Here is a 100,805-nt window from a genome sequence, read left to right as displayed (position 1 = left end):
TCAAAAGCCTCAAAATCAAATTTCTTTTCCATGGTGACTGTGCTTAAGCTAAGTTAATTATTTTCTTGCTTTGACACAGTTCCGTTTACAGCCTCCGTCGTGTAAACACAGAGTATATCTTTGCCCGCCATAATGCACCCAACAGAGCGGTAGAAGGCCACTTCTTACCGTCGAGCAGAGGCGGGGCACGTTATACTCAGCCTACGCAGAACCTGGTAGACGCCTTCCCGATGATAAACGGCAAGCCGATATCTGACCCGGCATCAGGTTATGATCCAAACAACCCCTACGTGAACCGCGATCCCCGTTTTGCAAACACCATCATCTACAACGAGTCGATGCTGTGGTGGGGGAACTTCAGCAGCATGCGTCCGGTATATACCTTTGATAACGTAGCACCACACTTTCCGACTTCTGCCCAGGATCAGTTTGGTGCAAATGGTACCACTACCGGCTACTACGGCAGAAAAATGGCCGAAGTAAACACCAGCTCCAATACCGAGCGCGGCTGGCCGCTAATCCGCTATGCCGAAATTCTGCTGAACTATGCCGAAGCCATTAACGAAACAGGGCAGCCAGAACTGGCAGTGCCGAAACTGATCGAAATTCGTAACAGGGCCGGAATAGAGCCAGGTGATAATGGGCGCTATGGTATTCCGGTAGGCGTAACAGTTGCTCAATTGCGTGAAATAATCCACAACGAACGAAGGATTGAACTGGCCTTTGAAGGCGGGCACCGTTACTTCGACCTGCGTCGCTGGAAAATGATGCAGGAAGGAGCCAGGCAGAACGAGGTTATGCGCATCACTAGAAATGCCGATGGCACTTATACTTACAACAGAGATCTGTCTATCCGGGTGCATAATTTCAGGCCAGCGCTGTACCTGTACCCGATCCCGCAATCAGAGATAAATAAAATGCCGTTGATGGTGCAGAACCCGGGTTATTAACAGTAAAAATTAGAATCATAAAGTGAGTTAGTTAAACATAAAAAATGCAGCCGGTTTATGCCGGCTGTTTTTTTTTCTCCTTGTCAATTCAATTGCGACACTTCGTATCCAGTTTCCTGCCAAATAAGCTAAAATCACAATTTAAGTTTCTTATCATTACTTTTTGTTCTGCTGTACCTGCCACCATTCCTTCTGCTCTTTGTCTGCATCAAATCTGTATTAATTATCCGGGGTTCAGAACCGCACTTTAAGAATAGATAAGTATCGGATCAAAAATCTCTTACTCCTGTCATTCTATCGTTGGGAGGTGATGCAAAGGCTACTAAACTTTATTTTAATGGTGCTTTGTTATTTTGAATTACGCTTTCAGCCAGCTATTCCGGACCTTTTCCACAAGATCCCTTCCCCATTACAATTAATGATTTGGTTAAGATTAGCATAATTTTGTTCTATACTACGGTACAAAATGAATAAGTGAGGCACACTAACTTGTTATAGAGTTGGACCAAAATGACAAGTCATGTACGCTCACTTATTGCAGAAATTTAAGGAATTAGTTCCAGACTGGAAAACCTCCCAGTTAAAGAATACGCTATTGATGGTTGCACTGTTGCTGGAAGAAAAGACGGTCAATCTGTGGAAACTCAAAGGTTCAGTTGGTAAAATACTTGGTAACACTTCCACTGCTCCTCAGTCACATTACAAGCGTCTGAAGCGTTGGCTCCAGCTGGGTGAATCAGACAAGGGTATTTGGGTTGGCATGCTGCAGGCTGCGGCAGGCCTGCTGAAGCAAAAGTGCCGTTACCTTATTTTGGACGGTAGCTCCTGGAAATGGGGAGGTAAGAAACATCACTTCCTCACGCTGAGCGTGCTTTACCAGGGAGTGAGTATTCCTATCTGGTGGCAGGATTTGAAGAAGCTGGGCATCTCCAGCCAATGGGAACGCAAACTGATGCTGTGGATGGCCAGGAAGGTACTCAACCTCAAAGGCAAGGTGCTGTTGGCAGACAGGGAGTATCTTGGCACTCAATGGTTTAAAACGTTGCGGGAGGCAGGAATAGGGTTTGTTATCCGCCTACGAAAAGGCACCTATAAGCAGGAGTTCGATGCCAGGGGAAAGCTGGTGAGCAAGCTGGAGAGCAAGGCCAAGTCCCAACTGGAAAAGCTGGTGTGGAAGACGTTTACGCTGGAGGGACAGGATTACTATTACGTGCTCATGGCCTATAGGAACAGGAGCGGCAAGATTGAGTTCCTTCGTCTTATTTCTACTGTGACACCTGCCCAGGCCATAGAAGGCTATGGGTACAGATACAGGATTGAGAGCATGTTTAAGCACTTGAAAAGTAACGGATTCGATGTCGAAAGCCTTAATATAAAAAGACCTTGCAGGGTGGAGATGATGATGGCAGCACTGGTACTGGCTTACACGCTTTCGGCCGTATATGGCCTTAAAAATTATAAACGTAAGGTAGGCATCCAAGTGCACGGCTCTCGGGAGATGAGTGTCTTCCGATATGGGCTAGACTTGTGGCAAAATCATTTGCAGAGTTTTGAACGATTCCTCAAACACCTCTCGCTTTATATCGGGAGTTGGAACAGACAACAAAATCAGCTCTTAAATAAAAATGTACCGTAGTATAATTTTGTTCTTATACTTATTCTTCTGTAATCTGTTTTTTTAGTATCAGCGACGGACATAAGTGTAGTGAAAATAGGTTCTTATGGGATTTTTCAAATTAGTTGCGCCCTTGCTGATGAATTCCTCCCCCTTTTAATGCGAATTTCCCCCCTTTTGTTGCCGGAGGAGAAGGCTAAATTTGATATTGCAATAACAATTGATAGTTAGTGTAAATCTTAATAATATGTTCCTGTTTTATAAATGGAGGTGAGCATTAAGGGGTAATTACATTAACCACAAAGATGAAAGGTCTTTTAACAGAATCGATAGAATTAATAATTATAAACCAACATTCCAATTAAAATGAATACTATGCAAAACAATTGTTACAAAGAGTTGAGATGCTTTATGCTTCTCGCCCTGTTTCTTTTTTCTGTGACCGGGGCAATAGCTCAGGGCATAACCGTGTCGGGTAAGGTAACTGATAAGGATGGTGCCGCTATGCCTGGAGTTACTGTACTGCTAAAAGGAACATCTAAGGCTGTTCCTACTGATGTTGATGGTAACTATACCATAAATGTGCCCTCCAGTAGTGGTACTCTGGTGTTCTCATTTATGGGATATGAGCCGCAGGAAGTACCTATAAGTAACAGAACAACTATAAACGTGCAGATGGGCTCTGAGTCCAAGGCACTGGAAGAAGTGGTTGTAGTTGGTTATGGCACACAGAAGCGCTCCGATATTACCGGTTCCGTAGCATCTGTGCCCAAAGACAGATTATCGAACCTGCCCGTAACCGACCTGACACAGGCTATTCAGGGTACCACCGCAGGTCTTAACATTACGCAAGGCTCTTCAGTGCCTGGTAGCTCCGGTGGTATGCGGATCAGAGGGGTTAACTCCATCAGTGCAAACACATCTCCTTTTATTGTACTTGATGGTACTCCATTCTTTGGCCAGATCAATGATATCAATGCAAACGACATCGAGTCAATTGAAATTCTGAAAGATGCTTCTGCGGTGGCTATATATGGTACCCGTGGATCAAACGGTGTAATCCTGGTTACAACAAAGAGAGGTAAGAGCGGCGAACCCAGGGTAAGCTACAATGGCTATTATGGCGTGGAAGGATTGGCCAATAAATTTGAACCCAGTTCTCCTGAAGCGTATGTACAGAAGTATAAAGACTATTTAATTGCCCAGGGGCTTGCGCAAACACAGGTATTGCCCAATACCTTTGAAGTGGACAACTATAATGCAGGACGTACAACAGACTGGCTCGACGCTGCGACGCAAACCGGTAAAATTACTGAGCATAACTTAAGCATTTCCGGTGGTACAGATAAGGTGCAATATTATCTTACCGGTGGGTATCTGAACCAGGAAGGTGTAATCAAAGGGTATCAGTTTGAGCGTGCAAGTGTACGTTCAAATTTGGATGCAACATTTACAGATTATCTGAAAGCGGGGGCTTCCCTGTATTTTGCTGACCATAACTCGGACGGTGGCCGGGCTAATATGCTGCTTGCTACTGCCATGAGCCCTTATGGCCAGGTTAACGATGATGCCGGTAACTTTGAAATTTATCCGATGTTCCCTGAACTGTTGTTTGCGAATCCGTTATTAGGTTTAACAACCGACAGGATTGACAGAAGGAAATACATAACGGGTACTGCTTATACAGAGTTAACCCCAGGATTTGCCAAAGGCCTGAAATATCGTTTAAATGCTTCTACTACCTATGAAATTGGCAGGCAATCGGGTTATGAAGGGCGTGCCGCCAATAACCTGGTTGGTTCTGCTTATGCCAATAACAATGAAACCAATAACTGGGTTCTTGAAAATATTCTGACTTATACAAAAGATTTTGGCAAACACCATTTTGATTTCACCGGACTTTACAGTGCTCAAAAGTCACAATATTTCAGGTCCGGAGCGGAAGCGAATACTTTTGTAAATGACCAGCTGTCGTTTTACAACCTTGGAGCTGCTGAGAACAGGACTTCTTCCTCGTATGGCGATAAATCTACGTTACTTTCCCAGATGGGAAGGCTGAACTACTCCTTTGATAGCCGTTATTTATTAACCTTAACGGCCAGGCGTGATGGGTATTCAGCGTTTGGAGCTAATACAAACAAGTATGGGCTTTTCCCAAGTATGGCGTTAGGCTGGAATATAGCCAACGAAAACTTTATGCAGGATGCTGAATTTGTGAATCAGCTTAAACTCAGGTTCTCTTACGGTCAGTCAGGGAATCAGGCAGTTGGCGTTAACCAGACCGCGACTTTATTCAACCCGGTACGTTTTCCGTTTGGGGGCACAAGCACAATTGGTGTTCTGGCGGGAAGTTTGGGTAATGCCGACCTGAACTGGGAAACAACTACCTCGACAAACTTTGGACTCGATTTCGGTTTCCTGCAAAACAGGATTAATGGTACTTTGGAATATTATCGCTCAAATACGGACGATCTTTTGCTTCGCAGGAACATTCCTAATATCACAGGTTATTCACAAGTTTGGTACAATCTGGGCTCAGTAAAGAACAACGGGCTTGAACTAACATTAAACACAGTTAATGTTGAGACTAACAAGTTTAAATGGGAAACAAGTTTAAATTTTTCCAGAAATAAAAATGTAATAGTAGACCTCTATGGCGATAAGCAGGATGATGTTGGTAACAGGTGGTTTATTGGAAAATCGTTGGGAGCTGTATATTCTTACATATGGCAGGGAGTATGGCAGGAAGGTGATGATATACCGACATCCCTGAATGCAAAACCCGGCGATCTTAAATTTGAGGACGTAAATGGGGATGGCAGAATTACCGGTGATGACAGAGTTTATTTAGGAACAACATTGCCCAAGTGGTATGGCGGTTTAACCAACACTTTTCACTATAGTAATTTCCACCTGAGTGTGTTCCTGCAAACTTCACAAGGGTCTATGAAAGGTAATGCGGATATCTTCTATGGCGATGAAGCCGGCAGAAGAAACATCCCGGCAGAAGTAGGCTACTGGACTCCTGAGAACCGTAGTAACGAGTTTCCGTCCCTGGCATACAGAAACCCCCACGGATACAATTTTGCCAGAGACAACAGCTATGTCAGAATAAAAGATATCAGGTTGAGTTATACCGTACCTCAGGCATTATTGAACAAATATGGCATAAACGGCCTGACACTTTACACTACCGGTAGAAACCTTTATACATTTACCGACTGGGTTGGATGGGACCCGGAAAGTAATCAGGATTCGAGAGGTTCAGGAAATTGGGTAAACAATTATCCTCTTGTAAGAACTGTTTCATTTGGACTTAATCTGACGCTATAATCTTCCATTCCATTTAAAATATACAGAAGTATGAAAAAATATATAAAAATAATTGTTTGCATGTGTATAGGCCTGCAAACCTTTACCGCATGTGAAAAGTCTTTCCTGGATGAAGAAGTTTTAAGTTCTTATTCTCCCACAACTTTGCGGGATAAAGCAGGCTTTGAAGCCTCTTTAATTGGCCTTTACAACCACAACAACAGGTTTTACTCGGTTAGCTGGGCACAAGGGTGGCCGGCAGTGTGGCAGGTAGGAACAGATATTACCTGGCCTACGCAACCGCAGGGTATCGAGAACCCTTATTATAACTATAACACCTTAACTCCTTTGGATGGGGCGGCAGATAATACCTGGAACTGGTCCTATACCATGATCAATAATACGAATGTTCTCATTCAAAATGTTGAAAGTCCTGATATTTCAGGTTTAACTGATGAAGAAAAAAATAAAATAAACGCAGAAGCCCGTTTCTTCAGGGGTTTGTCATATAACTTACTGGCGACTGCTTTTGGCGGTGTACCATTGGTTACGGAACCTCTTACTGCACCAAAGACGGACTTTGTGCGTGCTCCGCTCGCTGATGTAAACGAGGTAGTTATTACTGACCTGAAATTTGCTGCAAAACATCTTCCAAATATCAGTGCATTACCAGCTAGTAAACAGTCAAGAGCTAATAAGTATATGGCGCATCAGCTATTAGCCGAAGTGTACCTGCGGGTTAACCAGCCTGCTCTTGCCGAAGCTCATGCCGATTCTGTAATTACCAGTGGTCAGTTTGGTCTTATAAAAAACCGGTATGGGGTAAGATTTAATGCCGGTATACCAGGCGACCCATTCTCTGATATGTTTATCTATGGTAACCAGCGCAGGAGCCAGGGAAATACAGAGGCTATCTGGGTAATGGAGGCCGAAAACCCACGTGACGTGCCCGGTGGCTCGACCGATAATCCGCAGCAGCGTCGTGTATGGGGAGCTTCTTACCATAACAGAGCAGGTATGGTTCCTGCCGATTCACTTGGCGGTAGAGGAATTGCCAGGCTCAGGCTGAACAATTGGGTGCTGTATGACCTGTATGACGAGGGAGATATGCGTAATTCACGGCATAGTATCCGCCGGGAATTCTGGTATAATGATCCTGCTCCAAAATACAGCAATATTTATAAAACGAAAGTACCTTATCAAGGTCCCGATACACTTTTTATCATCAATCCCTATACCACAAAATGGGGCCATTTTGATCCGTTGGATGTATTCGGGTATGGTATGTGGAAAGATTTTATCTTGATGCGTTTGGGAGAAACCTACCTGCTTCGTGCTGAGGCGGAATTTAAGCAAGGTAAGCTTGATGAAGCAGCAGAATCTATTAATGAATTAAGAAGAAGAGCTAATGCTCCGCTTGTAAGCGCATCTGATATAACATTGGATTTTATTCTGGATGAAAGAGTAAGAGAACTGGTAGGAGAGGAAAACCGCAGGTTAACCCTTATGCGAACAGGTACCTTAGTAGAAAGAGCTACCAGGTTAAATAGCAATATAACAGGATTGCCGGCGAACAGGCAAATTACCGGCTTAACGCAAACAAATCTGTTACTGCCGATACCACAGAACGAGATTGATTTGAACAAAGATGCCATTCTGGAGCAAAATCCGGGGTATATTCAGTAATTCCGGTCAGAATTATTTACAGTGACTTTCTGAAAAGAAAGATACAACCTCCTGAGGATTGATTATTTGAAATTGACCTGTAGGGGAATACGTATTAAATTGGCATAAAAAGAGGCTGTCCCTACTTTCCGGACAGCCTCTTTTTTGTGCACCTGGTTTGTTAGTAATAAACTCTGTGATGCCGTAAGGAGGAGCAGAGGGTATGGTGGCAGCAGCTGTAACTATTATAAAGAGCTTGTAAATGTAAAGCCTTAAGTAATCGGGCGGAGACGGGTGTTGCTAAGGGACGAAAGCTACCGCAATAGCGCAGCAGGCAGTGAAACTGGAGTGGCTGCTTGTTGTGTTGCATGAATATCGCTCTTTTGAAAATAGTGGGAGGAGCTGGAGCGAAATGCCTGAAAAAACGGCATTTTATTAATATACCCCCTAAAAACAAAGGCAAATACCCCCCGGTAACTAATATAATTGTTGGAATTTTGGTGGAAAATAATCAGTCTGATGCGGCTGAATAAATCACAAATGTAAGTTTTGGAAATCAAGCAGGTGAGGCTCTCACCTGTAGGGGCAGGAGCTTAAAAGCCTGTCAGAAAAAAAAAGAAATGTATTAAATGTACTTAACAAAAAGATGAGTAATAAGATGTTCAAGCAAAGTTTGCTATTCCTGTGCTGCCTGTTCTGGACGCAGCTGGGGCTGGCCCAGCAGACAAAAAACGAGTGGGAGAATCCGGGGGTAATTGAGCGAAACAAAGAGGAATCGCATGTGCCTTTTATGCTCTATACCAATGTGCAGGACGCCCGGAAAGACGACTACAGCAAATCGCCGTATTTCAAGTCGCTGAATGGAACCTGGAAGTTTACGCTGGTTAACAAGCCGGCAGATAAACCAACGGGCTTCTACCGCACCGATTTCGACGACAGCAGCTGGAAAACCATTCCGGTGCCTTCCAACTGGGAAATAGAAGGCTACGACCTGCCCATTTACACCAACGTGCGCTATCCCTTCCCGGCCCGGCCTCCTTACGTAGACAATAACTACAACCCTGTAGGTACGTACCGCAGAACCTTTACCGTGCCCGAAGCCTGGGACGGGCAGCAGGTGATGCTGAACTTTGGCTCTATTTCGGGCTATGCGCAGGTGTATGTGAACGGCCGGGAAGTGGGCATGAGCAAAGTGGCCAAAACAGCAGCTGAATTTGATGTAACCAACTACCTGAAGAAAGGGGAGAACCAGCTGGCCGTGCAGGTAACGCGCTGGCACGACGGCAGCTACCTCGAAGACCAGGATTTCTGGCGTTTGAGCGGCATCGAGCGGGATGTGTACCTGCAGGCACTGCCCAAGCTGACCCTTTGGGATTATTTCATTAAGGCCGACCTCGACAACAGCTACAAAAACGGTGAATTCAGCGCTTCGGTAAACCTGCGTAAGTTCGAAGGTAAAGCTCCTGAAAAAGCAACCGTGCTGCTGGAGTTGTTTGATAAAGACAACAGCAAAGTGTTCGCCCAGGAAAAAAGCATTTCTGCCAAAACAGGAAAAAATAACCAGCTTACCTACAGCGGCACAGTAAACAATGTGCGCCAGTGGAGCGCAGAGCATCCGAACCTCTACGACCTTGTTATCACCCTTAAAGATAACAAGGGTAAGACACTTGCTGTTACAGGCGACAAAGTAGGTTTCCGTAAAGTAGAAATCAAAGATGCCCAGTTGCTGGTAAATGGTGTGCCCATCCTGATAAAAGGGGTGAACCGCCACGAGCACGACGATGTAAAAGGCCACGTACCTACAAGGGAGCTGATGCTGAAAGACATCAGGCTCATGAAGCAGTTCAACATCAACGCCGTACGCACCAGCCACTACCCCAACGACCCGGAATGGTACAAGCTCTGCGACGAGTATGGCCTTTACCTGGTAGACGAAGCCAACATCGAAACCCACGGTATGGGTGCTGAGTGGCAGGGACGTTTCGACAAGTCCAAGCATCCGGCTTACCTGCCCGAGTGGGCACCTGCGCACCTCGATCGCATTCAGCGCATGGTAGAACGCGACAAGAACCGTCCGTCCATCATCATCTGGAGCATGGGCAACGAGAGCGGGAATGGCGATGTTTTTCACGATGCTTACAAATGGATAAAGGAACGTGATAAAACACGGGTGGTGATGTTCGAACAGGCTGGCGAAGACTGGAATACCGACATCGTAGGGCCGATGTACCCGGGTATCGAAAGTATGAAAAAGTATGCCAATGCTAAAAAAGAGCGCCCCTATATCATGTGCGAATACTCCCATGCCATGGGTAACAGCAGCGGTAACTTTCAGGAGTACTGGGATATTATCCGCAGCAGCAAACATATGCAGGGCGGCTTTATCTGGGACTGGGTAGACCAGGGCCTGAAAACGCAGGACAAAGACGGCAACGTGTTCTGGGCTTACGGCGGTGATTTAGGTGCCGGCCATTTGCATAACGATGAAAACTTCCTTGCAAACGGGATCGTGTCGGCAGACAGAATGCCGCACCCGGCTATTTATGAAGTAAAGAAAGAATACGCCAACATTCAGTTCGATGCTAAAGATGCCGGCAAAGGCGTAATAACTGTAAAGAACGAACACAGTTTTACAGACTTAGACCAGTACAACTTTAAATGGGAGCTGTATAGAAATGGAAAGCTGGTAAAGCAGGAAAACTTTGCAGTAGCACTTGCACCTAAGCAGCAAAAAGTAGTAACCCTCCCGCTTCCGGCACTTACGGCCGATAAGGGTGAAGAATATTTTCTGAACGTTTATGCCTATACAAAAAAGGCATCTGAGCTGGTGCCGGCTGGTCATGAAGTAGCCCGGGAGCAGTTTGCAGTAGGCGATGGCCGGTATTTTGCAGACGCTGGTGTGCCGTCAGGTAAACTAAAGGTAAAGACCAGGGGCAATATCCTGAGATTCACTTCCGGGGAAGTATCCGGCGAATTTGACCTGAAAGAAGGAAAGCTGGTAGCCTACAGTCACGATGGTGGCAAGGTGCTGACTAAGTTTCCGGAGCCATACTTCTGGCGTGCGCCTACCGATAACGACTTTGGCAACAAAATGCCGGAGAAACTGGGGGTGTGGCGTGATACCCATAAAAAAATGCAGGTAAAGCATGTGCAGGCAGGAAAAAAACAGGCAGCCGGACAGCCTGTTACCGTGACCTACGAACTAACAGATAAGCAGATTCCTTACACTGTAGAATACCTCATCCGGAATGACGGTTCAATACAGGTAACAGCCGCAATCGACATGACGGGCAAAGAAATGCCGGAGCTGCCACGGTTTGGCATGCGCATGGAGCTGCCTAAGGCATACGACAACGTGGTATACTATGGCCGCGGCCCCTGGGAGAACTACTCCGACCGCAACACCGCTGCTTTTGTGGGCATTTATAAAGATGAAGTAGAGAACCTGTATCACGATAGGTACATCCGTCCGCAGGAAAGCGGCAACAGAACCGGTGTGCGTTGGGTGCAGCTCACAAATGATGCTGGTGCGGGTATTGTTGTGGAAGGTGAACAGCCGATAAATTTCACCGCGCTGCACCACCTGGCAGAGGACATGGACCCGGGCCTGAAGAAGAACAACATGCACCCGACCGATGTGAAAGAACGCGATCTGGTAAGTCTGCACATAGACCTGAAGCAGCGCGGACTGGGTGGTGACGACAGCTGGGGCCGTTTGCCACACAAGCCATACCTTTTGCTGGATAAAAAATATTCTTACAGCTATACGATCAGGCCTGTAAGCGGAAACAGCTCTACAGTATCTCAGAAATGAAAAAACATGTTAACTTTTTGATTCTGCTGTTGTTCCTGGGTGTACAGGTAATGGCGCAGGGAGTAAAAAAGAATACTTCCATCAGATCGGGTGAGTTATGGCCCGATACCGACGGGAAGCATATCAATGCCCACGGCGGAGGTGTTCTTTTTCACAAAGGCAAGTACTACTGGTTCGGAGAGCACAAGACGGCTGGCCGGGGCGGCAACAGTACATTGTTCGGGGTGGGAGCTTACGTTTCGGACGACCTGTACAACTGGAAAAACGCAGGTATTGTACTTAAAGTGGAGGAGGACGCATCTTCTGAAATTGTAAAAGGATGTGTGATTGAAAGGCCGAAGGTTGTTTACAACCAGAAGACCGGAAAGTTTGTCATGTGGTTTCACCTGGAACTGAAGGGAAAAGGATATGAGGCGGCCCGTACTGGCCTGGCCGTGAGCGACAGCCCTACAGGACCTTACACCTACGTTAAATCTTTTCGCCCTAACGCCGGGCAGTGGCCCATGAACCTGGACCCTGAACTGAAGCATAGAACCGTCGGCATGGAGCAACTAAAATGGTGGACGGATGAGTGGCGTCGGGAAGTGGAGAAGGGCCTGTTTATCCGGCGGGACCTGGAGCAGGGCCAGATGTCCCGCGACATGACCGTGTTTGTAGACGACGACGGCAAAGCCTACCACATCCATTCGTCCGAAGAAAACCTGACGCTCCACATCGCCGAACTGACCGACGATTACATGGATTTCACCGGGAAGTGGAGCGTGCTGGCTCCTGCCGGGCATAACGAGGCTCCTGCCATAGGAAAGCGCAACGGCAAGTACTTCATGATTACCTCCGGCTGCACCGGCTGGGAACCGAACGAAGCCCGTTCCTTTGTGGCAGAATCAATCTGGGGACCATGGAAGCCTTTGGGAAATCCTGCTGTAGGCGAAGGAGCTGATCGTACGTTCGAATCGCAGAGCACGTATATTCTCCCGGTTCAGGGCAAAAAAGATGCCTTCATTTTTATGGCCGACCGCTGGCGCCCCCGCAATCCCATCGACGGCAGGTATGTATGGCTGCCGCTGGAGTTTGAAGGCGACAAACCTGTGCTGAAGTGGCAGGACGAGTGGAGCCTGGATGTTTTCAATACTAAATACAAAAAGAAAAGCGCCCCTGCTGCAAAAGGTAAAGCGTCTGCAAAATAGAATACCCCGCACGGAATGCAGGTGACAGCAGGATAAGGAACTACCTGAAGCGGCCTATCTTTCGGGGGTATCCGGAAAAGACAGGCCGGCTTTTACTTTAAATTTCTGGTCACGGCTGTCATTTTTGCGTTGCGCTGCCTTGCTAAACAGGCGGGTTTAATCAAATCTATATTTTACCTTGTGCAGGTGGTGTACCAGGTGTGGTGGCTGCCGCTGCAAACAAAATAAAGCGTTTGCCAGGGCAGGGGGTTATCTGAAATAACTAAAAACTTAATGATGACGAAAAAAACGGTTTATTCTTCAATTCTTGTTCTTTTCCTGGGCGCATGTGCTTCGCCTAATGTAGGGCAGTCAAACAACGCAGAACAAGCTGGCAATGCCGTTGCAACTAAAAATGTAGTCCAGGTTAAGAATAATAATCCATTGCTTCCAGAATCTGCAAACGAGGTGCAGGCAGTAATAGAAAAGGTGAACAATTATTGGCAGGCAGAAAACCCCAATCATGGCTGGGCCTTCTGGGACATAGCCGCCTACCACACCGGTAATATGGAAGCCTTTAAGGTAACCGGAAATGAAAAATACAAAAACTACTCCGAAGCCTGGGCCGAGAAAAACCAGTGGATGGGCGCAAAATCTACGGATAAATCGAAGTGGAAATACACCTATGGCGAAAAAGACGACTACGTGTTGTTCGGCGACTGGCAGATAGCATTCCAGACCTACATCGACCTGTACAACCTGGATAAGAACAAGGACGGGAAAAAAATTGCCCGGGCCAAAGAAGTAATGGAGTACCAGATGAGTACGCCAAACAAGGATTACTGGTGGTGGGCCGACGGCCTTTACATGGTGATGCCTGTAATGACGAAGCTTTACAAAACAACCGGCAACAAACAGTACCTGGAAAAACTGTACGAGTATTTCAGCTATGCCGACTCCATCATGTACGACCCGGAAGTAAAGCTGTACTACCGCGATGTCAAGTATGTGTACCCGAAACACAAAAGCGCAAACGGCAAGAAAGATTTCTGGGCACGCGGCGACGGTTGGGTGTTTGCCGGTTTAGCCAAAGTGTTGCAGGACCTTCCGAAGAACGACCCGCACTATGCCTTTTTTGAAGGCAGGTACAAAGATATGGCCGTGGCCATAGCCAGAACACAACGGCCGGAAGGCTACTGGACCAGGAGTATCCTGGACCCGGAACACGCTCCGGGACCGGAAACAAGCGGCACCGCTTTCTTTACCTACGGGCTGCTGTGGGGCATCAACAACGGTTACCTGGATAAGGAAGCTTATTTGCCATTTGCAGCAAAGGGCTGGAACTATCTGACCACTACAGCCTTGCAGCCAACGGGCAAAGTAGGCTATGTACAACCCATCGGCGAGCGGGCTATTCCCGGGCAGGTGGTAGACGTTAATTCTACTTCAGCATTCGGGGTAGGCGCCTATTTGCTGGCGGCCTCCGAAATGTACCGTCTTGTAAAATAGCTTTTATCAACCCTACCGAATGATTTACCTCACAAACAGTAAACTTACATCCGGATTGCTGGCCGCTGCCTGGGGACTGTTGCTGCTCACGTTCTCCTGTACGCCCGAATTGCATTCTCCCAAAACAACCACCATTGCCGATGGCTGGGCGAATAACTCGGTAAATGTGGTCGTGTTTCGCAAGAACTCCCTTGTTACCCACCACAACACCCAGTATGCCGCCTGGTACGACCAGGACCGGTCGGTGGTGCTGGCAAAGCGGGAAGTCGGTTCTGAGAAATGGGAAATCCGGAGAACAGATTTCAAAGGCAACGCCAACGATGCGCACAACAGCATCAGCATCATGGTGGATGGCGATGGTTTTCTGCACCTTTCCTGGGACCACCACAACAACCGCCTCAAGTACGCCCGCAGCACCAGTCCCGGCTCGCTGGAACTGACCGATAAACTACCCATGACAGGCATCAACGACCTGAATGTATCTTACCCGGAGTTCTACCGGTTGCAGAACGGCAACCTGCTGTTTTTTTACCGCGATGGCGGCTCGGGCCGTGGCAACATGGTTCTTAACGCCTACGATACGCAGCAGAAGGAATGGAGGCAGCTGCATCAGAACTTAATTGACGGCGAAGGGCAGCGCAATGCCTACTGGCAGGCCTATATCGATGAACGCGGTACCATCCATGTGTCGTGGGTGTGGCGCGAAAGCCCGAACGTAGCCAGTAACCACGACCTCGGCTACGCCCGTTCCACCGACGGCGGCAGAACCTGGGAGAAGTCGAACGGTGAGAAATATAGCCTGCCCATCACGGCTGCCACCGCAGAATACGCCTGGAAAATTCCCCAGAACAGCGAGCTCATCAACCAGACCTCCATGGGCGCCGACAGCAAGGGGAACCCTTTCATTGCCACGTACTGGCGGGAGCAGGGCGAGACCGTGCCGCAATATCACATTGTGTACCAGGATGGAAACGAGTGGAAGGAGCTGGAACTGGATTTTCGCACCACCCCCTTCAGCCTGAGCGGCGCAGGCACCAAGCGCATTCCCATTGCCCGGCCGCAGATTATGGTGAAAACGAAGGGTGCTAAAACAGCTGCTCTGATGATATTCCGCGACGAAGAGCGGGGCAGCAAAGCATCTGTCGCGATTATCGACGATGTGAAAAGTGGAAAGTGGGAACTGAAAGACCTGACAGAAAAATCATTGGGTTCCTGGGAGCCCACCTACGATACCGAGCTCTGGAAAAACAAGGGCATCCTGAACCTCTTCGTGCAAAAGGTGGAGCAGGTGGATGGCGAAGGCCGTGCCAACATGCCGCCGCAAGCGGTAGAAGTAGTAGCCTGGAAGCCGAAGTTCTGAGCAGCAGCTACCTGAAAAAACTTTGCTGCACCAGCCACCACAGCCTCTGCTCCTGAAAACCTGCAGGGTGTGTGTGCCCATACACCGGTTTTTGATTTTTGAAGCCTGATCGATAGATAACTATACTTTTCTGACTTGAAAAAGCTATTCACTTTTCTGCTCCTGTTGGTATATGCTTTCGTTGCCCATGCACAGGCTCCTATGTGGCTGGATGAGCGCCGGAACGAGGAAAACCGCATGCCCATGCACAGCTCCTACTATGTGTATGAGTCGGAAGCTGCCCTGCAGCGGGCAGACTGGAAAACCTCCGCCAATTACCTGAACCTGAACGGCGACTGGAAATTTAATTGGGCCGAGAAACCCGCCGGACTGCCTGCCGATTTTGAGAAAACAGATTTCAACGACAGCAACTGGAGCACCTTTAAAGTGCCGGGCAACTGGGAGATAAACGGTTATGGCTTCCCTATCTACTCCAGCGCCGGCTTCGAATTTACCTACCTCATGCGTCCTGCCCCGCCTGTGGTGCCCATGGACGAGAACCCCACCGCCATCTACCGCCGCGAAATTACACTGCCCGAAAACTGGAACGGGAAGCAGGTGGTGCTGCACATCGGGGCCGCCAAATCAAACCTGGCAGTGTGGGTAAACGGCCGCTATGTGGGCTATGGCGAAGACGGCAAACTGCCTTCCGATTTCGATGTTACCTCGTTTGTGAAGCCGGGCAAAAACCTGGTCGTGCTGCGCATCATGCGCTGGTGCGACGGCACCTACCTCGAAGACCAGGACTTCTGGCGCCTCAGCGGCATCACCCGTGACTGCTACCTGCTGGCCCGCAACCCGGTGCACCTCTACGATGTGGAGCTGGTACCCGACCTGGACGAGCAGTACAAAAATGGCAGCCTGCAGGTAACGCTCAAGCTGAACCAGCAACCAACAGCACCCGTACAGGCCCACTTCCAGCTGCTCGACGGCGAGAAGGTAATAACGCAGCAGGCTGTGCAGTTTACCAACGAAGCTGTGGCAAACTTTAACCTGCCGGTAACCGCTCCAAAACTCTGGACGGCCGAAACCCCCAATTTATATAAGGCCGTTATCCGGATGAAGGATAGCAACGGTACACTGCTGGAGATTATCCCGCAGCGCGTGGGCTTCCGGGAAGTAGAAATAAAAGAAGGAAAACTGCTCGTGAACGGGAAGCCGGTGCTCATCAAAGGTGTAAACCGCCACGAAACCGATCCTGTTACCGGCCACGCGCTTTCAAAAGAGGCGATGCTGCGCGACATAAAAGTCATGAAGCAGTTCAACATCAACGCCGTGCGCACCAGCCACTATCCCAACGACGAATACTGGTACGAACTCTGCGACGAATACGGGCTGTACGTGGTAGACGAAGCTAACATCGAGTCGCACGGCATGGGCTACGACATCACCAAAACCATCGCCAACGTACCCTCCTGGGCCGATGCCCACCTGATGCGGGTGCAGCGCATGGTGGAGCGCGACAAAAACCACCCCTCCGTTATTACCTGGAGCATGGGCAACGAGGCGGGCAATGGCTACAACTTCTATACCTGCTACCTCTGGATGAAGGAGCGGGATAAGTCACGGCCCGTGCAGTACGAACGCGCCGTGGCCGAGTACCGCACCTTTACCTGGGAGTGGAACTCCGACATCATCGTGCCCATGTACCCGACAGTAGAGGGAATGGCAGCCTACGCCAAAGCAAACCCGAAGCCGGAGCGTCCTTTTATCATGTGCGAATACGCCCACGCCATGGGCAACTCGCTGGGCAACTTCACCGACTACTGGAACCTAATCCGCGGAAACAGGCATGCTTTCCAGGGGGGCTTTATCTGGGATTTCGTAGACCAGAATTTCAAAGATGTAAATGCCTCCGGCGATACCATCTACACCTACGGCGGCGACTACGGGCCCAAAGACCGGCGCATCCCCAACAGCCAGAACTTCCTGAGCAACGGCATCTTTTACGCCAACCGCAAGCCCTACCCGCATGCCTGGGAAATGAAAAAGGTGTACCAGGATTTCCACACAAAACTGATCAGTCCGAATACCATTGAAATCTTTAACGAAAAGCTCTTTACCGGCTCCGAAAACCTGGAACTGGCGTGGGAGCTGGTAGTTGATGGCGTGCGCAAAAAATCCGGTACGCTTGGCAAGCTGGCTGTTGGTCCGCAGCAGTCGGCACAGTATAAGCTGCCGGTAAAAGTACCCCCAACCGGGGAAGCTTTCCTGAACCTGGCCTACAAGCTGAAAGCGGCGGAGCCGCTGGTGCCGGCCGGCCATGTGGTGGCAACGGAGCAGCTGAAACTGGGCGGCGCTTATAATAACACGCTGGCGCTGAAAGGGCAGGGTGCCGTGCAGGTAAAAAACAATGCGGAAGCCCTGACTATTCAGTCTGCTGCTGCCACCATTGCCTTTGATAAGAAGACCGGCTGGCTGAAGCAGTACACGGTGCAGGGGGTAAACTACCTCGAAGAAAATGCCTTCCTGAAAACCAATTTCTGGCGCGCCCCCAACGACAACGACTTCGGCGCTAACCTGCAGGACAAGCTCAAAGTCTGGAAAACCGTATCGCAGCAGCCACAGCTCCAGGAAATGAAACATACAGTTGCAAACAACATTGCTACCGTGGACGCGCTGTACAAATTGCCCGAAGTGGCGGCGCAGCTACACCTGCAGTACCAGGTAAATGGCAAAGGCGAATTACTGGTTGAGCAAAAGCTGGTAGCCGATACTACAGCCAACGTCGCAATGATGCCCCGCTTCGGGATGCAGTTCGTTTTACCGGCAGGCTTCAACAGCATCGCCTACTACGGCCGCGGCCCGCACGAAAATTACCAGGACCGGAACTTCAGTGCGCACCTGGGGGTGTATAAGCAAACGGTAGACGAGCAGTACTTCCCGTATGTGCGTCCGCAGGAAACCGGCAACAAAACCGACATCCGCTGGTTCCGCATCCTCAACGGCTCGGGTAAAGGCCTGCAGGTAACCTCGGATAGACCGCTGAGCATGAGCGCCCTGCACTACTACGACAGCGACCTCGACGACGGCGACAAAAAAGACCAGCGCCACGCCGGCGACCTGAAGCCGCGCCCACAGACACAACTCAGCATCGATGCCAGCCAGATGGGCGTGGGCGGCACCGACAGCTGGCGTTCGTTACCTTTGGAGCAATACCGCCTGCCTTATAAGAATTACACCTATAAGTTTATGATAAAGCCGGTAAGCAAATAGGTAAAGTTTAGTGAAGAAAGAAGCGGTTTGGTTGCTCCAGGAGGTACAGCGGGAATGGTGGCAGGAGCAGCAGGCTGCGATAAAACAAATTAACCAGTCAGTATAACTCATGAAAGGACTTGTAGCGCTACTCCTCACCCTCGCCTGTGTACTCGGATGCTCCGGGCTCACCCATGCCCAAAAGAAAAAAGCCACTCCCGCCCCCAACGACCGGCAGCTGTGGCTCAGCCACCTCGATAAAGTGGCCCGACCGGTGCTTTCTAACCTGGCCGAAGACAAGCTGAAGCAGAACATGCCGGTGGTACTATCCGACAGGATTGACAACAAAGCAGGTCGTGCCAAGGTAACGTACCTGGAGGCTTTCGGGCGGGTAATGAGCGGCATCGGCCCCTGGCTGAACCTGGAAGGAGGCGCCAGAGAAGAAGTAGCGCTACGCAACCAGTACCGGCAGTGGGCGCTGAAGGCGGTGGCCAATGCCGTAAACCCGCAGGCAAAAGATTATATGCAGTGGCAGGGCGGGCAGCCGCTGGTAGATGCCTCGTTTTTTGCACTGGGCCTGGTGCGTTGTCCCTGGTTGTGGGAGCACCTGGAGCCGGCCGTACAGGAGCAGGTCGTTACAGCCTTGCGCAGCACACGCCCCACCATCCCGGTGTACACCAACTGGATATTGTTTAGTGGCATGATCGAAGCCTTCTTCTGCAAGTATGGGCTGGAGTACGACCCGGTTCGCATAGAGTATGCTGTGCGCGAGTTCAAGGAACACTGGTACGTTGGCGATGGTCTGTATTCCGATGGCATGCACTTCGCCCTCGACTACTACAACAGCTATGTGATTCAGCCTTACCTGGTTACCATTGTTGAGGTGGTTAACCAAAAGAATAACCTCTACAAATCGTACGTGCCGCAGCTCGACAAAATTACCAAACGCTATGCCGACATCCAGGAAAGACTGATTCATACCGACGGCTCCTTCCCGGTACTGGGCAGGTCTATTGTGTACAGGGGAGGCGCTTTCCACCACCTGGCAGACATGGCCCTGCGCCGGCAGCTGCCCGAAAACGTGAAGCCGGAGCAGGTAAGAGGAGCCTTAACGGCAGTGCTTAAGAAAACGCTGGAAGCGCCGGCTACCTACACCAAAGACGGCTGGCTCAGCATCGGCCTGTACGGCAGCCAGCCCAACCTGGCGGAGTTCTACATCACCACCGGCAGCCTCTACCTCTGCGCCACCGCTTTCCTGCCGCTGGGCCTGCCCGAAACCGACGACTTCTGGGCAAAGCCGGCAGCACCCTGGACAGCCGTGAAAGTATGGAGCGGCCAGGATATGCCAGCCGACCATGCCGTGCATTAAATCGAGTGCTGCCAACCAAACAAATTTGAGGAGATGACTACAAACACCCGTAAAGCAGCAGAGAGCATGGAGGGAGGTGCAGTTGCCTTTTGTAAAAGCCTGTGCCTGTTCCTGGTGTGCCTTTGTGGTGCTGCTACCCTGCAGGCGCAGGGCACTAAAGCAGATTACGACCGTGCGCAGGCCTTCGGCGCCAGTCTGAACGACAAGGTTTATTTTGCACCGGCTGCCTTCCACTGGCTGAAAGACGAAGCCAGGTTCTGGTACAGCCACACCACGCCCCGCGGAAAAGAATTTGTGCTGGTAGACGCGCAGCAACTGCAGAAAGCACCTGCGTTCGATCATGCAGCCCTTGCACAAGGTCTGTCACGGGCTGCGGGCAAAGAGGTGGAGGCTTACAAGCTGCCTTTTTACACCCTATCGTTTGCAGACGACGGCAAAACCATTGCGTTCGACGCCTACGGGAAAACCTGGCACTGCGACCTGGGCACCTACCACTGCCAGGAAAAACCAAAAAGCCGCGACAACGGCAGGGGTAACCGTTACTGGGGCGCCAACCGCGACGAACTGAGCAATGGCCCGGTCACTTCGCCTGACGGACAGTGGGTGGCTTTCATCAAAAACTTCAACGTGTACATCCACGCAGCCAACAACAAACAGGAGGAGTACCAGCTAAGTTTCGATGGTTCCGAAGGCGAGTTTTATTCTTCGCACCTGGAGTGGTCGCCCGATTCCAGGAAGCTGGCTACTAACAAGGTAAGAGCCAACAAGGAGCACCTGATGTACTTTGTAGAATCCTCGCCGGTCGACCAGCTGCAGCCCAAGCTGCACTCGCGCCCTTACCTGAAACCAGGCGACGCGCTGCCCCAGAAAAAGCCGCAGCTCTTTCTCATCGACTCAAAAAAGCAGGTGGAGGTAGATGCTTCGCTTGTGCCGGACCAGTACCATCTGACCAACCCCTCGTGGCGCAAAGACAGCCGTGCTTTTACCGTGGAGTACAACGGACGGGGCCACCAAATTTATAGAGTGGTAGAGGTAGATGCCGTAACCGGACAGGCAAGAGCATTGGTTGACGAGCAGGCCAAAACCTTCTTCAGCTACAGCGGCAAAAAATATCGCTACGATGTGGAAGATGGCAAGGAAATTATCTGGGCCTCGGAGCGCGACGGCTGGAACCACCTCTACCGCTACGACGGCAAAACCGGTAAAGTCAAAAACCAGATAACCAAAGGGGAGTGGGTGGTACGGAGCGTGGTAAAGGTGGATGAAGCCAGTCGTACCATCATCTTCGAAGCCAGCGGGCGCGAAAAAGGGCAGGACCCCTACCTGGTGCAGCTCTACCGCATCAACTTCGATGGCAAAGGCTTAACGCGCCTCACTTCCGAAGATGGAAACCACAAAGCTTCTTTCTCTCCGGACTTTACTTACTTTATAGACTCCTACTCCCGTGTGGATGCGCCGCAGATTATAGTACTCCGAAGCACTGCCGACGGCAAGGTGCTGCTGGAACTGGAAAAGGCCGATGTAACGGAACTGCTGAAGACCGGCTGGAAAGCACCGGAAGTATTTACAGCAAAAGGCCGTGATAACAAAACAGACATTTGGGGCATCATCATTCGGCCTTCCAATTTCGATGCCGCTAAAAAGTACCCCATTATCGAGTACATCTACGCCGGTCCGCACGACTCCTTTGTGCCCAAATCGTTCGGTACGCTCCGCTGGATGTATGAGCTGGCCGAGCTGGGTTTTGTGGTGGTGCAACTGGATGGCATGGGTACTTCTAACCGGTCGAAAGCCTTCCATGATGTGTGCTGGCAGAACCTGAAAGACGCCGGCTTCCCCGACCGTATGGCCTGGATAAAAGCAGCGGCTGCCAGGTACCCTTCCCTGGATACGGAGCGTGTGGGCATTTTCGGTACCTCCGCCGGCGGACAGAGCGCAGCAGGGGCACTGTTGTTTCACCCGGAGTTTTACAAGGTAGCGGTTTCATCGGCAGGCTGCCACGACAACCGCATGGACAAAATCTGGTGGAATGAGCAGTGGATGGGAAAACTGGGGCCGCATTATGCCGAATCGTCCAACGTAACCAACGCCCATAAACTCACCGGAAAACTGATGCTGATACTCGGGGAACTCGACGACAACGTGGATCCTGCCTCTACGCTGCAACTGGTAAATGCCCTGATCAAAGCAAACAAGAACTTCGACTTCCTGATGGTGCCGGGCATGGGCCACTCCGGTGGCGGCGACTACGGCGAACACAAGCGCCGCGATTTCTTTGTGAAGCACCTGTTGGGGGTAGAGCCCCCGGAGTGGGAGGGGCATCAGACCATTATACCACAGAAGGAAACCCAGCCGCAGGTATCGACACAGCAGCAGTAGGGGATAGCGACAACAGATTAAAACAAATACCATGAAGACGAGTGCCAGTGCCTTTCTTTTATTTCTTTTATTTCTGCTGTTTCTGCTCAGTTCCGGTATAAGCCCGCTGGCTGCCCAGCCGGCGAATCAGTACATTCCAGCCGCTAAAACAGAGGTGAGCGACCTGATAAAAAAGGTCAACAACTACTGGCAGTCCACAAACCCGACCCACGGAAATGCCTTCTGGCACAATGCATCCTACCACACAGGGAACCTGGAAGCCTACAAAATAACGGGTGTTGAAGCGTATAAAAACTATTCTGAAGCCTGGGCAAACCGGAACAACTGGATGGGCGCCACCCAATCCGACAAAACCAGGTGGCGCTATGCCTCCTACAGCGAGTCGAACGACTGGGTGATGTTTGGTGACTGGCAGATTGCCTTTCAGGTGTACATTGATTTATATAACCTGGATGCGGTAAAGGACCCTCAAAAGATAGCCCGTGCCAGAGAGGTGATGGAATACCAGATGAGCCTGCCGCACGTGGATTACTGGTGGTGGGCCGACGGACTTTACATGGTGATGCCCGTGATGACAAAGCTGTACAAGGTAACAGGAAACCAGCTTTACCTGGACAAACTGCATCAGTATTTAAGCTATTCCAATTCGATTATGTATGATGCGGAGGCGAAGCTCTACTACCGCGATGCCAAATATGTATTTCCGAACTGGAAGACCTCCAACGGGAAAAAAGATTTCTGGGCACGTGGCGATGGCTGGGTATTCGCCGGTTTTGCCAGGGTGCTACAGGATTTGCCTGGGACCGATGTGCACCGGAGCGAGTATGTCCAATCGTTTAAAGGGATGGCGCAGGCGATTGCTGCTTCACAGCAGTCGGAGGGATACTGGTCGAGAAGCATGCTCGATACGGCACACGCACCCGGCTACGAAACAAGTGGTACGGCTTTTTTTACCTTTGGCCTGCTGTGGGGGATAAATAACGGGATTCTGGACAAAGAAACTTACCTTCCTGTCGCAGCCAAAGCCTGGAATTATTTAACTACCATTGCGCTGCATGAAAACGGAAAAATAGGATACGTGCAACCCATAGGCGAGCAGGCAGTTCCCGGTATGGAAGTTGGCTACCAAAGTACGGAGCGTTTCGGGGTGGGGGCTTTTCTGTTGGCTGCCTCCGAAATGTACCGCTATGTGGAGAGCACCGAAAATATAACCGGTACCAAACCTGATACAGTAGCAGAACAGTTTTCCATATATCCAAATCCTGCTACTGCAACAGCCAACGTGCTGGTGCCGTCAGGTGTGCGATGCCAATGTATTGAAGTGAAAGACGCCCAGGGAAAGACAGTAGCAAATCGCAGAGGCGAACTGGCGGGGGAGGTAACGCTGGCGTTAGAGCATCTTCCGAAGGGGCTGTACCTTATTCAGTTACACACCGGCAAAGGCATCTATACCAAAAAGCTCGTGCTGAATTGAGAGGCACATCCTGTTCAGTTTGCTAGCTGAAGATAGAAATATTTTTTGCTCTTCTGGACATCTATGTCCAGAAGCCTTCTGTCGGGGACATCCTTGTCCCCGTACCTACTTCTGATTTGGAACGCGGACATTCATGTCCGCACCAGCTTAAAGTTCAGGACACAAATGTCCTGGATAGCTATAAAAATTGTACACTTTGTCATAAACCTTTTAATAGAGTGTCCTGGTAAATTCACTAATTTCGTTTAACAGAGTTTTTCTTTTCTATGTGCGTTACAGCAGAAATCAACATGCCAGCTAAAAATTTCAAAAGTAAATTCATCCTGAAAAGCCTGCTGCTCCTCTTCTCCGTGGCGGGCAGCTCGTGCCAGCAGCAGCTCTACACCAAAACCTTTACCGTAGAAAACAAACTGGCCATGGCCCGGAAGGCCGAGACCGTGAGCGTGCCGGTGAGCCAGGTAAGCAAAATGGTAGAAAAATTCGGAGCCGGGAACGTGGTCATCCGGGAGGCTGCTTCAAAACAGGCGCTGGTAACGCAGCCGCTGGATGTGGATATGGACGGGAAGGCAGACGAAATCCTGTTCCAGACCGACATCAACCCAAACGAAAAAAAGAAGTTTACCATTGAGGGCCTGGAAAATGGCGCGGCACTGCAACCCAAACCCAAGCTGACTACCTATTCGCGCTTCGTACCCGAACGCACCGACGATTACACCTGGGAAAACGACCGGGTCGCCTTTCGCACCTATGGGCCGGTAGCGCAGCAGCTGGCCGAAGCCGGTAAGCCGGACGGTACCCTCACCAGTGGCATGGATGCCTGGCTCAAGCGGGTAGAATATCCTGTTATAGACAAGTGGTACAAAAAGTATACAGATAAAACAGGCTCTTACCACAACGATACAGGCGAAGGCTACGACCCCTACCACGTTGGCCCGAGCCGCGGCCTGGGCGGCATTGGCATCTGGAAGCATGATAAGCTGTATGTGTCTAAAAACTTTACAGGCTACAAAACAATTGCAACAGGTCCCATCCGCACCGTCTTTGAGCTAACGTATGCCCCCTGGCAGGCCGATGGTGTTACCGTTACCGAAACCAAGCGCATCAGCCTGGACCTGGGCAGTAACCTGAGCCGGCATGAGGTTCGCCTGCAAAGCGCTGAACCGTTGCCTGATCTGACCATCGGCATCACCCTGCACGATAAAAAAGGAACCGTAAAGGCGAACCAGGAGCAGGGTTGGTTCCGGTATTGGGAGCCCATGGACAATTCAGAACTGGGTACTGGCATTGTAGCAGACCCGGCAGTAGTGAAGGGCTACACAGATTACCGGGTAAATGCCCCGGACCGGAGCCACTTGTTTGTGCATGTAAATCCCACCAACAACAAAGTGATTTACTATACCGGCTTCGGGTGGAAGCGGAGCGGGCAGTTCACATCACCGGAAGAATGGGATGCTTACCTGGCTGACTTTGCAGCACGGATAGCATCGCCATTGGAAGTTGAATTTTAGAGTAAAATCAGGTTCAGGATGCCGTAATAGGAGTATATTTACATTTTGTTTGTGGAACGCAGAAAAGGCCAGTTCTTAGGTACGAGCACCTTCCAAAATTAACTTTACAGCATAAAAACAATGAGAAACATCTTAACAGAGCGAGTAGCAGCAAACGGCTTTCTGGGTATTACAGCATTGGTGGTGCTGTTTCATCTATTGGTTATTTTCAGCATCATTCCACCCGACATGGTGTGGGGCGGACGAATTGGAAGCGCTACAGAAATGATGACATTAGAAGTATTTTCAATCGCATTAAACCTAGTCATGTTTGCAGTTGTCGCGGTTAAAGCCGGCGTTATTCGTGTAAAGGTACACCCAACGGTGGTGAAAGTTGCTTTATGGACAATGGCTGTACTGTTCCTGCTGAATACCGTTGGCAACCTTCTTTCGAACAACGAGCTGGAGAAGCTGCTGTTTACGCCCCTCACGCTGCTGCTGTCGGTTTTCTGTTTCCGGCTGGCTTTACCTGCAGCTCCTCAGAAAGCCTAGCCCTCGTTACCCCGGGATTTCGTCGTTAATTTCGAGCCAGTAGCCATCCGGGTCCTGGATGTACAGCTGCCGGATGCCATCGGGCCGTATGGTTTCTATGTCAGGCACGCCAACCTTGTTGTAGTACCGGATGTTGTGGCGGCTTAAGCTTTTCATAAACTCATCGAGGGAGTCTGCGCTGAAGCAAAGATGCCTTTTAATATCCTGCCGGATTTCTTTCGGAGCGCCCTGAATCAGGTGCAGCTGCAACGGAGCGCCTAAGCTGTACCAGGCATGCCGGTCGTCGTTAAACGGGTCCGGGATTTTTTGTAGCTGCATCACCTGCTCGTAAAAAGCTGTGCTTTGCTGCAGGTCATGCACGTGTAAGGCGATGTGGTTGAATGTAAGCATAGGTGTTTTATTGTTTTTTAGGAGCAGTGGGTATGGTGACAGCTGCAAAGTAGTCATTTTTTACCGTAGTCCCTTACGCCTGCGCACCTGCTTACTGCTTCCGTTCAGTTACCGGCTCATACACCTCCGCCTCAATAATGCTTAATGTCCCTTTTGCCTTGCTGTCGTCGCGGGCTACGCCGTCGTCGAGTTTTTTGCCCGACACCTCTACCTGCAGGTTCTCTTCAGCGGTTGCGGAGCCGGCCAGCCGGATGCGTACTTTTCTGCCCTGCTGTGGTGTAAAGGTGGCCGTCCAGTAGCCCAGGCTTCTGTCGGTGGTGCCGTTAAAGACTTCCTTGCCGTCCACGGTAATTACAAGCGGGTAAATACGGGTGCGGAAGTTGTTGAGCTTTAACGTTACCTCGCTTACCATTGCCTCCCGCTCCAGCTCGTACTCTATCCAGGCGGTAGATAACTTGCCGTCGTTGTACCAGTCGGTGAGCTCGTTGTCGTCGAAGGAATGCACTGCTTTCTCCTGGTTAGCTCCTGCTCTTGCTTTTACAATGGCTACCGGTGTGCGTGTCAGCTTGTACGAAGGCGTCAGCGGGGTAGGACCGCGCTCCAGGTACGAAGGCAGGTTCTCGCCCGGCAGCACCGTCGCCAGGCCATCGGTAACCTTTACCGGACTGGAGGAAAGTTCTACTGCAGCTGCCTCCAAACCCGCTGCTGCTGCTTTGATGCTGATTTTCCCGGCTTTGGTCGTTGACCGCACCAGCACCCGGTTCACACCGCCTTCTACCGGCAGGCTTTTGGCGAGGATGTAGTTGTCCGGTCCCTGGGCAATGCCGCCACGCCATTCAGCCGGTCCTTCGAGTGTGAAGTTCACCATGTTCAGAGCGGTGGGGCAGCGGTTGCCTTTGGCATCTACTACTTCCACTTCTACCAGTGCCAGGTCGTGGCCGTCGGCTTTCAGGCCTTCCGGATGCTGCATCACGGTCAGGCGCAGGGCAGCCGGTTTGCCAGCCGTAGTTTTTTGAGCAGCACTGATTTCTTTACCCGCCGTGTCGTAGCCGATGGCGCTGAGGGTGCCTGGCTGAAACGCCACGTTATCGAAGGTGAAGAGGAAGCGGTGGCTTTGGGTGCCGTAGCCCAGGGACTTGCTATTTACTTTCAGCTCCACTTTATCGGCAGACGATACGACGTAAATTGGTTTTTTTACACCAGGCTCGTAGTTCCAGTGCCCCATGATGTGCGTGCGCGGATTTTCCACATCCACCCAGCCATCCCACATCACCTGGTGGGCAAAGAAGCCGTCCTTGGGGATGCGCATCGGGTCCACTTCGCCGCTACGGCGGTAGTTCTCGGCGCCGCGGTAGTGGGTGTTGGTGTCGGAGAAGACGATGTTCACGCCCCCGGAACTGACACGCTTGCCTGTTCCCGGGCGTTCTTTCCAGTAGTCGAACCAACGGATAACATTCTCTTTGGCATGCGAATCCTGGTTACGGTTGTAGACGCCATAATCAGACCGCTTTACCATGGCATTGGCACTGGCTGACCAGTATTCCTGTGGCCCGTCGCCGTCTTTGTGGTAAGGAGGCGAGAACTCGTCCCAGTACTTGCGCAGGCCCTCGTCGCGGGAGTATTCCATGGCCCACATCGGGATGTCGGCGCTTTTGTTGATGTAGAGCATTTCGCCACCGTATTCGGCTATTTTGCTGTCGAGCATTTCGCGGGAGCCGGCGGCGCGGCCACCATGCGGGTCGTACTTGTCGCGGATGGTTTTCATCTCGGCCATGTGCGCCTCGCTGATGGACTCATTGCCTGACTCGTAAAAGATGATGCTGGGGTTGTTGCGGTTGTATATGATGGCATCGCGCATCACGGCCGTGCGCTGGTCCCAGCGTACGCCTTCCACATCTTTTTCGGCATCACCGGCGGGCATGGCCTGCAACAGGCCCACGCGGTCGCAGCTTTCCACATCCTGCTTCCAGGGGGTGATGTGCATCCAGCGCACCAGGTTGCCGTTGCTTTTCACCATCAGTCCATTGCTGTAGTCGCTGAGCCAGGCCGGCACCGACATTCCTACGGCAGGCCACTCGTTGCTCGTACGCTGGGCGTAGCCATGCACCATGAGTACGCGGTCGTTGAGGTAAATCATGCCGTTTTTAAACTCGGTTTTACGGAAGCCGGTACGGGTTTTTACCTGGTCTACGGGCTTGCCGTTTACTTTGAGCGTGGTGTAGACGTTGTAGAGGTAGCCGTAGCCCCAGCTCCAGAAGTTCAGGTTGTTTACCCTGGCGCTGGCTGTTATCGTTTTTGTTTCGCCGGGGGCAAGGGTTGTAGTGGCTCCTGCAAAAGACTTCACTTTCTTGCCCTGCATATCTTCCACCACTACTTCGTACTGCACTTTCCGGGCCCTGTTGTGCTCGTTCTTTACTTCTGAGGCTGCCGTTATGGTGGCTGCTTTGCCGGGAATGTCGAAGTCGCTGGCGTACACGTACACGCCGGTGGTGCCCAAGTTGGAGTAGAGGGGCAGGGTCTGGTAAAGTTTGTCGGTGAGGTGCAGGTACACGTTTTTCTGGATGCCGCCGTAGTTGGCGTTGAAGTTGCGGTCTTCCCACTGGTACTTGGTGCCGGTGGCTTTCTCTTTGTAGTCCCAGTCGTTGTCGATGCGGGCGGCCAGCACGTTTTCCCCGTTAAAATTCACCAGGTCCGTTACATCGAAGCCGAAGGCGGTGATGCCGTTTTCGTGCAGGCCGATGTGCTTGCCGTTCAGGTAAAAGTCGCCTGCCTGGCGGATGCCTTCAAACTCCAGAAATACCTTCTGGCCACGGGCAGCAGCGGGCAGTTTAAAGCGTTTGCGGTACCAGGCAATGCCGGTGCTGTGGTCGACAATATCTTCCCTGAAAGCATCGTCTTCGTTCCAGGCCCAGGGCAGCGTAACTTTTTTCCAGGAGGCATCGTTGAAGCCAGGCGCTTCGGCCCCTTTTGTGTCGCCGACATGCACCTGCCAGCCGCTGTTGAAGTTGTAGGTTGCCCGTTGTGCTGCTGCATCCAGTAACACCAACAGCAGGAAAAACGAAAATAGTACTCGCAATTTCATGGTAAGCTATTATGATTTTATGTTATTTATGTCATCCCAAGGGGATCTTGTGGGTTTGTTTATTATACCGCAAGTTTAGCGACAGCGCAACTTGTGGTTGTTCATGAGGGCAGTTTGTAACTGCCGTATGTATTGTAAAGGAACGCCAGTTACAAACTGGCACTATTGTTAACCACCAGTTACCGCTGCGCTCAAACTGGCGGTATGAATTGTAAAAACACTGCCAAAGGTACCTTTAGGCAACAGCCGGAACAGGAACAAACAAGTTTACCAATCATTCCCCGTAGGTACCAATGACAGATGCTTTTAGCTTTACAGCGGCTTTTGGGCCTTCTGGTAAATTTCCATTTCGATGATGCTCAGGGTGCCTTTTGCGTTTTTATCGTCGCGGGCAACACCGTCGTCAAGCTTTCTGCCGTTCATTTCTTCGCCGATGTTGGAGTCGTCTTTGCCGGAGTTTTCCTGGGTCAGCTGCACTGTCAGGGTTTTGCCTTTGGTGGGGGTGAACGGGATGGTGTAGTAACCAAGCGTTTTTTCAGTGCTTCCCCTGAAAACTTCTTTATCGTCCACCAGAATCCGGATGGGGTAGGTGCGGCTGCGGAAGTTATTTACTTTTAAAGTGATTTCGCTTACCGGCGCTTCCTTTTCCAGCTCATATTTCACCCAGGCCGTGGATACCTGGCCATCGTTTACCCAATCGGACAGTTCGTTGTCGTCGTAGGTGTTTTTCACGCGGTTGTTGTTGGCGCCTGCTGTGGCATTCACGATTTTGATTGACTGCCTCGTTGGAACAAACGACGGACCGGCAGGTGTAGGACCACGCTCCAGGTTTGGCTTCAGGTCTTCGCCTGGAATGAAGGTTGCCAGGCCTTCCTGCACTTTTACCGGCTCGGTTTTAAAGGTCAGCGTGGCTGGCTTCAGCCCTTCCGATTTAGCTGTTAGCGTGATGGCGCCGGGGGTGGTGGTGGAGCGGATAATCACGCGGTTCACGCCACCTTCAACGGGGAGGCTTTTGGCCAGGATGTAGTTGTCCGGTCCCTGGGCGATGCCGCCGCGCCATTCGGCAGGGCCATTCAGCGAAAAGTCAATCATGTTCAGGGCAGTCGGGCAGCGGTTGCCGTTGGCGTCTACTACTTCTACTTCTGCTATAGCGGCATCAGCACCGTCTGCTTTAAAGCCTTCCGGATTGCGTAGGGCTGTTAAGCGCAGGGCTACCGGCTCACCGGCGATCTTCAGCTCTTTTTCGGATAGCTTCTTTTTCTGCGCATCATACGAAACCGCTTTGATGGTGCCCGGCTGCCACTCCACGTTTTTGAAGGTGAACAGAAAACCATTGCTCCGCTCACCAAAGCCTTTGGAGACGCCATTTACAAACAACTCCGCCTGCTCGCCGCTTGCCACGACATACACGTTCTTTTTAACGCCGGGCTTGTAGTTCCAGTGGCCGATGATGTGCGTGCTGTGGTCTTCTACGTCTACCCAGCCGTCCCACATCACCTGGTGGGCAAAGAAGCCATCTTTGGGGATGCGCATCGGGTCTACTTCGCCGCTGGTGCGGTAGTTCGATTCGCCGCGGTGGTGGGTGTTGGTGTCGGAGAAGACAATGTTCACGCCGCCTGCGCTTACACGCTCTCCTGTCCCCGGGCGTTCGCGCCAGAACTCGAACCAGCGCACCACATTTTCCACAGCGTGCGAATCCTGGTTGCGGTTGTATTCACGGGCAGGTGCGTTGCGGTAGAGCGGGCCGTCGCCATCCTTGTGGTAGGGCGGCGAGAACTCGTCCCAGTATTTGCGCAGGCCCTCGTCGCGGGAATATTCGGTGGCCCACATGGGGATGTTGGCGCTTTTGTTTGTGTAAAGCATTTCGCCGCCGTACTCGGCCACCTTGCTGTCGAGCATTTCGCGGGAGCCGATGGCGCGGCCACCGTGCGGGTCGTACTTGTCGCGGATGGCTTTCATTTCGGCCATGTGCTCTTCGCTGATGGACTCGTTACCGGACTCGTAGAACAGGATGCTCGGGCTGTTGCGGTTGTAGATGATCGCGTCGCGCATCAGTTCGGTGCGGTGTTCCCATTGCCTGCCCCGCACATCTTTCTCGGAGTCGCCGGCGGGCATGGCCTGAATCAGGCCGACGCGGTCGCAGCTTTCCACGTCCTGCTTCCAGGGGGTGATGTGCATCCAGCGCACGAGGTTGGCATTGCTTTCCACCATCAGTTTGTTGCTGTAGTCGCTCATCCAGGGCGGCACCGACATGCCCAGGCCCGGCCATTCGTTCGTCGTACGCTGGGCGTAGCCTTTCATCACGAGCACCCGGTCGTTGAGGTACACCATGCCGTTTTTGAATTCCGCTTTACGGAAACCGGTTTTGGTTTCTACTTCGTCCACGGGTTTGCCATTCACTTTCAGCCTGGTGTTCACGGAGTACAGGTAGCCGTAGCCCCAGCTCCAGAAGTTCAGGTTGCTAAGGGAAGCGCTGGCGCTAACGGTTTTTGTTTCTCCTGGCTTAATAGTGGTGTTTCCGCCATCGAATACCTTTACCGTTTTCCCGTCCAGGTTTTTCACCTCCACTTCGTACTGGAAGGTTTTAGCGGAAGAATGGTCGTTTTTTACCTCCGATTCGGCAACGACAGTAGCTGTTTTCGCAGGGATGTTGATGTCTTTGGCATAGATGTACACGCCGGTGTTTTTCAAAAAGGAGTACAGGGGCAGCGTCTGGTGCAGCTTGTCGGTTACGTGCAGCCACACGTTTTTGGGGATGCCGCCATAGTTCACGTTGAAGCTGGTGTGGTTCCATTGGTAGCCGGTGCCGGTGGCTTTTTCTACATAGCGCCAGTTGTTATCGATGCGCACCGCCACTACATTATCGGCTCCGGGTTTGATGAGGTCGGTTACATCGAAGCCGAAGGCCATGGCACCGTTTTCGTGGGTGCCCAGGTGTTTCCCGTTCAGGTACACCTCCGCTGCCTGGCGCACGCCTTCAAACTCGAGGTACACTTTCTTGCCTTTATCGGCAGCCGGCAACTTAAAATGCTTGCGGTACCAGGCGATACCGGTAGGCAATTTGTTAATAGACACCTTAAAGGCATGGTCTTCGTTCCAGGCATGCGGCAGCGTAACGGCTTCCCAGGAGGCGTCGTTGAAATTTGATGCTTCTGCTCCTTGTGCATCTCCCACAAAGAGTTTCCAGCCTGGGTTGAAGTTGTATTTCGTACGTGGTCCGTCCTTTGCCAGCAGGCTGTTGCTGCACAGGAAAATAAAAGTAAGGAAGAAGAGGAAGCGTAAATTTTTCATTCGGCAATTTTTGTCGTATTGGTATTTTGGAAAATAATTAATCCTACCGCAAGTTTAGCGATAGCGCAACTTGTGGTTAATTTTGACGCCAGTTTGTAACTGGCTTACATACCACAAATTTTTCAATATGCCAGTTACAAACTGGCATCAAAATTAACCACCAGTTACCGCTGCGCTCAAACTGGCGGTATTTTAGACATTTTTTATTTAACTGCACCTGCCACCACAGCCACTGCACCTCGCTGCAGAGGCTGTGGTGGCAGGTGCAGTATGGCTATTTCTTCAGCAGGCGCTGTACGCTGCGGCCTGTGCTGGTTTCCACATGAACGAAGTACACACCTGGTTTTAAGTCCTGGCCGAAGGTGGCCCCGTGCTGCCCTTCTCCCTGCTGCAGGTTCCTTCCCAACTGGTCGTACACGGTGTAGGTAAAGCTACCTGGTACGCCAATGGTATAGGTGGCTTCAGAAGGGTTCGGGTATACGAGCACCTGCTTGGCAGTATTGCTATCTTTTTGAAGGCTCGTTACGCCACCGGCAGGCACCAGTTGGATATTCGGCATCGGTGGCTGCGCCATGCCATCGCCGAGGTAATAATCAACGTGGGCGGACTGCAGGTAGCCCTTGGAGGTAAGGCAAAGGCGGTACAAAGGGTTGTGCATGAGGGTGTACAGGCGGTGCGTGGTCGGGGTGGTGGTGGTGAAAATCTGCAGCATGGAATGGTCGCTTTTCTCAAATACCACTTCTTCGCGCCAGTCGCCGAGAATGTCGCCGAGTAAAACAGGTGCTGCCCGCCAGGTCTCGGTGGCGCCATACTGATAGGCAGTAAGCAAGCGGGAGGTGGTGCCGGTGGTGTAGTTCCACTTCTCTATCTTGGTTTCGTTCAGCAGTTCGCCCAGCAAGTCGTCGTCCCACCAGATTTTAAAGTTGGGCCACGGATGCGTGTTGCTTACCCGGGTTGTACTTGCTGCTGTATAAATACCATCGGTAAAGGTCCAGAATTCATAGCCTTTTACGCGCGGGTCTACGTCGGCGGCCACTCCTCTGGCCAAGTCTGCCGGGCTGGCCGTGTACTGGGTGCGCAGAATTTCACCGGTTTTGGCGTCGTAATAATACCAGGCCAGGGCGGAGTTGTTGTTCTGCTGAATGCCATAGCCTTCCAGGCCCGGACGGTCGGGGTCCATGTCGGTGATGTGGAAGCGGTCGCCGTGGATAACTCCCTGCAGGCCGTAGAGCATCTGGCCGTTGTCGTTCAGCACGAAGCCGCCGGGGCTTATCTCGTCTTTGCCGTCGCCATCCACATCCGCAATACGGATCTGGTGAAAGTCAGCCGTGTTGGGCCTGTTGCCGCGCAGCCACTTCCAGCGCTCGGTTAAGGTGTTGTTCCGGAAGTCGTAGGCCGAAATGACCATGTTAAAGGAGCCGTTGGCATTCCTGTTTTTCGCCACCACCACCACGCTCGGGTGCACCCCGTCCAGGTAAGCGATGTTGAACAGGCACTGCAGCGGACCTACGCTCAGGTAATCCTGCGGCATCAGGATGCGGGCACGTTCGGCGCCTGTTTCGCCGTTCAGGACAGAAATAAACTGGTCGGCATCGTTGGTATGCGTAAACCGGGTGCCGTCGCCGAAGGTAACGCCGTTGGCTGTTTTGATGGCTACTTCTGCTTTGCCGTCGCTGTCGAGGTCGTATACCGTGAGGCCGTCCCACTGGCCGTTGCTGATAGCGGTAGGGCCGCCGGCAATACCGTTGCGGTTAAGGCTGTTGTGGCCCAGGTCCAGGCGCCACAGAAAAGTGCCGTCGCGTTTATAAGCTTCTACTTTTGTGGTATTTTCTGCCGCGTTGGGAATACGGTTCACTATAAAATCATACTCCTTGTCGCCGGTCAGGTCGCCTACCCAGGCCATGTGCACATAATAATCCCCGATTTGCTGCAGGGGCAGGCTCAGGAAAGGCTCTACGGGGGCATTGGCACGCAGCACAAAGGCTTCGCTCGCTGCCTGTTCAACGCCGCCGATAACAGGCTTTACAAAATAGCTGTTGGCCTGCGCCGTGTTCACGCCGGTGTCGGAGTAGTTGGTGTTGGTGCCGGAAGTGTAAATCATTACCGGTTCTGCATCGCCTGTCTTTCTGTACAGGTTAAAGGCGATGGTGGCCGGATCGGTGCCCAGCATACGCCAGGAAACAAATACATTGCCGCCGCCCTGGTTGATGGCCACTACGCCACGGCCCAGATCTTCCATTTTGCGGGGAGTGGTCACCACTTCGTCTGGTCCGGTTGGGGTTTCGTCGTCTTCTTCTACTTGAGGCGTAAACACCTGCACGACGGGTGTTCTTACACCACTGCTGTTTACTTTGGTATAGGTAACGTATTCGCTATTGTTGGAGCCGACAGCAAAGGCCACGGCACTGGTACCTGAATCTATACTACCTGCTCCTGTTACAGCTAAGAGCTCATTCCATTGCGAATCGCCCAGCTTCTGCTGATGCACATGGGCTGTATTACCGCCCGAGATGTACGAGACATAAATGGCATCGTCGTGGTTGCGGGCCATGCTGATATAGGTGGAGGAGGACCCGAAGGTGCCGGAGAGCAACCAGCGTGCTGCTGCCCGGTCGTACTTGATAACGGTAGCCCTGTTGCTGTTGCCCGCATTAAAGTGAGCAATGTAAATGTTGTTGTCCTTATCGAGGGTGATGGCACTGTGACGGGAGGCCGAAACGGCCCCTGACGTGGCACCGTTTATGGTTTGGTAAGGATTGCCACCGGAAGAGGTTACCGTGGTAGTAGGTATGGCAAAAGGCTGCCAGCTTCCTTCGGTAAAGGAATATACTTTAAGAGGAGCAGTGGTGCCGGTGCCGCCCAGGTACACGATGTAGGGGATGTTGTTCGTTTTATCAAGCACAATGCCCACGCCCGGCGCTTTGTCTGTCGAGATGGCGCCTGTGCCTACCACTTCCCAGGCGGTGCCGTTAAAACGCTTTACAAAAGGATTGCCGCCGCTGGTGCCGAACTCGGAGTAGATAACATAAGGCACATTGTTCGAGTCGAAATCCATCCAGCTGTTGTGGGAGCTGTTTAACTGGCTGCCGTTGTTCTGTTTGATGTTCCCGTTTGACAGGTAAAGATTTGCTGCGTCTCCGCCTACAGGTTCCCAAGTGTTGGTGGTGGCATTCAGTTTCTTTACTGCCAGCCGGTTGGCACCTTCTGCAGACTCATCCACATAGTTGATATAAACACCACCAACGGCATCAGCGAAGCTATAGGTATAGCTGGCATTCCCATCCGACACATTGCCTCCCACGCTTTCCCATTCGCCTTTAAAGTAGCGTTTTACTTTTGCGATGCCACTTTCGGTAAAAGCCACATAGGGTACTGCGGGATAAAAATCATCTTCTGTCGTGACATCTACTGCCGCCACAGAAGTGTAATCAGATGTGGCTGTGGCCAGTTTGTTCTCGTTGCCGATGGCGGTCCAGGTTTGGGCGTTTGCAGCTGCAGCACCGAACAGGAAGGCTGTCAGTAAAATGAAAAACATGAGAACGAACCGGTTTGGCTCCTGCCGTTGGATGTATATCTTTATCATAGGAGGTGGTTTAAGTTTGTAAACGATTCGGTAAAGAGCTGTCGGGGTTAACAAAGAGTTGTTGTTGCCGGCAAAAGTAAGCAGCAAGCACGATGCGGCTTTAGTAATTCCGTTCCGAAAACCTGTATACCTGTACCAGAGCGAATAAATTTAAAAAGGCAGGGAAAAATCCTGTTCAGCAGGAACTGTGGCTATGGTGGCAGCTACAGCTTATTTTTACCAGCAGCCCATCATTTAGCTTGACTTCAGAACAACAATTCCGTGCTTGGGTATGCTAAACTGTTTCGCTTTGCCTGCTTTGCCTAAATCCTTATGTAACCAAAGGTCTCTAAGTCTGCTGTTCTTTTTGATGCCAACCATTTCAGGCGTAAGCGTAAACACGGCTTCTTTTCCGCCACGGTTCATAATAGCTATTGCTTTGGCGTTGCCTTTTTCTCCTAATGGTTTCACCCACACTTCTACTCCATGCTCGCTAAGTGTCCGCTGTGCTTGTTTAAAGCCCGGGTCCTGATTGAGCGCAATTACCTCTTTGTTGGTGAGGATTTCAATAGTTTGAGCTGACATATCCCGTAAATCATTGCCGGCCAGCAGGGGCGAGTTGAGCATGCACCACATCGTGAAATGGGTTTTGTCTTCGTCGTAGCTCATGCCCCGGCCTACCTGCAGCATGTCCATGTCGTTGTAATGGCCAGCCGAAGCATATTGGTGCAGGTCTGCGTTCAGGTCAATGATTTTGAGGACTGAAGAGAAAGTGGGCCTGATGTCGGACGAGATGCGCCAGGAGTCTGCTTTTTTGATGGCCCATTCGCCGGGGAATTTCCAGCGGCACACATTGAACACGATATCGGGGTTTAGTGCTTTCACTGCATTCAAAATCTTGAGGTATTCTGTTTCCTCGTCCAGGTTCATGCGTTCGCCGCCGCACCAGTCTACTTTCAGGAAGTCGTAGCCCCACTCTTTGAAGAAGCGGTTCAGGTCCTGATCTATGTGCCCGTAAATACCTACGCCTATGCCCTTTTCATCTTTGTCGTAGATAGAGCCACAGGTATTGGGGCCGGCATCGGTGTAGATTCCGGCTTTTAAGCCTTTGCTGTGGATGTAATCGGCGAGCGCTTTCATGCCTGACGGGAATTTCTGTTTATCCTCCAGCAGTTGCCCCGACTCGGAACGTCCGCCGAAATAACCGTCGTCGATGTTGATGAACCGGTAACCGGCATCATACATACCCGAAGCGACCATGGCATCGGCCTGCTCCCGAATCATCTTTTCATCAATGTGTACCCGGAAGTGGTTCCAGCTGCTCCAGCCCATAATGGGCTGCTTTGCTTTTTGCGCGCGCAGAGAACTGCTGGGTGAAAAGAAAAAGTTAGCAAGTAACAGGAACAGTAAAAGAATGTGTTTCATGGTGAATAGCTATTGTAAATAAATAAAAAGGCCGCTATGATGGTATGCCTGCCATACCGCCTGCAAACGAAAACAGGTGATACAGCTTACTATTGCCGCTTCAGGAACTTACTTCGGGTAATCAACTCATTAGTACCAGTATAACAGGCTTCCAAAAAGTACAGCCCGTCGCTGAGGTGGCACAGCCTTATTAGCAGGGCATCGGTTATTTCTATCTGTTGTGACCTCACCTTCCGGCCCTGCAGGTCGTAAATGCTTATGGTAACAGCTTTAGCTGCACGGGCAGGGATGTTGATGCTAAGCTCATCTCCTGCAGGAACCGGATACAGATAAACAGCTGATACCTGTGAGGTAGCTGGTTTTAAGCTTAATACAGTCTGTCCCTCCTTGTAGCCCAGGTCAGGTTTAGCGCCGCTAAAAGGAAGGCCTACCTCTACCCCGGTATCAATCAGGTCGCTTCCAGGAGTGGGCCGCATGAAATCTGTATCAGGAAGGGCACCGTTCGGTTGCCGGGGCAGCGTTAACAAGGTCATGTCCAGGCTAACAAAATCGGCAGCCGTCAGGGTGATGGCCGGGTTCAGGAAGCTGTTATGGTCGACGGTGCTTTTTTCAAGGTCTATATCCGTAATGAGATGGTGCTCGCGGTCGGAACGGGTTAAGTAGCTGACATTGTTCCGCAGCACGTGGTCGTAGCCGGGAACATCAGCCTGGTAATCTGCCCTTCTATTTAGCATGTTAAAGTTAGGCCAGTTGTAGTAAGCCGTGTTGTTATACCAGTGGTTGCCGCCCAGATGGTGGTTGGCATAAAAGCCTGACGATTTGTTTCCCACAGACAAATTGTGCCGGATGGTATGGCGCGGAATAACTGCCGGTACCGAAGGAGAAGTGGAAGTTCCGAATCCGCCCATCTTGAAGCCAATGCCGTTGGCCAGGGCTTCGAAATCGTTAGAATAACCGTTGTAGAAAGCCCAGCAGTCTTCCACGGTAATGGCAGCGTAGGAACTGATGATATCGAAGCCATCGTCGCTGTTAAACCAGGCACGGCAACCGCGAAAAACAATGCCGGTATAGGATGCATTGTTTGGATGGGCACCGAAACCGTCAACGTTGCCTCCTTTTTTATCGGCCGAAACGTTATCCCAGTTGTTGTAGGCATCGCAATTTAAAACCAGCACATTTGCTCCACGGGTCAGGTAGAACCCGATGGCCATGCCATCGTGCATACTGAGCTCTTCATAGATGTTATTGCCTCCAGCTCCAGTTTGGGAAAAACAGATAGACTGTGTGTTGCCTGTTGTTACTGTTACCTGCACGCCCACTACCTCAAGTCCTTTGATGTGGATCCAGGATCCGGTCACTTCGAACGCATTGATGCGGTGACCGGCGGGTTTTACGTCCGAAAAGTCGAATACCGGCCTTTCGCCGGGGTAGGCCCAGTAGTTAATACGTTTTCCGGCTGTACCGCTTTTGGTTAGTTTCGTTACATAGGCAAATGGCGTGGAGCCAGTGGTTTTTTCAAAAATCTGCGATTCCTGCATCCTATAAATGCCTCCGCGGATGTAGACGGTATCGCCTGCAGCAACCGCCGTATGCGCCCTTTGTACGGTCAGGAAGGGGGCTGAGCTAGTGCCAGCGTTGCCATCGCTGCCGTTGGGCGCTACATAATACACTTTCCCATGTGCCAGAATAGAACAGGCAAATAATACGACAGTCAGTAAGCATGAAATATTACTCATAGGTGTTTTTTAACGGTTTTGTAACTGGATTTTCTTTTTGATCAGCAGGAATGTATTTTCCCAGATCCCGCACGGCAATTACCTTAAGACCATGTTGCTTCATATAGTGGAGGTGCTCGGTAAAAGCCGCTACAGAGGTGGTGTAATCGGGATGAGCGATGTCGGGCACACCGTGGATGGTGAAAATTAAAATCTGCCCCGGCTGCAGGCTTTTCAGGGCACTCCAGGTACGCGCTCCAAGTTTTTCCGACGACCCCATTGTGTAGCTGGGGATGACCAGTCTCCCGTCCTGCACAGGATCGTAGTAGCTACTGCCGCCTGCCCGGGCAAAGCGGTAGCCCATTTCCTGTAACACCACCTGCGACAGCGAATCGGCTCTGTTGCCCGGATAGGCAAATGAAATGGGTTTGGGAATGCCGTACTCCCTGCATTTGTATTCGATGTAGTTTACCTCCTGCTGCATCTCTTCGCGCGATAGTTTCGTCATGTTCTTGTGGTGCCCGGTGTGGTTCCCGATTTCGAAACCCATCTGGTGGAGTGCTGCTATCTGGGGCCACTTCATGTAATGCACCGAATCGGCAGGCGACTTCCTGGGCATTTCACATACAAAGAAAGTAGCATCGAAATTGTATTTCTTTAAAAGCGGAGCCACGATGGTATAGTGACTGATCTCGGCATCGTCGAAGGTGAGTACCACTACCGGCTGTTTCGCCTGTTTCTTTTTGCCTGAAGCTAACAGTGCTGCTTTACTTGCATTCCTGCGCTGCAACTCCTGTATGGCTGCCGCATAGCGTTTACCCAGCTCTCTGGCCGAAGGTGCATCAAAATGAAGTCTGTCGCCTTTGTCTGTCAAATCTCTGGCTGAAACCACAGCGGTGGTTGGTACCCGCTGCGGCAGCTGATGGATAATGGCATTGATATGATTCACTTTATTAAAATAACCTATTTCGCCAGCCACGAACGGCAGGTCCGGTTGCTGCAAATCGGTGCGCAGGCGGTTGATGAGCGTGGTAAGCTTATCAAGGTACACGGTGGCTCGCGCTGAATCGTTATCCGATTCGCCCTGGTGCCAGATAATGCCTTTCAGCACGCCTTGCTGCATGGCCAGCCGTGCCCGCCTGATTGCGTCGTCATACGGATGGAATTCTTTTAAATAGACGGCACCAGGTTCCCAAACTTTTATAGGCGAACCGCCAAGGGCACAGGGGATAAGGCCAATCTTTGTTTTTTTATCATTCCCCAGCATTTCCCTGGCAAAACTGATACCCGGACCAACACCCGCTGCGGCAGGCTTGTCGTAATGAACCGGGTCGGTGGCAGGCACCCAGTTATTGCCCTGATCGAGCATCAGGACCTGCGGATGCACCTCTTTGCTTACTGCATCCAGCTGGCCTCTGCCCGCCATGTTCGACTGACCAATCAGCAGGTACACATGAAAGTTTTTATCCACCCCTTTTTGCTGCGCCAGAACAAAACATGAGGCAAACAGGAAACAAATGCTGCAGATAATCTTCATTTTTGAGCGACTTTACAAATTAAAAAACAACTGCTGAACCACAGCAACGAAGCAGCCAGTACTTACTATTGTTCGTTGTTGCCGGCAAAAGTAAGCAGCAAGCACGATGCGGCTTTAGTAATTCCGTTCCGAAAACCTGTATACTTATCCCAAAGGCGTAAAATATAAAACGGTGGGGCTTCCGGAGGAAGCTATGAGCTGATGTTATCAATTAAGAAGAAAAGTATCGTTTTGCTTACCGGCCCTTCTGAACTGAAGAGGTAAAGCGTGCGGAATGAAGCGGTTGTCTGAGCTCCCGAAGCATTTCGGGACGAGCCGCGAACGCCCGACGGCCCTGCCGGGACACCCTGTTTTTATGCTGCACCTGCCACCATTCCTCCTGCTCTGCTATATCACACTCCAAACAAATACCAAAAATTTGCTGCCACTGCCACCAAACCCGCTGCTGCTCCTCGCATGACCTCCCCCAAAATAAAAAACCAGTTACGGATGCCTGAAAAATTTGCTGCACCTGCCACCATTCCTGCTGCTCCTCCAAAAAGAAAGCTGGTTAATTTTCCCCGAAGCGCTTCGGGGAAAATTAACCAGCTTTATCTCAGGTTGCGAAACAGCAGTTATTTAAAGCTCCCGCTCAAAAACATGCCTGCCGGAGCCCACGTTCTCCAGCAGCAGAAAATTGCCTGCTTCTTTGGCCGTAACACGTTTTCCGTCTAGTTTGATGCTGTTGGAAGTGGAATTTCCTTTCGGAATATAAACCGCTGCCGTTACATTAGCCGGAGCAGTAAGCGTTAAGCGGTAGTTTTTCGAGTCACGGTTCCAGGCTACTTCTATATCTCCCTTGTCTGTTGGAATGCTACCCGATGCGTTTGTCAGTTTCCCTTCAAAATCGAGGGGTTTTACCTGGATGAGTTCGTGCTGCGGCTTCAGGGGCTTTACACCCAGGATGTACTGCTGTATGCCCAGCAGTCCGGCTGCTCCCCAGGGGTGACTCATGCTTTGGTTCGTTTGCTGGGCATCCCACGACTCCCAGGTAGCGGTGCCGCCGCGCGATATGGTTTGCGCCCAGCCGTCCCATTGCGGGTTGGTGTACAGTTCCAGCAGGTGGGCGCCTTCTTCCGCCTCGCCTATAGACTCGGGCAGCATACGGACAGTTACCATGCCCACGTTCATTTTCCGCGCTTTTACAGCTTCGGTTACGGCCTTTCTGTTTTGTTCGGGCACCATGCCCAGGGCCAGCGGGAACATGTTGGCATGCTGCGACACGTGTTCGCTTTGCTCGCCATCTGCCAGCAGGCCGTCGCTGTACACGCCATCCCCGTTCAGGAGTTTTTCGTTGAAAGCCTTTTTCAGAGCTGCTGCTTTGCCGCGGAAAGCCTCCGCGTCTGCCGCGTTTCCGGTTACACTGGCTATTCTGGAAAGGACATCGAAACCGGCATAGGCGTAGGCATTGATAACGGTGCGCGCCTCGGCACGCATGTCGTAGCCATAGCGCATGGTGGCAGGCCAGTCGATGATGCCGTACTGGTAAGGGCCACTGCCGCCAGCAAGCTTATGCACCAGCCCGGTGGCGGAGTTCTTGTAGGAGTCTACGAAGGAGCCAATCTTTTTAAGCTTTTCGTAATTGGTTTTCAGGAAGTCCAGGTTGCCCGTTAGCAGGTAATAATCCCAGGCCCAGAGCAGGTACTGCTGCGTGTAGTCCGGAATATCGCGCTTACCGTCTGCATTCGGGTAAACAGCGTTCAGGCGACCGTCCGGCCAGTACTGGTCCTGCGAGTCCAGGAACTGCAGGAGTATCCGGTGGGTCAGGGCCCTGTCGCCTAGGGTGGCCATAGCGGGTACGCCCTGGCTCCAGGCATCGCCCAGGAACTCGCCTTTTTCACGGGTGGGCGTATCTACAAATCCTTCCTGGGCGCCTAAGGTCAGCGAATGCACCATCAGTTCCCACACCTGGTTTAGCATCTGGCTGGAGGAGGTGAACTTCTCTTTCTCGGGTTCCAGTTCGAAGTAGCGTGTTGTAAAGCGGACGTTATCCGGCGTTAAAGCAACCGGCGAATTATTTACCTGGAGGTAACGGTAACCCAGGTACACCACCGGTTTGAAAACAGCCTTTTTCCCATTAAGCACAAAGAAGTAGGCCAGGTTGGTGCTCTGGTTTAATTTTTCATTCACGGTGCCGTCTTCGTTCAGCACAAAGCCGCCTCGCATGTTTACCGTATCGCCCGCCGCGCCGCCGTCGAATGTAGTTTCCGGCATGCCGGCGTAAATTTTACCAAGGTCGATGACATAGGTGCCCTTACCCAGGTTTTTCACGGAAACCGGCTTGATGGTTTTTTCTTTCAGGCGGGTGAGGTCGGGCTGCAGTTCGCCTGTAAAAGGAGGGGTGGGATGTGGCCCCAGCTCGGTAGCCTGCTGCCACTCCGCATCGTTGAACGCAGGCTGGTGCCAGTCGGCCAGTATTTTACGGCTGTCTATCATATCAATAAACCCGATGCCCTCCCCGTTTCTGCTTTTTGTAGCAGGGTTAAAGGCAGCTACGGCACTTTGTTTCCAGCTTTTATCGGTACCCGTTACGGTGGTAGTTCCGTCGGCATACTCCACTACCAGTTTTAACAGGAAGCCTCTGTCGCCTTTGGGCCTGCCCTGGCCGCCGCCGTACCAGTGCGTCATGGCGGCCAGGGTAGTTTGCGGGTTAAGCAAATGCGTTACCTCATACGCATTGTAGTAGGCATACTGCGGGTAGTGGTGTCCCGGGCCTTTGCCCACTAACGTGCCGTTTAGGTACAGCGTGTAGTTATGGTAAGCGGTGAGGTATACCACGGCTCTTTTCACCGGCTTCTTGCCCAGCTCTACTGCCTTGCGGTAGTAGGTATAATCGTTGGCGTCTTTGGTATCGCGTTTAATCCAGCGGGCACCGTTCCAGTCTTTGGCCGTAAACAAACCGGTATCAAAATAACTCACAGCGGAGTAAGGACTTGCGTTGCCGTCTTTGTCCCAGGTGCGCACCTGCCAGTAGTAGCGGGTGCCGGGCAGGAGGGCTTTTCCGTTAAAGCCGATGTAGTTCTGTTGCCGCGATTGGGTTTTACCGCTGTCCCAGGTGTCGGCCTTTCCCTTTTTCAGAAGCTCCTCCGATGTAGCCACCAGCACCTGGTAAGCCGACTGCAGTTCGTTGTCGTCGGGGTCGTTTACATGCCAGCCGAAGAAAGGGTTCGCGTCGGTGCCGGCAGGGGTCACCTTATCGCAACTCCTTAGATTAGAGGGTGCTTTCGGACGGGCAGCAAAGGCTGTGAGGGGAAGTGCGCAGGCAAGAAAGACAACAAAACAGAAAAATCTCATGAGTTGAATGAAAATGGTTGTTGATATTTTTGGAGCTCTAACGCTGGCCCCGGCCTTAATTATTAATAATAAGCTTGTCGAGCGTTACAAAATTGCCTGTGCTTCCATAGTCGCTTTTTCGTTTATCCGACCAGTTGCCGCGCTCGCCCATTACCGATACCGTTAAGGTATAATTGCCTTTGGGAAGTACCGGGCATATAAACTTGAGCGAGGATACAGGATACTTGCTGTACATATCAACGATAGATGTATACAGTGTTTTCCCTTTGCTGTCGTGCAGCAGAATACGGGCATAACCGCCGTCCGGACCGGCAAGGCCATACATGCCGATTTGGGTGCCCTTGAACTTCACCGAAAACGAATCGCCTTTCCCATCCGACCTGCTGGTTGTTATGCCTTCCGCTTCGGCTGATTGCTTCCAGTTGCCGGAATACTTAATCTGCTTTTTATCGGTATGCCGGATTGTGTTTCCGGAAATGATTTTAGGAGTTGCCACACCGGTAACGGTATTTATTTGCCAGGCATCGTGGTAAGTGGGTATAGAAAGGGAGTGCCCGGAAACTGTTAAAGGCTGCCACACATAGGTAGCTGCCGACGCCTGTTTCGGGAAAGCCCAACGGTCGCCCATAAACATATAGGTGGTGCCTTCAGCACCTTCGATGGGCAATACAAAAGAGGTCTGGGAGTTCCAGGTAAGGGTGCCTTCGGGTGCAAAGAGGCCTTGTTTGGTCCAGGGACCTTTGAGCGAGGTGGCAGTATAATAGTCGTTGTCGTTGCGTTCCCAGCTGGTGAGGTGCGAACCCAGGAAGTAGTAAATGCTGTCTTTGCGGAACAGGGCAGGCGACTCAAACCCGGAGGCAAAACTGCCGTGTACCATTTCGGTAATACTTTTGTAGTCGTCGCTGAGTTTGTAGATAAAGCCGCCGTGAATGAGAATATAGCCCGAACCGTCTTTGTCCTGAAAAGACCCCATATCCCACCTCCTGATGGGTTGCCCGTTAAACAACAGCGGTCCCTGGAAGGTATACGGCCCGGTAATGGTGCTGGAGGTGGCATAGCCAACTGCCTGGTCTTTGTAGCCCAGGTCGTCGGAGTGCATGTACATCACGTATTCGCCGGTTTTGGGGCACTTCATCACCTTCGGGCGTTCGCCCACCCGGTTAGGGCCCAGCCTGCCATCCTGCTGAACCGGCAGCGCCACGCTTTCGAATTTCCAGTTGTACAAGTCGGCAGAAGAGTAGCAGTTGAAGCCTACAAAAGCATTGCTCGTGTCGGTGTGGGCTTCCCCGAAAAGATAATACCGGCCGTTGTCTTTGATAATGTTGGCACCATGGGCGCTAACGGTATTTCCTTTATCGTCGAACCACGGCACCCCGGAATGAATGGCATCGTAGCGGCCTGTTTGTTGTGCAACAGACAAATGAGAAACTGTCAGAAAAAGTAGTACAAATGCTGGTTTGGCAAGTAGTGTGATTTTCATCTTGTTGAAGTAAGGAATAGAAGATGGTAACAACAGTTCCGGTTTGTAAGCAAGTTAGAGAATGCCGGTACATTGACTATCCTGCACAAACCTGTTTCCTCTGTCCTTTATATCGTTCAGAAGAATTGAACCCCGGCAGCAAACGAACGACAACTTACAGGTAAGTAACAACCGCTTTTACTGCTCCTGCAGTTGCCTGGCGTATTCCGATGCGGTCAGGCCAAACTCTGCCTTAAAGCATTTCCGGAAATAATCGGGTTCGGAAAACCCCGTGAGGTAGGCGATTTCGTTGATGTTGAATCTTTGTTCCTTTAACAGTTGCTTCGCCCGCTTCAACCTGATTTCTTTGATAATTTCCGCTACGCCCAGGCCGGTCAGGGCTTTTACTTTGCGGTAGAGCTGCGTCCGGCTCACGCCAAGGGCTGTGCAAATGTCGTCGACGTTTAGGTTGGCATCTGCCAGGCGCGCTTCCACGTAGTGCAGGAGGTCTTGCAGCAGCTGTTCATCCGCCGATAACGGTACATCCTCCGTTGGCTCCAGCGCGATTTCTGTCCGGTACTTGGCCTTTAGCTGGTTCCTCGAAATCAGCAGGTGCTTCACCCGTGCCGTCAGCAGGGCCAGGTTGAACGGCTTGGTGATATAATCGTCTGCACCTGTTTCTATTCCCGCTATCTCATCTTCTACGGGCGTGCGGGCCGTTAACAGGATAACGGGAATGTGAGCGGTTTTAGGCTCCGTTTTTACCTTGCTGCAAAGTTCAAAGCCATCCATTCCCGGCATCTCCACATCCGAAATAATCAGGTCTGGTTGTGCCTGTGAAGCCAGCTGAAAACCATCGAGGCCGTTACTCGCTTCGAGCACCTGGTACTGGTTTCGGAAATAGTCGCACAGGTAGTTACGCAGGTTTGCATTATCTTCTACCAGCAGCACCAGCGGCACCTTCCCGTTCAGCAGCACCTGTTCCTCCTCCGGCTTTCCGGCTTCCTGTTCCACGAGTGCCGGGAGGTGGGTTATTGCCTGTGCCGCCTCCCTTTCGCTGTGGCCGGTAGCTGCTTCCTCCTGTGCTACGCCTTTGTGGTCAGGGACTGGTAGTACGATAGTGAAGGTGGTTTCGCCGACGGAACCGGTTGCGGGTGTACTCTTTACTTCTATGGTGCCGCCGTGCAGTTCCAGGAGCCCTTTGCTGTAGGCCAGCCCTAAGCCGGTGCCTTCTTCCTTGTTGCCGGATACCTGCTGAAATGGTTTGAAGATGTTTTCGTATTCGCTTGCAGGGATGGTTTTACCGGTATTCGTTACTGCTATCACGCCTGTTTTGCCTGCTGCTGCGTCTTGCAGCTGAAACGTTACCCGCACCCAGCCCTGGGGCGGCGTGAACTTCAGGGCGTTCGACAACAGGTTGGCCATTACTTTTTCCAGCTTATCTTCATCGTACCGGAAATAGCAGGCGTCTACAGCACTTGTAAAGGTGAGCTGGATGTTTTTTGCTTCTGCCAGCGGTTCAAACGAACGAAGTGTTTTTTGCAGCAACGCCACCAGGTTGTTTTGCTGCAGCTGGAGCGCCAGATGGCCGGTTTCCAGCCTTCGGAAGTCGAGCAGCTGGTTAATTAATTTGGACAAGCGGTCGCCGTTCGCTTTCATGGTTTTTAATTCGGACACCACCACCTGGTTATTCGAAAACAGGTGCAGCAGCTTCTCCACCGGCGCCAGGATCAAACTTAAAGGCGTTTTAATCTCGTGCGAAATGTTGGTGAAGAACTGCAGCTTGTTCTGGTGCAGTTCTTTTTCCTTTTCGTTGAGGAGCAGCTCGTAGGACAGTTTTGCTTTTAAGCGGCTGTACCGCAGGGAATACCGGTGGTAGAGGTAGAGAAGCGCCAGCAGCAGCGCCGCATACACAAGGTAAGCCCAGGTGCTTGCCCAGAAAGGAGGCCTCACGACCAGTTTCAGCACGGCAGGTTCTTTATTCCAGATGCCATCGCTGTTCGACGAAATTACCTGGAACGTATAGTCTCCGGGAGCAAGGTTCGAATAGGTGGCTATCCGTCTGCCCGCGTCGGTATATACCCAGTCCTTATCGAAGCCTTCCAGCTTATAAGCATATTTGTTTCCTTTGGGGTTGGCGTAGTGCAGCCCTGCAAACTCGATGGCCACACTTTTGTCGTTGTAGGTCAGTTCTATTGCATCGGTGAGGTAGAGCGGTTTGGTCAGTACTACCCGGCCGTTAATTTCCTGGTTGATGCGAACGGTTTGGTTTAGTATCTGCAGGTTGGTGAGGACGGTGTTGGGGATGGTGCTGTCGGGTAGAATAGCAGCAGGGTTGAAGGCATTGAACCCGTTGCTCCCGCCCAGGAAAAACTTATGCTGGAAACGGCTATTCAATGCAGCTCCGTCTGCAAACTCGTTGCTTTGCAAACCATCTTCCAGTGTAAAGTTCCGGATGGCGAAGGTCTTTTTATGTAACTGCGTGATGCCTTTTTTATGGCTTATCCACAGGTGCCCCTGCTCATCCTCCAGGATGGCGGCAATAGCCGTTTCTGCCAGGATGCTCTGCGCCGGGAAGTGCCGGAAGGTATCGGCACTTGGGTTGTAACGGACCAGACCTTTGCCGCTGCCTATCCAGATAAAGCCCTCTTTGTCTTCGTGCAGCGTGTTTATCCGGTTGTCGCTGATGGTATTAGTATGCGTTGCGTCGAGCAGGATGTGTTTTACAGGCGTTAAGGCATTTTGACTGGGAGCTACTTGTAATACACTCACGCCGCCGCCCTCTGTCCCGACCCAAATCTGGCCTTTCCGGTCGTGCAGGATTACCCGGGCATGCCCGTTTTTTAAAAGTTTATCCGGGCTGAAATGCACCAGCTCATCGGTGGCGGGATTGTATTTTGTAATGCCACTCCAACTGGCAATCCAGACATGCTGCGCACTGTCTTCGGTTATCCCAAAGACGGCTGTGTTGAGCAGGTTTTCATCGGCGAAATGGTGGAAAGTAGCTGTAGCAGGGTCGTAGCGGTCGAGGCCCATTTTCGAGCCTATCCATACAAAGCCCCTGCTGTCGCAGAAGATCCGCCTGATTTGGTTACTGTAGAGGGTATTTTTGCCGCTGTTGCTGCTGTAGTGCCGGTAGCCGTTTTCCCCGATAACGGTGATGCCTTTGTCGCGGGTACCAATCCATAAATTGCCCGCCTTGTCCTCGGCGATAGCCGTTACTTTGTTGTCGATGATGGAGTAGGGGTTGAAGCGGTCATGGTAATAATAGGCAAAGGGCTTGGCGTTCAGGTTTGCTTTGTTCAGGCCGCTGCTGAAGGTGCCCACCCAGAATATAGCCTGGTTGTCCTTGTAAATATCGGTTACATAGGCATCGTTCAGCGACCACGGGTTGGCCGGGTTGTAGTCGTAAGTGGTTTGCTCTCCGGTGTTCAGGTTGTGCCGCACCAGCGCGTTGGGGGCCACATCAATACGCCACTTAAACGGGCCGTGGGTATAACTGCTCTCCTGTAGGTGCTTCTCCCGGCTGAGCTGCTGCAGGAGGGCAGGCGGCACCTGCGCTGCCGGAGTCCTTTCAAAATCGTCTTTTTCGTAGTTATAGCGGCAAAGCTCGTTTTCGAGGAAGGTCAGTACCCAGATGTTCTGGTCGGCATCTTTGATGATGTTGTGGATGCGGTTGTTGTTGATGCTCCGGCTATCCTGCGGGTCGTTCCGGTAAATTTTAAAGGAGTAGCCGTCGTAGCGGCACAAACCGCCCCAGGTGCCAAACCACATGAACCCGTATTTATCTTTGGCGATGCCATGAATCGTATTCTGGGGCAGCCCGTCCTGTGAAGTGATTTGCTCAAACTTGAGGTCGGCCACCTGGGCAAAGGCAGCCTGCGCCAGAAAAGCGGCAAATAAAATTAAAAAGCCTATCCTCCTGTTCATCCGAAATGCAATCAAGTTGAGCTGCAAAAAACAGGCCGGCTGCCGCTCTTCCTTCAGCCCGATGCCCAGCTTCTGCTGTACGATATTTATTAAAACGTCCCGATCCATGTTCACCCAGATCAGGCCTTCATGAAAGTAAGTATAAAACTAACTATAAACCTGCTTTGCGCTATCCTGCTGTACCCTGTTTCCGGTTCTCCGTTTTATCAGGAAAACAACCTGAGCGGCTGTTCCGGAAGGTGCTGCTCCTGGCTGTACGTTTCGCTTTCCGAACGGAAAACGCCCGAGGAGTGGGAGTGGTGGCTGGTGCAGCTGATTTTTTTGATGTTTTGGGAGACCGTTTTTTCTGCAGCTCCTGTTACCATTGCCTCTGCACAAAATATTTGTGGTTGCCTTGGCTATATTCTAGCCGGTGCGGGTGGTGGGGATTTGATTTTTAGGCATATTGGATTGGCTAATTTGATAGTCCGGTTCCGTTTATCCTCCGGTAGTGGGAGGGTAGCAGGAGTAATACCTTTTTTAGTTATAGCCCATTTGTAAATTATAGAAGTGACCATAAAACAAGAATATAGACAATTCTTAGAAGAGAACCTCAACGGGCTTGAAATAAAAATGCCTCTGTTTTACAACTGGGAGAATGGCTTGCGATTTGACCTGCAAGTTGGGGATACAAATACAGAAGAATACTTTAAAGAAGTTAATAAGCGTTCAACAGCTTTATTTAAGGCTTCATTCAGTGAAACTGACAGAGTTTTTATAGTTCTCTACCAATACAAAATTAAGAGAAGTAAAATCATGTTTTCCAACTATGCCTTTCAGCAAATCGCAGAAATCAAAAAAAGTGAAGTTGATTATTCAATTGTAAGTCAATTGTATGAACCTGATGATGTGTGGAATCGGGCTATAGCTAAAGTTACCATAGAAAGGATTAACTATGCGAATATTCTAAAGGCTATTGCCAACACTGATTTCTCAAGAGACCCAAAAATCAATAGTCAGGTATTTTTTATGAATTTAGATAAAATGCTTGTATTCAACATGTATGATGACCGTGGTTTAGATATAGTGGCTAAAGACATAGAAACATTAAGACCAATATACACTGAGTTCAATGCATGGATACTCGACTATGACAGAAATGTTATTGACCAAAAAATGAAGAAAAACAAGCTTTAACACGGCATAGGCTTTAAGCCTCGGCTGATGCCTCGCTCATAGCCTGTACTAAGCGATAGCCACAATAAAATTTAATGATATACATCACAGGATACCTGTTATTCTTTGCTGCCATCTACTTCTTTGCCTATAAATGGGAATGGAAGAATAACCGTGGCGGTGTGAAAGATGCGGCCAAGTTTCTTCTATTTCTGGTTGGACTGCTGCTAGTGAAGCTTGCCTTCAACGCCATTAACAACCTAACTCTAGACCCTGAAAAATACGCTCATAAATTTAATAGTGAAAGACCCAACGATGGACTGATGAAGCTACCTGACGGCTGGAAAGCTAGAGCTAATATATTCAATAGTTGGGCGGACTACATTGTAAGTTCTCAGTCGGACTATCGGCTAACATATGCATCGAAATCCGACTCTTTAGAAAAGAATGGATTTACAGCAAAGACTATAGAAGTTAGGGACGGGGAAATAGACATGGAAACTGACTGGTTCAAGATGAAAAATAAAAAACTGTGCATTACCTATAGCTATAAAGATAAAAGCTACTTTTCTTACTATACCGTGGACTCAAGTTCGACGGAAATAGCGAAAGATGCTGCAGTGGATACTTTGAGGGTGTGGGGAATAAAAAAATAAAAAAGCTGTGGCAACAATAGAAATAAAACAACCGTCCCAAGAGCTTTTAGCCGTTGAAAATGAAATTGGCTGTCATTGCGTACAGAATCTGGGTGTAGTTTGTAACTAAACCTACATGTTTCACGGCTAGAACGGACAAGCCAGCAGAAGATATAGTAAGGTGTTTTACAAACTACACCTAGATTATGCTTTTAAATCCGCTACTTCATACACACTTAAAACATTAGTCCGCATACTAAATAACATTAATATGAATGCAGAACCATTTGGAGAACTTAGTTATCGCCGCAGGGACAAAGAATGGTTCGGAAATGTTGACAATATTTCACCAGACAATAAAGTCGAATTAAGCATATTTGTTGATAATGACCGACAGGACATTTCTGATAAAATTATCCTTGTTGAACAATTTGCCTGTGATTATGATATCATTATGGAAAAGTTGTATCAATTAGCTTACCTCAAGTATAAAGATACAAAATGGGAGAAACCACAAAATGAAATAAAGAAAATGTACTTCTTAGCAGGAGTAAATTTAAAAAGCGACAATAAAACTTGGTGGTTGGTGCTAGAGCCAAATTTTAATATTGACTCCATATATAACCACTTTCTGCGGTTCACTATGGTTGACCGTGAAATTGTGTGGACGAACTTTGATATCAATACTACAGCCTAATAAAATTTGTGCTTCTTGCTTCGGCTGAGAGCTTTGCATGTTGCTATACAATTAATGTTATGTGCAAGATGAAAAATCAAAATGAATAAATTAATCCAAGACTTTATTTTATTAGCAACTGAGCATGGGGAATGTACATTAAATGGTGATTTCAAAAATGGGAATAAGGCTCATGATAAAATGATGAAAATCATTGAACTGATTAAGAAGAAAGATGACCATGTCAAAAAGGAATTCTATGATCTAATGTACCATGAAGATGATTCTGTTAAAATGTGGACAGCAACTACCCTTTTAAAGTCATTTGAACAAAGAGCATTGGGGGTTTTAAATAATGTCGCAAAAAATAACAAAACTATCCACTCATTGACTGCAAGTACAACTATAGATTGCTGGAAAAAAGGTTTATTAACAAATATTGTTGATTGGAGTACGCTTTAGATAAGAAGGCTATAAACTTCATGCATATAACCGCACAAAAAGCCGCTAAAGCGCTCTTTAGGCAAATACGTTACATAATTAACTTCACCACACATGAAACGCTTTCCCAATACATTTATGGCAGCAGCGCTCCTCTGCCTTTTCACGGCCTGTGGCCAAAGTAGCTCAACGGCAAGAGAAGCAAGCGCTGCCCCAACCGAAAAAGAACCTGCTGCCGGTGCGGAAACTGCCAAAACAGAGCATTCAGCTGAAAGTGCTGCTGCAACCGAAGCAGCAACCGCCTCCTTCTTCACGGTGACGTGCGAAGAAAAAGAGGAAATGGCTGATGAACCGGAGGAAGAGGATGAAATAGACGGAGAAGTAAACGACCCGATCATCACCAGAACCTGCACCTTCCGGGACCATAAGCACGTCGCTGTAGGGGAAGCGGATTACAAAGGCCGTTACAGCTGGGTGTATAGTCTGTACAAAGTTGAAAACGGCCGGGAAGTGAAGGTTGCCAATTCCTCGCTCTTTAACCACCGTCAAAACGAGCTACTGCAGCAGGTAAACAAACGGCTACAAACTGAATTCCGGCAGATAGCGAATGACCCAGAAAACGAAGGTTGCCTCGACGGAGTAGAACCGCTGCGGGACTACAAAATGGATGAGCTGAATATGTATTTCATGGAAGGTGAATTGGTGTTTAACGTCGAACTGGAACTGGGCAGCGCCTGCATGGCTGTCAGTGACTTCCATGTTGCTTACAAGTTAGAGGAGCTAGCGCCTTATTTGAAATAGAACGGGCAAAGTAGCCGGAAAATGACCTGCAAAATACTGCTGCTCCTGCCACCACAGCCTCAGAAGCACAAAACTCGCACTTCCGGAGCTAAACCAGAGGTGCGGGTTTCTTTATTTCAGGGATAACTGCTGTTAGTGTCCGCCGGTAGCCCCTGCCATGTAGTTGCCAAGGCCTACCACTACTGTAGACAGGATAACGGTAACAATACCGAGTGTAATCATACGCATGGTCGCGCTGCTGGCGCCACGCCACTCTTTCAGGTAGATGGCCCACAGGTTACTTACGATAATGATAAAAGCCATGTGCAGTGTCCAGCTGGTGAAGCCGAAACCAGTTTGTGCAAAAAGGCTTTCGCCCATGCCGTAGAAGAAGAACTGCAGGTACCAGGTAATGCCCGCCAGCGCCGAGAAAAAGTAATTACGGGCCAGAGGAGTCTGTTTATCGGTATAGTCGCTGGCCGATTTGTTTTTGAGGTTCAGGTACACGCACCAGATAAAATTGGTTGTTAAGCCACCCAGCAGGATCACGACCAGCACCGGGTTGTTTTGCCAGAGCGGGTCGATGCCTTTGGCTACCGTAGCCTCGGCTATCGGCTTGCCTGTAGCATACCCAAAGGCCATAAAGGCACTCAGTATACCCGAGAATGTGGCTACCAGCAATCCTTTCGGGAAGTTGAATTCCTTGATGCTTGCCTTTTTCTCATCCTCCGGCATTTCCTTCTCTTTCATGGTACCGGCTTTGCCGCAAATGGCAATCCCGATCAGGCACAGCGCCACACCGGCCAGCGTAATCTGCCCGGAAAGCGTGCTGGCAATCTCGGAGATGGTTTTCTCGTTGCCGTGGGTGCCGTAGATCTCGTAAAAGATAGGCGGAATCAGGGTGCCGAAAGCGGAGCAGTAGCCCAGCGCAATTGCCATGCCCAGCGACATGCCCAGGTAACGCATCGAGAGGCCGAATGTCAGACCGCCAATTCCCCAGAGCAGCCCCATCAGGTAGGTGTAAAACAGGGTCGCCGAGTCGGTGTTGAGAAGGGTTTCCAGGTAACCCGGAGCGGTGATGGCAGCGGCAAGCGGCGGAACAATAAGCCAGGAGAAGATGCCGCCCACTATCCAGTAACTTTCCCAGGACCATTTTTTTACTTTGCTGTAGGGAATATAGAAGCTTCCGGAAGCGAAACCACCGATGAAGTGGTAGAAGAGGCCAAAAAGTGCTAACATGAAATGCGTGAAATGAAAATAAGTGTTTAACCGGTAATCGGTTGGCAATATAACGCAAAGGGCTAAGAAATACCCCACACATCGGCGGAATTTTTCTTAGCCCTTTTGCCTGATTACCCGGATAACCAGGTTGAAATTTGTCCTGCAGGCTGTACCTGCCTGGGTTTAGCTGATCAGCTTTCCGGTTGCTCTTTCTTGTTCATCCAGAACGGAGCGGTGCCGAACCACAGCACGGTGCCAATAAACATCAGCGTTTTGTGGAAGCTCAGTTCAATAGCTCCCGAGAAAACCAGGAAAGAAGGAACTACCGTTAGCAGCAGCCCGATAAGCGATATGAATTTTAAAATGACTTGCATAACGAAACTAAATTAAGTGATGAAACTAAGCTTTAACGGCAGCCTTTATCCGCTGTTCTGTAACAATTGATTTGCGCTGGTACAGTTTGCTCAGTACAATGTAAAGCGCAGAGGCAACAAACCAGCCCGGTAAGCCCAGGAAGAAAATGTCGACATCCTGGAAGAAGTTAAGCGAAAGGCAGATAACCAACGTTACCAGCCAGGTAAGTCCGGCAGCCACGTTAAAGTTGGTTTTGCTCACACTGGCGTAGTTGCTCACCATGCCCAGCTTCGGCATCACCCAGAAGTCGATGAAGATGATAGCGCCCATTGGCATCAGCACCAGTCCGTACAGGGCCACAAAACCAAGCAGCTGCATCACCAGCGCCGGGAAGAAGGCCGCAATTGTTGTAACAAGGCCCACAATAAGGGTTACTTTCCAGCGCTTCACGCTTGGCATGATAGACTGTATGGCCAGACCGGCACGGTAGATGGTAGGGTTCGCAGTTGTCCAGCCGGCAATCATCACACACATGGCACCGGCTATACCGGCACTGGCGTAAGCAATAGGGCCTGGAGGAACTTCGCCGCCGGCAGCAGCACAAAGGATACCCGAAGAAACCCAGGCCATTACGTGCCCGATGAACATACCGGTTGACGAAGCAAAACCGTGGTACCACTTCTTGGCATAACGCAGGATAGAAAGGTCTCCCATGCCAATGTGCATGGCCATGTTGGCAAACCAGGCAAAGAACATCACGTGCCAGAAGGTGAATTTAGTATACCCCTCTACCGGAACGCCTGTCCAGATTTTAGTCTGAGCTACTTCCCAGAAGCTGCTGATAGAAGTGATGCCCAGTTGTGGCATTACGGCAAAAGCAGCTGCCACAAAGATCAGGATCATCCAGGGGGCGCAGACATTGGCAAAGCGGGAGATCTGCTCATAACCCAGGATAGCCACCGCGGTAATCACAGAACCTACAAACAGTACCGTAACCACCCAGCCAATGCTGCTTGGATACAGGTCGTCGAGGCCCGGCATGGCGATATCGAATGGAATACCTACGGCCGTGGCGGCAACGGCAATCATAGAGCCGGCCAGGAAGCAGAACATCAGCGCATTCACGATGTTGTAGCCCGATACCAGGTATTTGCCACAGATTTTCTCCAGCTGGTAGTACAGCGTCAGGCGTGCTTTAACGGCAATAGGCGCACACAGCAACGCCCAGCTCAACACAGCCAGGAGGTTGCCTATCAACAGACCTGCAAAAAGGTCAATGGCACTTACACCATGTACGACAAACAAAGGACCTATTACAAATTCGGTTCCGGCAATATGCTCCCCGGCATACATACCGATAAAACTCTTCATCCCTTTCAGCTTGCTCTGCGGAATCGGCTCTCGTTCGTACTCGTTAATCGAGTCTAACTGCTTGGCGAGGGTCTTCTTCATTTTAAATAAAATTAATTGTTAAATGTGCGGTAAAATGATGTTATAGCTGCTTTTTTTATGTTGTACTAACGTTCGTTAAATTTAACAACAACAGTTATCCCGTGTGCTGATTAAATAAGATCTAACCTGTATAGGGATTAGGTAAGTTGTTAATTCTGAAAAATAAGGACAAAAAAATTAATATGTATCCGGTGGTATCCTGTATTGAAGCTTTTTTTATAAAAATTTTTATCTTCTATAGCTTGAGAAGCCCTGAAAGCCGGATTTACCTATAAATGACAGCAGGAGGGGGTAAAGTAGTTCAGATTGAACAAAAAAAATTTAAGCAGAGGCTGACTGAATCCGTTTTTCAGGGGGAGGAGAATTACATTTACCTGCCGGGGCAGTAGTAGGTGGTACAGTCAGAAAGAATTCTGGAAGAAGGAAAGGCAGAAAGAACGGACAGCTTGTCGTCTGCCCGTTTTCTTGTTGCTATTTTGGCCCCATCCCGATTTGCTGCATTAAAGCGGCTGTGTCAGTCACGCCCCAGTGTTCTATTGCTTTGCCGTTCGCAAACTTTACCATGTCAAAGCCTTCTACCTTTACTGGCTTATTGGTAGGAGGCATTCCCATCAGGTCGCCTGAATGTGTGCCTGTGATTTCGAGGTGCGCTACCAGCATATCACCCTCTTCTACAAAATGCTTTACATTAAATTTCAGATCCGGAAAGCCTTTTCTGTAAAAGCTGATTATTTCTTTAACGACCTCAGGACCTTTTTTATCTGTCGGTACCATCGGGTCAGGGGAGTGCTCCACACAACCCGGATCAATGTACTTATCAAGTTCGTTTAGATTGCCTGAATTAATTGCCTCATAAACTTTCGTTAGCGTTTCTCTGTTACTTGCTGCCATCGTTTTTTCAGTTAAGAGTAAAATAAAATAGACGAAAGGCGGGAATTAATTGTTTTATACAAAGAGCTGTTTTGAGCCGATAAAACACTTTGGGCAGTAGATCACACTTTTCCAGGAGCGGCAGTGGCTGTGGTGGCTGGTGCAGAAAAGAAATTTGTACGGCTAAAAGCCATAGCCGTCAGGCTAAGAAGTAGGAGCATTGATGTCTCCTTAAGCGAAGGATGTTACACATGAAATACATGAGGAGAAAAGTCCCCCTTCAAAGCTAATCTTGTAGGGAAAAAGAAAAGGTGCTTTAGCAAAGTTCATTTTGCTGGTGCGAGCTTGTAGCTCGTACTTACATGCCAGAAGTAAAGCATTAAGTCTTGTTTTGCAAAGCTGATTTAGGTAGAAATACAGTTATTTACCTGAGAAATGAAAGTACGAGCTACAAGCTCGCACTAGCGCACCCATTTAAGATTGCTTCCTGCAAGATTAGCTTCAAAGGGGACAACGGAATTGTTCTACTTAACAGCAGGCTCATCAGGTAAACTGTATCGAAAGGAAAATGGCCTAAACCTAAATTAGTTTTTTGATTTTACTTCTTAACCTGACGACTTTGGGCAAAAATCATAAAAAAAGCTGCTCCGGGCTTAATTCCACGAAGCAGCTTTAACGGAGAAATCTGTGTTATTTTCGGTGCACGATTGGGCAGGCGCGAGGCCAGCTCCTACTTTAGGATGAACACATGCGCCCGCTTGGGCCCGTGTGCGCCGATTACCAGCGACTGCTCGATGTCGGCTGTTCTTGACGGGCCTGATATGAAGGCTCCGAAACCTGGGGCCGATACATCCAGCCGCACATACGCCTCGTGCATGTTGCTCACGATGTTTTCTGCCGCTACTACCAGCATCAGGTGCTCGGTAATGAAAGGCAGCACGCGTGTCGGCAGGTTTTCTTCGCTCACCCAAACGGCGCCATTCTCTGCCACACCAACCGAACCGGTTACGACGGCAATCTCCAGGTTCGCCAGCACGTGGCCGTCTTCTATGGGGCCGCTGAGTTCCTGTCCGAAGCCTACACCGTGTACCGTGTTCAGTACCCGCTCCGGCGACTCGTAATGCTTTTTCAGGTAAGCGCCTATTTCGGCCAAGTTCGTAACTTCCACCACGGTACCGCCCACAGCTTCTACTGTGCGGGCGAACTTCTCGATGCAGGCATCAGCCGGAACAGGCGGGAAGGCTAAGGTCTGGGGTAAAGCTACCGCAGCAGGCTTGTTTGTTTTTACTCTGTTTAAGATGGCTTCGCGGCTGCTCATGATTTCTTCTTGTTTTTAAGGTACCAGTCTCTGAAACTTTCTTTCGGCGGCTCCGGCATTTCGCGCTGCTTCGCCCACGGGTTCACGGCTTTCATGTTAGCCAGCCCCGGCATCAGGTTCATCATAAACCTGCCTGATTTGCCCGCAACGCGGTAAATAGTGGGGTTGGAAAGCACCGTAGCCATCGCCTGCATGCCTATTTTCTTTGTTTTAGGCACATAACCGCCATCCGAAAGCACCTGCCGCCACTGGTACAGCTGGTTGTGGATGTCGATTTTAACCGGGCACACATTGGAGCAGGAACCGCACAGGGTAGAGGCAAACGGCAGGTCGGCGTTCTTTTTCATGTCCATGTTTGGCGCCAGGATTGCCCCGATAGGGCCGGAGATGGCATAGTGGTAGCTGTGGCCGCCGCTGCGCCGGTACACGGGGCAGGTGTTGATGCAGGCGCCGCAGCGGATGCACTTAAGCGAGTTGTAAAAGTCTTTGCGTCCCAGCTGTATGCTGCGGCCATTGTCTACCAGCACGATGTGCATTTCCTGGTCAGGGCGTGGCCTGTGGAAGTGGCTGGAGTAGGTGGTAATGGGCTGACCAGTGGCGCTGCGGGCCAGCAGGCGCAGGAACACGCCCAGGTTTTCAGCCTTCGGGATTATCTTTTCGATGCCCATGCAGGCGATATGTACTTTGGCCAGGTGCGCGCCCATGTCGGCGTTGCCTTCGTTGGTACACACCACAAAGCCGCCGGTTTCGGCAATGGCAAAGTTTACGCCCGTAATAGCTAAATCAGACGTCAGGAATTTCTCGCGCAGGTGCTGGCGTGCCGCCTCCGTCAGGTATGCAGGGTCGGAAGCGCCTTTTTCAGTGCCCAGGTGCTGGTGGAACAGCTCGCCCACTTCTTCCTTGCGCTTGTGAATACAGGGTAAAACGATGTGGCTTGGCGGCTCCTGTGCCAGTTGCACCACGCGCTCGCCCAGGTCGGTGTCTACCACGTCGATGCCGTTATCACCCAGGAAATCGTTCAGGTGGCACTCTTCGGTCAGCATCGATTTGCTTTTTACGAGCTTTTGAATGCCGTGCCGTTTAATAATATCCAACACAATGCGGTTATGTTCTGCCGCGTCGGCTGCCCAGTGTACGGTAATGCCGTTTTGTTTGGCGTGCCGTTCAAATTCCTCCAGGTAAGTATCGAGGTTAGACAGTACGTTCTGCTTTATCTGTGAAGCGGTTTCGCGCAGCAGCTCCCACTCGGGCAGTTGCTTGGAAGCCACATCCCGTTTCTGGCGGATAAACCAAAGCGCTTTGTCGTGCCAGTTTACCCGCTCCTCATCCTCCATAAATTTATCTGCCGCTTTGGCGTGGTCGGTAGGAGCTACGTATGTTGAACTACTCATATTGTCCGTTTAAAATTTCTGCAATGTGTAACACTTTCACCGGGCTTTTCTGTCGCTTCAGGATGCCTTCCATGTGCATCAGGCACGACACGTCGCCGCCGGTAATAAACTCTGCCCCATGTTCCAGGTGGTCCTGCACCCGGTCGCGTCCCATCTTCACCGACACGGCTTCTTCGGTAACACAGAAGGTGCCACCAAAGCCACAGCACTCATCTTTGCGGTTCAGGGGAATCAGCTCCAGGTCTTTTACCATGTTCAGCAGGTAACCGGGCTTGGAGAAATCCGGGGCGTTCAGTTCGGTCATCTGCGAAAGGTGCAAGCCGCGCTGGCCGTGGCAGCTGGTATGGAAGCCCACTTTGTGCGGGAATTTTGAATCTAATGCCTTCACTTCAAGCACATCCGTCAGGAACTCGCACAGCTCATAAATATGGCTCCGGATGTGAGTGGCTGCCTCCGGGTTTTTATCGTCGTGCAGGTGGTCCTTTATGTGCAGCACACAACTACCCGACGGGGCCACTATATAATCGTAACCGGTAAAGTTTCTGACAAAGTTGGCATCGCAGCCGCCTGTCATGGAAGAAAAGCCTGAGTTGGCCATGGGCTGTCCGCAGCAGGTTTGCTGCAGGGGATACTCCACGTCTACACCCAGTTTTTCCAGCAGCTGCAGGGTTGCAATACCTACCTGCGGGTAAAACTGGTCGATGTAACAAGGAACAAATAATCCGACTTTCATATAATAAGTTTCATCTGTTAGAGCACGCTTGGTGTTATGTATGCCATTTTACAAATTTAACAATCTGCAGCAAAAGCTAACTAACATTTATTCGATAAACGAAAGTGGTTACGAATGCCGGAACACGTCACCCGTCAGCACAAGCAGATTTGCAGGTTTACATAACGTTTGCAAAGTTCCGAAATCAATTAAAGGCAGAATTGCTATGGATTAACCAGTTTTGATAGTATCTTACCATATTTTTAGGTAATGTGTGGAAATTTTGGATAGAATTTAACTGATGAAGCCCTTTCTGATTAAAGTGGACGTTGCGCCCGAGCAGTCTTTTAAAGTGCGCGACAACGTGAACCCCTTGTATTACAACCAGTGGCACTACCACGACGAGCTGGAGCTGACGTTTATAAAACAAGGCACCGGCATCCGGTTTGTGGGCGATAGTATCGAAAACTTTCAGGCAGGCGATTTGATATTGATTGGCTCCAACCTGCCTCATTTCTGGCGCAGCGACGAAGCCGCGTCGAAAGACGAAACAGAGAGCAGTTGCCAGGCGCTGGTGGTGCAGTTTAAGGCCGGCTTCTGGGGCAACACGTTCCTGGAACTGCCGGAGCTGGGGGCCGTGAAAGAGCTTTTCGCCAAAGCAGGCCGCGGCATCCGGATTACCGGAACCGCCCGCAGACAGGTTAGCAACCTGATGGCCGACCTCACCAACGCCACGGGCCTCGACCGCCTGTTGCTGCTCCTGCAAACCCTCAAAACCATTGCCGCTACCGAGGAGGTGGCGTATCTTTCCAGTGCCGGTTTCAACAGCTCCCTGAACGAGGCGGAGACCAAGCGCATGTCGGCAATATATTCTTACACGCTGGCACATTTTTCAAGAAAGATAAACCTGGACGAAGTGGCTTCGGTGGCCAGCCTGACGCCCAATGCCTTCTGCCGCTATTTCAAAACGCACACCCGCAAAACCTACACCCAGTTCCTGCAGGAGATACGGGTAGGGCATGCCTGCAAACTGCTGATGCAAAACAACCTGAGCATCGGCCAGGTCTGCCTCGACAGCGGTTTCCAGAACGTGTCCAACTTCAACCGCTGTTTTAAAAGCATCACGCAGCTCACCCCGCTGGAGTACCAGAAACTGCACCGGAAAAGCGGGTAGGGGCGAGCGATTCACTTCCTTTTCAGGATAGGAACCACCCCATGACCTGCTATACGCTAATCTTGTAGGGGAAAAAATTGCTGCAGCTGCGACCATTGTCTTTGCTGCTTAAAAACAGAAAAAAACTGCTTCAAGTTTAGCGCAGCGTAACTTGGAGCATATTATAAGGCAAGTTTTCAACTTGCGTGGCTAAAAAGCTTGGATGCGCAGACTCGAAAGTTGAAAACTTTCGTCATTAAAAGCTCCAAGTTGAAAACTTGAAGCAGTTTATCTTTTTCAGCAGCTGCCACCACAGCCTCTGCTCCTGAACAGGAAAGAAAGCGCTATTCAATAAGTACCCGTTTCGTTACAAGGCCTTTGTTTGTATTAACCTGCAGCAGGTGCAGGCCCGGTGCCAGCTGTGGCAGCTCCAGGCGGATGCTGTTCCGGCCGTTCCCCTGCATTTCCTGTACCAGCATACCGGCAACGTTGTAGATACGCAGGCTGTTCCAGCTGATATTACCCGGTAGCTCCACCTGCAGCCTGCCCTGTGCCGGGTTCGGGTATACCTGCACCAACTGGTCCAGTACCTCTGCATCTGAACTTAGGATAAGCGGTGGGGCGCAGGCTTCTGCCGAGGCGATACTCTGTCCATTGCCCGGAGAGGCGAAACCGGCCGTTAGCACATAGCAGTGTTTTTTAAAAAGAGAAAGTCCTGCTCCGCCGTTGGTATCCAGGAAGGAAGTCGCGTCGCTGGCTACTTCCGCTACCAACACATAGCCAGAGTTGGCCGGCACGCCCGCGTTACAGGCATCGCGGGTGAAACCGGAGGAGGCTGTGCGGCGGTAAATGCGGAAGGTGGCGGCATTGGGGCAGGTGTAGCGGTCCCAGCTGAGCTGCACATGTCTGCCGGATGCCTGCACCGCCAGGTTCTGCGGCGGCGACGCCACTACCCGTATGTTCCAGGGCTGCATGTCTGACTGCCTTTCAGAAATGTTGGATTTTATGTCTTCCGCCCTGAAGAGGACCTGGTAGGGCTGTTCCCGCACATCGGCACAGGAAGGTGTCCAGGTAAAGTCGCCTGCTGCCACGCCTGTTGTAGTGGCGTTGCTGGCGCGGGGCGTGAATTGGGCAGGTGGCATAATGCCGCTCATAGCACTTAAAAACAGCAGGTCTGCATCCGGATCTGTGGCGCTGATTACACCATGCAGCGTGGTGCCGGCCACAATGCAGGTATCTTTTGGCGAGAGTACCGGTGGCCTGTTCGTGTTTTCCTGTACCATAATCTGCATATCCTGCATTATTTCCCCGATTTTTACAGCGCCGCCCCCTGGCGACTTCCGCCATTCCTCTACCACAAAGGCTACCGTATATTCTCCTGTGCGGCAAGGCGCATCCCATTCCATCTGGCCGGTGTGGGGGTCTAAGGTAAAAGCACTTGGACCTGTATCAGTTGCGTTCCGACAGCCAAATAAAACATTCGGCAGCGTAAAACCAGGCACCGGAACAATATTCTCTGTGTTGAGGGCCTTTGTTCGGGGTGGTACCAGCTTAAATGAGAGGCTGTCGCCTTCGGCATCGTAGGCAGCAGGATTATACGCATATTTTCGTCCCACATTGGCAAAATAAATGGGCGGATTGTTTAGCACAGGCGAACTGTTGTAGCCCCTGAAAGGGTTGATATTAATCGTGGTTGCCAGGTAGAGATTATATACATCCGACGGCGCGGCCAGATTAAGATTACGTCCGTTCCTGCTCACCCCGATCCAGTTAATGGTGTAGGTACCAGGTCCGGGGAACGTATGGTCCCAGGTAAATACCTCCTGGTCTATTTCGGGACTTATCTGCCTTACCGGTCCCCTGGGGATGGTTTGCTGCGTTCCATCGCCATAACTGATCGTTATCGCCTGGTCTTCTCCTGCCGAATGCCTGTTGGTGTAAAGCACCATTCTGAAAAAATACCGCAATGGATTTGGGGTAGACGTAGTGTCTCCCTTTACGGTAATGTTGCCGGCCCGCAGGTGCGTGGCCTCTACTTCCGAAAAGGAAGCGCAAATCAGCAGCAGCGCCAACCATAACCAGTTAGCCTGCCGGAATAGTAAGTTTGTTTCTGTTGACATGTGGAAAGGGGTAGCCTCGTAAAAGTGATATACTATAAAAATGCAAAATTGTTTTTATCTAATAAACGATTTGGTGAAATAAAGATTGTGGCAGGCCTGGCCCTTTTCAGTTGGCTTCTTTTTGCTTCGCCTGGAAATATTGCTTAACATGCTGTAGCATGGGGTATTGTACCGTTTAGCAGGCGGTCCGGCTGTGGGCTGGTGCTGGTAGGTGGGCAGATTTACCCGATAAAAATGCCTGCTGCCGGAGCCGTAAGCGTAGTCTTTGTTTTACCCGTTATCGTATTGCACACAGGAAACAACAACGTTAAGTAAAACGAACATGGAGATGTTACACAGAAATGCCGGTCCGGTTGCAAAGCTTGTTCTGTTTCTCTCTGTTATTTGCGGTACATCCTGTACGGTTGGCAGGATCTACTTCGGAAGTTATTATAGTACCGGGCAGCAAAAGCTAACGATCGCTGCCGATTCTACCTTCACTTACGCTGCACCAGGCCTGATGGGAACGCAACAGGTACTGCAAGGCACCTGGACCAGGAAAGACAACCTGTTGCTGCTGCATGGGCAAAAAACCGATACCGCCAGGCTAAAACCCACCGTAACCATACAGGCAACTACGGCAACCACGCATGAACTGCTGCTGACTTCGGAAATCGGGGTGAATGTAGTGGTGGAGGTGCTGGTCGACAGCCTGAAAGCTGGTGCCCTGAGCAGGAGCGATTCCAGCCTGGTGTATCAAGGCAACCTGCACCAACTGGTGCTGAAGGCTTACCCCACCGGCATGTATGCATCTCTTTTTCAAAACGACACGCTGTATGCAGAAGCCATCGGTTTTTCCGGTTACAGCAGTCCCGTCCGTGCCACGGTTCATGTCGGGGTTTCGTTGCGCGATTTTTACAAGATCCCGGTAGAAGACAGCTCCCTTAAAATTAAACGGAACGGCGAGATGTACTGGAAAAAGAAAGATGCCTTGTTTTATTGGATTGAAACGGACCGGTAGCAGCAGGGCGTACTAAAAAAAATACAAAGGAGCGGTGGCTGTGGTGGCAGCTGCAGCAAAATTATCTGTTTAAGAAAGTAAGTGTGGAGCAGGTAAGTCTTGCTGAAAAATCAGTGTCATCCTTAAATCCGCTAAATCTGTGGTTCAGATAATTCTGCTGCAGCTGCCACCACACCCGCTGCTCCTCACAATTAAATAGCCCGGCCACAGGAAATCTGGAGCCGGGCTTTTTTGCAGCAATACAGCAAGCGAATTATAAACTCACGCCGGTGCTGTTCTTTATTTCAATTTTGCTGTTGTCAGCGGTTTTTATGTCCACGTCATCAAACGTCCAGTCTTTGGCATAGTTGATCTGGCCGGCCGTTTTCGCTTCGATGTCAATGTCTTCGAGATGAAAATTTTCTACCAGCGATTCTTTTATGCCGGAAGCGGAAAGCGCTCTGCGGGCATCGGTTACTTTTATGTCGGAGATGTACACATTCCGGAATTTAGGAATGCCGCGTTCAGCAGGTTCTACCGGCATCAGCATGGTTTTCCAGTGCTGCGGCACCGTTTCGATGTTGTAGCCTTCGGGCAGGGTGGAGTAGCTGTAGCTCGGGTTCCAGTTCATCGATACCTCGATGGGTGTACCGACGCCATTCATTTCCATGTCCTGCATGTAAATTTCCTCTACTGTGCCGCCCCTGGTCGTTGCTGACTTAAACCGGATGCCTACGCCTGTGCCTTTTGCCTTCAGGTTGTACGCCAGCACATGGCGTATGCTGCCGGAGGTTTCGCTGCCAAAGGTGATCAGGCCACCGCCGGCCCGCGAAATGCAGTTGCGGATAACCACATACTCGGTAGGCCTGTTTACCCGCAGTCCATCCCAGTCTCGGCCGGCTTTCAGGCAGAAGTTGTCGTCGTTGCAGTCGATGTCGGAGTTCTGCACCAGCACATAGGAGGAGGAGTCGATGTCGATGCCGTCGGTGCTGGGGCCGTGCCCGTCGATGTTGTTCTGGATAATAACGCCGTCGATGGTGACGTGGTCGGAGTAGAGGACATGGATGGTCCAGAAGCCGGCTTGTTTAAAGGTAACGCCTTTCACCGTTACATCAGACGATTCGGAAACGAGCAGTGTGCGCGGGCGTTTGGCGTCGTAGTCCACAATCCAGCGCAGGCCCTTGGGTTCGTACTCGCGGCGCAGTTGCCAGTAAGCATCCCAGAACGGTTTTCCCTGGGCGTGTACCACACCCTCGCCTGTTACGGCTGCATTTTTCTGGTTCAGTACGTTTATCAGCGCCGCCGGCCACACCATCTCGATACCCGCAATCCGCGATTTCATGTCCGGGTAATCTTCCAGGCTCTGGCTGCCTAAAATCACCACATCTTTGTCGATGCGCAGGTTTACGCCGTTCTTCACAAAGATAGAACCGGTCAGGTACTGGCCCGGCTTAAAGGTAACCACACCGCCGCCTTTGGCAGCACAGGCATCGATGGCCGCCTGAATGGCTTTGGTGTTGAGTGTTTTGCCATCGTTCACGGCACCGTAGCCGTTTACCTCAAAAACGGTTTTCTTAGCAGGCATTGTTTTAGCGCCTACCTCTTTTATCCACTCCAGCTTTGGCAGATCGGCTGTCAGGTTCTCTGTTTCCGGTACTACTTTCTTACAACCCGTAAACTGCAGGGCCAGCACCGATAGCATTACCAGGAAAATTATGTTCTTTTTCTTCATCCTTTAGTTACTGTTGAATATTCTCTAAAGGTTCTAAACTACACAACAGCTGCTGGCTTTCTATCCTGTACTGTCCTGAAACGCTGAAGTGCAGAGGCTGTGGTGGCCGGTGCTGCAGAACGAAATCAGGTTACGCAAGAGGTATTTTGTCCCTTTTTGAAGGTGGGGTCGTTTCATTCTAACAAACCTGGCGCGAACGTCTTCGTTCGTGTCTACTACTCGCGGCCTCTGGCCGTTGTGAACCATTCTACAGTCAGTTTACGGCGGCCAGAGGCCACGAGTAGTAAACACGAGGGGAACCCGCGCGCTATAAATATTTTGAATGAAACGGCCCTGACTTCAAAGGAGGACTTTTCCTGCCATTAAATTTTTTGCTTTGCTGCACCAGCCACCACGGCCACTGCTGCTCTTCTACTTATCTACTTATCGCTTTGTAAGTTTGAGTAAGTACAGCTCCTCGTCCAGCTGAAGCCTGACCAGGTACAGCCCGGCCGATATTACAGGCAAGCCGGTGAGCACGATATTTTTTTCTCCGTCGGGTAATGTCATGCGAGCCTGGTAGAGGATTTTACCTTCCAGGGTGGTGAGCAGGACCTCAGCTGTTTCTGCCGTCGTTCCTCGTGGCAAAGCCAGCGTGAGGGCATCGGTAAACGGATTCGGGTAAGCGATAATGCCTGCCCTGGCAGCTGCCTGGTTATCCAGCGCGATCATAAAAGAATATTCAAACGTCCCGTCCAGGTCGACCTGCTTCAGGCGGTAATAGTGGGTGCCCGTAAGCGTTGCCGACGCTTTGTCGGCATAGGTATATAGGATTTGTTGCCTGCTCAGGCCGGCGGCTTGCAGGGTAGCAATGGCAGTAAAGTTACTTCCGTTCCCGGACCGTTCCACTACAAAATGGCTGCTGTTGTCTTCCGTGGCTGTTGCCCAGGACAACTGGTTTCCTGCTGCCGTGCTCCTGCCCTTAAAGTACAGCAGGGTTACCGGTAGCGGTGCTGACGAGGGAGAGGACGTCGCTTTTCCGTTTACCTGCTCTGCCGGAACAGGTTGGCCGCTGTAGGAAAGTTCTGTGTCAATACCGTTGCTCGAAACAAAACTCAGTACACTCACCCCGCTGCCCGTGGCTTTAACCTCGATGGTGAACAGGTTGAAGTTGCCGCTGGGGAAATTGGAAAAAGCGCCATAGGCATAACTCACCAGGCCGGTGGTGTTGTCGAAGCTGACAGGCGAAAGCGGGACAGGAAGCCCGCTGCCTGCTGTTGCCGATTGCACCTGGAGCACCGCCGGGTTAAAAGCCAGGAAGATGTTGGCGCCATCGAGTGGCTGTGTACCGGTTTCCACGTTTACTTCCAGGGTAAATACGTCACCTTCTGTCACCACTTTCTCGGCTGGTGCTACCAGCAGCTTTACCTGCGCCTGGGCCAGGGAAAAAGCAAAAAGGGCCAGAAATGTAAAGACTGTTTTCATGAGAATGTTGTCTTTGTACCGGGATGTCTGGTTGTGTTCATAATTTTTCATAGTGTTGTTGGTAAAATGTGTGTAGTACAGTTTGCCTGAAGCTGTTCATGTAAGAATGCTCCTGGTCTGGCAGAAAGGCAAGGTGCAGGCCGGGAGCATAGCGCTTCCGGCCTGTGCCTTACCTGGCATCATCAGTGTTTAAGCACCCGATGAACAGAAGTGGTATTCCCTATTTCGAGGCGAATGAGGTACATGCCTGTTGGATAGTCGGTGAGGTCTACCTCCACGGCATTGCCCTGGCGCAGATCCAGCGGCAGGGTCTGCAGCTCGGCACCGTCCATGCGGATGATGGTGAGTTTGCCGAGTTCCTGCGTGTAGCCCCGGAAGGAGAGTATGAACTTGTCTTTGGTCGGGTTCGGGTAGGCTACCACTTCTTTGCCGTCGCAGTTTTTGCAGTTTTTGATGCCTACTGTTCCGCCCGAGGTGCCGCTCAGCACGGACCTGCCCCGGTAAGTGACGTTGGTCTGGCCAGGGCTTGTGCTGGTAAAGGTTACCGCCGACTCGCCTGTTTCACCAATCACTTCGAAGCGGATGCTGAACAGCTCCAGGTCGCCTTTTGGTAAGTTGGCGAAGGCACCGGCTGCAAAACTGATGCGGCCTTGCTCGTTATCGAACTTGTTCAGGAGCACGACCGGCAGGTGCGTGCCGGCGGTGAGAGCTGTTACCTTCAGCCTGGTCGGGTCGAAAGTGAGGTGCACTTCCGCACCATCTATCTCCTGCTCACCGGTGTGAAGCATAACAGGCATGGTAAAGGTTTCGCCTTTGGTAAGTTGTTCAGATGGTTTCACCAGCTCCAGGTAAACAGGCGAAGTGGAGAGCATCGCGCGCATCTGGCTCAGTTCGGCCTCCAGGCCCTGCAGCTCTTCGTATGAACCGGGGGCTACTTTGTAGCCGGCCTGGTTGAAGTTGCCCGACAGGAGCGAGAAGTCCAGCAGTGTTACCTCGTTGTCTTCGTTAAAGTCGGCGCGGTCGTCGTAGCCGGTGCTGCCCTGTGCCAGGTTGTAAGAAGTACCAAGAATGCTGAAGTCCTGGATGGTGACTTTGTCATCGCTGTTGGCATCACCTTCGCGTAGCTCCCCGAACTCTACTGTGTTGGCTCCTGCAGCTAAGGTAGCGGTTCGGGCGCCTGTCAGGGTGTGGCTGTTTTTCACGGTTACCACGTAGTTGCCTTCGGCCACAGCCAGGTTGCTGAGCGAGAAGCTGCCGTTTTCGTCGGTGGTTGGCTGATAGGTAGCCAGCGGTGTAGCCTGGCCCGACTGGAAGATGGACACGTGCAGTGGCGTCTGCCACCTGGCGTGCGGCGCTTCCGGTCTGCCCTGAAGCTGTACTTTACCCACCAGCGTGATACCGGTTGCCGCGTTCAGATTCATTTTTACATTGACTACATCCGTCGAGTACAAGTCACCGTCGCGCACAATCAGCAGGAACATATACGTCTTGCCCTGGTCGGCTAAGGTTACATTGAACGATGGACTGGCGGTAGTGGCATTACTCAGGACAACTCCTTCGGGCGCTACCCACTCGTAAGTCAGCTGGTCTGCCTCTGGGTCCGTAGAGGCAGATGCATCGAGCATCACCACGCCTGTTGTCGAAACAACCAGGTCAGCGCCGGCGTTAGCTACTGGTGCCTGGTTCGTGGAGGCTACCGTCCAGGCGACAGCTGCTGTTCCTGTTCCTGCCAGTCCGCTGCTATACTTCGCCAGTGGCTGCAGGTTGCAGGAGAGCTGGTAACTACCTGCCTGGCTGATGGCGGTACGGAGACCGGCAATACGGTATTCTGTATCGCTTACTTTCTGTACGCTCAGCCCGGTGGCAGGCACCGATGTGCCGTTTCTGCTGATGCTGATGGCACTGAGCAGTTCGGTATCGCTTAGGAGTCTGGAATTGAAAGTCAGCTGGATGGCATCGGCATGCGTGGCGGTGGTCTGATTAGTCAGCACCGGCCACTGCGCCGAGAGTGGCACCTGGTCGATGAATAACTGCTTTTCTGCAGTGGCAGTGCCTCCGTTGGTGCCGGTTGCCGTTACCCTGATGCCGGTGCTGCCGGCAGAAACCAGCGTTACCGGAACCGTAACTGCGCCTGCCGCTATGTTGGTCATGTTTTTAAGCACCACTTCACCGCTCAAATCTACCTGCCACACTGTTACCTGCGAAGCGTCTGCGCTCAGGGTAAAGCTTACCTGCTGCGCCAGGCCGGCGGTAATGCCGTCGGTAGCGGAGAAGCCGCGGTCCGGACCAACAGCTAAGGCTGTGATGGCCAGAGCAGCAGAACGGTCTACCGTCCAGGAGATTGCCTGGGTGCCGGTTCCGGCGTTGCCAATCGCATCGGTAAGGCCTGCCAGGTTCACGGTGAAGGTGTAGTTGCCTTCCGGATACGTCAGCATGCCCAGGTTGCTGACCGTCCAGTTTTGCAGGTCGGTGTTGGACAGTTGGTCAATGGCCAGCGGCAGTACCTCCCCGTTTCGGGTCAGCGTTAAAGCGGCCGTGTTGAAGCCTTTCACATTTTCGTTAAACCCGATGCTTACACCGTTGATGTGCTGTGCATCGAGGCCGCCAGTTGTGCTGCCTGCCAGTTTTACCAGCTGCGGCCCGTTGTTGTCCAGGTGGAGTTCAACGGACTGGGCTGCCATACCGGCTACCTGGTCTGTTGATTTGATGTTTGGCAGGTCCACTTCCAGTTTGTAAGTACCGCTTTGGGTCAGGATGCTGCCCAGGCCGGAGAGGTAGAACAGCGTCTTGTCTGCACTTACCGAATCGATAGTTACCAAGCCGCTTTGCAGTACATTTTCTTTCAGAATTCTGAAGCGTTCTGCAGTGGCAGTGGTTTCGTCGATCGGCAGGTTAAAGAGCACCTGCACCGTGTTAAAGGCAGCTGCCACGTTCCCTTCCGGAAGTCCCTGGAATGCCTGCACGGCTGGTACCGTCAGGTACTGCGTCCAGGTGGCCTGTTTGCCAGTTTCGCCGCTGATACCGTACATGTCCTGCACACCCGCTGCCTGCACCGTCAGGTTATAGAAGCCGTTGCCGGTCGTAAGGGCAGACAGGTCCACGCTGAAAGTAGCCGTATCGAGCTGCGTGACCACCACGGCATTGCTCATGATGTTGGCGCCGCCCTGGAAGGTCAGGCTCAGGTCTTCGTGCGTGAAGCTGGTCGGGTCGATGCTCTTGTTGAACTTCACCGTTACGTGCTCCACTTGTTCGGAAGTAACCGCTGCCGGAATTCCCTCGATGCTCACCACCTCCGGTACGTTCAGGTTTTTAGGCGCCCACACCAGGGTGTAGGTAACAGGACTGGTGGAGGCAAACTTATCTACGAAGTGGAACTTGTTCTCGTACACCGGCGGGCGGCTCACCGGCAAGGTTACAAACGTAAGCCAGGCATTGCTGAGCGGGATTACCTGCCCGTCGTTGCGGGTTACGCTTACGAGTTCATACCTCCTGTTGCCCGGGTCCGGCAGTTTGATGTAGTTCCAGCCAGCCGCAGAAGCTGTTACGGTTAAGGTGTTGGTAAAGGAAGGACCTGCTACTTGGGTATTGAAGCTTCCGTTTGCTGCTACAATCACTTTTTCGGTGCGGTTGCCTTGCGAGAAGTAGATCACATCCGGTACGTCCTGCGCATCAAATTCATCGTTCACCAGGAAGTCGTTGATGACGTCTTCGGAAGTGCCATAGGCGCGGATGCTGCGGGTCAGTTCGTGCAGTTGTACGCCTTTCACCAGGCTCAGTTCCGGGTTGCCGTAGCTGTTGGCGTGTACCACACTGGCTTGGTACTCCACGAACTTGCCCAGCAGCGAACTGGTAAAGTACCACTGCCCGATGCGGGTCTGCAGTGCCGGAATGGTGCCGAAGTTGATATCGGTCACGCCCAGCTTTTTCGGTTGCCCCTGAAAGTTGGAGCCTACAATGTTGAAGTTGATTGCCAAGCCTTTTTCGTTCTCGATGATCTTAGGCTGTGCCGAAGAAATCATCATGTTCACCGCCGGACCATAGCCCTGGTTCTCCACCATCACCGCCAGCTCGGCAGGCAGGGATGGCTCCACTACATTTTTAGTCAGTGCATCGTCGCCGAGGATGTTGCGTTCCATAAAGTAGTGCAGCATCAGGTTCGGGCTCGGGTTCACGGTAAGCGGCACGTCTGCCAGCGGAAGGTCCACCATGGCTTTGGCGTAGGGGTCGAAGTAGCGAACGGTACCACCGAAGTTATATACCACAGGCACGGTAGGCGCTGCATCACGCTCTGGAATAAACAGGAACTTCACGATACCGTTTTGTTGCGAACCAATGGCGCCTGAGCCGGTTACATCCGACAGGTTGGTCAGGCTTTTGGTCTGGATTTCGAACACACCGTTGCTTGGTACGCCGTTGGCATCAGTAATCCGGATGTTCACGCTCAGCATTTCCATAGCATCGGTTGGGTGGCCGTTGAAGATGTCGAGGGTGCCTTCAAACGCTTCGCGGGTCATGGTCAGCTGCTGGCTGAACTGCACTTTCACAGAGGCACACACGGCATTCTTCTGCTCGTTCAGTAGCTCGTCCAGCTCGGCTCTCACCTGATCGTGCATATCCAGCACAGAGCTGTAACCTTTGCTGACGGCAGCATCATAAGCGTTTTTCATTACATAAGACCAGGCCTGCACCTGATTCCAGTTGATAATGTCCGGGTACTGGGCATTTGGCTCCAGCACATCGGCCTCCAGCGCTTCGATGGATTTGTTCCAGCGCACGAAGAACGCCTGGATGGTAGCCTGCGGAATTTCATAGCCCTGCATCGCCGCCAGAATTGCTGTTTGCTCCTCTGCCGGGATGGCTTCCAGCGTGGAAATGTAAGGCTCAAGCAGGGGCTCCAGGTCTTTCCAGGCATCGCTGTGGAGCATGTTGCCGAAGTAATGCAGGCCCCAGGCTTCGCGTGCTTCGTATGCGTCGGTTACCAGCTTCAGGTCGTTGCCGATCTGCTGGAATACCGGACCCAGCGGGTCGGTGTCGAACGCACGCTGTGCGCCAAATGCACTGGCGCTCATGGCGCCACCGCCCGTGCTGGTGTTGCCGCACGCAAAAATCAGGTCCCAGATGGCTTTGGCGCAGCTAACCGGGAAGGGTATCAGGTTCGGTACACACGGAACGTAATCAATCAGTCCTTTTCCGCCCATCACGTTGCCAAACACGCAGGAGGCAGAAGAAACGCCGGTAGCTAAGTTACTGCCAGGTATACAGCTGGCCACGGCACCAATCAGGTTGTTGATACAGTCCACGCAGCTGGTTACGCCTGTTACAAACTGCGGGTGCTGCCAGCCGGGTTTGCCTTTGAAATTATCCGGGCTCGGGCAGATGGCGCAGCTCGGGAAGGCTTCGGCATAGCGGCCAATCACATTGGGGTCGAGGCCGCCACCGCCGCCGTCAGGTCCGTCTTCACCGCACACGCGGCCTTCGAAGGAGAACAGCGCACCGCCCTGCTGCCACAGACCGGTCGAGATGTTACAGGAGTACCAGTATACCACCTGCGCAAAGTCGCGGCAGTTGAGGCCGGCCTGTGTTGCCATGGTAGTGTACTGTGAGGGCGCAATACCCAGGAACTCGGAGATAGCCTCTACGGACGGACCGCCTGCCACAAGCGTTTCACCACCTGCAGCAGTGTCGCGGCGGCGCATGATGAACGGCACCTGGATGCTCTGCTGGGCCAGCAACCGGGCAGGTTCGTAATTGGTCACAAATTCATATTCCGGGTCGTGCTGCGGCAGGTTGAGCGCTACGTCTTCTGCAGCAATAAGTCCGTGGTTGGTGAGCGTTACCTTGAAAGCATAGATTTCGTCGCCGGTCAGCTGAGGCAGCGTCTTCGGCATGTCGATGGTTACCACCGGCATCGGTACATGCGTTTCGAATTTCGCTTCCAGGGTAATATCATACTTGTCTTCAACAGCGGTAGGCACAACCGACCAGTTGAAGGTGATGGCCTGGTAGTTCAGGAAGACCGATGTTTCGGTGGTGCCGCCGGGATTGATGGTGATTGTGCCGTCGTAGGGCTGGTGCTTTTCTTTTTCCACCACAATGCGGTGCTTGCCTTCCGGAATACCCGCTGCCGTAAATACGCCGGTCGCATCGGTAACGCCATCGGCATACACCACACCGGAGAAGTAGTTTTTCACCACCACACGGGCACCGGCCACTTTCGGAGCACCTTCGGAGTAATAAGTGAACTGGTTTGTTACATCTACTTTCAGGGTACCCGTGGATTCTGATTTCTTCTCGAATGCAAACGGAATGTTCAGGGAGTTGCCGTTTTCGGTGTCGATGGTCAGGTTGCCTTTTACCGGGTAGTTGAACGGAACGTCAGCTGTAGCCAGGAATTTCAGGAGCATCACCGCCGTATCGTTTGTTGCCAGCGAAGGCAGCACGGCAGGTGTCAAAGAAGTCAGCCAGCCGGTCTGTGGCAGGTTTACGGTTACTTTTCCTGTTGCCCCCTGGCCTTTGTTCATGATCCGGAGCTCTACCAGGCGCTCTCCTGTAGCCGAAGAAACTGCTACATCCAGTTTGCCGGCATCTGCTACAAGAAAGGCGCTTGGAGCCTGGCAGAAGTAGAACACATCCTGGGTCTGTACATTGCCCTCCGTAGCTACAACCTGCAGCTTAGCGACTTCGAAGTTGGTTCCCGGCGAAAGGGCAGCGCCTGTAACTGTGTAAGGCAGGTTGATAGAAGCATTGCCAGCCAGGGTAGGAACGGTTTCGAACTGCATCTGGGCGCCGTTGGGCAGGGTTACTGGTGCCAGCGTAAAGTTGCTGAGGCTTTTGTTGCTCATGTTTTTGATAGCGAGCGTGCCTGTCAGCGGCTGGTCCAGGGTAGTTTTGAACTGCGGCACCTGTCCGTTGTTGATGCGCACGCCCAGGATGTTGAAGTTGTCCTGTTCGGTGGTAGCCGCTATGCCCGGGAAGCTGGCGCCGATGGTGTAGAAACCGGCTTCGTTGGCAAGCGGCACAAACGAGGTGCTGTAGTTACCGGTATTGTCTGTTGTAGCTGTTACCGTTCTGCGCAAGCCATTGGTGATGATGTATACTTCTACCGGTGCGTTGGCAGCGTCGGCGCCGTTAAACCGGGTGGCTTTACCGGTCACTGGAACAGGCTGCCCTTTCAGGTAATACGCGTTGCTTACCAGAGCCGTAGCTGTGTAATCGGGGTTGATTTTCAGGGCAACTGCAGCCGCTTTGTTGTTCGTGCTGAGCAGCTCCGTCAGGGTTGCATCCGGGTTCACCCAGTAGAGGATCTTAAAGTCGCCCGGTGTATTCGGCGCCTGCACGGCGTTTTGTACCTGTACTGTCTGACCAGCCGGAATAGAGACTGCAATAACATCTTCAGAAACTACTTTGTCTGTCGCGTCAATTGCGTCATCTTTCGACAGGTAGCCACGTACAACCACGCCTGTAGGCGCTGTGGCAAAGCCGGAGTTTTTAACAGTGATGCTGTAGTTGAACAGCGCACCGGCCTGCACCTGGGCACTGCCCACACTTACCGAGGCCAGCTGCAGGTCAGGCAGGTTCTGGTCTGTTACCATCACCCACACCGAACCGGTCGAGAAGCCTTCGGAGCTGGCATGGAAGTACACCTGCTTGTTCCCGTCGGTTACCCCGTCGTTAACCGTGGTGATCGGCACCTCTACAAAGGCTTGACCAGCAGCAATGACTGTGGTGGCAGGTACAGTAGCCTCGTTGGTGTTGGAAGAAGTCAGGTTCACCGTAAGCGCTGTGGTGGTTGGGGTGTTGCGGGCAATGCGCAGCCGACCGGCAGTCGCAAAGCCTTCGGGTAACGTCAGTTGGCTGGCCTTCAGGGTCAGAGCCGGACCGTCGTTGTCGGTTACGGTGAGGGTAGTGGTAACTGAGCCCGACGAAGTAGCCGGGGCGTTGCAACTGCAGGAGTTTACAAATACAGCAGCCGTGAGGTTTACCTGGCGGTCGCCGTCGGCGAGGCTATTATCTACCACGCCAACGGTAAAGGTTTTTTCATTTTCATTAGCAGCTAAGGGAATGGAGGCAGGTACAATAAGCGTATTCGGCACGCTGGCGGTCAGGTTAGCTGTGAAGGCAACCGGGCTTCCGCCAGGCAGGCGTTTCAACGTGGCCTGTGTCGCAAAAGCGCCGCCGCCTTCCGATACGACAGTAGAATGCAGCACCAGTTCCAGTCCCGGCACATCGTCATCTTTTACCGTGATGTTGCCCATCGCTGCGGTGTGGTTGGCAGCACCTGCTTTTACCTGCACCGCCAGTTCCAGTTCCGGCACGATATCCTGCTCCAGGGTTACCGTTACGTCGGTATACAGACTGCCTGCCGGAATGGTAACAGAGGCAGGAAGCGGGAAGCGGCTTGGGCTGGAAGTGGTCAGGAATACCTGCAGGGGAGACGTCGGCGCCAGGTCAGTGTTTACCCGGAAGGTTACTACAGCTCCCTCCATAGCCTCTGCAGGCAGGTTGCTGATGGTCAGGACTGGTTTTACGTTGCTGATAACATTAAAGCGTTGTGCGACAGCAGCAGGCAGGTAATTTTCGTTACCGGCCTGCGTCGCTTTTATCTCCACCGTTCCCAGCCCGGTTAAGGTTACCTCGTTGCCCGCTACAGAAGCCGGACCCGATACGATTTCATAACTAACAGCCAGCCCGGAAGCAGCCGTGGCATTGAGGGTAAGCGGCGATTCGTTCAGGAATTTATCTGTAATAACGGCAAAGCTGATGTGCTGCGACGCTTGTTCCACCACCAACGTGCCGGTGGCGCTGCCCACGTAGTTCGGGCTGTTGATGGTGGCTTCAAAGGCATACGTTCCGGCATTTACAGGCGCCGTGCTGCTGCCATCGAAAGTGAAGGTAACCGGTATGCCGGCCGGGGTAGTAGTAGCCGCCGGCGTTTTGGCCGTGCCGGTAAACACCTGCGTTAAGCTGGCCAGCTGAATCGTGGCTGTTGCTTTTGCTACCTCGAAGGTTCGCTCAACGGCAGGAGCAGCGTAGAAGCTTTCGTTACCGGTCTGGGTGGCACGTACTTTTACGGTGCCGGCTCCGGTGATGCTCAGCTTGTTACCTGCAACCGTAGCCGGTCCCGAAACAACTGCAAAGCTCACCGGCAGCCCGGACGTGGCCGAAGCAGAAAGTTCGAAAGCAGCATCGCCAAACGTTTTGGCCCCTAGTTCGGCAAAAGTGATGGTCTGGTTTTGTTTAACTGGCACAGGAGCACAGCTTATCGGGCTGTTGGTGCTGGTCCAGGCGGTAGCGGCATCCATATTTACCAGGGTGCCGGTGGCGCTGCCTTTGGCATCGGCGGTGATGGTGCCGGTGCCTTCTTCCAGTTTCCAGTGGTTGGTCAGGTTGGCGTATTTGGGATGTGCTGGTGTAATGGCAGTTGCTTTTCCGTCCTGGATTTCAGTTGCCGTCAGCGCCACGTTCCACAGCCTTACCTCTTCCACCACACCGCTGAAGTAGCCGTACCCGCTGCTGGAAGAACCGATGCGGTACTGGGTGCCTGAACTCCAGGGGGTACCCACATTCACAGTGGTGCCTTCTTCTACGCCGTTAACATACAGGCGCATGGCGCCGTTCTGGGTAGCTACAATAGCCACATGGTACCACTCGCCGGCTACTACCGGCGTGGTGCTTTCTACTATGCGTGTGCTGCCGTCCCAAAGGTAATGCTGAAACTTGCCGTTGCTGATGCGGAGCTGGTGTGACCAGCTGGAGCCCGGACCGCCGCTGTTCGTGCCTACCAGGATGCTGCTGTTGGCAACCGTGGTCACGTTTACCCAGGTTTCGATGGTGTAGCTGGTGGTGGTCGGGGCATTTACCAGCACGTAGTCGTTGCTGCCGTCGAAGCTCAGGGCCGCTACCTGGCAGTTGTTTTCGGTGGCCTGCTGCACGCTAAAGGACTGCTCTACCGGTGTGGCTGCATTATAGGTATCGTTGCCAGCCTGTATTGCCCGGATGGTCACGGTGCCGGTGCCGGTCAGGGTAACGGTGTTGCCGCTGATGCTGGCTGGTCCGGCCGCAACCTCAAAGCTTACCGGCAGACCCGATGACGCAGTAGCGCTTACGGTAAATGGTGCATCGCCATAGCGCCGGTCTGGTAAACTCGTAAAGGTGATGGTCTGGTCCTGTTTCAGGTTGGTGTAGACGATAGGGGAGGAGGCGGTGCCGCTGCCGCAGGCATTCTTGTAGGCAACCGTGTAGCTGCCGGGTTGCGTTACCTGGTAGGTTGCACCGGTGGCGCCGCTAATGCTGTTGCCATTCAGGTACCACTGGTAGCCTGTTACATTCGAACCTGCCGGCGCTGCGGATGCCTGCAGCTGCAGGCTGTTTTTCGTGAGGGTTGGCGCTGAGGCAGGAACTGCATCCAATACCTGTACTGCAAGTTCTTTGGCAATGCTGTTGCCGCAGGCGTTGGCTATGGTCAGCTTCAGGGTGTGGGTGCCGGCGGTGGTCCAGTTGACAGTGGCGGTGCTGCCGGTTGCCTCCACGGTGCCGCCTCCCGATACTTCCCAGGTGTAGGTCGCCTCGCCCTGTGCCGCCTGCGTGATCGTGTAGTTCTGTGCCCCGGTACAGGTGCTGCTCAGGCCGGTAATGGCAAAATTATTCGGAAGCTTGCTGATCGAAAGGGCGGCCGTTGGAGCACTGGTTTTATCTGGAGAACTGGCCGTAACCCGGATGCGGTAGTTGGTGCCGGCCGCCGTCGTAGCGGGAATGGTGGCGCGAATGGTATCGGAATCCTGGCCTTCGAGCGTGCCGATGATAACCGGGCTGTCGAAGCTGCCGCTGGCATTGGAAAGTTCGGCTTTGAAGATGTTGTTGGAGCCAAAAGGTTGGTTTACTGTAAACGGCACAGCCACGGTGGCACCTGCGCATAGTGGATCGGTTATGTCGCCCGTCGTTACAATTAGTTCGGAGGGGGCTGCTACTTCAAAGTCGCTGCTGCTGGGGGCACTCCAAAGTCCTTGTTCATTCTTAAACCGAATATACAGCTTGTGGTTGCCCACCGAAACCTGGTTCATGTCCAGTGTAAAAGCCAGATTCGTAAGATCAGGTGCTGCCGTGAGCGGGATGTTTGTTCCTTTCCCGAAGCCTGGGTCGGTATCCACGTAGTACTCGCCCTTTACAATATTTTTACGTGCTGCGCCTTCCACCTGCGAGATGCCCTGCTTAAAGAAAGTGGTCATGGTGGTGGTGGACCATTTGCCGTTAGCACTTTTAAAACGCAGGTGCAGGTTATGGAACCCATTGGAAAGCGCCGAGATATCGGCAGCCAGCGTGACGTTTTGCAGATCCTGGCCGGGACTGATGGAAATGGGGGTGCCCAAGCCGTAGCCTGGGTCGGTGTCAAAAAAGTACTCGCCTTTGGTAATGTTGGCCAGCTGTTCGCCCGGCACCACATCAGCAAGCGTTTGCTTGTAGAAGGTTTTCATCAGCGTGGTAGTCCACAACCCATTGGCATTCCTGGCCCGGACGTGCAGGTTATGGAAGCCGGCTGGCAGGCTTGCTATATCAATCGGAAACGACTTGGTAACGTCCGTTCCTGCTGTAATGGCTATAGCGGTTGCTTTCCCGTAGCCGGGATCCTGGTTAATAAAGTATTCCAGTTTTGTGATTTGCTGTGCCTGAACAAAGGAGATGCCGGGTAGCAAAGCACAGCACAGCCAGACTCCCAGCAGCAGGAGACTTTTGTAAATGCTTATATTCATAATAAAACCTGTTAAAGGTATTTTTTGTCTTGACGAACTTGAAAAATAAAGGCATGAGGATACCCGTCAGAAAACAGGACGTTTTCAATTTGCGGATATAACAGGAAGTGAAAGGCGGAGGAGGTTAGTTCGTAGACTTCACCTTTACCGTGACATCAATCGGATCGGTGCTGCTGCCAACAGACTGTACATTCATAAAATAAATGACAGGGATGCCAAACAGTCCGGAGAGCTTATAGGGCGTGTTCCCCCAAAAAATTCCCGCATCGATCGGGTTGGCGGAAGTGCTGCCATAGCCCGCGCCTATAGCTGGTGAACCGGCAATCAGTTTCCATCGTTCGTCCGGAGACCCTGTGTTAAGAAACACAGCACTCATGGCAACATTCGCCTGGTTACCGTTTTCTGTTCCAAACTGGGTGGCACTGGCCAGGTTATTCGAGGTCGAATTTTCACGTGGCTCAAAAAAACCATTTACCATGATATTGTTCGTAAAAGCAGCCCGGTGGGCATTTACTTTGCCTCTTACAAAAATATTATTCTGCACAACAGCCATCGTAAAATCAGATAATTGCAGGCAGGTACTGGTGGTATTATCGCTGCTGCCCACCGAAATAACATTATTCATGATGAGAATACCGGAGTTGGCATTGTTAGAACTGTAGTTGATGTTAACCCCAAAGTTCTGGGTGATGATAATATTATTGGATGTAGTTCCCCAGTTGAGGTAAATGACTCCTGAAGAGGTTAAAACGCCGGAGGTGTTGACATTGCCAAACTTGTTTTGTTTGATCGTAATGTCACTGGTCATGAGGTGGATGGTTGATCCGTTAAAGTCCAATCCAATGATTTGTGAGCCCTGGGAGCCGTTACTCATGCTAAAGGATCCGACTTTTGCGGATTGTGTATCCAGGTTGCCGATGTTGTTTTCAGCGAGAAAATAGCCCGGACCTAGAATAACCAGTTTCTTCGTGCAGGTAAGAGCGCCGTAAGAGGTGGGCGAGCCTTCCAGGTAAATCGTGTCGCCGGCAGTTGCTGCCGCATGCGCATCGCTTAAGGTGGTGAAGTTAGCGGTATTGTCGCCGGCATTGTTGTTTACCCGCCAGGTTTTAGCGAAGGTGTGGCTGGTTGTAAGCACAACCAGGAAGAGAAAGAAGACTGTTTTTTTCATTAGTTTTTATTTTGTATGGAGGTTTAGGTAATTCGGGTCGTAAGCGGAGCAGGTACTGAATATCTGGTAAGGCCTGATCTGGCTTGCAGATACTGGTAGGCAATAATAGCCATGTTTAAAATGTAGCTAAATTTAATGCAGTCGAAGGGTGGTCGGGCACATTAAAAGTAATCGGAAATTTGGGTGCATAAAAATATTAAAAGATTCAGATATGAACAATAAAAAAATGAATATTTTAATAAATAATTGTTTTATTAAGCTGAAAGAGCCTGTGAGATAACAGGAACGCTAACCATGTGTAAACCCATATTTTAAAATTTTGAATAATTTCATGTTTGTCAATATTAATGTTGCAACAAAAAGTGCTGTTGTTTGAGGATATCTTAATATTTATCCCGTATATATTTTGGGGTATAGTAATGTAAGGTCACGTTAACCGGTTCCTGTTTCTTCTGGATTCAACATTTGAAAGCGTAGGCAGTTGTTTCAGCTGTCTTTCGGGAGGTCTGCAAAAACCTTACCAAATATAGGTTTTTGCTATTAATATTATCTGAAGTTTTAGGTGTATTATTGAAAGTTATGCTGGAGAAAACAAAACAAGGTGCTTATGGTTAGCTTTTGCCGAACCAAAAAGATCAGGAGTACGCATGCTGCAACCTGTTTTACCTGGGAGGATTGAAAGCGGGAGACGTTGCGTTTGTCAAACGAAAAGCTCACAAAGGGTTGAAATGTTTTCAGGACAGGGCAGGATAGAAAGTCTTGCCAGAATTTATAATTTTAAGCAAAATCCTAAGTCCGGGCCTGGCTGTGAAGGAGGTGAGCTGGACGGATAGCAATGCCTGTGGTGCTGTAGTGGGTGTGGTGTCAGGTGCAGAAAACTTTGCAGACAGCTGTTGGCTGTTGTTTATACATTTTCAACAAACATGCTTAAAACGTTAACATCTTTTTTTGTTCTTTTTGCCTGCTTACTGGCTTTTGCGGCACAGGCACAAACGGGGCTGGGTAATTACCAGTCCGGATTTCGGAAGCAGGGAAATGCTGTTTTCTTTTCCGCTGCCGGCGGCGATATGCAGCTGGAGTTCTGTTCGCCCGCCATGTTCCGCGTCAGGTCGAGCTGGGACCGGAAGTTTCCGGAGAACGAGCCGTATATCGTCATAAACTACAACTGGCCCGAGGTGGCGGTGCAAACACAGGAGCTAAACGACCACTTCCTGCTGAAAACCGACCAGTTGCACATCAAAGTTTTCAAAACGCCGGTGCGGCTGGAAGTATACACCACTGACGGCAAACTGCTCAACGCCGATGCCACTGGTGGGGCCAACCTGACAAAATCAGGCGAAGCGGTAGCCGTCACCAAGCAGCTACAGCCTGACGAGCATTTCTTCGGCTTCGGGGAGCGCATGGACTTCCTGGACCAGCGCAATAAGAAACTGCGCCTGGATGTGGGCCGGGGCAAAGGCCTGCCGCACCACGTGGGCGCCTACAATATACTCAAAGCCAACTACTGCCCGGTGCCCTTCTTTATGAGCACCCGCGGCTACGGCATCTTCTTCCACACGGCCTATCCCACCCAATGGGACATGGGCAACAGCAACGTAGACAGTTACAGCTTTATAGCGGAAGGTGGCGATCTGGATTACTACTTTATGTACGGTCCCGGCTTTCCGGCCCTGCTCAACAGCTACACCTCCCTTACCGGTAAAACCCCATTGCTGGCTGATTTCGCACATGGTCTGCACGTAGGCACTTACAGCGGCGGCACCTGGGGCTACGAACACCTGACCTCCGACAGCTATGTCGTAGAACTTGGCCGCAAGTTCAGAACCTATGGCATTCCCGCCGACATCCTGCACCTCGATTCCACCTGGCGCATCTTCGGGAAGCAGGGCGGCAAAGGAGCGACTTCGTTTGAATGGCGCCCGACGTTCAAAAACCCGAAAGGCATGTTTGACAGCCTCTATGCCATGGACTACAAAATGGTGGGACTGCACCTGCGTCCGCGCTTCGATAACGGCGAAAAGCTGAACCTGCTGGCGCAGGCCCAGGAGCAAGGCTATGTATACCAGGAGAAAGATGGCCCGGGCGAATTTGTGAATTATTTCGACGAGAAGGCGGTGGACTGGTGGTGGCAGCATGGCGTGAAGCGCATCGCCGACCTGGGCGCGCGCTTCCTGAAAACCGACGAAGGCAGCGCCTTTGGCGCCCTGGCGAATGAAAGCGAAAAAGTAGGCCCGACCGGCGAAGACATCAAATGGAAGCACAACGTGTTCCCGCTGGTGTACACCAAGGCCTCGTTCGAAAAATTCCAGGAGCACAACAACATGCGTGGCATGGCGCATACCCGCGAAGGTTATGCCGGCATCCAGCGTTACCCGTTTATCTGGGCAGGCGATTGGCCGAGTGAGTGGCAGTATTTTGCACCGGTTATCAAGGCTGGTCTGAATGTGGGCATGTCGGGGGTGAGCTACTGGTCGCACAACATGGGCGGCTTCGAGCACGTGGCCGACCCGGAACTCTACATCCGCTGGGTGCAGTTCGGCATGCTCAGCCCGGTAGCGCACATGCTGGGCATGGAGCACCCCAACTACAAGGAGCCCTGGAACTACGGCGAAGACGCCCTGCGCAACTTCAAGAACTACGACCTGCTCCGCTACCGCCTGTTCCCGTATATCTACAGCCAGGCCTACGTCGCCCACACCACCGGCACACCGCTCATGCGCGCGCTCGTACTCGAGCACCAGGACGACCCGAACACCTACGACATCACCGACCAATACTTTTTCGGCAGCAACCTGCTGGTAAACCCGGTAACCACCAAAGGCGCCAAAACCCGCACCGTTTACCTGCCCGAAGGCACCTGGTTCGATTACTGGACCGGTAAGCAATACGATGGCAAACAGTTCGTGCACGTGCTCACGCCATTGGACTCCATCCCGATGTTTGCCAAAGGCGGTGCCATCCTCCCGATGCAGCCTGAGATGATTTATTTCGGCCAGAAGCCGGTGAACACCATCACCCTCGACATCTTCCCCCACGGCACCTCTACCTTCGACCTGTACGAAGACGACGGCAGGAGCCTGCAGTACAAAAAAGGAGAATTCGCCGTCACGCAAATCACCTCAGAACTGACTTCGCAGCACCTGAACCTGCGCATCCTTAAACCGAAAGGAAATTTTAAACCGGCTTCGCATAACTACCTGGCAAAAATCCATTGGGCAGGCGAAAAAGCACCGGTGGGCATCACCGAAAATGGCAAGAAAGTAGCCGCAGCCGCTAATGCAGCAGCTTTAGATAAGAAAGACGGCTGGTATTATGATGTGCAGCAGAAGGTGCTCTGGATAAAAACAAAGCGCACAAACAAAGAAGATATTACCTTAACGGTGAAATTGTAAAATAATAACCGATATGCAGCGATTCGCATTTAAAATGAAGCTGAAGCCCGGAGCCGAGGCAGAATACAAAAAACGCCACGACAAAATCTGGCCCGAGCTGGCCAGGCTCCTGAAGGATGCCGGCATCAGCGACTACGCCATTTTCCTGGACGAAGAAACAAACACGCTCTTTGCCGTGCAGAAACAAACAGGCGCCTCCTCCCAGGACCTCGGCAGCACCGAGATCGTGCAGAAGTGGTGGGCCTACATGGCCGATATCATGGAAACCAACCCCGATAACTCCCCGGTCAGCGTACCGCTGAAAGAGGTGTTTTACCTGGGCTAGGGAGATTGTCAGAAGTTTGTCTGAACCGGGATTAAACAGATTAGTGGATTAACAGGATTTTAGGTTTCAGCTTTGGCTGAGTTACTGCTGCCAGACACTCGCAGGAGCTGCGCACACTGTGAGGTCATTGTTGTCTGAGCCTGGTTTAAACAGATGTTTGAACAGGATTAAATAGAATAAACATAGCTAAGTAATTGGTTACTTTTCTGTTTCAAAAGACCTCGCAGTGTGCGCAGCTCCTGCGAGTGTCTGACAGCAGCAACGAAAGTTAAAAACAGGAAACAAAATCCTGTTAATCCACTAATCCTGTAAATCCTGATTCAGACAAAAATGACCTCGCAGCGTCTTCAAGACCTGCGAGCGTCTGACAGCAGCAAAGAAAGTAAAAGCAGAGAAACATTAAACTGACAAACCCAAATTCAGTCAAAGGCAATAAACAACCATTTGTTCAATAAAAGTAGAGTACGCACAAATTAACATACGAATGACCTATAAAAATAAATTCTTTGTAGCCCTGGCCGTTTGCGGCATGATGCTGAGCAACTGCCGTCAGCCGCAGTCGACCACCGGAACAACAGCACAGGGAGCCGCCGCGCAGCAGCAGGCAAACGCGTGGCCCGAAGTGAAAAAAGAGAACCGCCCCTGGACACGCTGGTGGTGGATGGGCAGTGCTGTGGATGAAAAGAACATCGACCGGCTGATGAACGAATACGCCCAAGCCGGCCTGGGTGGTGTGGAGATAGCCCCCATCTACGGCGCCAAAGACTACGAAAGCCGCTACATCGATTTCCTGTCGCCGCAGTGGATGAACATGCTTGACTTTACCGTGAAGAAAGCGAACGACCTGAACATGGGCGTGGACATGACGCAGGGCACCGGCTGGCCGTTTGGCGGTCCGCAGGTGAAGCCGGAGCATGCCGCTACCCGACTTATCATTCAAAACTACACCCTGAAAGGCGGACAGTCGCTGAAAGAGAAAGTTGAAGTGAACGACCCGAGGAACCGGGGACAGAAGCCACAGCTGCAGGCGGTTATGGCCTACAGCGATAAAGGCGAAGTGCTGAACATCACCGACAAAGTAACCGCCGACGGCAAACTGAACTGGACCCCCAAATCCGGCTCCGGCACCTGGAACGTCTACGCTGCTTTCAATGGCAAAACCCGCCAGATGGTAAAACGTGCCGCCCCTGGTGGCGTAGGCTTCACGCTCGACCACCTGTCTGCTGAAGCGGTGAATGCGTACCTGGAGCCGTTCACCAAAGCCTTTGGCGGCAGCAACCACGGAGTAAGGGCTTTCTACAACGACAGCTACGAAGTGTATGGAGCCGACTGGACAGACAAGTTCTTTGAAGAATTCCAGAAGCGCCGTGGTTATGACCTGCGCCTGCACCTGCAGGAACTGGCCAGCAAGGAAAGAACCGAGCAAATTGCCCGTCTCAAAGCCGACTACCGCGAAACCATGGGCGAGCTGCTGTACGAGAACTTCTACAAGAACTGGAACAATTGGGCGCACAAGCACAACAGCATCACCAAAAACCAGGCCCACGGTTCCCCGGGGAACCTACTCGACCTGTATGCCGCCGTGGACATTCCGGAGTGCGAAACATTTGGTTCCAGCTATTTCCCCATCCCCGGCCTTCGCCGCGACAGCGCCGATGTGCGCAACGTAGACCCGGACCCGATTATGCTTAAGTTCGCTTCGTCGGCTGCGCATAATGCCGGTAAAAACCTGACCTCCAGCGAAACCTTTACCTGGCTGGGCGAGCACTTCAAAACGTCTTACTCCCAGATGAAGCCCGAAGTGGAGCAAGTGTTCCTGTCGGGTGTGAACCACGTGTTTTACCACGGCGTGACCTATTCGCCGGAAGATGTGCAGTGGCCGGGATGGCTGTTCTACGCTTCCCTCAACCTGACGCCAGCCAACAGCCTCTGGCCGCAGTTCGATGGCTTCAACCAATACATCACGCGGGTGCAGTCTGTCCTGCAATCCGGCAAAGCTGACAACGAGCTGCTTATGTACTGGCCTATCCATGATGTGTGGAGCAACCCGGCCGGTATGGAAATGCTGATTAAAGTACACGACATTGACGAATGGCTGCACCCGACGCAGTTCTACAAGCAGTCGCAGCAGCTCATGGATGCCGGCTACTCCGTTGATTTTGTATCGGATAAAATGCTGCAGGATTCTAAAGTAACGAATGGAAACATTGTTACAGCTCCAGCTGCCCCTGCGCATAAAGTGCTCATTATCCCGCAAAGCAAATACCTGGCCGTGCCTACTTTCGAAAGAGCGATAGCCCTGGCAAACGAAGGCGCGACTGTTATCCTGCAGGCCCTGCCAACCGATGTGCCCGGACTGTATGATTTGGGTGGCAGGCAACAAAAGCTAAAGCAGTTGGTGCAAAAGCTGAATTTCACGGATGCAGCCAATGGCATTAAAACAGCAAAAGTAGGCAGCGGCGAAGTGTTGCTGGCGAACGATGTGCAGAAGGCACTGGAGCAGAAAAACATCCAGCGTGAAGCCCTCACCGACACCGGCCTCAAGTTCATCCGCCGCGACACCAACGGCAGCAAGTACTACTACCTGGTGAACCACACCGCTAAAGATATCGACACAGCTATTCCGCTGAACGTGCAGGCGCAGGCGGTTACCATCATGGACCCGCAAAGCGGCAGAACCGGCGTAGCAAAGGCAACCAGCGCCTCCGGCAAAACCAACGTGCGCGTGCAGCTCAAATCAGGCGAAGCGCTGATACTGCAGGCTGGCAACACACCGGCAGCAGGAGCACCAGCCTGGCAGTACCTCGAAAACGCAGGCGCTCCCATTGCTGTAAACGGCGAGTGGAATCTACAATTTACCAAAGGCGGTCCGGAGCTACCGGCTGCACAGAAGCTGAAAAACCTGGTGTCCTGGACCGAACTTTCGGATAAGAAAGCTGAGTCTTTTGCCGGTACCGGCGAATACACTACCACCTTCACGGTACCGTCGAATAAAGCAGACGACTACGTGCTGGACCTGGGCAAAGTAAGTGAAAGCGCGCGTGTCTGGATAAATGGGCAGGAAGTAGGCACCCTCTTCAGCATACCGTTCCAGGCAAGGGTAGGGCAGTACCTGAAGCCCGGCAAAAACACCATCAAAGTAGAAGTAGCCAACCTGATGGCCAACCGCATCCGCGACATGGACCAGAAGAAAATGGAGTGGCGCAAGTACCACGAAATCAACTTCGTGAACATCGACTACAAACCTTTCGATGCTTCCAACTGGAAACTCATGCCATCCGGTTTGCTGGGTCCTGTAACGATAACGCCATATACCACGTTACTTCGGCGAGGTAATGGGTGTGCTGGATAGTTTAAATTTAATCTAATGTGTCATTTCGACCGCAGGGTGAAATCTGGGTTAGTATTGTGCCAGATTTCTCCTTGCAGTCGAAATGACAATTATTGTAGGTTTTATACTGGCGAATTATTGAAAAGAAACATACCGCCAGTTTGAGCGAAGCGGTAACTGGTGGTATTAATTTTCTATTCAGGATAAAGAAATCAGCACAGTTTAATCATCACCAACCTTCAGTTGATGCACCAAACAAAAACAACAATCATCGCCCTGGCCTGCAGCGCCATCTTCTGGTCGTGCGCCACACCTGCTCAGAATTCAGCTGCACCAGCCACCACACCCACTGCTGCTGAAAACGTGCAGCGTTTGCCGGGGACCGTTATTATTCCGGCCTCCGATTTCCTGCACGACATCCCGAAAGGTAATACCATCACCGAGGCAGGTCCACGGTCAGGCTGGCTTTTTAATAACACAGGCCTGGTGCTCAACTCCCCCACCAACCAGATGACGCGGGTGCAGATACCGGAAGCCGGTACCTACTACCTCTATGTCCGGAGCCAGGGCCAGGCGGGCAAGGGCGGGTTTAAAGTAGCCGTGAACGACAAGGTAACAGCAGATACCTTCGGCAGGGGTGAGTTGTCCTGGAAGCAGGGCGGTACTTTTGAGCTGCAGGCTGGCACCGCCGATGTGAAAATTACCCGCATCAACACAGGTGCCGTGGTCGATGTGCTGGTGCTGAGCAAAAATCCCAGCCTCACCGAAGAAGACATCAAACCCTACCAGCTGCACCCCGATGTGAAGCTGCTGAAGGAGTACAAAATTCCCCAGTCGAACGCCGTAAAATTCGGCGACGTGAACGGCGACGGGCAGACAGACTTCATGGTGCTGGAACGCGACTTCTCAGCCACTATGTTCGACCACAGCGGCAAAGAACTCTGGTCCTGGAAAGCCCCGGAAGAATACACGAAAGAACGTTCCGAATTCGAAGCGCCCGGCGTCCTATGGGATTTCGATAAAGATGGCAAAGCCGAAGTAGCGCACTGGCGTTTTATGGATGGCAAAGAATGGCTGGTGATAGCCGACGGACAAACCGGAAATATAAAGCGCAAAACCGAATGGCCGACGAAGCCCTTGCCGCACGTGTACAACAACTTCCGGCTGGCCATTGGCAAACTCGAAAAAGGGCAGCCGAACCAATTGGTGGCCTTCACCGACATGGGTGGCACCATGAACATCACCGCCTACAACGCTAACCTGAAGCAGCTCTGGCAGCACACCGAAAACCGGAAAAAAGACAATCTCGGCCACTACGTCTACCCCGTGGATTTGAACAAAGACGGCATCGACGAAGTGCTGGTCGGCTCGCTGCTGCTCGACGCCAACGGCAAAAAAATCTGGGACCGCTTCGACCTCCTCGACGACAACCACGACCACGCTGACTCCTACAAATTCGGCGACGTAGACGGCGACGGCAACCTGGATATTGTAACAGCCAACAGCGAAGTAGGCGTTATCGTGTACAAAGCTATGACCGGCGACATCCTCTGGCAGAATACCGCCGAGCACAGCCAGCAGGTGCAGGTAGGCAACTTCCTGGAGAACGTGCCGGGTCCGCAGGTGGTGATAGGCGGCAGAACCTATGGCAACCGCCAGATAAACGAGCCCTACCTCTCCAGCCAGCTCTACTGGTTCGACAACAAAGGTAACCTCATCAAGAAGTGGCCGGGCAACCCCATCAACGGTAACCCCGACTTTGTAAAAGGCAACTGGCGCGGCAACGGTCAGGACGAGGTGTTCTGGTACAAGTTCCGCCTCAACAACAAAGGCACCGGCGAGCTCTACTTTCCCGACCCGGTCTTCCACATGTTCGATTTCATGGGCAAGGGAGCCGAAGAAGTCATCACCCTAAACCGCGGCATCCTCCGCGTCTACGGCCACAGCCAGGCTAACTACAGCAACCAGGACAGCAAGAAAAACCTGGATTACCTGAAGGGCACGGTGGTGAACCATACGCATTATTAGGAGGTGGTTTGGGAGAGGAGGCAACCGTAGAAAATGAAAAGTAGAGGAGGAGAGGGAGTGGTGGCAAGTGCAGTGAATAAATTGGCGTGTCAAATTTGATTATGAAGAAACAACGCGGACTTAAGAAGTACTATAGAAGGCTTGCAACAGAGAACGATTTAGAAAAGATGTCTTGGTTAAACCTTGACGACCCGAATGCATGGTTCGACAATTGGCACATGCATTTTGACTGGAAAGGATTTGGAGATAATAGCTTTAAAAGAAGAAAGCCACATCTGGACAAATTATTCAGACATTTCGAGCTACTTGAAACAGAGACTAAAAAGCTAAAAAAGAAATTTCAGCTCTATGCCGTAATTCTTGATTTCGATAGCTACAGTGATGCTTTGTTCCTTCATACACCAAACCCGAATCACGATAACTTCCCGTTCAAGTATGAAAATTTACAACAGAAAAGCACATTGACCAACTCAGACCTAGACCAGTATCTAAACGAATTGAAAGGATACGAGAAATTTTATGGTACAGCTGACGAGAGCTTTTGCGTACTTTTTAAAAAGAATGTTGGAATTGAACCAATAGATGCTGCTGCCCACAACCCAACATGTATTACGCAGCAAGATAGTTATTTTGTAAAACATCGATAGTGTTGACAAACTCAGTAATACCCACTCCTGTCATTCTGGAAGAATCTTGTGGGCGAGCAGCAGAAACGCCTGCTAAAAGGTAAAAATTGAAAGAAAAATATTGGCAGCAGCTGCCACCATTGCCTCTGCAGGTGTGTTTTGTCTGAATCAGGATTTACAGAATTTTAGGATTAGCTGGATTCCAAATTGCCAGATAATTCTGAAAATTTTAAAATTCTGATTTAGATAAACTGAATTAAGCTATCAAGTAGTGTGGGAGTGGTTTATAAGACTTTATAATTTTCAAGTTAGGCATCAAAAGATAATGACAAACAAGCAACTTTCTCATAAAATCAAACTTCAGCTAGAGAAGCTGCCTTTCCAGAGAAGTGTTGATTTTGCTTTGGATATCTGTAAACGCCTGCTCCCAGACTATATAAACTTTCACCAAAAACGGAATTGGGGCGACCCTGTGAAGTTAAAAGAAGCAATTACTTTTTGCGAAATAAGTAAGTTTTCCCTGAAAATTGATGAAGATAAAGTTAAGGAATATAAAGAAGCAGTTGAGGCTGTTACGCCAGATATGGACGACTTTGGAGATTGTGATGGAAGCTACGCCTTGAATGCCGCATGTTCTGTCTTAGAACTTTTAGACTACATAATTGATAAAGACAAGGTGCATTTATGGAATATCAGCACATTAATGGCTGATACAATCGACTTTAAATTGCGGGAAGAAGACGAAAGTTTAACTCATGAACACTTAGTTGAGCACCCCCAGCTGCTAAAGGAATTGCATTACCAGTTGGAGTTAACGAAATGAAATTGTCTTGCCTAAGACCAGACACTCGCAGGAGCTGCGCACACTGCGAGGTCTTTAGAAACAGAAGTATAAGCCAATTGCTTTTTAACAAAATTTTTTCTGAATCCAGTTAATCCTAAAATTCTGTAAATCCTGATTCAGACAAAAAACACATCGCTTGTGCGCAGCTCCTGCGAGTGTCTGGTGCAGACGAATCCAAATTCAGATAAAACCACCCAAAAGGAAAACAACCCGATGGAAACATTTACCAAACAAAACTTCCTCCCCCTCCTGGCAAGCCTCCTCCTGACCTTGCAGGCACTGGCGACGGCCCCACCCAAAGCCGACCCTGTCGCGCTGAAATGGCTGGAGAAACACAAGGCAACGCAGCCAATCGGCGTCAGCTGGGGCGTACCATTTCCACGAGGAACGGTCAAAAAAGGCCAAACCTTCACCCTCACCACCGCCGACGGCAAAACCTTGCCTCTACAGTCCTGGCCGCTGGCCTACTGGCCCGATGGCTCGCTCAAGTGGGGCGGCTTTGCCACCGTGGCCGGCACCAATACCGAAGGGCTGAAGCTGAGCCTGGGCAAAGCAAAAGCCGCCGCCAAAGGAGCAGGCATCCAGGTGAAGGAGAACAGGGACAAAATCAGCATCAGCACAGGGCAACTGACCTGCGTGGTACCCAAAAGCGGCAGCTACCTGCTCGATTCGCTGGTAGTGGAGGGGCGCTTGGTCGGCAGTAAAGGGCACCTGGAAAGCGTGCTGCAGGACGGTCCGGATAATGATATCTACAACGCACCCGCCAAAGCACGTTACCTGAGCAAATTAAACAAGGTAACCGTAGAGCAGAACGGGCCGGTGCGGGCCGTGGTGCGCGTGCAGGGCATGCTTCAGGCCGAGAAGGGGCAGCGTACTTGGCTGCCGTTCAATGTCAGGCTCTATTTCTACAACGACTCCAAAGCCGTGCGCCTCGTGCACACCATCACCTACGACGGCGACGACCAGAAAGACTTTATCAAAGGATTGGGCCTGGTGTTCTCGGTGCCGATGCGCGAGCAGCTGCACAACCGCCACGTGCGCTTCGCCGGGGAAGGAGAGGGCATCTGGGCAGAACCGGTGCGGCCACTGGTGGGCCGGCGGGTTATTTCGCTCAACGGGCAGAACGTGTTCCCCGACCAGGTGGCCGGAAAGCCGGTTGCCAACCAGGAGCAATTTGCAGCTCGCGAACAGGCGCTCATCAAAGACATGCCTATCTGGAACGATTATAAGCTGGTGCAAAACACCGCCGACGGCTTCACCATCCACAAACGCACCAACACCCAAAGCACCTGGCTTGATGCCAACGCCGGAAAACGCGCCACGGGTCTGGCCTTTGTAGGCGACGTAAAAGGAGGCCTCGCTATCGGGCTGAAAGATTTCTGGCAGTCGTACCCGGCAGCGCTGGAAGTACGCGATGCCGCCAAAGACGTGGCCCAGCTGAAAGTGTGGCTGTGGTCACCGTTTGCCGAAGCCATGGATATGCGCCACTACGACACCATCGCCCACGGCCTCGAAGCCACTTACGAAGACGTGCAGGAAGGCCACAGCACCCCCCACGGCATCGCCCGCACCAGCGAGCTCATGCTCTTTGCTTCCGGCAATGTACCCACGAACGAGGAACTCAACAGCTACGCCCAGCTCAGCAGTCAGCCGCCTTTGCTGGTGGCCTCGCCGGAGTACCTGCACGCCACGAATACCTTCGGCGTCTGGAGCCTCCCGGACCGCTCCACCCCCGGCAAGAAATGGATAGAAGAGCAGCTCGACCAGGCCATCAGCTTTTACCAAAAGGAAATTGACCAGCGCAACTGGTACGGCTTCTGGAACTACGGCGACGTAATGCATGCCTACGACCCCGTGCGTCACTCCTGGCGCTACGACATCGGCGGTTTCGCCTGGGCGAACACCGAACTGGCACCTGACCTGTGGTTGTGGTACAGCTTCCTGCGCAGCGGCAGGCCTGATATTTTCCGGATGGCCGAAGCCATGTCGCGCCACACGAGCGAGGTAGATGTGTACCACCTGGGCGAGTTCGAAGGCTTGGGCTCCCGCCACAACGTGCGCCACTGGGGCGACGGCTCCAAGGAAGTCCGCATCAGCCAGGCCCCGTACCGCCGCATGTACTACTACCTCACCACCGACGAACGCACCGGCGACCTGATGCGACACGTCACCGAAGCCGCCGAAAAAGCCATCGTGAAACTGGACCCGCTGCGTCTTATCCTGCCAAAAAGCGAATTCGCCACCCACGCCCGCATCGGCCCCGACTGGCTCGCGCTGGCCGGCAACTGGATGACGGAGTGGGAGCGCACCGGGGACAAAAAGTGGCGCGACAAAATAATGGCCGGCGTCAACAGCTTTGCCAAAATGCCTTACGGCCTGTTTTCCGGTGAGAAAGCCGCCTTCGGTTACGACCCGGTAACGAACAAAATGCACATGCTGCAGCCCGATGCCTTCGGTTCCGCTCACCTCACGGTACTGATGGGTGGCCCCGAAGTGGCTTTCGAGCTGACGGAGCTGCTCCAAAATCCCACCTGGACAAAGCTCTGGCTGCAGTACTGCGAGCTGTATGGCACCTCATCCGAAAACATCGAAAAGCACTTGGGCAGAAAAGGAGAATTAGGTACTCCCGGCCCGCACTTTGCCCGCTTACCAGCCTATGCTGCCGACAAGGAAAACGATGCCGCACTGGCCGAACGTGCCTGGAACGAATTCCTGAGCCCCCGAACAAAAAACCAGTTCAATCCGAAAGTAGTGGCAGGTGTAGACGTGCTCAAGCCGCTGGAGGAAGTACCCAATGTCTCTACCAACAACACCGCCCAATGGTGCCTCAACGCTATTCAGCTGCTGGAATTGGTAGGCGACCAGATGCCGGTGCAGCATCCGTTGTGGGATGCACAGGAAAGCAGCAGCCCGGGCCCGGGGGAGAGGTAGTAGTAAGGGGAATTCTTGTAATCCGCGAGACCCACTCCTCCAGGGAAGGGATTTTTCATTCTCCGAGACTATCCCCTTGAGGGGATTATAGGGGTGTTTACATCAGTGAGAAAATAAACAGAAAATGTCTACTGGCCGAAAGAATACCATTATTCCTTATCGTAAGGACCTGAAAGAAAAAGCGAGGGAGCTCAGAAAGAATAGTACGCTTTCTGAAATACTGCTTTGGCAGGAAATTAGAGATAGGAAAATGCACGGCTATCAATTTCACCGGCAGGTGCCGATGTTAAATTTCATTGTAGATTTTTACTGCCATGAGTTAAAATTGGCCATCGAAGTAGATGGTAATAGTCATCAGCACAAGGTTAGTTATGATGATAAACGGCAGCAGGAGTTGGAGCAGTATGAGGTATGTTTTTTACGTTTTGATGACCTGGAAGTGAAGAGGGATATTAGAAATGTGCTGAGAACAATTGAATATTGGATTTTAGAAAAGCAAGAGAAAGGCTCCCAGGATTAAATCTACAAACGATTAACATCTCTATCACTCCCTTGAGGGTAGGGATGTTTCATTTTAGCGGACTCTCCACTTGAGGGGAGCGGGAGGGGTGTTTACACCTGTGAAAAAACTCTGTGAACTTAATTTCAAACTTTTTACCTCCGAAATTAACACCCCTATAATCCCCTCAAGGGGATAGTCTCGGAAAATGAAACAACTCTGGATAGTTCTGGAAATTAAAACTGTCCCATTCTTCAGGGGGTAAATTATCCAGAACAGGAGGGTGAAATCTGATTCCTTCGCAACCAGCCGAACCTACTTTGCTAATCATAAAGCAGATGCCTATTTTTGATAAAAGACCAAAAGTACTTGCCAGTACATTCTATATGAAAAAGTTACCCTTGCTCTTGTTCCTGCTGTTGCTAACCACCCTTAGCTATGCCCAGAGCACCAAAGCCAAACCCGGCACCTTTGAAGTCGGCAACAAGGAATTCATGCTGAACGGCAAACCTTTCGTTATACGGGCAGCCGAACTGCACTACCCGCGCATTCCGAAGGAGTACTGGGACCACCGCATCAAGCTCAGCAAAGCCATGGGCATGAACACCGTCTGCATTTACCTCTTTTGGAACCTGCACGAGCAGCAGGAAGGGCAGTATAATTTCAAAGGGCAGAATGATGTGGCGGCGTTCGTGAAGCTGGTGCAGGACAACGGTATGTATTGCATCGTGCGTCCGGGCCCTTATGCCTGTGCCGAGTGGGACATGGGCGGGCTGCCCTGGTGGCTGCTCAAGAAGCAGGACGTGCAGGTGCGCACCAGCAAAGATGAATATTACCTGGACCGCTCCCGCAAGTACCTGAAAGAAGTAGGCAAGCAGCTCGCGCCCCTGCAGATTCAGAATGGCGGTAACATCATCATGGTGCAGGTGGAGAACGAGTATGCCACCTTCGGCAGCGAACAGGAATACATGGAGGAGATTCGCGATGCCGTACGCAATGCCGGTTTCGATAAAGTAGAGCTCTTCCGCTGCGACTGGTCCTCCAACTTCAACAAATATAAGCTCGACGGCGTTGCCACCACCCTCAACTTCGGCGCCGGTTCCAACATCGACAACCAGTTCAGGAAGTTTCAGGAGATTTACCCGAACCTGCCGCTCATGTGCAGCGAGTACTGGACCGGCTGGTTCGACCACTGGGGGCGTCCGCACGAAACCCGTTCGGTGAGCAGCTTTATCGGCAGCCTCAAAGACATGCAGGACCGCCGCATCTCCTTCAGTCTCTACATGGCTCACGGTGGTACCTCCTTCGGGCAGTGGGGCGGCGCCAATGCACCACCTTATTCGGCCATGGCTACGTCGTACGACTACAACGCTCCCATTGGCGAGCAGGGCAATACCACCGAGAAATTCTTTGCCGTGCGCGACCTCCTGAAGAACTACCTACAGCCCGGTGAAACGCTGGGCGAAATTCCGGCTGCTAAACCCATCATTGCCATTCCGGCTTTCCAGTTGGAAGAAAGTGCGCCGCTGTTCGACAACCTGCCCAAACCAAAGCAATCGCGCGACATCCAACCCATGGAAATGTTCGACCAGGGCTGGGGCCGCATTTTGTACCGTTCCACCATACCGGCCTCATCGGAAAGGCGCAAGCTCATCATCACAGACCTGCACGACTGGGCTACGGTGTTTGTAGACGGCAAGCCCATCGGCAAACTCGACCGCCGGCGAGGCGACAACACGGTAGAACTACCCACCACAGCCGCTGATGCCCGCCTCGACATCCTGGTGGAAGCAACGGGGCGTGTGAACTACGGCAATGCCATCATCGACCGCAAAGGCATTACCGAGAAAGTGGAAATCTCCGACGGCACCAACACCACCGAAATCAAAAACTGGCAGGTCTACAATTTCCCGGTAGATTATGCTTTCCAGAAAAAAGTGAAGTTCAAAAAGGGGAGCGCCAACGGGCCAGGCTGGTACAGGGGCACATTTAACGTGAACGAAACCGGCGATACCTTCCTGGATGTGAGCACCTGGGGCAAAGGCATGGTGTGGGTGAACGGCTACAACCTGGGCCGCTTCTGGAAAATAGGTCCGCAGCAGACACTCTTCATGCCTGGCGTATGGCTTAAAAAAGGCAAAAACGAAATTATCGTGCTGGATGTGGATGTGCCCCGTGAAGCAAAAGTAGCTGGTCTGACCAAACCCATCCTTGATGAGTTAAGGCCTGACGAGTCGTTGCTGCACCGGGCCAAGGGGCAGCAACTGAACCTGGCGAACGAAACGCCTGTTGCAGCCGGTGCTTTCCCTGCCGGTAACGGGTGGAAAGAAGTAAACTTCGACCAGGTGCAGCATGGTCGCTATTTCTGCTTGGAGGCCCTGAATGCGCAGGAGGAAAAAGACCCCTTTACTTCTGTTGCGGAACTGGAACTGCTCGATATAAACGGCAACCCGCTCCATACCCTGCGCTGGAAAGTCGTGTACGCCGACAGCGAAGAAGTAACCGCCGGTAACAACGCCGCCGACAAAGTTTTCGACAACCAGGAATCCACGTTCTGGCAAACCCAGCGCACCGGCCAAAAACCAGCACACCCGCACCAGGTAGTCATCGACCTGGGCGAAACCTTCCGCATCAAAGGCTTCCGCTACCTCCCCCGCTCCGACAAAAGCACAGCAGGGATGATTAAGGAGTATAAGGTGTATGTGAAGGAAGAGCCGTTTAAGTTGTAGGGGAGAAGCAGTAGCGCAACACGACCTCGGAGCGTCTTCAAGACCTCCGAGCGTCTGAGCCAGCAGCTCCCACTTATAAAAACCAGCAGCGGTGGCTGTGGTGGCAGGTGCAGCAGGTTTTTTGTCTGAATTTGGATTCGTGGGATTTGTGGATTAAAGGATTTTTTGAGGGGATTTCTGCTGATAGCAATTTATCTAAAACTGTAACAATGAAAAATTGGGAGACAATCAAGAAAGAAATCTACTATGAAGACGGCTCTTTGAGAGATATCTATGTTTTTGACACAAACAAGGAAGATTGGATAGCATGGAGTAATTTAGTTAATGAAAAGTTTCAGGTAGAATTCTATAACGGACGGATACAAAAGGTTGAAAACAAAGTAAATGTTGAAGAGCTGCTTAATTATTTTAATGTTCCCGACAACTTTATAGATGTGAATAAAGCATCTATAAAGTTGGGTAATGTAACTGTCATTTGTTACTTACATTATGAAGCAGAAATGGAATGTGACATTGACCCGAAGCAAGTCAAAACAATAGAAGACCATCAAGCTATTTTAGGATACCTATATGCAGTAGCAGGGACACTTAAAAAAAAGGTGGTACTTACTTCAGAAATGACAAAAGAAGATGTGTTATTAGAAGTATAACAACATGACTGGCTAAAAAGCATAGCTTATACTTTTGCATATAGCTTCGTCTAGACTTATCATAATCACTTAATTTTTTTCCGGCTGAGGTTGGTTAGTGAAAAGTAATCCGATTAATCCAAAAATCTGACGAATCCAAATTCAGACAAACAAGCAGTAGTGGCAATGGTGACAGGTGCAGCAGTTTTTTGTCTGAACTAGGATTCGTTAGATTTGGGAATTAAAAGATTTATTTGCGTAATTTCCTGCTGTTGCATCTTTAATATTAAGAGTAAATGGGACTTGATTGGAAGCCGTTGAACAAGCCTTTGGCAGGTAGAGAACAAGAATATGAAGATATTTTTCTTGTACTGTCAGGAAAGAAGAAAGAAAGTACTTCATTTTTAGGTAGTTTATTTAGTAAGAAGCAGAAAAGCCAAGAAGAACTATTGGAGCATTTTCTTGAAATATCTATTCCTGCATATGAAACACTTAAAGCACCACGTGTTGGCTTTGATGAAAGTGCTGATGAGTGGGCTAAAAGTATTTATGAACAGCGTACAGATAAGGACCAATCGCTTGAGGAGTTTCTCCAATCAATGTATGGATATTATGTAGTTGAACTTGCTCCGGAAAGTGATGGTGTTCCAGTATACATTGCACCCCATTATGAGCCTCATATTTTCAGGGGGCAATTCTTGCATGACTGTAAACCTATAATCAGGGAAGAAATGCTAGAGGAAGCGTATACCTCCCAACTTGCCCGAGATACAGTAGATTTTGGTAACCGACTAATGAAAATTGCCGACGATTATGCAGCACAACGTAATTTACAGTATTTAAAAAATCAAAGAATTCCGCCTGATTCTGATGAAGATACTCCTGAAAGCAAAGCTCATATAATGTTCTCAGCTGCAAAATGGCTATTGTGGTGGGGGCAAAGGGGACATGGTTATGAAGCTGATTTCTAATAGGTAAACGTGCTGCTATCATGTATACCTCAGCTGAAGCCTTGCAAGTTTCATAGACCAGCACTTAACAAAACTTCTCAGGGTATCATAAAATAATTCCCACCCCAACCAGCAGCCGTGGCAATGGTGGCAGGTTCAGAACAAAATTTACCAACCAAAAAGGAAACATAAAATGCGCAAAAGCCTGCTTCCATCCCTCGTCCTCTGCCTCCTCTGGCTGGCACTTGCCCCTGTCTCCGCGCAAAATGACGGAGGCGAAAAAGCCAGCATTACCGTTAACTTCAGTAAGGAACTAGGCCCCATGTACCCTGCCTGGGCCTGGTTTGGCTACGACGAGCCCAATTACACCTACATGAAAGACGGCAAAAAGCTGCTGACCGAACTGGCGGAGCTCAGCCCGGTGCCGGTGTATGTGCGGGCGCATAGCCTGCTGGTAACCGGCGACGGCACCGCTGCCCTGAAATGGGGCTCTACCAACGCCTACACCGAAGACGCCAGTGGCAACCCCGTCTACAACTGGGCCATCATCGACAGCATTTTCGATACCTATGTGCAGCGGGGCATGAAGCCGCTGGCGCAGATTGGTTTTATGCCCGAAGCCCTGTCCGTGAAACCGCAGCCTTACCGGCACCACTGGAAACCCGGGCGCCCCTACAACGAAATTTACACCGGCTGGACACAACCTCCTAAAGACTACGAAAAGTGGGCGGAGCTGGTGTACCAGTGGGTGAAGCACTCGGTGGAGCGTTATGGCAAAGAGGAAGTGGAAAGCTGGTACTGGGAACTCTGGAACGAACCCGACAGTCCCTACTGGGGCGGCACCACCGACGAATACCTCAAGCTCTACGACTACAGCGCCCACGCCGCCAGGAGAGCCTTGCCTACGATTAAGTTTGGGGGCCCGCATGTAACGGGTCCGGCAGGCAGCAGGGGCGCGAAGTTCCTGCACGCCTTTTTGCAGCACTGCATTTCGGGTAAAAATTACGTGACCGGCGAAACCGGTTCGCCGCTCGATTTTATTGCCTATCATGCCAAAGGCGCACCCCGCGTAGTAGAAGGCCACGTGCGTATGGACATGGGCCGCCAGCTCCGCGACATCGCCAGCGGCTTTAAAATAGTAACCTCGTATCCGGAAGTTAAAAACCTGCCCATCATCATCGGCGAGTCGGACCCCGAAGGTTGTGCCGCCTGTGGCATGGCCACCAACCCCGAAAATGCTTACCGCAACGGCACCATGTACTCCAGCTACACCGCCGCTTCATTCGCCCGGAAATATGCCCTCGCCGACTCCCTCAATGCTAATTTGCTCGGCGCCGTGTCGTGGTCGTTTGAGTTCGAAGACCAACCCTGGTTCTACGGCTTCCGCGACCTGGCTACCAACGGCGTAGACAAACCGGTGTTGAACGTGTTCCGGATGTTCGGGATGATGCAGGGCACAAGAGCCGACGTGCAGGCCAGCCAGATGTACAACCTGAAAAAAGTAGTAGACAAAAGTATCCGGGAAAGCCAACGCGACATCGGC

Annotated in this window: 56 protein-coding genes (1 of these 56 only partly in view); 34 read left to right on the top strand and 22 right to left on the bottom strand. The window is 51.4% G+C overall.

All coding sequences use genetic code 11. From position 1 onward, the window contains the following. Positions 1-116: 116 nt before the first annotated feature. From DCW36_RS01995 to DCW36_RS01930, 14 genes are all read left to right on the top strand, one after another. Complete coding sequence (locus tag DCW36_RS01995) at positions 117-950, top strand: RagB/SusD family nutrient uptake outer membrane protein (protein ID WP_114781825.1); 834 nt, start codon at positions 117-119, stop codon at positions 948-950. Between the two features lie 520 nt (positions 951-1,470). Beyond that, the gene (locus tag DCW36_RS01990; RefSeq protein ID WP_114781824.1) at positions 1,471-2,586 is read left to right on the top strand and encodes a transposase; all 1,116 of its coding nucleotides are present in this window, start codon (positions 1,471-1,473) and stop codon (positions 2,584-2,586) included. Positions 2,587-2,931: 345 nt separating this feature from the next. Next, complete coding sequence (locus tag DCW36_RS01985; protein WP_240676010.1) at positions 2,932-5,898, top strand: SusC/RagA family TonB-linked outer membrane protein; 2,967 nt, start codon at positions 2,932-2,934, stop codon at positions 5,896-5,898. 30 nt (positions 5,899-5,928) lie between these two features. Beyond that, entirely contained in the window at positions 5,929-7,563 is a 1,635-nt protein-coding gene (locus tag DCW36_RS01980; RefSeq protein ID WP_114781823.1) for a RagB/SusD family nutrient uptake outer membrane protein, read from the top strand. Between the two features lie 625 nt (positions 7,564-8,188). Next, complete coding sequence (locus DCW36_RS01975) at positions 8,189-11,356, top strand: glycoside hydrolase family 2 TIM barrel-domain containing protein (protein ID WP_114781822.1); 3,168 nt, start codon at positions 8,189-8,191, stop codon at positions 11,354-11,356. Then, the gene (locus DCW36_RS01970) at positions 11,353-12,543 is read left to right on the top strand and encodes a glycoside hydrolase family 43 protein (protein ID WP_114781821.1); all 1,191 of its coding nucleotides are present in this window, start codon (positions 11,353-11,355) and stop codon (positions 12,541-12,543) included. Before DCW36_RS01975 ends, DCW36_RS01970 begins: the two co-directional genes overlap by 4 nt. 273 nt (positions 12,544-12,816) lie before the next feature. Continuing rightward, complete coding sequence (locus tag DCW36_RS01965) at positions 12,817-14,031, top strand: glycoside hydrolase family 88/105 protein (protein ID WP_240676009.1); 1,215 nt, start codon at positions 12,817-12,819, stop codon at positions 14,029-14,031. 19 nt (positions 14,032-14,050) lie between these two features. Then, positions 14,051-15,391 (top strand): BNR repeat-containing protein, encoded by a 1,341-nt coding sequence (locus tag DCW36_RS01960; RefSeq protein ID WP_114781820.1) that lies wholly within the window; start codon positions 14,051-14,053, stop codon positions 15,389-15,391. A 135-nt stretch (positions 15,392-15,526) separates the two neighbouring features. Continuing rightward, on the top strand, positions 15,527-18,646 hold the full coding sequence (locus DCW36_RS01955) for a glycoside hydrolase family 2 TIM barrel-domain containing protein (RefSeq protein WP_205702855.1): 3,120 nt from the start codon (positions 15,527-15,529) through the stop codon (positions 18,644-18,646). Between the two features lie 109 nt (positions 18,647-18,755). Further along, complete coding sequence (locus DCW36_RS01950) at positions 18,756-19,994, top strand: DUF2264 domain-containing protein (RefSeq protein ID WP_114781818.1); 1,239 nt, start codon at positions 18,756-18,758, stop codon at positions 19,992-19,994. Positions 19,995-20,027: 33 nt separating this feature from the next. Next, positions 20,028-22,373, top strand: a complete 2,346-nt coding sequence (locus tag DCW36_RS01945) for a S9 family peptidase (RefSeq protein ID WP_240676008.1) — start codon at positions 20,028-20,030, stop codon at positions 22,371-22,373. 31 nt (positions 22,374-22,404) lie between these two features. Further along, a complete protein-coding gene (locus DCW36_RS01940; protein ID WP_114781816.1) occupies positions 22,405-23,847 on the top strand; it encodes a glycoside hydrolase family 88 protein in 1,443 nt (480 codons plus the stop codon). Positions 23,848-24,137: 290 nt separating this feature from the next. Further along, positions 24,138-25,355, top strand: a complete 1,218-nt coding sequence (locus DCW36_RS01935; RefSeq protein ID WP_164891003.1) for a DUF4861 domain-containing protein — start codon at positions 24,138-24,140, stop codon at positions 25,353-25,355. 120 nt (positions 25,356-25,475) lie between these two features. Then, positions 25,476-25,886 (top strand): hypothetical protein, encoded by a 411-nt coding sequence (locus DCW36_RS01930; protein ID WP_114781814.1) that lies wholly within the window; start codon positions 25,476-25,478, stop codon positions 25,884-25,886. Between the two features lie 6 nt (positions 25,887-25,892). Here the strand turns inward: DCW36_RS01930 and DCW36_RS01925 are convergent, their stop codons facing one another. The 7 genes from DCW36_RS01925 to DCW36_RS22420 all read right to left on the bottom strand — a co-directional run bounded on the left by DCW36_RS01925 (position 25,893) and on the right by DCW36_RS22420 (position 40,888). Then, complete coding sequence (locus DCW36_RS01925) at positions 25,893-26,276, bottom strand: VOC family protein (protein WP_114781813.1); 384 nt, start codon at positions 26,274-26,276, stop codon at positions 25,893-25,895. Positions 26,277-26,367: 91 nt separating this feature from the next. Then, positions 26,368-29,358 (bottom strand): glycoside hydrolase family 2 protein, encoded by a 2,991-nt coding sequence (locus DCW36_RS01920; protein WP_114781812.1) that lies wholly within the window; start codon positions 29,356-29,358, stop codon positions 26,368-26,370. A gap of 312 nt (positions 29,359-29,670) precedes the next feature. Next, complete coding sequence (locus tag DCW36_RS01915) at positions 29,671-32,649, bottom strand: glycoside hydrolase family 2 protein (protein ID WP_114781811.1); 2,979 nt, start codon at positions 32,647-32,649, stop codon at positions 29,671-29,673. Positions 32,650-32,923: 274 nt separating this feature from the next. Next, positions 32,924-36,232, bottom strand: a complete 3,309-nt coding sequence (locus DCW36_RS01910) for a rhamnogalacturonan lyase family protein (protein WP_114781810.1) — start codon at positions 36,230-36,232, stop codon at positions 32,924-32,926. Between the two features lie 234 nt (positions 36,233-36,466). Continuing rightward, entirely contained in the window at positions 36,467-37,636 is a 1,170-nt protein-coding gene (locus DCW36_RS01905; protein WP_114781809.1) for a glycoside hydrolase family 27 protein, read from the bottom strand. A gap of 89 nt (positions 37,637-37,725) precedes the next feature. After that, positions 37,726-39,372 (bottom strand): right-handed parallel beta-helix repeat-containing protein, encoded by a 1,647-nt coding sequence (locus DCW36_RS01900; RefSeq protein ID WP_164891002.1) that lies wholly within the window; start codon positions 39,370-39,372, stop codon positions 37,726-37,728. Beyond that, positions 39,365-40,888 (bottom strand): sialate O-acetylesterase, encoded by a 1,524-nt coding sequence (locus DCW36_RS22420; protein ID WP_164891001.1) that lies wholly within the window; start codon positions 40,886-40,888, stop codon positions 39,365-39,367. The genes DCW36_RS01900 and DCW36_RS22420 overlap by 8 nt, the downstream gene beginning before the upstream one ends. Positions 40,889-41,162: 274 nt before the next feature. Here DCW36_RS22420 and DCW36_RS01890 point away from each other — a divergent pair, with 274 nt between their 5' ends. After that, the gene (locus tag DCW36_RS01890) at positions 41,163-41,348 is read left to right on the top strand and encodes a hypothetical protein (RefSeq protein ID WP_128396933.1); all 186 of its coding nucleotides are present in this window, start codon (positions 41,163-41,165) and stop codon (positions 41,346-41,348) included. Positions 41,349-41,506: 158 nt separating this feature from the next. On the opposite strand, the gene DCW36_RS01885 is transcribed toward DCW36_RS01890, so the two are convergent. The 3 genes from DCW36_RS01885 to DCW36_RS01875 form a co-directional block, all read right to left on the bottom strand. Beyond that, complete coding sequence (locus tag DCW36_RS01885; protein WP_114781807.1) at positions 41,507-44,221, bottom strand: family 78 glycoside hydrolase catalytic domain; 2,715 nt, start codon at positions 44,219-44,221, stop codon at positions 41,507-41,509. Between the two features lie 55 nt (positions 44,222-44,276). Next, on the bottom strand, positions 44,277-45,701 hold the full coding sequence (locus DCW36_RS01880; RefSeq protein WP_114781806.1) for a family 43 glycosylhydrolase: 1,425 nt from the start codon (positions 45,699-45,701) through the stop codon (positions 44,277-44,279). A gap of 177 nt (positions 45,702-45,878) precedes the next feature. Continuing rightward, positions 45,879-49,718 (bottom strand): hybrid sensor histidine kinase/response regulator transcription factor, encoded by a 3,840-nt coding sequence (locus DCW36_RS01875; protein WP_125185360.1) that lies wholly within the window; start codon positions 49,716-49,718, stop codon positions 45,879-45,881. A 441-nt stretch (positions 49,719-50,159) separates the two neighbouring features. On the opposite strand from DCW36_RS01875, the gene DCW36_RS01870 reads away from it, so the two are divergent. The 5 genes from DCW36_RS01870 (at position 50,160) to DCW36_RS01850 (ending at position 53,318) form a co-directional block, all read left to right on the top strand. Then, complete coding sequence (locus tag DCW36_RS01870; RefSeq protein WP_114781804.1) at positions 50,160-50,786, top strand: DUF3885 domain-containing protein; 627 nt, start codon at positions 50,160-50,162, stop codon at positions 50,784-50,786. Positions 50,787-50,860: 74 nt separating this feature from the next. Then, on the top strand, positions 50,861-51,421 hold the full coding sequence (locus DCW36_RS01865; RefSeq protein WP_114781803.1) for a hypothetical protein: 561 nt from the start codon (positions 50,861-50,863) through the stop codon (positions 51,419-51,421). A gap of 250 nt (positions 51,422-51,671) precedes the next feature. Beyond that, a complete protein-coding gene (locus tag DCW36_RS01860) occupies positions 51,672-52,097 on the top strand; it encodes a hypothetical protein (RefSeq protein ID WP_125185358.1) in 426 nt (141 codons plus the stop codon). 81 nt (positions 52,098-52,178) lie between these two features. Beyond that, positions 52,179-52,538, top strand: a complete 360-nt coding sequence (locus tag DCW36_RS01855) for a DUF2019 domain-containing protein (protein WP_114781801.1) — start codon at positions 52,179-52,181, stop codon at positions 52,536-52,538. A gap of 93 nt (positions 52,539-52,631) precedes the next feature. After that, on the top strand, positions 52,632-53,318 hold the full coding sequence (locus tag DCW36_RS01850; RefSeq protein ID WP_125185357.1) for a hypothetical protein: 687 nt from the start codon (positions 52,632-52,634) through the stop codon (positions 53,316-53,318). Between the two features lie 132 nt (positions 53,319-53,450). Here the strand turns inward: DCW36_RS01850 and rhaT are convergent, their stop codons facing one another. The 7 genes from rhaT to DCW36_RS01815 form a co-directional block, all read right to left on the bottom strand. After that, entirely contained in the window at positions 53,451-54,536 is a 1,086-nt protein-coding gene (rhaT, locus tag DCW36_RS01845) for an L-rhamnose/proton symporter RhaT (protein WP_114781799.1), read from the bottom strand. A 173-nt stretch (positions 54,537-54,709) separates the two neighbouring features. Further along, positions 54,710-54,892 carry a hypothetical protein gene (locus DCW36_RS01840; RefSeq protein WP_114781798.1) on the bottom strand — a complete coding sequence of 61 codons (183 nt, stop codon included), beginning with the start codon at positions 54,890-54,892 and terminating at the stop codon, positions 54,710-54,712. Between the two features lie 25 nt (positions 54,893-54,917). Then, positions 54,918-56,324: a purine-cytosine permease family protein gene (locus tag DCW36_RS01835; RefSeq protein WP_114781797.1), complete on the bottom strand. Its 1,407-nt coding sequence runs from the start codon at positions 56,322-56,324 to the stop codon at positions 54,918-54,920. 471 nt (positions 56,325-56,795) lie between these two features. Then, positions 56,796-57,215, bottom strand: a complete 420-nt coding sequence (locus DCW36_RS01830) for an ester cyclase (protein ID WP_114781796.1) — start codon at positions 57,213-57,215, stop codon at positions 56,796-56,798. Between the two features lie 709 nt (positions 57,216-57,924). Then, positions 57,925-58,512 (bottom strand): LutC/YkgG family protein, encoded by a 588-nt coding sequence (locus DCW36_RS01825; protein ID WP_114781795.1) that lies wholly within the window; start codon positions 58,510-58,512, stop codon positions 57,925-57,927. Continuing rightward, entirely contained in the window at positions 58,509-59,903 is a 1,395-nt protein-coding gene (locus tag DCW36_RS01820) for a LutB/LldF family L-lactate oxidation iron-sulfur protein (protein WP_114781794.1), read from the bottom strand. The genes DCW36_RS01825 and DCW36_RS01820 overlap by 4 nt, the downstream gene beginning before the upstream one ends. Further along, positions 59,896-60,636 (bottom strand): (Fe-S)-binding protein, encoded by a 741-nt coding sequence (locus tag DCW36_RS01815; protein ID WP_114781793.1) that lies wholly within the window; start codon positions 60,634-60,636, stop codon positions 59,896-59,898. Before DCW36_RS01815 ends, DCW36_RS01820 begins: the two co-directional genes overlap by 8 nt. A 280-nt stretch (positions 60,637-60,916) precedes the next feature. Between DCW36_RS01815 and DCW36_RS01810 the strand changes: the two genes are divergently transcribed. Beyond that, positions 60,917-61,789, top strand: a complete 873-nt coding sequence (locus DCW36_RS01810) for an AraC family transcriptional regulator (protein ID WP_114781792.1) — start codon at positions 60,917-60,919, stop codon at positions 61,787-61,789. Between the two features lie 323 nt (positions 61,790-62,112). Here the strand turns inward: DCW36_RS01810 and DCW36_RS01805 are convergent, their stop codons facing one another. Further along, positions 62,113-63,888, bottom strand: a complete 1,776-nt coding sequence (locus DCW36_RS01805) for a T9SS type A sorting domain-containing protein (RefSeq protein ID WP_114781791.1) — start codon at positions 63,886-63,888, stop codon at positions 62,113-62,115. Positions 63,889-64,210: 322 nt separating this feature from the next. Between DCW36_RS01805 and DCW36_RS01800 the strand changes: the two genes are divergently transcribed. Next, on the top strand, positions 64,211-64,888 hold the full coding sequence (locus DCW36_RS01800) for a hypothetical protein (RefSeq protein WP_128396932.1): 678 nt from the start codon (positions 64,211-64,213) through the stop codon (positions 64,886-64,888). A gap of 253 nt (positions 64,889-65,141) precedes the next feature. Here the strand turns inward: DCW36_RS01800 and DCW36_RS01795 are convergent, their stop codons facing one another. From DCW36_RS01795 to DCW36_RS01780, 4 genes are all read right to left on the bottom strand, one after another. Beyond that, positions 65,142-66,599 carry a glycoside hydrolase family 28 protein gene (locus DCW36_RS01795; RefSeq protein ID WP_240676007.1) on the bottom strand — a complete coding sequence of 486 codons (1,458 nt, stop codon included), beginning with the start codon at positions 66,597-66,599 and terminating at the stop codon, positions 65,142-65,144. Positions 66,600-67,022: 423 nt separating this feature from the next. Beyond that, complete coding sequence (locus tag DCW36_RS01790) at positions 67,023-68,114, bottom strand: T9SS type A sorting domain-containing protein (RefSeq protein WP_114781789.1); 1,092 nt, start codon at positions 68,112-68,114, stop codon at positions 67,023-67,025. 131 nt (positions 68,115-68,245) lie between these two features. After that, on the bottom strand, positions 68,246-79,810 hold the full coding sequence (locus DCW36_RS01785; RefSeq protein WP_114781788.1) for a LamG-like jellyroll fold domain-containing protein: 11,565 nt from the start codon (positions 79,808-79,810) through the stop codon (positions 68,246-68,248). Positions 79,811-79,934: 124 nt separating this feature from the next. Then, the gene (locus DCW36_RS01780; protein ID WP_114781787.1) at positions 79,935-80,978 is read right to left on the bottom strand and encodes a hypothetical protein; all 1,044 of its coding nucleotides are present in this window, start codon (positions 80,976-80,978) and stop codon (positions 79,935-79,937) included. A gap of 923 nt (positions 80,979-81,901) precedes the next feature. On the opposite strand from DCW36_RS01780, the gene DCW36_RS01775 reads away from it, so the two are divergent. The 12 genes from DCW36_RS01775 to DCW36_RS01720 form a co-directional block, all read left to right on the top strand. Beyond that, positions 81,902-84,370, top strand: a complete 2,469-nt coding sequence (locus DCW36_RS01775) for a glycoside hydrolase family 31 protein (RefSeq protein ID WP_114781786.1) — start codon at positions 81,902-81,904, stop codon at positions 84,368-84,370. 13 nt (positions 84,371-84,383) lie between these two features. Further along, the gene (gene rhaM, locus DCW36_RS01770; protein ID WP_114781785.1) at positions 84,384-84,695 is read left to right on the top strand and encodes an L-rhamnose mutarotase; all 312 of its coding nucleotides are present in this window, start codon (positions 84,384-84,386) and stop codon (positions 84,693-84,695) included. A gap of 484 nt (positions 84,696-85,179) precedes the next feature. After that, positions 85,180-88,047 carry a glycosyl hydrolase gene (locus DCW36_RS01765; RefSeq protein ID WP_114781784.1) on the top strand — a complete coding sequence of 956 codons (2,868 nt, stop codon included), beginning with the start codon at positions 85,180-85,182 and terminating at the stop codon, positions 88,045-88,047. Positions 88,048-88,272: 225 nt separating this feature from the next. Further along, positions 88,273-90,054: a hypothetical protein gene (locus DCW36_RS01760; protein ID WP_125185356.1), complete on the top strand. Its 1,782-nt coding sequence runs from the start codon at positions 88,273-88,275 to the stop codon at positions 90,052-90,054. Positions 90,055-90,155: 101 nt separating this feature from the next. Continuing rightward, positions 90,156-90,701: a hypothetical protein gene (locus DCW36_RS01755; protein ID WP_114781782.1), complete on the top strand. Its 546-nt coding sequence runs from the start codon at positions 90,156-90,158 to the stop codon at positions 90,699-90,701. A 304-nt stretch (positions 90,702-91,005) separates the two neighbouring features. After that, on the top strand, positions 91,006-91,503 hold the full coding sequence (locus DCW36_RS01750) for a DUF416 family protein (RefSeq protein ID WP_125185355.1): 498 nt from the start codon (positions 91,006-91,008) through the stop codon (positions 91,501-91,503). A 159-nt stretch (positions 91,504-91,662) separates the two neighbouring features. Then, positions 91,663-94,455, top strand: coding sequence for an exo-rhamnogalacturonan lyase family protein (locus tag DCW36_RS01745; RefSeq protein WP_114781780.1), 2,793 nt, complete (start codon positions 91,663-91,665; stop codon positions 94,453-94,455). A gap of 124 nt (positions 94,456-94,579) precedes the next feature. Then, positions 94,580-94,975, top strand: a complete 396-nt coding sequence (locus tag DCW36_RS01740; protein ID WP_114781779.1) for an endonuclease domain-containing protein — start codon at positions 94,580-94,582, stop codon at positions 94,973-94,975. Between the two features lie 365 nt (positions 94,976-95,340). Beyond that, on the top strand, positions 95,341-97,683 hold the full coding sequence (locus DCW36_RS01735; RefSeq protein ID WP_114781778.1) for a beta-galactosidase: 2,343 nt from the start codon (positions 95,341-95,343) through the stop codon (positions 97,681-97,683). A 209-nt stretch (positions 97,684-97,892) separates the two neighbouring features. After that, a complete protein-coding gene (locus DCW36_RS01730) occupies positions 97,893-98,333 on the top strand; it encodes a hypothetical protein (protein WP_164891000.1) in 441 nt (146 codons plus the stop codon). A gap of 275 nt (positions 98,334-98,608) precedes the next feature. Further along, entirely contained in the window at positions 98,609-99,283 is a 675-nt protein-coding gene (locus DCW36_RS01725) for a hypothetical protein (RefSeq protein WP_114781776.1), read from the top strand. A gap of 172 nt (positions 99,284-99,455) precedes the next feature. Then, positions 99,456-100,805, top strand: partial view of a GH39 family glycosyl hydrolase gene (locus tag DCW36_RS01720; protein WP_114781775.1) — the 5' portion only. 351 nt of this gene lie beyond the right edge of the window; only the first 1,350 of its 1,701 coding nucleotides appear in the window; it begins with the start codon at positions 99,456-99,458; the stop codon falls past the right edge of the window.

The organism is Botryobacter ruber (assembly GCF_003347595.2).
Taxonomy (GTDB): Bacteria; Bacteroidota; Bacteroidia; order Cytophagales; family Hymenobacteraceae; genus Pontibacter; species Pontibacter ruber_A.
This window is presented reverse-complemented; position numbering and strand designations above follow the sequence as displayed.

Excerpts from the sequence above, each read along its gene's own strand:
- DCW36_RS01990 (WP_114781824.1), top strand. The coding sequence starts at position 1,471 with ATGTACGCTCACTTATTGCAGAAATTTAAGGAATTAGTTCCAGACTGG.
- DCW36_RS01985 (WP_240676010.1), top strand. The coding sequence starts at position 2,932 with ATGAATACTATGCAAAACAATTGTTACAAAGAGTTGAGATGCTTTATG.
- DCW36_RS01980 (WP_114781823.1), top strand. The coding sequence starts at position 5,929 with ATGAAAAAATATATAAAAATAATTGTTTGCATGTGTATAGGCCTGCAA.
- DCW36_RS01975 (WP_114781822.1), top strand. The coding sequence starts at position 8,189 with ATGAGTAATAAGATGTTCAAGCAAAGTTTGCTATTCCTGTGCTGCCTG.
- DCW36_RS01970 (WP_114781821.1), top strand. The coding sequence starts at position 11,353 with ATGAAAAAACATGTTAACTTTTTGATTCTGCTGTTGTTCCTGGGTGTA.
- DCW36_RS01965 (WP_240676009.1), top strand. The coding sequence starts at position 12,817 with ATGATGACGAAAAAAACGGTTTATTCTTCAATTCTTGTTCTTTTCCTG.
- DCW36_RS01960 (WP_114781820.1), top strand. The coding sequence starts at position 14,051 with ATGATTTACCTCACAAACAGTAAACTTACATCCGGATTGCTGGCCGCT.
- DCW36_RS01950 (WP_114781818.1), top strand. The coding sequence starts at position 18,756 with ATGAAAGGACTTGTAGCGCTACTCCTCACCCTCGCCTGTGTACTCGGA.
- DCW36_RS01945 (WP_240676008.1), top strand. The coding sequence starts at position 20,028 with ATGACTACAAACACCCGTAAAGCAGCAGAGAGCATGGAGGGAGGTGCA.
- DCW36_RS01940 (WP_114781816.1), top strand. The coding sequence starts at position 22,405 with ATGAAGACGAGTGCCAGTGCCTTTCTTTTATTTCTTTTATTTCTGCTG.
- DCW36_RS01935 (WP_164891003.1), top strand. The coding sequence starts at position 24,138 with ATGCCAGCTAAAAATTTCAAAAGTAAATTCATCCTGAAAAGCCTGCTG.
- DCW36_RS01930 (WP_114781814.1), top strand. The coding sequence starts at position 25,476 with ATGAGAAACATCTTAACAGAGCGAGTAGCAGCAAACGGCTTTCTGGGT.
- DCW36_RS01925 (WP_114781813.1), bottom strand. The coding sequence starts at position 26,276 with ATGCTTACATTCAACCACATCGCCTTACACGTGCATGACCTGCAGCAA.
- DCW36_RS01920 (WP_114781812.1), bottom strand. The coding sequence starts at position 29,358 with ATGAAATTGCGAGTACTATTTTCGTTTTTCCTGCTGTTGGTGTTACTG.
- DCW36_RS01915 (WP_114781811.1), bottom strand. The coding sequence starts at position 32,649 with ATGAAAAATTTACGCTTCCTCTTCTTCCTTACTTTTATTTTCCTGTGC.
- DCW36_RS01910 (WP_114781810.1), bottom strand. The coding sequence starts at position 36,232 with ATGATAAAGATATACATCCAACGGCAGGAGCCAAACCGGTTCGTTCTC.
- DCW36_RS01905 (WP_114781809.1), bottom strand. The coding sequence starts at position 37,636 with ATGAAACACATTCTTTTACTGTTCCTGTTACTTGCTAACTTTTTCTTT.
- DCW36_RS01900 (WP_164891002.1), bottom strand. The coding sequence starts at position 39,372 with ATGAGTAATATTTCATGCTTACTGACTGTCGTATTATTTGCCTGTTCT.
- DCW36_RS22420 (WP_164891001.1), bottom strand. The coding sequence starts at position 40,888 with ATGAAGATTATCTGCAGCATTTGTTTCCTGTTTGCCTCATGTTTTGTT.
- DCW36_RS01890 (WP_128396933.1), top strand. The coding sequence starts at position 41,163 with ATGAAGCGGTTGTCTGAGCTCCCGAAGCATTTCGGGACGAGCCGCGAA.
- DCW36_RS01885 (WP_114781807.1), bottom strand. The coding sequence starts at position 44,221 with ATGAGATTTTTCTGTTTTGTTGTCTTTCTTGCCTGCGCACTTCCCCTC.
- DCW36_RS01880 (WP_114781806.1), bottom strand. The coding sequence starts at position 45,701 with ATGAAAATCACACTACTTGCCAAACCAGCATTTGTACTACTTTTTCTG.
- DCW36_RS01875 (WP_125185360.1), bottom strand. The coding sequence starts at position 49,718 with ATGGATCGGGACGTTTTAATAAATATCGTACAGCAGAAGCTGGGCATC.
- DCW36_RS01865 (WP_114781803.1), top strand. The coding sequence starts at position 50,861 with ATGATATACATCACAGGATACCTGTTATTCTTTGCTGCCATCTACTTC.
- DCW36_RS01860 (WP_125185358.1), top strand. The coding sequence starts at position 51,672 with ATGAATGCAGAACCATTTGGAGAACTTAGTTATCGCCGCAGGGACAAA.
- DCW36_RS01855 (WP_114781801.1), top strand. The coding sequence starts at position 52,179 with ATGAATAAATTAATCCAAGACTTTATTTTATTAGCAACTGAGCATGGG.
- DCW36_RS01850 (WP_125185357.1), top strand. The coding sequence starts at position 52,632 with ATGAAACGCTTTCCCAATACATTTATGGCAGCAGCGCTCCTCTGCCTT.
- rhaT (WP_114781799.1), bottom strand. The coding sequence starts at position 54,536 with ATGTTAGCACTTTTTGGCCTCTTCTACCACTTCATCGGTGGTTTCGCT.
- DCW36_RS01840 (WP_114781798.1), bottom strand. The coding sequence starts at position 54,892 with ATGCAAGTCATTTTAAAATTCATATCGCTTATCGGGCTGCTGCTAACG.
- DCW36_RS01835 (WP_114781797.1), bottom strand. The coding sequence starts at position 56,324 with ATGAAGAAGACCCTCGCCAAGCAGTTAGACTCGATTAACGAGTACGAA.
- DCW36_RS01830 (WP_114781796.1), bottom strand. The coding sequence starts at position 57,215 with ATGGCAGCAAGTAACAGAGAAACGCTAACGAAAGTTTATGAGGCAATT.
- DCW36_RS01825 (WP_114781795.1), bottom strand. The coding sequence starts at position 58,512 with ATGAGCAGCCGCGAAGCCATCTTAAACAGAGTAAAAACAAACAAGCCT.
- DCW36_RS01820 (WP_114781794.1), bottom strand. The coding sequence starts at position 59,903 with ATGAGTAGTTCAACATACGTAGCTCCTACCGACCACGCCAAAGCGGCA.
- DCW36_RS01815 (WP_114781793.1), bottom strand. The coding sequence starts at position 60,636 with ATGAAAGTCGGATTATTTGTTCCTTGTTACATCGACCAGTTTTACCCG.
- DCW36_RS01810 (WP_114781792.1), top strand. The coding sequence starts at position 60,917 with ATGAAGCCCTTTCTGATTAAAGTGGACGTTGCGCCCGAGCAGTCTTTT.
- DCW36_RS01805 (WP_114781791.1), bottom strand. The coding sequence starts at position 63,888 with ATGTCAACAGAAACAAACTTACTATTCCGGCAGGCTAACTGGTTATGG.
- DCW36_RS01800 (WP_128396932.1), top strand. The coding sequence starts at position 64,211 with ATGGAGATGTTACACAGAAATGCCGGTCCGGTTGCAAAGCTTGTTCTG.
- DCW36_RS01795 (WP_240676007.1), bottom strand. The coding sequence starts at position 66,599 with ATGAAGAAAAAGAACATAATTTTCCTGGTAATGCTATCGGTGCTGGCC.
- DCW36_RS01790 (WP_114781789.1), bottom strand. The coding sequence starts at position 68,114 with ATGAAAAATTATGAACACAACCAGACATCCCGGTACAAAGACAACATT.
- DCW36_RS01785 (WP_114781788.1), bottom strand. The coding sequence starts at position 79,810 with ATGAATATAAGCATTTACAAAAGTCTCCTGCTGCTGGGAGTCTGGCTG.
- DCW36_RS01780 (WP_114781787.1), bottom strand. The coding sequence starts at position 80,978 with ATGAAAAAAACAGTCTTCTTTCTCTTCCTGGTTGTGCTTACAACCAGC.
- DCW36_RS01775 (WP_114781786.1), top strand. The coding sequence starts at position 81,902 with ATGCTTAAAACGTTAACATCTTTTTTTGTTCTTTTTGCCTGCTTACTG.
- rhaM (WP_114781785.1), top strand. The coding sequence starts at position 84,384 with ATGCAGCGATTCGCATTTAAAATGAAGCTGAAGCCCGGAGCCGAGGCA.
- DCW36_RS01765 (WP_114781784.1), top strand. The coding sequence starts at position 85,180 with ATGACCTATAAAAATAAATTCTTTGTAGCCCTGGCCGTTTGCGGCATG.
- DCW36_RS01760 (WP_125185356.1), top strand. The coding sequence starts at position 88,273 with ATGCACCAAACAAAAACAACAATCATCGCCCTGGCCTGCAGCGCCATC.
- DCW36_RS01755 (WP_114781782.1), top strand. The coding sequence starts at position 90,156 with ATGAAGAAACAACGCGGACTTAAGAAGTACTATAGAAGGCTTGCAACA.
- DCW36_RS01750 (WP_125185355.1), top strand. The coding sequence starts at position 91,006 with ATGACAAACAAGCAACTTTCTCATAAAATCAAACTTCAGCTAGAGAAG.
- DCW36_RS01740 (WP_114781779.1), top strand. The coding sequence starts at position 94,580 with ATGTCTACTGGCCGAAAGAATACCATTATTCCTTATCGTAAGGACCTG.
- DCW36_RS01735 (WP_114781778.1), top strand. The coding sequence starts at position 95,341 with ATGAAAAAGTTACCCTTGCTCTTGTTCCTGCTGTTGCTAACCACCCTT.
- DCW36_RS01730 (WP_164891000.1), top strand. The coding sequence starts at position 97,893 with ATGAAAAATTGGGAGACAATCAAGAAAGAAATCTACTATGAAGACGGC.
- DCW36_RS01725 (WP_114781776.1), top strand. The coding sequence starts at position 98,609 with ATGGGACTTGATTGGAAGCCGTTGAACAAGCCTTTGGCAGGTAGAGAA.